Raw genomic sequence first — 112,747 nt, 5'->3', positions numbered from 1 at the left:
CCGACATCGTGGTGCAGAACCTCAAAGCGCAGCTGGCCGGCGACCAGCCGGACGCCGTTCACACCCCGGCATCCGAACGGAGAATCCTGCTTCCGCTGGGAACGCGCGCGGGCATCGGCCAGCTCCCCACACCGGACGGTGTCGCCGCGGCCACGGCCGAGACGGTCTACCAACGCAAGGGCGCCGACCTGTTCACCGCACGATTCGCCTCCCGGTTCGGCAGCACCTGACAGATCCGTCGAACGACCAGTCCCGCTGCACCACACCACCCGGCCCTTCCTGACGGGACTCTTCATACGCCCGCCACGTCAGCCCCTCGGAGCCCGGCCGGCCCACTCCTCCAGGCCACGGGCGAGCACGCGGACCTCCTCGCGCAGCTCGGGCGGGCCGACCACGGTGAACGGCACGCCGAGCCCGGCCAGCACCCGCGCCATGCCGTCCAGGCGTTCGGCACGGCCGGTCATCCGGACGCCGCCCTCCACGGGCGTGAGGGTCGCGACCGTCGGCGGAACGCGGCGCCGCGCCTCCTCCGGCGTCGTCTCCAGCACCACCTCGACCTCGTACCGGTACGGCACGGAGGCCAGCGAGCTCGTCACGTGGGCGACCGCGTCGAACTCCGCCGGTTGCGTGAACTCCTCCTCCGTGGGCGCCGCCCGGCCGATCCGGTCGACACGGAACGTGCGCACCTCCCCGCGCCGGTGATCGTGGCCGGTCAGGTACCACCGGCCCGAGTGGAACACCAGCCCGTACGGATCGACCGTGCGCTCGCTGTCCTCCCCCGCGTACGAGCGGTAGACCAGCCGTACGCGGCGACCACGGCGGGCCGCGTCGGCCAGCGTCAGCAGCGTGGCCCCGCTCGGGCGGGAGGTCGCGGCCGAGCGGGAGGTCAGGGCGACCATGTCCTCGACGGCGCCGACCCGTTCGCGCAGGGCGGCGGGCAGCACGCGCCGGATCTTCGCGAGCGCGCTCTCGGCCGCCCCCTCGCCCACCGTGAGGCCCGCGCGGCGCCCCGCGAGCAGGCCGAGCACCACGGCGGCCGCCTCGTCGTCGGTCAGCATGAGCGGCGGCAGCCGGTATCCCGGCATGAGCCGGTAGCCGCCGTAGCGTCCCCGCTCCGCCTCCACCGGAATGCCGAGGTCCTCCAGCCTGCGTACGTAGCGGCGCACGCTCCGCACGTCGACCTCCAGGCGCTCGGCGAGCTCGGGCCCGGTGAGCCCGGGCCGGGCCTGCAGCAGTTCCAGGAAGGCGAGGACGCGATTGGTCGACATATCAGGACCGATTCTGCCCTGGTTCGGCTCTAGCGTCGACGCATGACGACATACGTACTGGTCCCTGGTTTCTGGCTCGGCGCGTGGGCGTGGCGGGACGTGACCGCCGCCCTCCGGGGCATGGGGCACGAGGTCCACCCCCTGACCCTCACCGGCCTCGCCGACCGCGCCCACCTCGCCTCCCCCGATCTCGATCTCGACACCCACATCCGCGACATCACCGGCCTCTTGGAGGCCGAGGACCTGCGCGACGTCGTGCTCGCCGGTCACAGCGGGAGCGCCGCCGCCGTCACCGGAGCCGCCGCCCGCGCGGCCGGCCGCGTGAGCCGGGTCGTGTACGTCGAGAGCGGCCCGGTGCCGGACGGCATGGCCCAGATCGACCTGATGGGGCGGGAGTTCGTCGAAAAGCGCGTCGAGGACGGCTGGCGCTACCCCATGCCCTCCTTCGACGAACTGCAGGAGTCGGGCGCGAGCCTGGAGGGGCTGGGCGAGCGGGAGCGTGCGCTGATGGCCACCCGCGCCACCGGCCAGCCGGTCGGCACGATCACTCGGCCCCTCGACCTGGGCGAGGACGCCGACGCGTTCGCCGCGCTGCCGAAGACGCTCGTCAGCTGCTCGTTCCCGCTCACGCAGGTCAAGGAGCTGATCGCGGCCGGGCACCCGGCGTTCGCACCGCTGAGCGGGCCGGAATGGGAGCTGCGCGAGCTGCCCACCGGCCACTGGCCGATGCTTTCCCGCCCGGCAGATCTGGCCGCACTTCTTGCCGAGGTGATCTGACAGGCCGACGCCTTTACATTGTAGATTCCCTGGGTGGGACTTTTGTCCTGCCCAGGGTCGTATCGATCTCTCTACCTGGGCCGACGGCGCCCGCCTACCGTCGACCTCGTGACCACGAACACCCCCGACGCCGTGTCCCTGACCTCGGCGACCAAGCGTTTCGGCCCCGTGCGGGCCGTGGACGGGCTCACGCTCGCCATCCCCCGCGGCCAGACTGTGGCGCTGCTCGGCCCCAACGGCGCGGGCAAGTCGACCACCATCGCCCTGCTGCTCGGGCTGCTGCCGCCCGACTCCGGGCGGGCCGCGCTGTTCGGCCTCGACCCCGAGCAGGCCGTACGGCAGGGCCGGGTGGGCGCGATGCCCCAGGAGGGCGGCCTGATCCCCCGGGTCACGGTCCGGGAGCTGCTGGCCTTCGTGGCCGGAACCTACGCCGCTCCCCTCCCCCTCGACCGGGTGCTCACGCTCGCCCGGATCGCTGAGCTGCGCGACCGCCGGGTGGACCGGCTGTCCGGCGGGCAGGCGCAGCGCGTGCGGTTCGCCATGGCGGTGTGCGGCGACCCCGATCTGATCGTCCTCGACGAGCCCACCGCTGCCCTGGACGTGGAGGCCCGGCGCGAATTCTGGGAGGGCATGCGCGGGCTGGCCAGCCAGGGCAAGACGATCCTGTTCAGCACCCACTACCTGGACGAGGCCGACGAGCACGCCGACCGCGTCGTCGTGCTCGGTCACGGCCGGGTGATCGCCGACGGCACCAGCGCGGAGATCAAGCGGGCGGCGGCGCTGACCACGGTGAGCGTGACCGCCGACGGCGAGTCCGCCTGGCTGGCGACCCTGCCGGGCGTGCGCCACATGGAGATCAGGGGCGGCCGGGCCCACCTGCGCAGCGGCGACTCCGACGCCACCGTCATGGCCCTCGCCCGCGCGGGCGCCGTACGCGACCTGGAGGTCGTTCCGGCCGATCTGGAGGACGCCTTCGTGGCCCTCACGACGAAGGAGAACGCGTGATGTGGGGATACATCCGGCTCGAACTCACCAGGTCCATGCGCGACGGCGGCTACGTGATCTTCGGGATCGTGATGCCGGTCGTCATGTATCTCGTCTTCACCAACCTCGGCCTCGCCCCCGGCGACCGGCACGACGCCGCGATCTACACGATGGTCAGCATGGCGGCGTACGGCGCGCTCGGCGGCGCGTTCAACAACGGCAGCGGCATCGCCGAGGACCGCGCGGCGGGGTGGCTGCGCCAGTTGCGGCTCACCCCGCTGACCCCGGCCCAGGTGGTGGCCGGGAAGGTGGTCACCGGAGTGGTCGGCGTCGTGCCGAGCATCGCGGCCGTGCTGCTGGCCGGCGTGCTGGTCAACCACGTCACGCTCCCCCCGCAGCGGTGGCTGGCGATCGTCGCGCTCCTGTGGGCGGGCACCGTGCCCTTCTCCCTGCTCGGTCTCGGCAACGGCTACCGTCTGTCGGGCCAGTCGGCGGCGATGGCCAACATCGCGACCATGCTGACGCTGGCCATCCTCGGCGGCCTGTGGGTGCCGGTCGAGAACTTCCCGTCCTGGCTGCGGGCGATCGCCGAGTGGACCCCGTCCAACAGCTACGCCGGCCTGTCCTGGCGGATCGCGTTCGGCGACGTCCCCACTTTCCGTCAGGTCGTCCTCCTGTCGGCCTGGCTGCTCGTCTTCGGCGTCTACGCCGTGTACGGCTACCGCCGCGCCGGACGCCGGGCCTGACCGCTAATGTGACGTTCCCGATGACGACAGAACGCGACACCTGGCTCGACCCGCTGCGCGAGGGCGAGCGCGGCCCCGACGCCAAGGGCATGTACATGTGGGTGGCCGTGACGGCGGCGCCCGTGTGGGACATCGCGCACGGCCGGTCCCATCCCCTCTGGGTGGCCTGGCCGGCCGCGCTGGCCGCCGCCGGGCTCTACGTGGTCACCACGCACTTCGCCTTCGCCGACCGGCGGCGCGCCCTGCCGGTGCTCGGGCTGCTCGCGGTGGTGGTCCTCGCGTCCGCCGCCGGGTTCCGGCACAACTGGCTCTATCTGATCGTCATGCTGGCCGTCGCCACCGGGGTCACCGTGCGCGGCAGGATCCTGCCGGTGGTGCTGTTCGCGGAGTGCGGCGCCGCGCTGGCCGTGGCCGTGGCGGCCGGCGCGTCCCTCACCGGCGTCCTCTCCATGATGTGGGGCACGTTCACCGCGGGTCTCATTCCGGCGATCATCATCCGGCTGTGGGAGGCCATCCACGAGCTCAAGGCCACCCGCGAGGAGCTGGCCCGGGCCGCGGTGACCGAGGAGCGGCTGCGCTTCTCCCGCGACCTGCACGACCTGCTCGGGCACACCCTCTCGGTCATGGTCGTCAAGGCCGAGGCCGTACGCCGGCTGTCGCGGGTGGACGCGGACGCGGCGGCCGGGCAGGCGGCCGACATCGAGCAGGTCGGGCGGCAGGCGCTGACCGAGGTGCGGGCCGCCGTCACGGGCTACCGGGGCAGGGGCCTGGCCGCCGAGCTCGACTCCGCCCGCGCGGCGCTCGCGGACGCCGGCATCGGGGCGACCGTCCGCACCTCCTCCGTACGGCCCGACCCCGAGATCGACGCGCTGCTCGGCTGGGCCGTGCGCGAGGGCGTGACCAACGTCGTGCGGCACAGCCGCGCGACGAGCTGCGCGATCGGCCTGCGCGACGACGGCGGGCTCCTGGTGCTGGAGATCCGCGACGACGGCCCGCCGAAGAAGGCCCAGGGGCACGGCAACGGGCTGATCGGCCTGCGCGAGCGGGTGAGGGCCGCCGGCGGCACCGTGGAGACCATGGCGCCGCAGGAGGGAGGCTTCCTGCTCCGGGTGGCCGTCCCGTACGCGAAGGAGAACGACGAGTGATCAAGGTGCTGCTGGCCGAGGACCAGGGCATGATGCGCGGGGCGCTGGCCCTGCTCCTCGGCCTGGAGGAGGACATCGAGGTCGTCGCGCAGGTCGGCCACGGCGACGAGGTGGTGGACACCGCGCTGCGCACCCGGCCCGACGTGGCCCTGCTCGACATCGAGATGCCGGGCCGCGGCGGGCTGGAGACCGCCGCCGACCTGCGCGAGCGGCTGCCCGGCTGCGCCGTGCTCATCCTCACGACGTTCGGCCGGCCCGGCTACCTGCGCCGCGCGATGGAAGCCGGGGCGCGCGGGTTCCTGGTCAAGGACGGACCGGTCGAGGACCTCGCGGACGCCGTCCGCCGCGTGCTGCGCGGCGAGCGGGTCATCGACCCCGCTCTCGCGGCGGCCGCGCTCAGCACCGGCCCGAGCCCGCTGACCGACCGGGAGCGGGACGTCCTCGGCGCGGCGGCCGACGGCTCGACGATCTCCGACATCGCCGCCCGCCTTCACCTGTCGGAGAGCACGGTGCGCAACTACCTGTCGTCGGCAATCGGCAAGACCGGCACCAGGAACCGGATCGAGGCCGCGCGCCTGGCCCGCCACAACGGCTGGCTGTAGAGCACCTACTGCACGTCGAACTCGTTGCCCTCGGGGTCGGCCATGGTGACGTGGTGGGTCCCCGGCTCCCGCACGGTCCGCAGCACGGTCGCGCCGAGCGCCTTGAGCCGGTCCACCTCGGCGTCCCTGCGCTCGGGGCCCGCGTGCAGATCGATGTGCAGGCGGTTCTTGCCGGCCTTCGGCTCGGGCACCGTTTGGAAGAGGATCCGGCGGCCGAGGCCGGTGCCGCTGTGCGGATCGACCGGGTCGTCCGGGTGTCGTACGGCCCGCAGCGTCCGGAAGGCCGCGTGGTCCGGGGTCACCGCCTCCTCCCCCACGACACCGGCGGCCAGGAGCCGGCCGACCACCGCGCTGTTGTCCTCCACTTCGTATCCCAGGGCCTCCGCCCAGAACGCGGCCTGCGCGTGCGGGTCGGCGGCATCGATGACGAGCTTCCATTCGAGAGTCATGTAACCCTTTATAGTGGTTACATGAGCCTGACGCTACACCCGCGTGACGGGGTCTCCTTCCGCTTCGATCCGGGTGCGCTCTGCCTGGAGTTCCTGGTGAGCGGCGGCGTGGGGGTGTACGCCCACTACGAGACGCTGCACGAGCCGGACGACCTGGCCCGGTGGGCCGGCGTGTCCCGGCTCGGCCTGGAGCGGGTGGACACGACGGCCGGCGATCTCGTCCGCGCGAAAACCCTGCGCACCGCCCTGTGGGGACTGGCCGGCGACCACGTCAGCGGACGCACGCCGCGGCAGGCGGACGTGGACGCGGTCAACCACGCGGCCTCGGGGCCGCCGCTGACGCCCGTGATGACGGCCGGCGGCCTGAGATCCTGGGCCGCCCCGGCGACCGGCGCCCAGGTGGTCGCTACCGTCGCGAGGGACGCGATCGAGTTGTTCACCGGACCGTACGCGGACCGTGTGCGGGAGTGCGCGGGAGACAACTGCGCCCTCGTCTTCGTCGACACCTCACGCCCGGGCAGCAGGCGCTGGTGCTCCATGGAGCGGTGCGGCAACCGCCACAAGGTCCGCGCCCACCGCTCCCGCGAAGGGTAGTGCGGTAGGCCCGTCCGGCACGTGCGATTCGCGCGGGATATCGCCCGGACCGCCCCCGGCGCCAGGGGGACGGCTACGTGGTGAGCGAGTGGCTGACAGCGATGCCGGCCAGGATGAGCGCGATCCCGTCGAGGAACTGCTCGCGGTCGTCGTGCCCGCGCACCTGGTCCGCGACGGCCCGCGTGAACGGGTAGTCGCCGGGGTCGAGCTCCTTCCACGCCGCCGACACGGCGTCGAGGAGCGCGGCACGGTCCACGCCGGGCCGCTCAGCGCTGGCACTCGCGGTGCTCGCGGCGTTCGCGGCGTTCTGGCCGGCGGCGCCGAGGATGTAGTGCATCAGCGCCGAGGTCGCCGTGAACCAACTGCCCTCGGGCACGCCAAGCGCACGGACCTGCCGTCCGATGCTTTCGAAGATCCGCGGTGCCACCGTCCCCCAGGGGCTGCGGGACAGCTGCGTCGCGAGCTGCGTGGTGAGCCACGGGTGTTCCTCGACCGCGTCGAACAGCCCGAGCGCGACGGCGCGGATCCCGTCCTGCGGCGAGACCGGAGAAGCGGTGGGCTCGACCGCCACGGCGGCGGCGACGACGGCGTCCGTGGCGGCGGCGAGGAGTTCGGTCTTGCCCGTGACGTGCCAGTAGATCGCCCCGGGGCCGGTCGCGAGGCGCTCGGCCAGCGCGCGGAACGTGAGACCGCCCTCGCCCACCGTGTCGAGCAGCTCGACGGCGGCGCCGACGATGCGCTCCCGCGAGAGCGGATCCTGCCGTCGCTCCGGACCACGCGCCCTGGTTGCCATGCGCACATTCTAAAGGCTTTGGAACACCATTCCAGCTTGACAGTGCCTGGAACGGCGTTCCACACTGCCGTTCCTGGAACAGCGTTCCAGACATTGGGCCGCAGGTGTCCGCCCAGCGGCCCGTGATCAGGAGGGAAGCCCCATGACCACGCACGTCACGATCATCGGCGCCGGGCTCGGCGGTCTCACGCTCGCCCGCGTTCTGCACGTCAACGGAATCCCGGCCACCGTCTACGAGGCCGAATCCTCCCCGGCGGCACGCGCGCAGGGCGGGATGCTCGACATCCACGACCACAACGGCCAACCGGCTCTTCGGGCGGCGGGCCTGATCGAGCCGTTCCGCGGCCTCGTCCTGGAGGGCCGTCAGGCCGCACGGGCCCTCGCCCCGGACGGGACCGTTCTGCTCGACGAACCCGACGACGGCACGGGTGGACGCCCCGAGGTGATGCGCGGCGAGCTGCGACGGATGCTGCTCGACTCGCTCCCGGCCGGCACCGTCCGATGGGGCCACAGGGCAACCGGCGTCCGCGCCCTCGGCGACGGCCGCCACGAGGTGACCTTCGCCGACGGCACCTCCGTCGTCACGGGCCTGCTGGCCGGCGCGGACGGCGCGTGGTCACGGGTCCGGCCGCTGCTCTCCGACGCCACACCCGAGTACGCGGGCATCTCGTTCATCGAGACCTACCTGTTCGACGCCGACACCCGGCACCCGGCCGGCGCGAAGGCGGTCGGCGCAGGGGCGATGTACGCGCTCACGCCGGGGAAGGCGATCATGGCTCACCGGGAGAGCGGCGCAACCCTCCATGTCTACGTGGCGCTCCGCAAACCGCAGCGCTGGTTCGCCGACATCGATTTCACCGATCGCCTCGCCGCGACCGCACAGATCGCACAGGAGTTCCACGGCTGGGCACCGGAGCTCACCGCGCTGATCACCGACAGTGACACCGCGCCTGTCCTGCGCCCCATCAACACCCTGCCCAGCGGACACCGGTGGGATCGCGTTCCGGGGGTGACCCTGCTCGGCGACGCCGCCCACCTCATGCCCCCGTCCGGCGAAGGCGCCAACCTGGCCATGTACGACGGCGCCGAGCTCGGCAAGGCCATCGCCGCGCATCCCGGCGACGTCGAGACCGCGCTCGTCGAATACGAGCGGGCCCTGTTCCCCCGCAGCGCGGCGGAAGCCGCAGACGCCGCCCACCTCCAAGAGCTCATGTTCGGCGACGACGCACCCCGTCGCCTGCTCGACATGTTCGCCGGGCACGAGTAGCGGGAGCGCTCGCGCGACACGGGCACGGCGGGCTCCCGGACCGGATGCCCGGCAGGCTTTCCCCGGGACTACAGCCGGCGCAGCACCTGCATGGCGTCCTTCTCGATGCGCGAAAGATCGCGGAGGATGGCGCCGGCCTGCGCGAGGCATTCCGCGTCGCCACTCTCTCCCGCCTTCGCGATCAGGGCGGACACGTGCGTCCACAGGACGGCGGCCTCGGCGTACAGCCGGTGACCGGCGCGGAGGTCGTCGTCGTCGATCAGCCGCGTGCACTCGTCGAGGAAGTCGCGATACAGGGCGCGAAACAGGGCGCCGCCGGTGCCGCCCTGCTCCATGAGGAGGCCGGCCCGCGGCAGGTCCTGCTCCGGCTCGCCGGCACGCAGCAGCCATCCGGGCACCTGCCTGCCGGCTTTCTCGATGCCGCGGTAACCCAGATTCGCGATGGGAGCGGCGAGGAACGCGTCGGCGCAGTCCTTGACGGCGGGGATGATCTGGTTCTGCCAGGCGAGCGGGCATGCCGGCAGGGTGACGGTGAAGGAGCGGTTCCTCGCGGTCATCGGGCCGCGTGCGGCCCGCGCCATGGCGAAGCCGGCCCGGCTGGTGCGCACCGCTCCCCCCTGCTGGGCGGTGTCCACGAGGTGGACGTCGTGCTCGTCGTAGCCGTACATCGCGACGACATGACCGCCGAAGTGCACCTTGGAGCGGAAATAGTCCAGGTGGTAGCTGTCGAGCTGGACGCCGACCGGCCGTCCGGCGTCGACGGGGGCGGCCACGTTCTCCCACGCCTTGCGCGGTGAGGTGGTCTCCTCGGTCGTCAACGTCAGCCCCAGCCTGGCGGCCAGGTTCCTGGTGAGGTCGAACGGCTTGACGCGGCCTCCGAGAAAGGGGAACGGCATGCCCTTGCTGTCCCAATAGACGAACGACAGGCCCGAGCCCAGCCCGAACAGCATGGGCTCGGACAGATCGAGTCCCTCGTGCCGCAACAGCACTCCCAGCGCCGTCGTCTCGCAGTGGTGCATTCCACGGGCCTCGACGTCCTTCACGACGGCCATGCTCGATCTCCTCACGCCGACGCGGCGAACGGTCTCGCCGCCCCCATCCCTGATCGCCGAAGTAGCGTCGGGCCTCCCACAGTGGGAGAGTCCACCGGCGGCGGGCGACTACGTCGGCAAGCCGGCCGAGACCGGGATCGACCGGCCTGCGGGCTCCCGAGGTTCCCGGCCCAGCCGTCTGACCGGTTTGATCGACAGCAGCGCCGTCACCACGCCGGCCGTCACCAGGGCCGACCCCAGCATGAAGGCGCGCGGTTCGACCAGCGCGGTGACCGGACCGGCCAGCGCCTGCCCGACTGCCATGCCGGCGACCGACCCGGCCACCTGGTAGGCGTTGACCCGGTTCACCACCGCGTGGTCGCCTTGGTCGCCCCAAACCAGGAGCTCTACCCGGTCACCTCCGCCTCAGCCGTCTTCGGCTACCACGGCCCCGACATCCCCCAGCGCTACAGCTTCAGCCTGTGCGCCGAACACCCCCGCTCCCTCCCCACCACCCTCGGCGTTCCCATCCAGGTGGACAGCGGTCTCGAGGCCCTCGACGACGCCGACACCGTGGTCATCGCGAGCTGGACCCTCACGCCCTCGCCCGCCGTACTCCACGCGGTGTCGCAAGCCCATGCCCGAGGCGCCCGCATCGTCGCCGTCTGCGCGGAATCTTCATCCCCGCCGCCCTGGGCCTCCTGGACGCAGTACCCTCCCCTCCCCACCACCGGCCCCATGCCGGACTCACTGGCGCCCCTGCTCGAATGGCTCCTCTCGCGCCTGTCCGACCAGGTCACCGTCAAGGACATGGCCGCCTACTCGGGCGTCTCCCCCCGCACCCTCACCCGCCAGTTCGCCGATCAGCTCGGCGTCCCACCCGCCCGCTGGCTGCTGGAACGCCGCCTGGCCGCCACCCGCGCCCTGCTGGAGGAGACCGACCTGCCCGTCGAGACCATCGCCACCCGCGTCGGCCTCTCCTCCGCGGTCAACCTCCGCCGTCGCTTCCACACCGCCCTGCGCACCACCCCGGCCGCCTACCGCCGCTCCTTCCACTGAAGGTCCCGATCGGTTCCGCCGCGTGTCCCCTACGGTGAGCACCCACGACGGCCGTGGTCACCCGCCCTTTCTAGGGCCGGAGCACGATCTTGCCGTGGGTGTGCCCCCGTTCCAGCTCGCGGAACGCGTCCCGCACCCGCTCCAGCGGGTAGACCCGGGCGATCGGCACCTCGAGTTCCCCGCGCGCGGCGAGCCGGGCCAGCTCGCCCAGCACGACCGCGCACGCCGCCGCGCCTTCTCCGTAGGTCCGCGCACCGACCCTGGCCGCCGCCTGCCAGTCGCGGATCGTGTTGATCCGCTCGGGACGCACGCCCAGCTCCACCGCCAGATCCACGTAGCCGTCGCCGAACGTGTCGATGAAGGCGTCGACGTTCCCGCCGGAGGCCTGCCGGATCCGCTCGGCCACGCCCTCCCCGTACTCGACCGGCACGACACCGCGATCCTTCAACCAGGCGTGGTTCGGCTCGCTCGCCAGCCCGATCACGGTCGCGCCGCGCCGCCGCGCGAGCTGCACGGCGAGGGACCCGACACCGCCTGCCGCACCGGACACGACGACCGTGTCGCCCGGTCCGGGATCGACCGCGAACACGGTGGCGTACGCGGTCGTGCCCGCCACATACAACGACCCGGCCACGTCCCAGGACAGCCCCTCCGGACGCAGGGCCAGCGCCACGTCGTCGACCACGACGAACTCCGCGTGGCTCGCCCTGTTGTGGGTGAAGCCGAGGACCTCGTCGCCCACCGCGACGCCACGCACCTCCGGACCGGCCTCCACCACGACGCCCGCCAGATCGCTGCCCTGCCCCGAGGGGAACGTCGCCGGCCAGCGCCGGTGCCGGGCGCCCTGCCTGATCATCACCTCGCCGGGCTGGATCCCGGCCGCGCGGACCTCGACCAGCACCTGCCCGGGGCCGGGCACCGGCCGCTCCACCTCCTCCACCCGCAGCACATCGATCCCGCCGTACTCGTGGAACCGCACCGCCTTCATCGCGTGATCACCGCTCTTCCTCGTTCGGACAGGTATTGAGTGCCGGTCCGGCATGCCCGGTCATCGGAGCACCTGGTGAAGCCGCTCCGCGGTCGCGCGCGGGCGGAAGACGTATCCGTTGTGCCCCCCGGGGAACGTCTCGTAGGCGGTCCCCAGCTCCTCGGCGAGCAACCTGGCGCACTTGTGCGCCCAGATGTGGCCCGAGTTCTCCCCGACAGCGGGCACGACGCGGGCGGGTGAGTTCTTGAGCTCGGTCAGGTCGAGAGCGTGCGTCCGCACGGCCGGCGCGTCGTACGTGAGGAAGAACTCCAGGTTCGGCAGCTGTTCCGGCCCCGGAACGCGCGGCTCGACGTCGGGCTCACGGTCTGTCGGGTCGATGCCGGCGAACTTCGCGAACCTGCCCAGGGCGGGGAAGGCGCCCTCCGCCTTGAACGTCTCCTCGGCCCCGAGCAGATCCTCGACGGCGAGAGCGCGATCCGGCTCCGGCAGCAGTTGGATGACGGGCGGTTCGTGCGCGACGACCACGCCGACCTGCCCGGGGTGCCTGATCGCGAGCTCCAGCGAGATCAGCGCGCCGAGGCTGCTGCCGTAGACGTAGGCGGGTTCCGTGGTGAGCGCGGAGAGCAGGTGGGAGATGTCGTCGGCATGCGTGGCCGGAGTCGGTCCGGGGGCGTCGGTGGTGCTTCCGGACAGGCCACGGCGATCGTAGGTGAGGACGGTGTACCTGTCGGCGAGGTGGGTGGCGAGAGCCTCGTTCACGGCGGCGTCACCATAGCCTCCGGCGACGAGCACCAGCAGGGGGCCCGAGCCACGGACGAAATGACGCAGCCGCGCGCCGGGCACTTCCAGCAGGGATTCCCTCATGAGAACGCCTTTCATCGTCGGGGTGTGCCTTGGATGGCCACGCCCCGACTATGCCTTCGCCGTCGGCGGTACAGGAGCGGAGCGGTCTCCCTAGGATCGACGGTCCCAGGATCTGCTCGACGACCGGTGATATCACTACCGATATGGGGATTCACCGCGACGACCTCGCCGATTTCCTGCGCCGGTCCCGGGAGCGGCTGACTCCACGGGACGTCGGACTGGTCGAGGGGCCGAGGCGGCGTACGCCGGGACTGCGCCGCGAGGAGGTCGCGGCACTCGCCGGGATGTCGGCCGACTATTACATGCGGCTCGAGCAGGCCAGAAGCCCGCAGCCCTCGGTTCAGGTGCTGGCCGCGCTGACGCACGCGCTGCGGCTGACTACCGACGAGCGGGATCACCTGTACCTGCTCGCCGGGCACCGCCCGCCGGAGGGGGCGCGGGCCGGGGAGTACCTGCGGCCGAGCATGCTGTACCTCCTCGACCGGCTGGACAGCGTTCCGGTCCAGGTCCTGAGCGATCTGGGCGACCTGCTGGCGCAGAACGACATGGCGCAGGCGTTGTTCGGATGCGTGTGCACGGTGGCCCCGAAGGACCGCAACATCGTGCTGCGCTGGTTCACCGAGCCGGACGTGCGGACCCACTTCGCGGACGAGGAGCACGAGGAGCACTCCCGGCAGCTGGTCGCCGACCTGCGCGCCGCGGTGGCCCGCCGCGGGGACGACGCGGCAGCGCGCGGACTTGTCACGCGGCTCCGCGCGGCCAGCGCCGAGTTCGCGGCGCTCTGGGACCGGCACGAGGTCGCGGTGCGCAGGTCACATCCGTACCTGCTCATGCATCCCGAGCTGGGCAGGATCGAGTTCGACTGCGAGGTGCTGGCGACGCCTGCGGCGGACCAGCGACTGCGGGTCTTCACCCCGCCGCCCGGCGGCACCGATGCGCTGGACATGCTGCGCGTGCTCGGCCCGCAGCACCGGCACGGCACTACTGCGACACGTACGCCCGGGAACTAGCCTCGGGCTTTCGCCGCGAATTTGAGCGGACTTGATCGTTTACATGAGAAAAGTGCCTTTGAGCTGGGAGGATCGGGCTTGTCTAAGGTCCTGTCCGCGCCAGTTCAGAAGGCACTTTTCGAGTGCAGACTATCGCGTCCCGGCGCAAGATCATGGTGTCTGCTGACGGCTTGGGACTCGTCTCCCAGGCCGGTGGGCTGTTGCTGAAGGAGACGATGCGGGTCCGGGACTGGACGCGGCGCTGTCGGCGCAGTTGGAGCGATGGCGTGCGTCCCGGGCCGTGCACGATCCCGGCAAGGTCATCGCCGATCCGGCTGTCACGCTGGCGATGGGTGGGGACTGCCTGGCCGACATCGCGATGCTCCGCGCCCAGCCCGAGGTGTTCGGCCTGATTGCCTCCGATCCGGCACCAGGTCATCGTCACCGCAGCCGTACGGGCCGCCGGCGGGACGATCGTAGGGTGACGGAACGACTCGAAGAGACGGGGGTCCGGCTCGTCCTGGGGGACCTGCTCTCCGACGAGCTGCCGATGCTCGCGGCCGAAGCGCTGGCACGCGGAGTTGACTCGCCGGCGCTGCGCGAGCCGGCAGGTCTGTTCTCGCACGAGGTCCGGGAAGCCCGTGATCTCTTCCACCTCGCCATGGAGGAGCTGGGCTCGCCGGTCCCGGACGCGGAGGAGGCGCGTCGCCGGACGATGGCGAGGGCCGCCCGGCGGGCGCTGCGAGGGGAGTTGTCCCTGCATGCGGCTACGCATGAGGTCTACTGGCAGTCCTGCTACGTCTCCGAGTCCTGGCCGCCCCGGACAGAGACCGTCATGAGGTTCCTCAGCCTGCAATCGGCGTGGGAGGACCATCCCGAGAAGCGAGCGCAGATCGAAGCGGACATCCGTGCAGCCATGATCGAGCTGTTACAGGAGTTGGAAAGCCCGCGCCGGTGAAGAGGCACTCTCCGCGGGATAGGCCACCGAAGACGGCGGCGTGCCCGCTGCCTGGGCATCAGGCTCGGTGTCCTTGCTCGCCTCCCACCGAGGCAGGCGAGCAAGGACACCGAGGTCGAGCAGATCGCCCGGTCACTCCTGCGAGCGGGCGCCCGGCTGCCCGGCCAGGGCGCGGTTGACGGCGGCGAGCACCGCCAGGACGAACGCCCTCACGGCGTCGGCGTCCTCACCGGCCCCCCAGGCGGGTGTGCCGCCGACGCGGCACCGGGCGTAGGCGACGGCGCCGCCCTCCGCCGGATGTCCGCCGCGTTCCAGCACTTCGACCGAGAGCCCGGCCGCGGCCAGGGCTGCGGCGAGGGCGTCCACCGGCTCCGCGCCGGCGCCCTCGCTTTCGCGCCCGTCCCGTCGGACCAGGCAGTGGAAGCCGCCGTCGCCGGCCGTCCACGACGACAGCGTGACCGGCCCGTCCTCCGCCATGTACGCGCCGTGGAACAGCTCCAGCAGTTCCTTCGGTGTGGCCTCCCGCCCGCTGCGGTCGGTCGCATCCTGGACGACGCGGGAGAACTCGGCGCGCAGCGCCTTCGGCAGGTCGAGCCCGTGATGCGCCTGGAGGAGGTGGGCGATGCCGCCCTTGCCCGACTGGCTGTTGACCCGGATGACCGCCTCGTACGTGCGTCCGACGTCCGCGGGGTCGATCGGCAGGTACGGCACGACCCAGGGCGCCTCGCCCACCGGCACGCCCCGCTCGGCCGCCGTGCGCTCGTGGTGGGCCAGGCCCTTGCTGATCGCGTCCTGATGCGTTCCGGAGAAGGCCGTGTAGACCAGGTCTCCTCCGTACGGATGGCGTACGTGGACCGGCAGGCGGTTGCACTCCTCGACGGTCTCCCGGATGACGTCGATGTCGGAGAAGTCGACCATGGGGTCGACGCCCTGCGCGTACAGGTTGAGCGCGAGGGTGACGAGGTCGACGTTCCCGGTGCGCTCGCCGTTGCCGAACAGGCAGCCCTCGACTCGCTGCGCCCCGGCCAGCACGGCGAGCTCCGCGCAGGCCACCCCGGTGCCCCTGTCGTTGTGCGGGTGGACCGAGAGGATGACCGCGTCACGCCGTTCCAGGTGACGGTGCATGTACTCGATCTGGTCGGCGTACAGGTTCGGCGTGGCGATCTCCACGGTGGCGGGCAGGTTGTGGATCACCGGCCGGTCGGGTGAGGCGTCCCACAACCGGGTCAGGCCGTTGCAGACCTCCAGGACGAAGTCGGGCTCGGTGCAGTTGAAGACCTCCGGGGAGAACTCGAACCGCACCGCCGTCCCCGGCATCGCGTCGGCGAGCCGCGCGACGTGCCCGGCGGCCTCCCGGATGAGCGCCTGGAGCCCCGCCCGGTCCTGCCCGAGCACCACGTCGCGCCAGACCGGTGCGGTCGCGGTGTAGAGGTGCACCACCGCCCTCGGCATGCCCTGGATGGAGGCGAAGGTCCGCTCGATGAGATCACGGCGGGCCGCGGTGAACACCACGGGGGTCACGTCGTCCGGCACCGCGCCGCTGTCCGCCAGGTGACGGACGAAGTCGAAGTCGGTCCGGCTCGACGACGGGTAGCCGACCTCGATCTCCTTGAACCCCATCGCGACGAGGAGGTCGAACATGCGGCGCTTGCGCGGTGTGTCCATGGGCTCGGCCAGCGCCTGGTTGCCGTCGCGCAGGTCGACGGGCACCCACAGCGGGGCGTGCTCGATCCTGTGCCCGGGCCAGGCGCGCGGGATCTCGCGGATCTCGACCCGCTCGTGCGCGGGCCGATAGCGGTGGTACGGCATGGCACTGCCCCGCTGCGGATTCCAGGCGGGAGCGCCGGCGGGGACCGGGCCGCGCGGGGTGCGGATCGTGGGGAAAGGCGTGCCGATCACGGGAGAGGAAGTGGAGACGGTGGTCACGATGGTGATCCTTCGGTCGGAGGACGACCGGCGGCACGGCACCCCGCGGCGGGGTGCCGGTCATCGGATCAGGCCCCGCCGCGGCGGCCGAGAAGCAGGCCGAAGGACTCGTGCGGCGTCATGCCGGTTAGACTAACCACACCACTACTCCTCAGACAACCTGAGATCAGACAACCTGAGAGGTGAACCTCGATGGCGCTCGGCGCGCTCCGCCGCAGTCCCCTCGTCGACCAGGCCGTCGAGAGCCTGCGTGAGCAGATCGCGGAGGGCCGGTGGCCGGTCGGCACCCGGCTGCCCGGCGAGACGACCCTGGCCACGACCCTGGGAGTGGGCCGTTCCACCGTCCGCGAGGCCCTGCGCGCGCTGGCCGGAGCCGGGCTGGTCCAGGCGCGGCAGGGCGCGGGGGTGTTCGTCATCGCCACCAGGCCCGCCGAGGACTGGCCGGCCCGCCTGCGCCGGGCCGCCGTGGCGGACGTCTACGAGGTGCGCATGCTGGTCGAGGTGCAGGCCGCCCGGCTGGCGGCGCGGCGCCGTACGCCGGAGGACGTGACGGCGCTACACGTGGCACTGGAGGCGCGGCGGGCCGCCGCACGGGAGAACGACGCCGCCTTCGTCGACGCCGACATCGCCCTGCACGCGGCCGTCGTCGCGGCCGCGCACAACCCGGTGCTGACCGACCTGTTCGCCGAGTTCGTCCCCCGCCTGCGGGAAGGGTTGATCGCCCTGGTGGATCTGCTCGGCCTGCGCGCGGGCGACCCGAACCCGGGAGACGACACCCACGCGGCGTTCGTCGCCGCCGTCGAACGCGGCGACGCCGACGGCGCGGGCCGCGTCTTGGAGGACGAGCTGGAGCAGACCCTCGACCGCCTCCGCCGCGCGGACTGAACCGCCGAGATCAGGGCCCGGCGATACTCAGCGGTCAGGGCAGGGGATCGGGCTCGGCGATCAGGGCTCGACGTCCGAGAAGACGTTCGCGTCGAAGGTGATCTTCGCGAGGGCCTTCTGCCCGTCGGCGTTGGGGTGGAAGTAGTCCCACGCGCTGACCTGCTTCAGCGTGAAGGGATAGGAGAAGACCGCTCCCCCGTCGTACCGGCACGCCGGGCCGTAGGTCTCGCACGCCTGCCTGAGCTGCTCGTTGTAGTCCATCACCCGCTCGCGCACCCGGTCGCGCCTGGCCTCGTCCTTCTTCGCGGTGGACTTCGGGGCGGCCAGCATCGACGGGCAGATGTGACCGACTCCCCAGAAGAGACGCGCCCACCCGTTGTCCTTGCCCACCCGCCACAGGCGCTTGACGTCCGGGATACTCGCCACGAAGACCCGGGCACCGGTGGGCCGCAGCACGTCGAAGGCCTCGTCGATGTTCCGCCGGAACGTCCGCACGGGGGTCATCTCCTTCTCGGAGCCCACGCAGGCGTCCTGCGCGCCGATCAGGACGGTGACGTACCCGGCGCCCGCCCGGGCCGCCTGCCGCGCCTGCCCGGAAAGGTCGGCGCTGGTCGCTCCCGGGACGGCGAAGTTCAGGTTGTGCCCCTTGATCTCGCTCCCCATCGCGAGCAGGCGCAGATAGTGGCTGTTCACCGAGGGGAAGTCGCCCGCGGACCACGAGCGGGACGTGCAGGCGACGTACCAGCCACAGGCGTTGAACCCCGCGCTGATCGAGTCGCCCAGCGCCGCCATCACGGCTGGCGTCGTACGGGCGTGGGCGCCGGTCGGCACGAACAGGACGGTCGCGGCCAGGACCGGTGTGATCTTCTTGATCATGGGCACCTCCGGGAGATCAAAGGTAGGGATCGCATGGAGGTGCGCTCTATCGCCACCAGGGAAGGCGAGCCTTCCATGACCAAGTTCCTATCGCGGCTTGACAGAGGGGCCCCGGGGTCGCGTGGGGGGTCTCTTGTCGAACATGTTCAGATCCTGCGTAGAGTGAGTCGGGTGAGTGTCGCTCTTATCCGGCCCCTGGTGGTTCGCACGGTCGCGGTGAGCGACCCCGACGACCTGCTGGCGCGTCTGCCCGGCGCCGCGCCGTACGCCTGGATCAGACACGGCGAGGGACTCGTGGGCTGGGGGGAGGCGGCCCGGGCCACGGTGCCGCCCGGCCCCGGCCGGTTCGACTGGGCACGCGGCTGGCTCTCCTCCCTGTTCGCGGGGGCGCTCATCGAGGACGAGGTCGGCGTTCCCGGCTCCGGCCCGGTCGCCTTCGGCTCCTTCACCTTCGACGGCGACGTCCCGGGAGCCGTGCTGATCGTCCCCCGTGTGGTGCTGGCCCGCCGGGACGGCCGCGCCTGGCTCACCACGATCGGCGACGACGCCTTCGACCTGGTCACCCCCCGCAGAGAGCCCGGCCGCATCCGGTACGGCGACGGTTCGCTGTCGGCGCCCCAATGGGAGCAGCGGGTCGCGCGGGCCGTACGGCGGATCAAGGACGGGACGCTGGACAAGGTCGTGCTCGCCCGCGACCTGACCGCCGTCGCCGAGCGTGACATCGACCCCCGCGTGCTGCTGGGACGGCTGGCCGAGCGCTACCCCGAGTGCTACACGTTCTCGGTCGACGGCCTGGTCGGCGCGACTCCGGAACTGCTGGTGAGGCACACCGGCCAGGCGGTGGAGTCGCTGGTCCTCGCGGGGACGACGGCGCGGGGTTCCGGCCCGGCCGACGACGCCGCCCGCGCCGCCGCGCTGTACGCGTCGGAGAAGGACCGCCACGAGCACGCGTGCGCGGTCGCCTCGGTCAGGGAGGCCCTCGCCCCCCTGTGCTCGGCGCTGCACGTCCCCGACGAGCCCGAACTCCTGGTGCTGCCCAACGTGCAGCACCTGGCCAGCCGCGTCACCGGCCGGCTGTCCGACGGCGCGTCGGTGCTCGACGTGGTGGCGGCGATGCACCCCACGGCCGCCGTCGGGGGGACGCCCACCGGCGCCGCGCTCCGCGTCATCCGCGAGCTGGAGGGCATGGACCGCGCGGGCTACGCCGGGCCGGTCGGCTGGATCGACTCGCGCGGCGACGGCGAGTGGGGCATCGCGCTGCGCTGCGCGTACATATCGGGCAGGCGCGCCCGGCTGTTCGCCGGTTGCGGCATCATGGCCGGGTCCGACCCCGCCGCCGAGCTCGCCGAGGCGCAGGCCAAGCTCCGCGTGATGCAGTACGCCCTGGAGGGCTGACCCGGGCGCCGCAATCCGCCATGACCGCGGATGACACAGTGACCGGCTTCCCCGCCGGCATCAGGCTCGTCGGGCTCGGACCGGTCCTGCGGGAGTGGACGGCTGAGGACCTGCCCGTGATGGTGGAGCTGTTCGGCGACCTGCCCACGACGTCCTGGACGGCTCAGCGGGCGAGGTGAACCGTGCCGCCGAGCGCGGTCTCGGCCCGTCCGGCGGTGACCGCCGCGATCCACTCCTCGAAGACGGGCAGCCGGTCCTCGGCCACCGCCACCTCGAAGGCGACCCGGGCGCCGTAGTCGACGCCGCGCAGCGCGTACGGCGAGGCGCGCAGGTCGCTTTCCAGCCTTCCGGCCTGCGCGTGGCCGACCGACACGGTCACAACGGACGCGGGGACCATCTCGACCACCTCCGCCCGGTCGAGTGTCTCTCCCACCGCGCCGCCGTACGCGCGGGCGAGCCCGCCCGCGCCCAGCAGCACTCCGCCGAAGTAACGGGTGACGACGGCGGCCACGTCCGCGAAGCCGCGCCGGGTGAGCATCTCCAGCATCGGCGTGCCGGCCGTGCCGCCCGGCTCCCCGTCGTCGTCCGCCCTGCGCACGCCTTCGCCGATGACGTACGCCGAGCAGTTGTGGGTCGCGTCGGCGTAGAGCCGCCTGCGCTCGGCGACGAACTCCCGCGCGGTCTGCTCCGACGCCGCCGGGGCGAGCGCGCAGATGAAGCGTGAACGGCGAATCTCGATTTCGTGCTCGACGATGTCCCTGATCGTCCGGTACGGCGCTGCCACGTGGTCAGTCTAGAGAGTGACGCCCTTTACCAAGTAAAACGCCGGCGGAACGCGGCGGCCTCAGAGCTTCCGCAGCTGGGCGCGGATCTCCTGCACGCTCGTCTCCTCCGCTTCGGGCACGCCGAGGTCGGTGAGGATCGCCAGCGCGCGCCGCCAGTGCTCGCGGGCCTCGTCTTGGCGGCCGAGGCTGCGACAGGCCCGGCCCAGGCCGTGCAGCGCGCGGGCCTGGTCGGCGCGATGGCCGAGCGCACGGGCGATGGGCAGGGCGACCTGGTGGAACGCGAGGGCCCGTTCGGCCTGACCGGCGCCCTGGTACACCCGCCCGAGCCCGTGCAGGCCCTCGAACTGCGCGTTGCGGTCGCCGATCCGGAGGGCGATCTGCAGGGCGCGCCGGAACCGGTCCGCCGCCGAGGCGTGCCGGCCCAGCATCAGGTGAACCTCACCGAGACCGCACAGAGCGTTCAACTCGCCGTCGCGATAGCCGGCGGCACGGGCGATCCGCAGCGAGTGCTCCAGATACCGGGCCGCCGCCCCCGTCTTCCCCTGCGCCCGGCACACGTGGCCGAGTCCGCACAGGGCGTTGAGTTCGCCGACGGGATCGCCGGCGGCACGGGCGATCTCCAGGACCCGCCCGAAGTGCCCGGCCGCCTGGGTGAACTGGCCCAGCATCAAATGGAGGTCGGCGACGCCGCACAGTGCGGCGACCCGGGTGTCTCCGGCCGGGTGCGGCACGTCCCCGTGCGTGGTGCGGGCGCAGGTGTGGTGCGCGCCGGTGTGGAGATGGCGGTGAAGTGCCGCCGACAGGCGCAGGGCGTGCCCCGGCCGGCCGTGACAGGCGGCGTACACGGCCGTCGCGAGCAGATTCGTCAGCTCCGTCTCCAGCCACCGCGCGGCATGCGCCCGGTCGCGGATGTCCGGCGCGGTGGCCGCCCGGCGCCCGCGTCCGTGGTCGCCGGGCGGACGAGGGCAGGCCGGCGGATCGGCCCGCGGATGGGGCCGGGGGTGGGTCCGCGGATGGGCGGTGTCCACCGCGTCGGAGGCGGTGTCGGCGTAGTGGTCGAACAACCTGGTCAGCGCCGCGTCGCGGTCGGCGTCGGTGTCCTCGTCCGCCAGGGCGGCCGTGGCGTGCACGCGCAGGAGATCGTGGAAGCGGTATCGGCCGGGTACGGGCTCCTGCAGCAGATGGGCGTCGACCAGGTCGTCGATCAGCCGCCCGGCGTGCCGGGGCGTGGTCCCCGCGAGGGCGGCGGCCGCGTGCCGCTCGAAGTCGGGGCCGGGGTGCAGGCCGAGCAGCCGGTACATGTCCTGCCGCCCCCGGCCGAGGTGCCGGTACGACAGGTCCATCGCCGCCGTGACGCTGAGCCTGCCGACTTCGAGCTCCCCCAGGCGGTGCTGGTGGTCGCGCAGGCGTTCGGCCAGATGCGCCGGCGTCCAGCCGGAGCGCATCCGCAGGCGTGCGGCCGCGATGCGGATCGCCAGGGGCAGCCGGCCGCACAGCTCGACGATCTCCGCGAGCAGTTCGGGCGGCTCGCCGGCGAGGCGCTCCGGGCCCGCCGAGCGGGTGAAGAGAGTGACCGCGTCGTCCTGCGGGAGGACGTCGAGCGACAGCGGCCGGACGTCCTCCAGCCCGGCCAGCCGCCTGCGGCTGGTGATGAGGACCATGCAGGTGGGCGTCCCGGGCAGCAGGGATCTGACCTGGGCCTCCCCCGCCGCGTTGTCCAGCAGCACCAGCAGGTGTTTGCCGGCGAGGCGGGTGCGGTAGAGCGCCGCGCGGGCGTCGAGGTCCGGGGGGATCTGCTCGCCGGGCACACCGAGCGCGCACAGCATCTGGTCGAGGGCCTCGGCCGGGTCGACCGGCGACACTCCGTGGGTGAATCCGTGCAGGTCGACGAAGAGCTGCCCGTCGGCGAACGTGTCGGCCAGCCGGTGCGCGGCATGAACGGCGAGCGCGGTCTTGCCGGCCCCGGCCATGCCGTCGATCACACTGATGACGGGAGCGGCGGGGCCGCCGGGCGGACGGGCCAGGGCACGCAGGCACGTCAGTTCCGCCGTCCTGCCGGTGAAGCTGACGATGTCCCTGGGCAGCTGGTGCGGCATGACCGGGTCGCGGAGCCGCGCTCCGGCCGGTGCGCCCGCGCCCGCGCCGGCCAGATCCTCGTGACCGGTCAGGATCTGGCGATGCAGCCGCCGCAGAGGCGGGCTGGGCTCGACGCCGAGCTCCCGCACCAGCCGCAGGCGAAGCTCGCGGTAGGCCGCCAGGGCCTCCGCCTGCCGCCCCGACCGGTACAGCGCGAGCATCCACTGGGCGTGCAGCCGCTCCCGCAGCGGGTGCTCGATCACCATCGCACCCAGCTCGGCCAGAAGGTCCCGGTGGTGGCCGAGGGCGAGCTGCGACTCGATCCAGGTCTCCTGCGCCGCGATCCTGCGTTCCTCGATGCGGATGAGGTCCGCCTCCATCCCGGGGTCGAGCGGCACGTCCTCGAACGGCCGGCCCCGCCAGAGCGCGAGCGCCCGGCGCAGCCGATCGCCGGCGAGGACCGGCAGCCCGTCGCTGAGCGCCTGCCGTCCCTGGTCGGCCAGCTCCTGGAAGACCAGCAGATCGAGGTCGGCGGGCGAGACGGACAGCTGGTATCCGCCGGGAACCGTGGACAGCAGTGGCGGCTCCCCACCCTGCTGCCCGTCTCGGTCGGCGAGTCCCAGCACCTGGCGGAGCGCGGACACATAGGTGCGCAGCGCGACGACCGCGGTACGCGGGGGCCGCTGCGGCCACAGCGCCTCCAGCAGCCGATCGATGGTGACGGGGCGGTTGACGTTCAGGAGGAGAACGGCCAGGAGAGTGCGTTGCTTGGCGGCACCGAGACGGATGAGCCGATGGGCGCCGGAGCGGACCTCAAGTGCGCCCAGGACACGAAACCGCATGTCCCGGCCATATCACATATTTACCTCATATCAATATAAGCACGTAGATTCCTATTTGATTCGCCACAAACCAGGGGTTACTGACCGGCTTTTTCCGGCCCTTCCCCGCCCTTCCCCGGCGGACACCGGCTTTCACCGGCTTTCCCACCGAGACGCCTTTTCTCGGATCTCGAGACGCGCATCAAAGCCCGGCAACCGCCCCGGGGCTCTCTCATGTCAAGTTCCGCCTTTACCCGTCCTTGACGCGGCCCTTGCACTGTTGATCTCGCGCCCGGAACGGCACGGAACACCGCTTCGGGAACGACGGCGCGAAAACGGCCCGGATCGGGACGAGCGCCCGTGACAGGAAGCATCCGAGGACACGGAAGGGAGAACGCGCGTGTCCGGACTGATCAGTCTCGACGATTGTGAACGGCTCGGCGCGGAACAGGTACGCGACCTTTACCGCAGGCACGTGAGCCGGAGCCAGGTGTCGCTCATGACGTCCTTCGGTTTCGGCCGCGAGCTCGTCGAGCGCGCGGAGGGGGCGTGGATCTGGACCCGCGACGGCCGGCGGATCCTCGATTTCACCGGAGGGGTGGGGGTGCTGAACCACGGCCACAACCACCCGCGCATCCTCGCGGCCCGCCGGCGTTTCCAGGACGCGCGGAGAATGGAGGTGCACAAAACCTACTTTTCGCCATACGTCGCCGCGCTCGGCCACAATCTCGCCGCGCTCCTGCCGGGCGACCTCACCATGTCGTTCCTGCCGAATTCCGGCGCGGAGGCCGTCGAGGGCGCGGTCAAGCTCGCCTACAAATATCACGGCGGGCGCAGGCAGCGGATTCTGCGCGCCGACATCGCCTTCCACGGCAAACTCCTGGGCTCGGGCAGCCTCACCGGGGGCGGTGACCGCTTCCGCTTCCCCGAAATCCCCGGAGTGGTGTCGTTCCCGTACGGCGACCTCGACGCGGTGGCCGCCGCGGTCGCCGCGGCGCGGACCACGCGCGGCGGCTGCGACGTCTACGCGATCATCGTCGAGCCGTTCAGCGCCTCGACGATGCGCAGCTGCTCGGAGGAGTTCCTGCGCGGCCTGCGCGAGCTGTGCGACGCGGAGGACATCGTGCTGATCTTCGATGAGATCTACACGGGCTGGGGGAAGACCGGCAGCCTCTTCTACTTCATGCGCTACCCGGGGCTCGTCCCCGACGTGGTCACCACCTCGAAGTCGTTCGGCGGCGGCAAGTCCTCCATCTCGGCGTACGTCGCCAGGGAGCGGGTGTTCCGCAAGGCCTACGACAACCTCACCGACTCGCTGCTGCACAGCACGAGCACCACCTACTACGGCTTCGGGGAGGAGACCGCCACCGCCATCGAGGCGGTCAACATCGTCGTCGAGGACGACTACCCGCGGCGGGCACGGGAGATCGAGCGCGTGCTCGCGCCCGGCCTCGAACGCGTCCGCAAGGCTTACCCCGACACGGTGGCCGAGGTGCGCGGAGCCGGCGCCTTGTACGGCGTGTTCCTGCGGGGCGGGCCGAAGATCCTCGACCTCGCCGCCAGGATCGCTCCCGTCGGCCTCGTGCGCGACCCCAACTTCCGCGTCAAGCTCATCACCTGCTCGGTCGTCGACGCGCTCTACCGCGACCACGGCGTCTACACCTACTACACGCTGAACGGCGCCAACCCGCTGGTCGCGGCGCCCCCGCTCGTCGCCGGGCCCGAGGAGGCCGACTACTTCCTCGACGCGCTGGAGGCGACCCTCGCGCAGGGGCTGCCCCGTCTGCTCACCAGGTTCGTACGGGAGAAGGTGGCGCCGCGATGGCCGTCCGAGTCGTAGTCACGGGTGCCTCCGGCATGCTCGGCGGCAGTCTGGTCCGGCATCTCGCCGAGCGGGGACGCCCGGTCCTGGGCGTGGATCTGCGTCCAGGAACCGATCCCCATCCCCTCGCGCGGTACGCGACCGGCGACGTCCGCGACACGACGCTGATGGCCGGCCTGGTCAGGGACGCCGGCGCCGTGGTGCACTGCGCGTCGGCGCTGCCGAGTTACCCCGACGAGGAGATCCGCGACGTCATCGTCGGCGGCACCGGCAGCGTGCTGACGGCGGCCGCGCGGGCGGGGGTGCCACGCGTGGTGCACGTCTCCTCCACCGCGGTGTACGGCCTGCCCACGCGCGTTCCCACGCCCGAGGATCACCCCCGGGAGCCGGTCGACGCCTACGGGCGGGCCAAGGCCGCCGCCGAGGAGATCGCGGAGAAGTTCCGGGCCGAAGGCCTGTGCGTGCCGGTCCTGCGCCCCAAGACGTTCCTCGGGCCCGGGCGGATGGGCCTGTTCGCGATGCTCTTCGAATGGGCGCAGGAGGGCCGCGACTTCCCCATCCTGGGCCCTGGCGACGCCCGCATCCAGATGCTCGCGATCGAGGACCTGCTCGACGCCGTCACCCTGGCGCTCGACGCCCCGGCCGGCGTGGCGAACGACACCTTCAACATCGCCGCCGCCGAGTTCGCCACCCTGCGGGAGGACTTCCAGGCGGTGCTCGACGCCGCCGGGCACGGCGGACGGGTCCGCTCGCTGCCGGCCAGGCCCGCCCTGGCCGTCCTGCGGCTCCTGGGGAGGGCCGGGGTCTCGCCGGTCTACGACCGCCTGCTGTACAAGCTGCTCGCCGACTCCTACGTGAGCATCGACAAGGCGCGTGAGCGGCTGGGCTTCGCCCCGCGGATGTCCAACCGCGACGCCATCCTGAGCGCCTACGACTCGTGGCGGCGGCATCCGCGGCCGTCGGCGGGCGCCGCCGGACGGACCAGCAGGGACGCCTGGCGGCAGGGTGCGCTCTCGCTGGCGAAGGTCTTCTTCTGATCCCCCGCTGGAGGAGCGCATGCGTGTCATCGAGTCGACCGGCAGGCTCCCTGGTGACTCCGGGGAGCCGCCCGCCCGCGCGCGGCCGGTCGCGGATCTCCTCGCCCTCGTCCGGCCGGCGCACGCCGCCAAAACCCTCCTGGTCGTGCCGGTGGTCCTCGCCGACGCGCCCGCATGGACCCTGGACACCCTCGCCGGTCTGGCCTGGGCCGTCGGCGCGTTCATCCTGGCCGGCGCCTGCGTCTACATCGGCAACGACGTCGCCGACCGGCACCGCGACCGATTTCATCCCGTCAAGCGGCACCGGCCCGTGGCCGCGGGCCGCGTCTCGGTCCGCACCGCCGGCCTCTGCTGCGTGGTGCTGCTCGCCCTGCTCGCGATGGTCGTCTGTACGGGGCCGGACAGGCCCTACTGGCCCGTTCTGACCTACCTGGGACTGAACGTCGCCTACAGCCGCGTGCTCAAGCACATCCCGCTGATCGACGTCGGCACCATCGCGCTGGGCTTCGCGCTGCGCGTCCTGCAGGGCTACCTCACCGTCGGGGCGCGCGTCGCCGAATGGCTGCTGGTCGCGGTGTTCTCGATGGCGCTGCTGCTCGCCATCGGCAAGCGCCGCCAGGAGCTGCTCGGCACCGGGGCCGCGCACCGGCCCGCGCTGCGCGGTTACACGGTGCAACTGGCCGATCAGCTCCTGTTGCTCACGTGCGTGCTCACCACCGTCACGGGCCTCATGCACCTGCGAACCGACGCGCTTTTGGAGCCCTACGGGCAGACGGCGATGCTGCTGTGCACACCGCCGGCGCTGTTCGTCCTGTTCCGCTACCTGCAGGTCGTGCTGGTGGACGGCGGAGGCGGCGACCCCGTCCGTGAGCTCCTGGCCGACCGCGGCATCGCCGTCGCGGGGCTGGCACTGGCGGTCGTCCTCGGCGTGACGATCCTCCTCACCCGTTACCCGGTGCTCGCCACCGCGATCCCCCATTGAGACCAACCGTGAGAGGCGACCGACGTGTCCCGACTGTCTCCCCTCGTGTCGATCATCGTCCCGGCGCACAACGCGGCCAAGACTCTGCGGGCCTGCCTGGCGTCGGCGCTGGCGCAGACCTACCCCGCCATCGAGGTCGTCGTGGTCGACGACGCCAGCACCGACGGCACCCACGCCATCGCCGGCGAGTTCCGCTGCGCGCTGGTGCGCCAGCCGTACAACATGGGCGTGTCGGCGGCGCGCAACGCCGGCGTGGCGGCGAGCCGCGGCGAGATCCTGTTCTTCCTCGACTCCGACGTCGCCCTGGAACCCGACGCGGTGGCCAACGCCGTGGCGTTGCTGCTCGACGACCCGGGGTGCGGCTGCGTCTACGGGGTCTACGCCAAGGAACCCCTCGTCGACGACGGCCCCGTGGAGATCTACCGCACGCTGCGGCTGCACCACGCCCTGGTCAGGGGGGCGGGCCCCACGGCGACCGCGATCTTCGCACTCGCCGCCGTCCCCCGGGCGGTGTTCGACGAGGCGGGCCCGTTCGACGAGCGCCTGCGCAGCGCCGAGGACGACGAATACAGCGAGCGGCTGCTGACACGCCGTCACATCCACCTCAGCCCGGATGTGGTGGGCCGCCACGACGAGGCCGACCGGCTCCTGCCGATGCTCGCCGAGCAGTATCGGCGCTCGCGTTATCTGCGCTTTTCCGCCCGCAACCGGATGCGGCCGGGCGCCCTGCGGATCAACCGGATCCCCGGCCTGCTCGCCACGGCCCTCACCCTGGCCGCCGTCCCCGTCGCACTCGCCTGGCGGCCGGCGCTCCCGCTGCCGGGCGCGTTCCTCGCCCTGTTCGCGGTCTGCGACCCGCCGCTGTCCCGCTTCGTGCTCCGTGAGAAGGGCGCGGCCTTCCTGGCGTACTTCACCGCGGTGCACTTCCTGACGCACGCCGCGCAGCTCTGCGGAGCCGTGGACGGGCTGGTGCGCGCCACGCTCGACCCCTCCTTCGGGCCGTCGTACCGCACGGCCCCGCTCCACCGCGCCGACTCCTCGAAAGGCTGGTGAACCATGCACTCCCCCCTGCACTCCTCTGGGCCGGACTCCCCTGCGCCCGACTCCTCAGCGCCGGACTCCCAGAAGCCCCTGGTCTCGGTCGTGATCCCCAACTACAACTACGGGGATGTGCTCGAGCTGTGCCTGAGGTCCGTCCTGGAGCAGACGTACTCCCCCATCGAGATCATCCTCGTGGACGACTGCAGCACCGATCACTCCGTGCGGGTCGCCCGGTCATTGGGCGTGCCGGTGCTCAGCACGCCGCGCAACAGCGGTGTGTGCGCCGCGCGCAACCTCGGCGTCTCCCACGCCCGGGGGGAGGTGCTGTTCTTCCTCGACTCCGACGTCGCGCTGGCTCCCGACGCCGTCGCGCGGGCCGTGGACATCCTCGCGTCCGATCCCCGGATAGGCGCCGTCTCCGGCAACTACGAGCCGATCCCCCTGCGGCGCGACAGCCTCGTCAAGGAATACCGCATCCTCTACCGGCACTACTGGTACCGCGTCGCCGAGGGCCCGATCACCGGCTTCCTGCCGGTCGCCATCATCGCCATCCCCGCGGCCGTGTGGGCCGAGGTGGGCCCGTGGACGAACGAGTTCGTCCAGTCGGAGGGCACCGACCTGGGTGAACGGCTGACCAGCCGATGGACCGTGCTGCTCACCTCCGCCGTGCGCGGCCGCCACGACGACGACGCCACGGTGCGCGTCGCGCTGTGGAAGGTGTTCACCCGGACCCGGATGCACGTGCCGTTCTTCCTGCAGCGCAGGTACGCCGCCGGGGTGGTGGGCTCGCCTGAGGCGGCCGCCAGCCTGGCCGCCGCGCTGACGGTCGCGGCCCTGCCCGCGCCGCTGCTGGGCGGCGCCGCCTGGGCCGCCGTGCCGGCCCTGCTGCTGGCCACCTGGCTGGCGATCGACCGGCGGTTGTACCGGTTCGTGTTCTCCACCCGGTCTCCGGCGTTCGGGCTGTTCTTCGTGGCCATGCACTTCCTCGTCAACCTCACCATCGCGGCGGGCGCGGGCGTCGGGATCCTGCAGTGGCTCACCTCGCGCTCGTTCCGCCGCATGTACGCCTCCCCGTCGCGCAGGGCGGCGACGTGACCGGGGACCACACGGCCCGCGGGAGGGTGTTCGCCGCGCTGCGCGCGGCGGCCTGCCTGCTCGTGCTCGCCTTCCTCGGCTACCAGCTCTGGCGGGTGCGCCACGGGCTGGGGACGAGCCTGGCCCGCGTGGGGTGGGGAGCCTGCGTGCTCGCGACGGCGCTCGCGATCGTGGGCGGAGTGCCCGGTTTCTTCGGCTGGCGGATGCTGCTGGCCGGGCTGGGCACCCGCCTGCCCCTGCCGGCCGCCGTACGGGTGTTCTTCCTCGCGGGGCTCACCCGCTACCTGCCGGGCGGGGTGTGGCCGGCCGTGGCGCACGCCGCCATGGCCAGGCCGCTCGGCGAGCCCCCCGCCCGGCTGGCCGGAGCCTTCCTGGCCGGGCAGGGCCTCGGGGTGATCGCGGGGCTCGGGGTCGGGCTGGTGGCCCTGCCCCGGCTGGTGACGACCGGGCCGCTGTGGTGGGGCCTGGTGCCGCTGCTGGCCGCCGCCCTCGTGCCGCTCGCCGCGCCGCGGCTGCTGACCACGCTCCTCGGCGTCGCCCAGCGGGTGCTGCGCCGGGGCGGGCGGGCGCCCGTCCTGCCGGGACGCCGGACGCTGCTCGCGGTGACCGGGCTGATGGCGGCCGGCTGGCTGATCAGCGGCCTGCACGTCGCGGTGCTCGCGATCGCGCTCGGCGCGCCCCCCGCCGGGGCGCTCACCATCGGCATCGGCGGCTTCGCGCTGTCCACGGTCGCCGGCATCTTCACCGTGATCATGCCGTCCGGGCTGGGCGCGCGCGAGGCCGTGCTGGGTCTCACCATCGCCACCCTGCTGACCGGCCCCGATCTGGTCACCCTGGTCGCCCTCAGCCGGGTGCTGATCACCGCGGGTGATCTGATGTCCACCGCCGTCGTGCTGGGGGCGCTCACCTGGGCGGCCCGGCGGCGCGGGCTCTCGTCCCCCGTCACCGGCAAGCGTCCGGAAGGAGCCTCGCTGTCATGACCGGGCATCCGCCGGTGGTCCTCGCCGTGGCCGGCTGGCCGAGCGGGATGGTCTGGTGGCTCCTGCTGCCGCTGGGCTGCGCCGCGCCGGTCGTCGTGCTCGGAGCGGCGGCCGTGCTCGTGCTCCGGCGCACCGGGCTGTCCCGGGGGGAACGCGTGCTGGCCGGTCTGTGCGTGGCGGCCCTCCTGCTGGCCGTCCTGCGCGCGCTGCTCAGCGGGCGCACCTGGATCTGGGTGATCCCCGACCTCATGGTGCCACCCCTGCTGCTGGCGCTCGTCCCCGCGGCGCTGCTCGCGGTCACGGCCGCCCTGACGCCGTGGGTCCGCCTGTCATCCGCGGGACGGTGGTGGAGCCTGCTGCCCGCCGCGGCGGCACTGGCCCTCGGCCTGGGCCAGGCCGGGCTGCACCTGCCGGGACGTGCGGGCGCCGACGGGCCCGCCCCGCGCGACGCGCTGCGCGTCGTCTCCTGGGACGCGCTGTGCTGGGACGAGGGCGACGACACCGCCGGCTTCTTCCGCTACCTGCGAAGGTGGCGGGCCGACGTCTACCTCCTGCAGGAGCACGCCGGATGCGCCCCCGGCGCGCTCGTGCCGCTGAAGGACGACGACCGGCTGCGACGCGAGTTCCCCGGCTACGGGTTCGCCACCGCCGACGGGCTGCTGACGATCTCCCGTCATCCGATCACCCGTGTGATTCCGATCGGTTGGACGTCCAACCCGGCGGCCGGGAACTGGAACCGGGCGGCGCTGCGGACCGACCTGGACGTCGGCGGGCGCGTCCTGTCGGTCTACAACGTGCACCTCTACGACATGCTCTACCTCGACTCCGGTCCGCTCTCGCCGCGCTTCTACCGGACCGTGCGGACGCTCGACGCCGCCAGGCGCAGCCAGCTCGACCGGCTCGCCGCGGACCTGCGCGGCAACTCCGGCCCGCTGCTCGCCTCCGGCGACTTCAACATGCTGCCCGGCACCGGGTTCGCCCGGCTGATGAGCGGCTGGAAGGACGCGAGCCGGGCCGGAGCGTCGCCCTATCCCGCCACGATGGCCTTCGCCGGCCTGCGGCTGTGGCGGATGGACTGGACCTTCACCTCGCCGGGGCTGCTCGTGCACCGCTACGACCTGCGCTCCCCCGAGGGCATGTCGAGCCACCAGCTCCAGGACATGGTCGTCTCCCTCCCCCGATCCGGCACCTGATCCCCACCCGCCTGAATCCCACCCGAGGTCACCATGCGATCGGATCGCCCCCTGGTCACCGTCATCATCCCCAACTACAACGGTGCACGGTTCCTCCCGCTGACGCTCAAGGCCGTGCGGGAGCAGACGTACGCGCCGCTGGAAATCCTCATGGTGGACGACCACAGCACCGACGACTCGGTGCGCATCGCCCGCTCGGCGGGCGTACCCGTGATCCGCACCGGCGCCAACGGCGGCGCCGCCGTCGCCCGGAACACGGGCGCGCGCCGGGCGAACGGCGAGATCCTGTTCTTCGTCGACTCCGACGTCTCCCTCGCCCCCGACGCGGTCGCCACCGCCGTGGCGATCCTGGAGTCCGACCCGGGGATCGGGGCGGCCTGCGGAATCGAGGACCCCGACCCCCTCATCCGTTCGAGCAGGGTGGAGGACTACCGGGCGTTGCAGCACCACTACTGGTCCGTCGCCTCCGAGGGCGAGGTCTCCTTCCTGTGGTCGGCGATGTTCGCCATCCGCGCCGCCGTCTTCGCCGAGACCGGCCCGTTCAACCCCCGGCTGAGGTACACAGAGGAGGTCGACTACGGGCATCGGCTGGGCCGGCGATACCGCATCCTCATCACCTCGGCCGTGCACGGCCGCATGGGCCACGACAGGGAGCTGATGACGCTGCTGCGCAAGCTGTTCCACCGCGGCCGGGCTCGCGTGCCCCTCTACGCCGCCAGGCGCAGCCTGGCACGCGGCTACGAGACCGCGGCCCGGGGATGGGGCGCGGTGTCGGCCGCACTCGCCGTCGCCACGCTGCCGCTCGTGATCCCGTATGGCCTCGCGGCGGCCGTCGTGCCCGCGCTCCTGTTCGGCGTGTCGCTCGCCTGCGACGCGGGCATGTACCGGTTCGTCCTCGCCCGGCGGTGCCCGCTGTTCTTCCTGTTCTTCGTGGCGGTGCACTTCCTGGTGAACCTCGTCATCGTCGGCGGCCTGGCGGCCGGCGCGGCGCAGTGGCTGCTGTCGGGACGGTTCCGGGCGCTGTACGAGACGCCCGCCCCCGCCGCCTCCCGGGCCGGGGGGTGAGCACGGGTGAGCATGCTGTCGGATCGGCTCGCCCCCGGCAGGCGGGACGCCGCACGCCGGGGAGGGAAACGGCGGGGCCGTCTCGTCGCCGCCGCCGCGACGGCCTGGCTGGTCTTCGTCGTCCTGCACCTGCTGCTGTCCGGCCGGTTCTGGCTGTGGCTGGTGCCCGATCTGGTGCCGCCGCTGGTCTACCTCGCCGTCCCGCTCCTGCTGGTGGCGGCCCTCCCGCTGACCCGCGGCCGGGCCCGGCTCTGGTGCGCGGGAGCCACGGCCGTCGCCTTCGCCCTGGGGGCGGGGCAGAGCGGGCTCGATCCCGCCGCGTTGCGAGCCGGCGGCGAGCCGCCCCCGCCGGGGTCGATCCGCCTGGTGTCGTGGAACACCGAGTACTGGGACCAGGACGACGATCCGGAACGGTTCTACGGACTGTTGAAGGCGCGGAACGCGGACGTGTACGTCCTTCAGGAGTACCTCAACTGGGTGGACGGCACTCCCCGGAGGGTCGACGAGCAGGCGAGGCTCCGCCGCGAGTTCCCCGGCTATCACATCGCCGTCCAGGGCGAGCTGGTGACGCTGTCCCGCTTCCCGATCGTGAGCACGGTCCCGGTGGGGCCGGCCCGCTCCCTCGGGCCACGGCCGCCGTGGGACTCCGCGTTCGCTCTGGGCAAGGTCCTGCGGACCGACCTGCGGATCGGCCCTTCGATCGTCTCGCTGTACAACGTGCACATCCCGACCCAGTACATGCTGGACGAGAATCCGTTCGCCTCACGGTTCTACACCGCGTTGCGCGGCCGGGCCGCCGCCAGGCAGGCGCAGTTCCGCGGGCTTGAGGAGGACCTCGCCGGCAACCACCGTCCCGTCGTGGTCGCGGGCGACTTCAACAGCACCGGTGCGATGGGCGAGATGCGCGGGCTCTTCGACCGGTTGTCGAGCGCCGACCGTGCCGGCGACTCCCTCATGCCCACCTCGTGGCCCGCGGACGGTCCTGCCCTGTGGCGGCTCGACTGGATCTTCACCGCGTCCCTGGTCGTCCACGACTATCGCCTTCTCGACCCTCGGGGCATGTCCGACCACCGGATGCAGGAGATGCGTCTGTCGATGAAGGGGGGCGGCGGGGCATGACCGGTCCGGACGGCCAGCGGCCTTTACGAAGTAAGGAAACCGCGTTCTACGCGGCGGTGACCTTCTCGGTCTCCTGCTCCTCGTCCGCCGCCTTGGTGGCCTTGCGCTTGAGCCACACCGTGGTGCCCAGGCCGAACAGAAGGGCGATCACCAGCCCCACCCAGGAGAAGCCCTTCAGCCACTTGTCGGCCACCATGCCCAGGTAGTAGATCGCGGCCGTGGTCCCGCCGGCCCACGCCACGCCGCCGAGGACGTTGGCGACGAGGAAGCGCCAGTACGGCATGTGCAGCGCCCCGGCCAGCGGCCCGGCGAGAATGCGCAGCAGGGCGATGAAGCGGCCGAAGAACACCGCCCACATCCCGTGGCGGTTGAACATCTGCTCCGCCCTGGCGATGTGCGCCGGACCGAAGTGTTTGGGAAAACGCCGCCCCAGCCGGTCGAACAACGGCCGCCCGCCCTTGCGGCCGATCAGGTAGCCGATGGAGTCCCCCAGGATCGCGCCGCCGCTCGCGCAGAGCCCGACGATCACCGGGTCCACGACCCCTCTGGCCGACAGCAGGGCGGCGCTCACCAGCACGATCTCACCCGGGAGCGGGATGCCCAGGCTCTCCAGCCCGATGACGGCGCCCACGAGCACGTAGACCCAGACGGACGGGATGGTCTGCAGCCACTCGTCGACGTGCATCTCACTCCTCAACGTGGAAACAGCACCCATTCTGCCGTCGCCGCGTGGGTGCGGCATCCGCCGGAAGGACCATGGCGGGTCCGCCGTGGGGACGACGGGCCTGCCCCGCCTCCCACCGGGAGAGGATCAGTCGCGCATCGCCGCGCGTACGGCGTCGCGCATCGCGGCGTGGACGGCCGCGTTGCCCACCCGGTCGGTGCGCGCCTCCACGATCCGCAGGCCGTCCCCCTTGATCGCCCTGGACAGCTCCTCCGGATCCTCGAGCAGCGTGTACGGCAGGCCGCTCGCGGCGGCCAGATAGCCGAAGTCCACCCCGTGAGGGGTGCCGAAGACCCGTTCGAACGGGTCCTCAAGCGCGGCCTGCGGCAGCAGCGAGAAAATCCCGCCGCCGTCGTTGTTCACCACCACCAGGCACAGATCGGGCCGGGACTCACGCGGGCCGAGGATGAGGCCGTTCTGGTCGTGCAGCAGCGTGAGGTCGCCGATCAGCGCGTACGCCGGGCCGTTGTGGGCGAGCGCCGCCCCGACGGCGGTGGAGACCAGGCCGTCGATGCCCGAGGCGCCCCGGTTGGCCATCAGCCGCAGTCCCCGCCGGGGGCGCATGGCCTGGTCGAGGTCGCGAATCGGCATGGACGACCCGCAGAACAGCAGCGAGCCGTTGGGCAGCACCTCGGCGAGGTCCCTGGCCAGCCGCGGCTCGGTCAGCCCGGAGGAGTCGAGCACGGCGTCGATCGCGTCGCGGGCCACGTGGTCGGCGTGCCGCCAGGCGCGCAGCCAGGCGTCCCCGCCGGCCGCGATGGGGATCTCCACGGCCTGGGCCACCTGGGTCGCCGAACGGGTCGGGTCGGGCCACCGGGTCAGGTCGGAGGCCACCACGATGTGCTCCTCGGCCCGGCGCAGCCACGACAGCAGCGGGCGCGAAAGCCCGGGGCGGCCGAGGGTGACCACGACGTCGGGCCGGTGGGCGTCGGCCCACTCCTGGTCGCCCAGCAGGAAGTGGTAGGTCGAGATCGCGTGGTCGCCGTACCGGCCGCCGCCGTTCGGCTCGGACAGCACGGGCCAGCCCGCCATGCCCGCGGCGGCGACGTATCGCCGCACGTTGGCGGCGCCGTCGCCGACGACCAGCACCCCGCGCCGGGTCGGCGGGATGTGCAGGGCGGCGGAGGGCGGCGCGACCCGCGCCCGGAACCACGCGCCGGAGGCGTCGCCGTCCAGCGGCTCGCACCAGCTCGCGTCGCCGTCGGGGATCAGCGGCTCGCGGAAGGCCACGTTGAGGTGGACGGGCCCGGGATCCGGGGGCCCGGCGGCGCGCTGGCAGGCCCGGCACACCAGGGACCGCCAGTAGGCCACCTGGCCCGGCCGCTCCTCCGGCACGCCGACTTCCGCGAACCAGCGCACGGCCGAGCCGTACAGCTTGACCTGGTCGATCGTCTGGTTGGCGCCGGTGCCGCGCAGCTCGGGCGGCCGGTCGGCGGTCAGCAGGAGCAGCGGCACCCCCGACTCCGACGCCTCGATCACGGCGGGGTGGAAGTTCGCCGCCGCCGTGCCGGAGGTGCAGATGAGGGCCACCGGCCGCTCGGACCGCTTGGCCAGGCCCAGCGCGAGGTAGGAGGCCGATCGCTCGTCGACGCGCACGTGCAGCCGCACCCGCGAATCGGCGTGCGCGGCGAGCGCCAGCGGCGCGGACCGGGAACCCGGGGCGAGTACCACGTCGGTGACCCCGCAGCGCACCAGTTCGTCGATCAGCACGGTCGAGAGGGCGGTCGCCGGGTTCACCGTCGCGCCTCCCGAACGCCCAGATTCAGAACGCCCAGACCGGCCCGGTTCCTGTCCACCCGCCCGTCTCCTCCCGTTCCAGCAGCCGCAAGCGTACGGCAAAACGGAGAGGCCGCCGTCATCGCGCGGCCTTCTACGGGCGGCGGGGGAACTTCGAGAAGTCCGGCTTGCGCTTCTCCTTGAACGCGTCGCGGCCCTCCTGGGCCTCCTCGCTCATGTAGTAGATGAGCGTCGCGTCGCCGGCGAACTGCTGCATGCCTGCCGCGCCGTCGGTCACCGCGTTGAGCGCGCCCTTCAGCATGCGCAGCGCGAGGGGCGACTTCTCCAGCAGCTCGCGGGCCCACTGGACGGTCTCCTCCTCCAGGCGCTCCAGCGGCACCACCGCGTTGACCAGGCCCCACTGGAGCGCGGTCTGGGCGTCGTACTGGCGGCACAGGTACCAGATCTCGCGGGCCCGCTTGAGGCCCACGGTCTCGGCGAGCAGCCAGGAGCCGTACCCGCCGTCGAACGAGCCCACCTTGGGGCCGGTCTGGCCGAACCTCGCGTTGTCGGCGGCGATCGTGAGGTCGCAGCACACGTGCAGCACGTGGCCGCCGCCGATGGCGTAGCCCGCCACCATCGCGATGACCGGCTTGGGGCAGCGCCGGATCTGCACCTGCAGGTCCAGGACGTTGAGCCGGCCGATGCCGTGGGTCTTGTCGTCCACGTAGCCGTCGTCGCCGCGGATCTTCTGGTCGCCGCCGGAGCAGAACGCCTTGTCGCCGGCGCCGGTGAAGATGATCACGCCGACCTCGGTGTCCTCCTGGGCCCGGTTGAAGGCGTCCCGGAGCTCGAACAAGGTGGTGGGGCGGAAGGCGTTGTGCCGCTCGGGGCGGTTGATCGTGATCTTCGCCATTCCCTCCGCGGTCTCGTAGATGATGTCCTCGTACTCGCCCGACCGCTTCCAGTCGACCCCGCTCGTCACACCCGCTCCTTCGTCAACACCAACCAGGCGCCGTCACCTGCCGGGCGGCGGCCTGCGGCCACCGCAGCCGGGACTAACCTTACGACCGTGCTCAGCCATCCCGGACACCGCCCAGGACAGCGACCCGTGCACGCTCTCGTCCTGCCTCCGGGGCCCGCTTTGTCCGAGGCCGTACGGCAGGCCCTGACCGGCGACGGGCCCGCCGTGCTGCCGCTGTCCCCGGACCTGCCGCGGCCCGCGCTGGAGGCGACGCTCGCCGCGTTGCGTCCCACCCACGTCGTCACCGCCGACGGTGTGCGGCGCGCGCCGGACGGGGAGCCGTCCGACGCGGCGCTGATCATCGCGACCTCCGGCTCCACCGGCGCCCCCAAGGGCGTGGAACTGACGGCCGGGGCGCTGCTCGCCTCGGCCCGGGCCTCGCTGTCCAGGCTCGGCGCCCGCGAGGGCGACCGCTGGCTGTGCTGCCTGCCGCCGTCGCACATCTCGGGCGCGCAGGTGCTCGTGCGGTCGCTGCTGTGCGGCACCGAGCCGATCGTCCACACGCGCTTCTCCCCCGCCGCGGTCGCCGCGAGCGGGGCGGACCACGTGTCGCTGGTCCCCACCCAGCTGCGGCGGATGCTGGACGCGGGGGCGGACGTCGCGGCCTTCGGCACGATCCTGCTCGGCGGGGCGGCCGCTCCCGCGGGCCTGCTCGCCGAGGCCCGCGCGGCGGGGGCCCGGATCGTCACCACGTACGGCATGAGCGAGACGAGCGGCGGGTGCGTGTACGACGGCGTTCCGCTGGACGGCGTCGACGTCAAGATCGGCGGCGACGGGCGGGTGCGCATCTCGGGCCCGGTGTTGTTCTCGGGCTACCGCCTGCGCGAGGAGCGGCCCTTCGACGGCGGCTGGTTCGTCACCTCCGACCTCGGCTCGTTGGAGGACGGGCGGCTCACCGTGCTCGGCCGGGCCGACGACGTGATCAACACCGGCGGCCGTAAGGTCGTGGCCGGCGTGGTCGCCGAGGTCCTTTCCGGGCACCCGGCCGTACGCGACGTCGTGGTGGTGGGCAGGCCCGACCCCGAGTGGGGGGAGATCGTGGTCGCCGTCGTCGTCCCCGGGGACGCCGGCGAGGTCACGCTCGACCGGCTGCGGGCTTTCGCCAAGGAGCGGCTGCCCGCCTACGCCGCGCCACGCGCCGTCGAGCTGGTGTCCCGAATCCCGCTCCTGCCGAACGGCAAACCGGATATGGTCGCACTCAAGAACCCAGAACCGAAGAACCGGAACTGACGAACGGGAACCGCGGATGACCGTCGTGCGTCCATGAGAGCGGGGGAAGGGAACGTCCTATGCAGCCGATCCGCCTCACGCCGGCCCACAAGATGATGGCCTCCGCCGTGCTCGTCGGCGTCGTCATCGTGGGTGGAGCGTCGGTCACCGCCGCCGCCTTCGCCGGCCGCCTGGACGACGTCGCGAAGGTGGGCGACGCCCCCGCCGCCAAGTTCGGCCCCGCGACGGGCCGCCACGGAGGATCGGTCGAGGTCTCCCCCGACGATTCCGGCCGTGACGGCCTCACCGGGCCGCGGTCCACGCCCGAGGTCGACCCCGACGTGGTGTTCAAGGAGTTCGCGGACGACCCTGACGGGGTCGCCGGCTACTGGACGCGCGAGCGCATCCGGGGCGCGAGCCCCATGCCGATGCCCGAGGTCACCGTCTCCATCATCCCCGACTGACCCGGTCCTCCCGCGCGAGCCGAACACCCTCCCCCGCGGGGTGAGGGAACAAACCAGGCGTGAGAGCGTTATTGATACTGGTGCGCTGAGCCGCCGGACGCCGCGCCCCGATCGCAAGCATTCGAACCTTCCATGAACTCCGCAAGGAGGAGGTGTCCTCATGCCCCGGACCGCCGTGGCGGCCTCGCCCGAGCGCGAGGTGACCCCGACGACGCTCGACCTGCTACTGGAGCGAGGCCGCGCACAGGGTCGCCTTTCGCTGTCGGAGCTGCGCGAGGCCTTCGCGAAAGCCGGTGTCGGCCCCGCCGAGGGCCGCTCGATCCTGCGAGAGCTCACCGAGGCGGGCGTGAACCTGGCCACCGACAACCGCACGGACAACGGCACCGGCACCGGTGCGGAGGACGCGCCGGGCGGCGCCACCCCCGCCGGCACGCACAAGGACAAGGCTCCGGCCAGGAAGTCCCGCCGGGCCGCCCAGGCCGAGGCGCAGGCCGCCAAGAAGGCGCAGCCCGCCAAGCCCAGGAGCGCCGCGAAGAAGACGGCCAAGGCCGACGACGAGGAGCCGTACGACGAGGAGCTCCAGGCCGACGAGCCCGAGGCGGAGGAGAGCGAGACGCTCGACCTCGACGACACCTCCTCGGTCATGGGCGACTCGGTGCACACCTACCTGAAGTCCATCGGGCGCCGCACCCTGCTCACCGCCGCTCAGGAGGTGGAGCTGGCCAAGCGCATCGAGGCCGGGCTGTACGCCGAGTACAAGCTGGAGACCGCCGTGGAGAACGGCGAGCGCCTCGCGCCCGGCGTCCGCGAGGATCTCGAGTGGGTCATCGAGGACGGCAGGCGGGCCAAGGACCACATGCTGGAGGCCAACCTCCGCCTGGTCGTGTCGGTGGCCAAGAAGTACACCGACCGCGGCATGGCCCTGCTCGACGTGGTGCAGGAGGGCAACCTCGGCCTGATCCGCGCCGTCGAGAAGTTCGACTACACCAAGGGCTACAAGTTCTCGACGTACGCCATGTGGTGGATCCGGCAGGCCATCCAGCGCGGCTTCGCCGACTCGGCCCGCACGATCCGGCTGCCCGTGCACGTGCTGGAGATGCTGTCGAAGCTGTCGCGCGTCGAGCGCGACATGCACCAGCGCCTCGGCCGGGAGCCCACGCCGGAGGAGCTGGCGGTCGAGCTGGACAAGACCCCGGACCAGATCGAGGAGCTGCTGCGCACGAGCCGGCAGCCGATCAGCCTCGACTCGACCATCGGCGAGGACGGCGAGACCCGTATCGGCGACCTCATCGAGGACGTCGACTCCCCCGAGGCGTCCGAGGTCGTGGACCGGCAGCTGCTGGCCGAGCAGCTCAAGGGCGTGCTGAGCAACCTGTCGCCGCGCGAGGCCAAGATCATGAGCCTGCGCTTCGGCCTGGCCGACGGCAAGCCCCACACGCTGGACGAGATCGGCAAGCACCTGGGCCTGACCCGGGAGCGGATCCGCCAGCTCGAGAAGGAGTCGCTGTCGAAGCTGCGCCACCCGAGCAACACCCGCCCGCTGCTCGACTGGGCCAGCTGAGATTCGAGCCGGCTGAGGTTCGAGCCGGCTGACATCAGGGCGAGCTGGAATCACGGCGAGCCCGGCCCTGTCCGTACGGCCCGCATCCCCGCTGGGGGGCGCGGGCCGTACGGCTTTCACGCGATCGGCTGATCGTCCCGCCGGCCGCCGCGGAGCCTGCGCAGGAAGGTCCACACCGAGGAACGGCCGGGCCGCCGGTCACCGTCCGCGGGAACGTCCGGCGGCCGCTGTCCGCCCTCGCCGGCCGGGCCCGCCTCACCACCCACACCGTGGCCGGGACGCGGCACGAAGCCCTGGCGGACCTCGTACTGCACGGGCAGGGAACGCAGCGCCCGCATGAAGGGAGACGGGCGCCAGGGCAACTGGTCGGGCGGCAGCGCGAGTTTCAGCGCCGAGAACCGCTCGAGCAGCCGGCGCACGGCGATCGTCGTGATCTGGGTGGCCAGCCGCCGGCTCGGGCATCGGTGCGGGCCCGCGCCCCACGACAGGTGCGCGCGGGTGCTGCGCACGGTGTCGTCGCTCAGCGCGGAGGCGATCCGCGGATCGTTGTTCGCCGCCGCCACCGACAGCAGCACGGGGTCGCCCGCGGCGATCGTGTAGTTGCCCAGCTTCACGTCCGCCATGGCGTAGCGGAGGGTGACGTTGGTTATCGCGGGCTTCCGCATCGCGACCCGGTTCACCGCCTCCTCGATCGCCCCCGTCGACAGCGTCGTCCGCAGTCCCGGGTTGGTGATCGCCTCCACCACCGCGTTGCAGATGAGGCTGCCGGTGAAGTCGAGGAAGGCCGGCAGCAGGAACAGCTCGCGGGCCAGCTCGTCGTCGGTGAAGTCCGGCTTGGCGGCGAACAGGTAGGAGGGGACGTCCTCTCCGGGCATTCGCCGCTTGGCCGTCACGAGCTCGAGGAAGGTGCGGTAGAGCCGCTGGAAGGCCCCAGCGGAGTCCGGGCCGTCCAGCATGCGCCACAGATCCATCACCATGTCGTCGCCGCGGTCGATGCCGATCCCGAAGAGATGGCCCGCGACCAGCAGCGGCAGCGGCCGCCCGTACTGCGCCGACAGGTCCGCGAGCCCGGCCGGCGTGCCCTCCGTGATGACGTCGATGAGATCGTCGCAGTACCGCAGGATGGCACGTTCCATCGCCTGGGCCTGCCGATGAGCGGGGTCCTGGTAGGGGCGCAGCGCCGCGTCCCAGGCCGCCCGGCCCCTTCGGTGCGTGTCGCCGTCCTGGAACCCGGTGTTGTCCGCCGCGAGCAGGGTCAGCGGCGGCCAGCCGGCGGGAACCCCGCCTTCGGCGTACGCCCGCCAGTTGGCCACGCGCTTGCTCCAGCGCTCGCCCGCGTTCTGCAGGACATGCAGCACCTCGTCGTAGCCGAGGACGAACCAGACCGGCACCCCGAGAAGGTCGACCGGGGCCACCGGCCCGTACGCCTTTCTGAGCCGTTCGTGGACGAGCGCGGGCTCGACGTCGTAGTCCCTCGTGAGCAGTGGTTCCAGCGGTAGCGTCGACAACGTTTCGCCGCGCGGCGCGAACCGTGAGTCGGAGATCAAAGGGGTCCTGCCTCTCTGGATCCCGGGCCTTTCCAACTGATGCGAACGCCCGGGTATGAGGCGGAATCGTAGACCGTGGGTGTCCCCGTGTCCGGAGGAGGTCCCGCCTCCGGACGGCATGCCGACAGGCCCGCCGGGGCGAGCCCGGCGGGCCTGCGGGGCGGGCCCGCGCGGACCCGCCTCGGAGTCAGTGGTGCGCGGCGGCCAGGCCCTTGCGCACGTCGCGCGGGGTCAGAGCGGCGGCGTCGCCCGTCTTGGAGGCGCGGGGCACCCGGGGAATGCCGCTGAGGCGGTGCGCCTCGCGCAGCGTGCGCAGGCGGTTCACCTCGTCGGTCCACAGCGCGCCGTCCGGCGTCGCCTTCGCCTTGCGCCGGGCGATCCTGCTGTCGTAGGACTTCACGCCGTAGGTGGCGCGCTGCCCCGCCTCGGCGGCGCGCAGGGCCTGGGTCAGCGCGGCGTCGAGGCCCAGAGCCGCCTCACGCAGCTCGGGGAGCGCGGCCCCGGCCGCCTTCGCCTCCTGGAACCGCCGCTGCGCCACCCGGAGCTTCTCCAGCACGTCGCCGAAGTCTTTCCGGATCTCCAGATCCGCGTGGTAGCGGACCTCCGCCTCCCGGCTCACCCGCGGACGGAAAAACGCCATCGTCAGCCCCTTCGGTATCGAACTCTCGTCGCAATCGGTAGCGTACGCGCTTCGCGAAGGGCGCCGTACCGCAGGGTGCACCGCCCTTTACCAAGTAAGGCCAGGTGTGGCAGCATGCTCGCGTGCCTGCCAAGCGACCACCCGTTCCCCTGTCCCGCGAGCGGATCATCGACGCCGCCCTGCACATCGCCGACGGCCAGGGCCTGCGCCGGCTGACCATGCGCCGGCTCGGCGACGCCCTCCAGGTGGAGGCCATGGCCATCTACCACCACCTGCCGCGGGGAAAGGATGCGCTGATGGACGCTCTGGCCGAGCACGTGACGGCCGTGACGGTCGATCCGGCCGCCGGCACCACCTGGCAGGACAGGGCCCGCGCCTGGGCCCGCGCGAGCCGTGCCGCGCTGCTGGAACACCCGGGCGTGCTGTCTCTGGCCCTGACCAAGCCACCGAAGGGCTCCGCCCTCATCGCGATCGGCGAGCATACGGAGCAGCTGCGCGAGGCGGGAGCCGGCGACCCGGCCGGGGCGGTCCGGGCGCTGCGGGCCTACGTGTTCGGCAGCGTGGCGGTGGAGGTGCAGCAGTCGGGATGGGCCGACCCCGACGCCGAGGTGCGCGACGCTCGTACCGCCGAGGGTGAGCGCGACTTCGAGCACGGCCTCGACGCGCTGATCGCCGGTCTGGGCGGCTGAGACGCGCGTTCCGGGCCGCCCGGATCCCATCGCGCACGAGGCCGGAACCTGTGATCTCCTGGTTATCGGACCGTCGGCGTGTCGAGGTCGGACCGTTGCCCCCAATGGGGCATTCTTGTGTACTAGGTCACATCAGTGTGCGCGAGCCTGCTCGGGGTGCGGCCGGGGCCCCTGCCCGACCGGCGGAAATGCTCCGAACTGACTATGTCGTACGCATGCGGCCAGGCCGCAGACTGGTGGAGTCCAGTGTGGTGTTCGTCATACCGGGGCCCTCGCACCCTGAACGAGGACGCCGGCGACGGCGCCCCTGGACGACCGGAAGACAAAACGAGCGAACGATAAACACGGAGCCCCGGCGATGTGCCCTCATGAACCGGCCTGTCCCACCGCGGACGCGAAGGACCGAGAAGCCGCCCGCACGATAGCCTGTCACCCAGAGCAGGGCTGGAGCCTGCTCTGCAACGGAGTCGTGCTCTTCGAGGACACCGGCGAGTTGCTGCCCGACGGCGGCGTCATCGCCCCGCACCGCCCCACCGACATGGCCATCAGCGCGGCCTAGCCCTCCACCGGCAGAGGGGGGAACAGCCACCGCGCCACCGCCTCGCCCACCCGGGCGGGGTCCTTCTTGAACTCGTGCCCCTCCCCCGGGAGGACCACGAGACGTGCGGCGTCCTTCTCGTCCGGCACGCCGAACGGATCCCGATCTCCGTTGACCACGAGCACGGGGACTCCCGCCTGCCGCAGTTCTTCCGCCCGCGAGCGTTCCGGCTTGCCCGGCGGGTGCAGCGGGAACGCGAGCGCCACCACCGCCTCGGCGCCGGCGGCGCGCGCGGTGCGGCAGGCGACCCGCGCGCCGTTGCTCCGTCCGCCCTGGACGAGCGGCAGGCCCCGGTGGCGCCCGCGGAGCCCGGCGACGATCGACAGCCACGCCTCGTCCTGCTTCACCGCCGAGCCCGGCGCCCGCGCGCCCCGCAGCCGGAACGGCTGCACCACCCGGGCGACCGTCCCCCCGGCGGCCAGCACCGCGTCCCGTACGGCGAGCAGATCGGGGGCGTCCACACCTCCCCCGGACCCGTGGGTCAGGACCAGCAGCAGCCGGGCATCGGCCGCCTCGTCCACCTCGGCCAGGGCGCGGCCGTGCGGGGTCTCGATCTCCATGCCGGTGACGGTAGCGGGTCCGACCGGAGCAGGAGGCGGCGACCCTCCGATCGGAGGATGGCGGATCCCCTCGCAAGCGGCGAGAATGCCATGGTGCCGGACATCGCATCGCAGCAACCGCCCGCGACCGGGCGTCCCGTCCCCCCGCCGCCGGCGGCCTCCTCGACTCGCGAGGACCTGCGCGCAGTCATGGCGGCCCGCCGTGACCTCGGCCCGGAGTACGAGGACGCGCTGGTCGACTCGTTCCTCGACAAGCTCGACGTGGAGATCGCCGCGCGGGTACGCAACGAGGTGGCGGCCCAGCTGCACCACCGGCCGCCGGGGCCTCCGGTGAAGCAGAAGGACAGCGCCGTGGGCGTGGTCATGGGGTCGCTGGCCCTGGGCATCCCGCTGACCGGGATCGCGGTGGGGAACGCCGGCCTGCCGGGCCTGTTCCTGTCCTGGGGCGGAATCATCGCCGTCAACTTCGCCTACGCCATCAGCCGCCGCTCCCAGCGCTGAGCCCGGCCTGCGCCGAGATCGTCACGCACTGAGATCGTCATGCCTGGGACCGGCCTGCCTGGGACCGGTCCGCCGGATCAGGCCTCCACGCCCTCCACGACCTCCTCCATGGCGGGACGCACGTCCCGTCCGAGGCGGAGCCGCACCTGCTCGGCCAGCGCCTCGTCGGGGTGATCAAGGCCGTACCGCCACACGGTCTCCGCGTCGGCGTCGCGGCCGCGCAGCGGCAGCGTACGGGCCAGCAGTTCGATCGCGAGCGCGCCGGTGCCGGCGTCGGCCCCCTCCTGACGGCTGTCCTCCACGGCCCCGGCGAACTGCGCGCACGCCATCTCCAGGTGCGCCATGCCGAGCAGCACCCGCAGGCGCGCCGGATCCGCCACGGTGCTGACCGACAGCGCCTCCAGCAGGACGTCGGCGGCCCGCTCGGGCTCGCCGTCCTCCAGCAGCCGCTCGGCCATGCGCTCCACCACGACGGACAGGCCTTCGCCGGCCTCGCCGCGTTCCGGCGCGGCCTCGTCCGCGGCGAGTTCGGCGAAGATCGCGGCAGCGCCGTCGAGGTCGCCGCCTTCGGCGAGCCGGCGCGCGTGGTCGAGCCGGTCGGACCGCCGCCCGGAATCGATGGCCGTCATACAGGGGCCTCGCATGGTCGCAGGTGATGAGGAACGATCACCGCGATCTTAACGAGACCGGCCGCCGGGCGGGGCCGACATGCCCAACCGATCAATCCTCGTACGCCTCGAGGGGCGGGCAGGAGCAGACGAGGTTGCGGTCGCCGTACGCCTGGTCGATGCGGCGCACCGGCGACCAGTACTTGTCGTCCCGCAGGCCGGGCACCGGGTAGGCGGCCGCCGCCCGGGAGTAGGGGTGGGTCCACTCGTCCGCCGTGAGGCATTCGGCCGTGTGCGGGGCGTTGCGCAGCGGGTTGTCGGTCTTGTCGAACTCGCCCGACGCCACCTTGGCGATCTCGCCCCGGATGGCGATCATCGCGTCGGCGAAGCGGTCGAGCTCGGCCAGGTCCTCGCTCTCGGTCGGCTCGATCATGAGCGTCCCGGCGACGGGGAACGACATCGTGGGCGCGTGGAAGCCGTAGTCGATCAGCCGCTTGGCCACGTCGTCGACCGTGACGCCGGTCTCCTTGGTGATCTGCCGCAGGTCGACGATGCACTCGTGCGCGACCAGGCCGCCCCTGCCGGTGTACAGAACCGGGTAGTGCGGCGCGAGGCGCCGGGCCAGGTAGTTGGCCGACAGGATCGCCTGCTCGGTGGCCTGCCGCAGCCCGTCGCCGCCCATCATCCGGACGTACGCCCAGGAGATCGGCAGGATGCCCGCCGAGCCGTACGGCGCGGCCGACACGTGCGCCGGCAGGTGCTCGGCGAGGTGGGCCTTGACGGCCACCGGGCCGACGCCCGGCCCGCCGCCGCCGTGCGGGATGCAGAAGGTCTTGTGCAGGTTGAGGTGGGAGACGTCCGCACCGAACTCGCCCAGCTTGGCCAGGCCCACCAGTGCGTTGAGGTTGGCTCCGTCGACGTAGACCTGCCCGCCGGCCTCGTGCACCCGCTCGCAGATCTCGACGATCGTCTCCTCGTACACGCCGTGCGTGGACGGGTAGGTCACCATGATCGCGGCGAGCGCGTCGCGGTGCTTGTCGATCTTGGCGGCGAGGTCGGCGAGGTCGACGTTCCCGTCCGCGTCACAGGCCACCACGACCACGCGCATGCCCGCCATGACGGCGCTGGCGGCGTTGGTGCCGTGCGCGGACGACGGGATGAGGCAGACGTCGCGGCCGCCCTCGCCCCTCGACCGGTGGTAGGACCTGATGGCCAGCAGCCCGGCGAACTCGCCCTGCGAGCCCGCGTTCGGCTGGATCGACACCCGGTCGTAGCCGGTGACCTCGGCCAGCCAGCCCTCCAGCGTCGCGATCAGCTCGGCGTACCCCTCGGCCTGCTCCGCGGGCGCGAACGGGTGCACCGAGGCGAACTCCGGCCAGGTGATCGGCTCCATCTCGGTGGTCGCGTTGAGCTTCATCGTGCAGGAGCCCAGCGGGATCATCGAGCGGTCGAGCGCGATGTCCTTGTCCTGCAGGCGCCGCAGGTAGCGCAGCATGGCCGTCTCGGACCTGTGGGCGTGGAACACCGGGTGGGTGAGGAAGTCCGAGGTCCGCTGCAGGTCGGCCGGGAGCGCGTCGGAGGTGACCCGGTCGAGATCCTCGAGCACCACGTCGGCGACCCCGAAGGCCGCCCAGACGGCCCGCAGATGGCCGGTGGTGGTCTTCTCGTCGCAGGCGACGCCGACGTGGTCGGCGCCGGCCTGGCGCAGGTTCACGCCCCGCTCGGCGGCGGCGGCCACGACCTGGGCGGCCCGCCCGGGCACGTGGGCGAGCACGGTGTCGAAGAACTCGTCGTGGACGACCTCCACGCCGCCCTCGCGCAGCCCGGCGGCGAGGACGGCCGCGTGCCGGTGCACCCGCTGGGCGATCCTCCTGAGGCCCTCCGGGCCGTGGTAGACGGCGTACATCGACGCCATCACCGCGAGCAGGACCTGCGCGGTGCAGATGTTGCTGGTGGCCTTCTCCCGCCGGATGTGCTGCTCGCGGGTCTGCAGGGCCAGGCGGTAGGCGGGGCGTCCGTCGGCGTCCACCGAGACGCCCACGAGACGGCCCGGCATCTGCCGCTGCAGGCCCTCGCGGACCGCCATGTACGCCGCGTGGGGCCCGCCGTAGCCCAGGGGGACACCGAAGCGCTGGGAGGAGCCGACGGCGATGTCGGCGCCCTGCTCACCCGGGGACTCCAGCAGGGTCAGCGCCAGCAGGTCGGCCGCGGCCACCAGGAGCGCGCCCCGCGCGTGCGCCCGCTCGGCGACGGCGCGCAAGGACGCCACCCGGCCGCTCGCGCCCGGATACTGGACGAGGACCCCGAAGCATTCGGGCAGTTCACCGGCGAGGTCCGACTCCACCAGTGTGATGCCGAGCGGCTCGGCACGGGTCGCCAGCACGGCCTTGGTCTGCGGCAGCGCGTCGGCGTCCACCACGAACACGTCGGTCTTCGCCTTGCTCGCCCGCCGGGCCAGCGTCATCGCCTCGGCCACGGCCGTCGCCTCGTCGAGCAGGGACGCGCCGGCGACGCCGAGGCCGGTGAGGTCCGACACGACCGTCTGGAAGTTCAGCAGCGCCTCCAGCCGTCCCTGCGAGATCTCCGGCTGGTACGGGGTGTACGCGGTGTACCAGCCGGGGTTCTCCAGCACGTTGCGGAGGACGACGCCGGGGGTGATCGTGTCGTGGTAGCCGAGGCCGATCATGGGAGTCAGCACCCGGTTGCGGCCGGCGAGGGCGCGCAGTTCGGCCAGGGCCTCGGCCTCCCCCACCGCCTCCGGCAGGTTCAGCGGACCGCGCGTGCGGATCGCCTCGGGCACGGCGACGGCGAGCAGGTCGGCGATCGACTCGTAGCCGACGGCCTCCAGCATGCGGGAGCGGTCGGCATCGGAGGGGCCGATGTGACGGGTCGCGAAGGGCGGGGCGGAAAGATCGTGAAGAGTGGAGCGATCGGTCATGACGAGGGCCTCCTGGGCGGGTCGAGACCTGCGGCGACCGCCCCGCCCGTGGGGCGCGGCCGGTCGTGAAGCGGTCTCCCCCTCTGTCATCGGACCTGAGAGCTTCACCGGGCGGTCGAGCCCGGCTTTCCCCTTCGGTGAGGCACCGCCTGGCCGGCGGGCCTGCTTTTCAGAGTCGCCTCGTCCGTGCGGTACGGATGCCTGAGAGATTCCGGGGAGGTTGCTCCTTCGGCGCCCCTGAACGATCAGGGGTCTCTCCCGCACGAGGTCGTCGGCCGTGTTCCACTCTACCGGCTACCCGTTATCGGAGATGACTACCCTCCTGCCCGATTGATCTCAGCCGGTCCTGCGGGCCTTTCTGCGGCGGGCCAGCTCGTCCGCCGGATGGTCCCCCTCCGCATCCGGGGCGGGCTCCGCGCGCTCACCCGGAAGCTCGGCGAGCGATCCCTCGACCTCCCGCCAGACCCGCCCGAGCGCGATGCCGAACACACCCTGGCCGCCCTGCAGCAGATCGATCACCTCGTCGGCGCTCGTGCACTCGTAGACGCTCACGCCGTCGCTCATCAAGGTGATCTGCGCCAGGTCGTTGACGCCGCGGTCGCGCAGGTGCCGTACGGCGGTGCGTATCTGCTGGAGGGAGACCCCCGTGTCGAGAAGACGTTTGACGACCTTCAGGACGAGGATGTCGCGGAAGCTGTACAGTCGCTGGGACCCGGATCCCTGAGCCGCTCTTATCGTCGGGAGCACCAGTTCGGTCCGGGCCCAGTAGTCGAGCTGCCGGTAGGTGATCCCGGCGGCCGCGCACGCCGTCGGCCCGCGGTATCCGATGCCCTGGGGCAGCGCCGTCGGCTGCTCGTCGAACAGCAGACCCTGTTCGCCGGCGCGCTCGCGCGCCGCCTGCCGAACCGGGTCGTGCTGGCCGGCCGACTTACCCTCGCCGCTGCTGACCGCCACTGCGGACCTCCGGCTTTCTCTCATCCCACGGTCTGATCTGGGGGTTCGTGAATTACAACCGTGGTTTCCCTTGCACCGTAGGACCGGGGCCATCGTCAGTCAACGACCCCGTCCGGCGCGTCGTGAAGCGTAATCTCCCGAAATCGTCCGGCACGTCAGCCCGCCCGGCCGAAGTCTTCCGGTGTGATTTTGTCCAGGAACTCGCGGAACTTCTCCACTTCGTCCTCCTGGTCGTCGGGCATGCTCACGCCCGCCTCCTGGATCACGTCCTCACTCGCGTAGATCGTCGCCCCCGTACGCAACGCCAGCGCGATCGAGTCCGAAGGACGCGCGCTGACCTCCACGCCGTTGGAGAAGACCAGGTCGGCGAAGAAGATTCCATCGCGGAGCGCGACGATGTTGACGGTGCGCAACCGCACCCCCAAGGCCTCAAGAACGTCACGGAACAAGTCGTGGGTCAGCGGCCGGGGCGGCGGCTCCTCCGCCTGGGCCAGCGCAATAGCGGTCGCCTCGGTCATGCCTATCCAGATCGGCAGATACCGATCACCACTCGTCTCCTTCAGGAGAACGATCGGCTGGTTGGTGGGCATCTCAACGCGAACCCCCACGACCTCCATCTGCAACACGGGCGGCTCCGTCTCAAGCGTCGCGGCATATCACCAGGCATTCAACGTAACACCCACGGAGGAGCGGATGTGCCGGTCACCGCCCTAGAACGCCGCGAACACTCCCACGCAGTAACGCATTGTGCAGTTCCTGGAGAAGTCCGGAGATTTCGCGGGCGGTCTCGTCCGCTTCCGCGATCGCTCCCGGCGCCTTGCGCTTCAGCAGCGGGGCCACCGCCTGCTCGATCAGGCCGGCCTCCCGCTCCACCGCCGCGCGTACCGCCCTCAGGTGCCGCGCCTGCAGGCCGAACCGCGCCAGCGCCCCCACGCTGCGCGCGACTTCCAGGGCCTCCCCGTCGTACCGGCGCGCGACGGGAGCGACCAGGCCGAAGCTCTCCATCTCGGCCAGCGTCTCCTCGTCGATGCCGGCGGCCTCGATCAGTTCCTCCCGGCTGAGGCGCACGGGCGGGGCGCCGTCGGACACGGCGTGCGGGCGGGCCGCCTGCTCGTCCAGCTGATCCTTGATCACCCGGAGCGGCAGATACTGGTCACGCTGCGCCCGCAGGATGTACCGCAGGCGCTCGACGTCGTTGAAGGTGAACTTGCGGTACCCGGACGGGCTCCGCTGGGGCTCGATCAGCCCCTCACCCTCCAGAAACCGGATCTTGGAGACGGTCACGTCCGGGAACTCGCCCTGCAGCAGGCCGAGCACCTCCCCGATGCTCATGAACGCCCGTACGGCCTGTGCGCTCATGACTCCTCCTCCTCACCGATCACAACCCTCCCGGACCACGCGTGAGGAACACCAGCCGGAACTTGCCGATCTGCACCTCGTCGCCGCCCTGCAACGGGGACTCCTCGATGCGCTCACGGTTGACGTAGGTGCCGTTGAGGCTGCCGACGTCACGCACGGTGAACTGGCCGCCGCGCCGGTAGAACTCCACGTGCCTTCTGGACACGGTCACATCGTCCAGGAAAATGTCGCTTTCCGGGTGACGACCCGCCGTAGTGAGGTCACTGTCGAGCAGAAACCGGCTGCCCGCGTTCGGGCCCCGCATGACCACCAGAAGAGCCGTGCCGGGGGGCAGCTGTTCGACCGCCGCCCTGTCCGGCAGAAGCGTCTGGCCCGCCTCCGCCTCGAGCGCATCGAGTGAGATCGTCGAGGTCGTGTCGGCTGCGACGGGCGCCGGAGCGCTCAGCGGCGAACCGCATCGTGAACAGAAACGGGCATCCTCGGGGTTGGCATGACCGCACTGCGTGCAGTAGACGCTGGGCATCGAACGGCTCGGCCTCTCTCACGACTTGCTCTAGGACTAGCTCAAACTGCGAATGCCGCAACTTACGCTGATCAGGCACAAAGGTCAAGACCGCGCATGGGCGCGGACTGACCAACGCTACAGCCCACGGCGGTTCAAGGTCCATCCCGACACATGCATCCGTCCACCCTCGGCACCGCCTCTCCCCCCAACCGATCCCCCATCCCTCACCCGTGATCTTGCGATTGGTGGCAGAGATGCCCCAGGCCCGGGCTTTCATTCTTCATGATCTTGCACCATTTCGCACATCGGCCGCTCGACCGGGATTCATCCGATCAGTGATCTTTCAAGAGCAGTGAAACCGCAGGTCAGCGGGAGCCTGCGGCGTGTTCGACGACGTGGGCCCAGCGCTCCAGGAGGGCCTGCGCGGTGTCCATGTCGTGGCCCTCGGCCCACAGATGGGTGACGGCCTCGGCGGGGTCGGGCAGGACGAGGGCCCAGCTTCCGTCGTCCTCCACCACGCGGACGCCGTCGGTGGTGTCCAGGCGGTGACCCTCGGCCGCCTCGACGACCGAGCGCATCACGGCGCCCTTGTGCGCCCAGGGTGTGGGGACGGTCCGTTTGAGCAGCTTGGCCTCAGGGATGCGGGCGTCGATCTGGCTCAGCGACAGCCGGGTGCGCGCGACCAGGCCGAGCAGGCGCAGGAACACCGCCAGGCCGTCCACGGTGGGCGCGAACTCCGGGACGATGAAGCCGCCCTTCCCGTCCCCGGCGAAGATCGTGTCGGGATGCCGCGCCGACCTCGTCAGCGTGTCGAGGCTCGTGGCCGTCCAGTCGACCTGCACGCCGTGGAAGCGGCACACCATCTCCGCCACCCGCGTCGTGGTGACCGGCAGGGCGACCCTGCCGGCCCGGCGCTCGGCCGCCACCAGGTCGAGCACGACGAGCAGCGCCCGCTCCTCGCTGATCAGCTGGCCCATCTCGTCCACCAGTGAGACGCGCTCCCCCACCGGGTCGAACCGCACGCCGAAGGCGGCCCTGGCCGAGGCCACCAGCTCCGCCAGGCGCTGCAGATCGCGGCGGCGCTCGGCGAGCGTCTCGGTCGGCGAGGCGTCGTCGAGGCGGTTGTTCACGGTCAGCACGTCGACCCCGGCGCGGCCCAGCAGGTTCGGCAGCACGAGCGAGGAGGTCCCGCCCGCGCAGTCGACCACGACCTTCATCTCCGTGTCCTTCACCCCGGACATGTCGATGCAGGACAGCAGCTCCCGGGCGTAGGTGTCGACGGCACGCGCCGGGAAGGTCAGCTCGGCGATCTCACCGGGGAACGCGCGCCGGTACTCCTGCCGGGAGAAGACCCGCTCCAGCTTGCGCTGGGCCGCCTGGGACAGGTCGGCCCCCGTCTCGTCCATGAACACGATGTCGACGCTCTGGGGGTCGCCCGCCGTCGTGCGCACGGCGATGCCGCCCCGCACGTTCTCCCGCGAGGTGTTGAAGCGGGCGACCGGCAGGGCGGAGGCCTCCAGGTCGACGACGTTGATCGCACTGGAGTTCAGCGCGCTGATCACCGCGCGCTTGAGCGCGCGCGCCGCGCGCGAGGCGTCGCGGGAGGTGACCACCGTGTCGCCCTTGCGCAGCGTCGTGGCGTACGCGCTGGCCAGTCGTACGCACAGCTCCGGGGTGATCTCCACGTTGACCAGCCCGGAGACCCCGCGGGGGCCGAACAGGCTGCGCTGGCCGCGCGACTCCCAGATGACGCTGGTGTTGACGACGGTGCCCGCCTCGATCGTCTTGAACGGGTAGATCTTCACGCCGGAGGAGACGTACGTCTCGGCCTCGATGACGCACTCGTCTCCCACGACCGCGTTCTCCTCGATCCTGGCGCCGGTCATCACGTCGGTGTTCTTGCCGATCACGCAGCCGCGCAGGTGGGCGGCCGGGCCGACGTACACGTTGTCGCTGACCACGGCGCGGTGCAGGAAGGCGCCCTCCTTGACGACGGCGTTGCTGCCGAGCACGGTGTATTCCCGCAGTTCGGCGCCGGCCTCGACCTTGGCGTAGTCGCCGATGTAGAGGGGGCCCTTGAGCACGGCCTCGGGGTCCACCGACGCGCCCTCCGCGGCCCACACGCCCGGGGCCAGCTCGAACGCGTCGAAGTCGACCTTGACCTTGCCCTCCAGCACGTCGGCCTGGGCCTTGAGGTAGCTCTCGTGCGTGCCGACGTCCTCCCAGTAGCCCTCGGCCACGTAGCCGAACAGCCGGCAGCCCCCCTCCAGAAGCCTCGGGAAGATGTCGGACGACCAGTCGACGGACTGGCCGGGGGCGATCTCGTCGAGGACCGACGGTTCCATGATGTAGATGCCGGTGTTGACCGTGTCGGAGAACACCTGGCCCCAGGTGGGCTTCTCCAGGAAACGCTGGATGCGGCCGCTGTCGTCCACGATGATGATCCCGAACTCCAGCGGGTTGGGCACGCGCTTGAGGCCGATGGTGACCAGCGCCCGGTTCTCACGATGGAAACGGAGCATGTCGGTCAGGTCGATGTCGGTGAGCGCGTCGCCGGAGATCACCAAGAAGCGGTCGTCGCGGAGCTTGTCGGCGGCGTTCTTCACGCTGCCGGCCGTGCCGAGCGGCACCTCCTCGGTGGCGTAGTGGAGGGTCATGCCCAGCTCGTCGCCGTCGCCGAAGTAGTTGCGGATCAGGGCGGCCAGGAACTGCACCGTCACCACGGTCTCGGTGAACCCGTGCCGCTTCAGCAGCCGCAGCACGTGCTCCATGATCGGCCGGTTGATGATGGGCAGCAGGGGTTTGGGCTGGTTCGCGGTCATCGGCCGCAGCCGTGTCCCCTCCCCGCCCGCCATGACGACGGCCTTCACGGGTCACCCCTTCGTTAGCTGGCGCACCTGTACGACATACAACACCCCCGCCCACCAATACAGACCAGTTCCCCAGATGGCGAAGGCCCATCCGAAGATCGCGGCAATCTCGGCGTACCACCCCTCGTGCGAGGCGAGGAAGAGCAGCGGGAACGCGTACATCAGGGCGGCGGTGCCCGCCTTGCCGAGGAAGTGGACGGGCAGGGCCGGGCCGTACCCGTGCCGGCGCAGCAGGGGCGGCATCCACAGCAGCAGCACGTCGCGCAGCGGCACCGCGACCGCGAGCCACCAGGGGACGACACCGCGCAGGACCAGGCCCACCAGGGTGGCGAGGATGTAGAGCCGGTCGGCGAGCGGGTCGATGAGCCGGCCCAGCCTGCTGATCTGGTTCCAGGCGCGGGCGAGCTTGCCGTCGAGCCAGTCGCTGAAGCCCGCGAGCGCCAGCAGCGCGATGGCCCATCCGTCGGCGTGGGGACCCAGCACGAGCCAGAGGAAGACGGGGACGCCGAGCAGCCGCAGGGCGCTCAGCAGGTTGGGCACCGTCCAGATCCGGTCCTCGGCAGCGTTCACGCCCCAGACCCTACATGCCGCTCTCCCCGCCGCTCCGCCCAGGAGCCACCGGGTTGAACCCGGTGTCGACCAGTCCGAACCGGTGCGCCATCACCGCCGCCTGCGTGCGGTTGCGCAGCCCCAGCTTGTCGATGATCGCGGCGACGTGACTCTTGACCGTCGTGACCCCCACGTGCAGCCGTCCGGCGATCTCGGCGTTGGACAGGCCCATCCCGACCAGGGTGAGCACCTGGGCCTCGCGCCCGGTGAGGCCGGGCGGCAGCGGCACCGCCTGCCGCTCGGCCGCCAGGGCCCGTTCGACGACGCGCCGCAGCACGGACGGCGCGAGCGGAGCCTCCCCCGTCGCGGCCCGCCGTACCGACTCGACCATCCGCGCGGGCGGGTCGTCCTTGACCAGGAACCCGAGCGCGCCCGCGCCCAGCGCGGCGTAGAGGTTCTCGTCCTCGGCGAACGTGGTGAGCACGACGATCCGGGCGGACGGCTGGGCCGCGAGGATCCTGCGGGTGGCCTCCAGGCCGTCGACACGAGGCATCCGCAGGTCCATGAGCACCACGTCCGGGCGGTGCCGCTCGGCCAGCCGTACGGCCTCGGCCCCGTCGGCCGCCTCCCCGCACACCTCGACGTCCCCGGCCGCCTCCAGCATCATCCGTACGCCCGCCCGCACCAGGGCCTGGTCGTCGGCGACCACGACGCGGATCACGCGAACCTCCCCGCCACCCGGCAGTGCGGCCCGCCGCCGCCCGGAACGGGCAGCGAGGCGGTGAGCCGCCAGCCGCCGTCCTCCGCCGGGCCCGCGGTGACGTGCCCGCCGAAGGCGCGGGTCCGTTCCCGCATGCCCGCGAGGCCCTGGCCGTGGGACGGCAGCGCCTCCGGGGGACGGGACGTGCCGGGGCCGTTGCGCACCTCCACGGTGAGCGCGTCCGGGCGCATCTTCACGTCGACCTCCGCGTGGGCCCCCGGCCCCGCGTGTTTGAGCACGTTCGTCAGCCCCTCCTGGACGATCCTCGCGGCCGACGCCCGCACCACCAACGGGGCGCGCTCCGCCTCGGCCGAAACGCGCAGGTCCACACGCAGACCGGCCGCCGACATCCGGGCCACGGCGTCGCGCAGCACGTCGCCGGGGTCGGCGAGCATGTTCGCGAGCGCGAGGTCCGCGCCCAGATCCGGTCCCAGGGTCTCGTCCGGGTCGCGCAGCACGGCCAGCAGGCCGCGCAGGTCCTCCAGCACGCGGTGCCCGGTGTCCCTGATGTCGGCGAGCGCCTCGGCGGCCGGTCCGCTCGCTCCCGCGTACTGCGCGGCGCTCGCCCGCAGCACCATGGCGCCCACGTGGTGGGCCACGATGTCGTGGACCTCGCGGGCGATCCGCTCCCGTTCGGCCAGCCGGGCGGCCCGGCCGCGTTCGGCCGTGAGCTCCGCCGCGTGCCGGGCCTGCGCCTGCCGTACGCCCAGGTAGCGGCCGATCGCCACCGGCGCGGTCACCATCGTCATCAGCGCGACCACCCGGAACGGGGTGATGTCGGCGGGATCGTCCACGACCACGATCGCGGCGACCGAGCAGGTCAGGGAGTACGCCGCGGCGACCCACGGCCAGGCGGCGCGGGTCGCGAAGACGCCGAGGGCCACCAGGGCGAGCAGTTGCAGGCTGTTGCCGGTCCTCGGGGCGTACTGGTCGGCCACGACCAGCGCGAGGCTCTCCAGCAGCAGGACCGCGCCGGGCAGATGCCGCACGACGCCCAGCGCGAGCCCCGCGAGCATCACCCCGAGCGCGACCGCCCACACCGGCAGCTCCCCACCGTGCCAGTACGGCCAGGTGGTCAGCACCGACAGCGCCACCCCGCCGCCGGCGAGCAGCAGGTCGAGCAGCGGCGCGGGGTCCTCCTTGCGGCGCCCCTCCTGACCGCGCAGGTAACGGCCGATCAGCACCGGCGCCGCGATCAGCCCGACGGAATAGAACCAGGTGTTGCTCGTGACCGCGATGCCGGGGTCGGCGAGGTTGACGGCCGTCGCGGCGGAGGCGAGCACGGCGGCCGGCGCCGTCCAGCCCCAGCCGTGCGACCGGGCCAGCACGCCCATGGAGATCGGCAGCAGGACCTGCAGGGTGTTGACGGTGAACGCGCCGAGCTGGTCGCAGATCACCAGCAGCACGGACAGGTAGACGGCCACGGGGCCGGGCCGCCGGCGCAGCAGGCCCATCGGCAGCCCGGCCAGCAGGGCGAAGCCCGTTCCCACCCACGCCGGGGCCGGGCCGGGGCCGCTCCAGGAACCCGCGCTGACGAGCACGTCGAGCCCGGTCCCGCACGCCGCCAGGCCGATGTCGAGAACCGTGCCGCGCGAGAGCCTGAAGGGCCTGCCGGTGAGGATCCGGCGTGTCGGGGGCCACCGCATGAGGGAACGCTATCGCCCGCCCGCGCGGAACCCGGTCCTCCGGTGGGAGGACGGCCTCTCCTCCTTCTGGCCGGTCCCGTCCGCCGAACGGCCGTACGCGGTGATCCACCGGGCCGCCAGGTCGGTCCGGACGGCGGGCGGCCCGGGCGGGATCACGGCCCTAGCGTCGCCGCATGGCCAACGAATCAGCGATTTTCTTCGGGCAGTTCCTGCGCTCTCCCGCCGCGACGGGGGCGGTCGCGCCCAGCTCGCGCCGGTTGTCGGAGGCGGTGTGCGTGCCCGTCCCCGAGCGCGGCGACCCCGTCGTGGTCGAGCTCGGACCGGGCACCGGTCCTTTCACCGCCGAGATCCAGCGCCGCCTCGGGGGGCGCGGACGGCACCTGGCGATCGAGATCAACCCACGGCTGGCCGGCCGTCTCGGCGCCCGCTACCCGGGCGTCGAGCTCGTCGTCGACAGCGCCGCGCGGCTGCCCGAGCTGCTCGCCGGCCGGGGCGTGGCCGCAGCCGACGTGATCGTGAGCGGGCTGCCCTGGGCGGCCTTTCCCCCCGCCCACCAGGCGGACCTGTTGCGTGCGGTGGTGGCCTCACTCGCGCCGGGGGGTGCGTTCACCACGTTCTCCTACGTCCACGCCCGCGTCCTGCCCGCGGCGCTGCGGTTTCGCCGCGGGCTGGGCGAGGCGTTCGAGGAGGTGGTGGCGGGCCGCACGGTCTGGCGGAACCTGCCGCCCGCCTTCGTCCACCACGCCCGGCGGCCTCGCCGGTGATCTCGCAACGCACCGAATCGCGTTCTAGAGTTGCGGCATGGACTTCACGCTGCCGGAGAGCGCGCAGGCGGTGCGGCGGGGCATCGCGGACATCTGCTCGCGATACGACATGGACTACTGGCAGCGCTGCGAGTCGGACAAACGCTGGCCAGAGGAGGTGTGGGCGGAGCTCGCCAAGGGCGGCTGGCTCGGCCTGGCCGTCCCCGAGGAGTACGGCGGGGCCGGACAGGGCCTGCTCGAACTGGCCGTGGCCACCGAGACCCTGTCGGCCTCCGGCTCGGCGGGAGGTTCGGCGTTCATGTACGTGCTGACGCCGGGGTTCGGGGCGCTCACGCTGGCCAGGCACGGCTCGGCCGAGCAGAAGGCCGCGCTGCTGCCGAAGCTGGCGACGGGAGAGATCGAGACCTGCTTCGCCCTGACCGAGCCGGACGCCGGGTCCAACTCCCTCGCGATCTCGACCTTCGCCCGCGGGGACGGCGACGACTTCGTCGTCAATGGCCAGAAAATCTGGATCACCGGGGTCCAGCGGGCCGCCTGGATGCTGCTCGTCACCCGGACGATCCCGGCGGCGCGGGCCACGCCGCGCACCCACGGGCTGACGGTGTTCCTGGTGAACGTGCCGGAGGCCGTGGCGGCGGGGCGGCTGTCCTATCGGCCGATCCCCAAGATGGGCGCGAACACCACGCCGTCCAACATGGTCTTCATCGACGAGCTGCGGCTGCCCGCCTCCAGCGTGCTCGGCGAGGTGGACAAGGGCGTGGCCGTGCTGTGGGACGTGCTGAACCCCGAGCGGATCCTGCTGGCGGCCAGTGCCCTGGGCGGCGCCGAGGTGGCGCTGCGGGTGGGCGTGGACTACGCCAGGCAGCGGGAGGTCTTCGGCCGGCCCATCGGGGCCAACCAGGCCATCGCGTTCCCGCTGGCGCAGGTCAAGGCCAAGATCGAGCTGGCCAGGCTCATGCTGTACAAGGCCGCCTGGTCGTTCGACAACCGGCTGCCCTGCGGCACCGAGGCCAACATCGCCAAGCTGACGGCCTCGCAGGCCGCGTGGGAGGCGGCCGACGCGGCGTTCCAGACCCACGGGGGCATGGCGTATTCGCTGGAGTATCCCGTCGCACGGCTGCTCGCCGACGCCAGGATCGGCCGGATCGCGCCGGTCACCGAGGAACTGCTGCTCAATCATCTGGCCACTCAGGTGCTCGGCCTGCCCAGAAGCTTCTGACCGCTTCCGCTTCCGGCCGCTTGCGCGACGCCCCCGTGGGGCACCTACCTGAGGCAGCGGAAGGAGCCGCACATGCGCGGTCCGTACGCCGGCGCGGTGATCAGCGCGGACGCCGGGGACGTCTGGGCGTGTCCGCGTGAGTTCGGCAACCTCCACGAGTGGCTACCGGGCGTGTCCACCTGTGAGACTTCTCCTCACGACCGCGGCCCGAACCGGGGCGGGCGCTTGTCCCGCAGGGCCAGCACGCCCTCGGCGGCGTCGGGGCCGGTGAAGCCGAGGAACTCCATGGCCAGCGAGGCGTCGAATGACGGCCCGGCCATGCGCAGCCAGTTGTTCAGCGCGTACTTGGTCAGCCGGATCGCTTCGGCCGACCCGGCGGCCAGCCGCGTCGCGACGTCCAGCGCCGTGTCGTGGACCTGGTCGTCGTCGACGCACAGGCTCACCAGCCCCATGGCCTCGGCCTGCTCTCCGGTGACCGGCTCGCACAGCAGGAGGTGATACTTGGCCTTGGCCATCCCGCAGAGCAGCGGCCAGACGATCGCCGCGTGGTCGCCCGCCGCGACGCCCAGCCGGGTGTGCCCGTCGATGATGCGGGCCGTCCGCCCGGCCACCGAGATGTCGGCCAGCAGCGCGACGGCCAGCCCCGCCCCCACCGCCGGGCCCTGGATCGCAGAGACGACGGGCTTGGCGCAGTTGAGCACGTTGTAGACGATGTCGCGGGCCTCCGCGAAGACCTCCAGGCGCGTGGCGTGGTCGCGGGTCATCTCCTCGATCATCGACAGGTCGCCGCCCGCCGAGAACGCCTCGCCCTCCCCGCGCACGATCACCGCCCTGACGTCGTCGTCGCGGTCCACGTCGCGCCAGATCTCGGCCAGCTCGCGGTGACCGGTGCGGTCCACGGCGTTGCGCCGGGACGGCTCGCTGATCACGACGCGCAGGACTCCGTCGGCCGCCCAGCCGACCTTCAGCTTCTCGTACTCCCTCACGACGCGACTTCCAGGGACTCCCTGAGCCTGGCGGCGAGGAACTCGCGGCCCTCCAGCGCCTGGTCGAAGAACCCGGGCAGGCCGAGGAAGCCGTGCAGCGCGCCCTCGAAGCAGCGATGCTCCACGGGGACGCCCGCCTCGGCGAGCGCCCGCGCGTAGGCGGCGCCCTCGTCACACAGCGGGTCGCACTCCGCCGTGATCACCGTCGCGGGCGCCAGGCCCGACTTGTCCGGCAGGTGGATCGGGGCGAGACGCGGGTCGCGGGGGTCGGCGCCGCCGGCGTACTGCTCGATGAACCACCGCATCTCCGCCGCGTCGAGCCCGAACCCCTTCGCGTACGTCCCGTAGCTTGGCGTGTCGGCCGCGACGTCGATGACCGGGCAGATCAGCGCCTGGTGGGCGAGCCGGAGCCCGGCGTCCCTGGCCAGCCAGGCCGCCACCGCCGCGAGGTTGCCGCCGGCGCTGTCCCCGACGACCGCCACCCTGCGCGCGTCCGCGCCGTAGAACGCGGGACGGGCGTGCACGTCGCGGACCACGCCGAAGGCGTCCTCGGCGGCCGCGGGGAACGGATGCTCGGGCGCGAGGCGGTAGTCCACCGAGACGACGACCGCCCCGGTCCTGTGGGCGAAGTCGCGGCCCAGGGCGTCGTTGCGCTCGACGCTGCCGAAGACCCAGCCGCCGCCGTGGAAGTAGACGAGCACCGGCAGCGGATGCTCGCCCGGCTGCGGGCGATAGATCCTTATCGGCACCCCGGCCGCCGTCTCGTCCCTGACCACCGGCAGGTCGATCCTCGGCCCGCGCTGCTCGGCCATTCCGTCCAGGGACCGCAACCGGGCGATCTGCTCGCGGGTGAGGGAGGCGAGGTCCACGCCGAGATCCGAGGGGAACAGCTTGAGGTAGGCCTCCGCCTGGGGATGCAACGCCATGCCCCGCACAGTAACAGCGCCCGCCGACACAACCGCGCAGGCGGCAGCGGCGTTGGGTGAGGCTCACCTGCCCGGCCGCGGTCGCAGGTGGTGGCCCGGCGCTGCGCCGACGGACCGGCCGGCCCGTGCCGCCTCCGCCACCGGGGCACCGCCTCCGTACGGGTCAGGGGCGGGCCGCGTCCACCAGGGCCTCGACCAGGCGGTTGTCCGCGCCGCGCTCGGGGTGCCACTGGACGCCGACCGCGAATCGGTGGCCCTGCAGTTCGATCGCCTCGACGATCTGGTCGTCGGCCCAGGCCACCGCGATCAGGCCGGTGCCGAGCCGCCGGACGGCACGGTGGTGCGCGCCGGTCACCTCCGCGCGGTCGCCCACGGCCTTGCCGAGCTTGCTGGTCACGCTCACCGTGACCACATGCCCGGCCGTCTCGTGGCGGTCGTGGCCCACCGACTCCCGCAGCGAGGTGATCAGCGTGCCGCCCTGGGCGACGTTGAGGACGTGCATCCCCCGCGAGATCGCCAGCAGCGGCACGTCCGCCTCCACCGCCGCCTGCGCCAGCGCCGTCTCGAACCGGTCACGCTGGGGCTGCGGCCCGCCGAGCCCGTCGTCGTCCGGCTCGCCCGGCACGACCTCGCCGTACAGCGCGGGATCCACATCGACGCCCCCGGCGAGGACGACCGCGTCCAGGCGGCGCACGTAGTCGCCGGCGGACACGGGGCTCAGCGGCGGCAGCAGGACGGGCGCGCCGCCCGCCTTCTCCACCGCGCGCGCGTACGCCTGGGGCGAGAGCGCCGCCTCACGGACCCACGTGCCCCAGCGCGCGGCCTCGAGGTAAGTGGTGATGCCGACGATGGGACGCGCCATGGGCCATCTCCTGGGGTGTGCGAGCAGGCAGGCCCATCATGGCGCAGATCTTTCCTCTATTTGGCCGAAATTCGCATCAGTCACACCCGTCACATCGCGGACGTCACGAAAAATAACGAAGTGTTCACAGTCGGTTGCCTTGCGGGGAATCGGTTGTTACCGCTGAGAGCGAGTGGAACACTCGCGATTGAGCGATCGGTCGAGCCGGGGCCGCCGGCGCTCGTCACCCGGAGCCGTCAGGGAGGTGGATCGACAGACCGGAGCACGATTCCGGTCCCTAGGGTGGGACACAACTGATGTCGCTGAATCCGCGCCTCGTCAAGGAGAGCTTCTCGGCCGTCGAACCCGTCGCCGGGAAGGCGGCGGCCTACTTCTACGGACGACTGTTCACGCAGTGCCCGCACATGCGGGGCATGTTCCCGCCGGGCATGTCGGTGCAGCGCGACCGGCTCTTCGACGCGCTCACCAGAGTCGTCTGGATGCTCGACAGCCCGGAAGGGCTGGCGTCCTATCTCGCCCAGCTCGGGCGCGACCATCGCAAGTACGGCGTGTCTCCCGAGCACTACACGGCGGTGGGAAGCGCCCTTCTCGCCACCATGAGGCACTTCGCCGCCGAGATCTGGACCGGCGAGATCGAGGCCGCGTGGACCGAGGCGTACGCCATGGCGGCGAAGATCATGATCGAGGCCGCCGCCTCGGAGTCCACGCCCCCCTGGTGGCTGGCCGAGGTGATCGACCACGAGACGCGCACCCGGGACATCGCGGTGCTCACGCTGCGCCCCTCGCAGCGCATGGACTTCGTCCCCGGACAGTACGTCACGGTCCAGACGGCCAGGTGGCCGCGGGTGTGGCGGCGGTTCTCCATCGCCAACGCGCCCCGCGCGGACGGCACGCTGCGCCTGCACGTGCGCGCCGTTCCCGGCGGCTGGGTGAGCACGGCACTGGTCCGCCACACACGCATCGGCGACCAGCTCCTGCTCGGCCCGCCGGTGGGCACGATGACGCCGCCCAGGTCCGACCGCGACCTGCTGTGCGTCGCCGGGGGCACCGGCCTCGCGCCGCTCAAGGCCGTCATCGAGCACGTCATCGCCTCCGGCGACCGCCCGAACATCCACCTGCTGTTCGGCGTCCGGCACGCGCGCGACCTTTACGACATGCCGGACCTGGCGAGAATGGAGGCGGCCTTCCCCTGGCTGCGGGTGATCCCGGTGGTCTCCGACGACCTGGCTTACGACGGGATGCGCGGCCGGCTTCCCAACGTGGTCGAGAGGTTCCACTCGTGGGCCGACCACGAGGCGTACGTCTGCGGCCCGCCCGCGATGGTGAACGAGACCGTACGGCGCCTGCGGCACTCGGGCGTGCCGCTCTCCAGGATCCACCGCGACCCCGTCCAGTGCGACACGGCACAGAAAGACACGGCGCAGAAGGACACGGCACAGAAGGACACGGCACAGAAGGACACGGCGCGCAGAGGGGTCTGACTGGAACGGCGGGCGTACAGCGGGGCTTCCTGGCAGGATCGAATCGAAAACACAATCGAAATCGGTACACGGGAGGACCAATGACCGCACTGCTCGCCATCGGCACCCGAAAGGGACTGTTCCTCGCACGCGCCTCGGGAGACGGGAGGTTCGAGGTCGAGCCCGTGCGGTTCTCCACCATCGGGATCCACTCGGTCGCGATCGACACCCGCGGGAGCACGCCCCGCCTTCTCGCGGGGATCGAGTACGGCCACTTCGGCCCGTCGGTGATGTGGTCCGACGATCTCGGCGCGACCTGGGAGGAGGCGACGACCCCGCCGGTCGCCTTCCCCGAACGCACCGGGGCCGCGCTGGCCCGGGTGTGGCAGCTCCAGCCGTCGCCCGCCGAGCGGGATGTGGTCTGGGCGGGCGCCGAACCCGCCGCGCTGTTCCGGTCGGAGGACCGCGGGGCCACCTACACCCTGGTCGACGGGCTGTGGGACCACCCCACCCGGGCGCGGTGGCAGCCCGGCGGCGGCGGCCTGTGCCTGCACACCGTGATCCCGCACCCCACCGACCCGCGGCGTCTGGGGATCGCCGCCTCCGCCGTCGGGTTCTTCCGCAGCGACGACGCGGGGGCCACCTGGCGGCCGTCCAACAAGAACATCCGCGCCCCCTTCTTCCCAGAGGGCGCACAGTATCCAGAGTTCGGCCAGTGTGTGCACAAGGTGGCGCAGCATCCGGCGATGCCCGAGCGGCTCTACCTGCAACACCACTTCGGGGTCTACCGGTCCGACGACTTCGGCGGCTCCTGGACCGAGATCGGGACCGGCCTGCCCTCCGACTTCGGGTTCCCGATCGCGGTCGACCCGGACGACCCGGACAGGCTGTACGTCTTCCCGCTGCGCGGGGACGTCGACCGGACGCCGCTCGGCCACCGCTATCAGGTGTTCCGCAGCGACGACGCCGGGGCCACGTGGAAGGGCTTCTCCTCCGGGCTGCCCGAGGGCCCGGTGCACGCCTCGGTGCTCAGGGACGCGATGTCCGCCGGGCCTGCCGGGGTGTTCTTCGGCACCCGGGACGGCGAGGTGTACGGCTCGGCCGACGCGGGCGAGACCTGGTCGTTGATCGCCCGTCACCTGCCCGACGTGCTGTGCGTGCGGGCCGCCGTCCTCTGAGGGCGACCACTCCGCCTCCGCCGCCACGCGGTCGCCCCCTTCGGCGGCCACGTGGCGGTTGCGGCTTCAGATCCTGAAGCTCGGGCCTTGACTCAGACCTTGCGGTAGCCGGGCACCCAGGCGCCGTCCTCGACGACGTAGTCGCCGAACAGCGCCGGGGCCTCCTCCCGCATGATCTCCCCGATGCGGTTGAAGATGACGCGGATCTCCTCCTCGGCGCCCCCGGCCGTACGAGCCTCGATCGTGTGCCGCAGGGTGCGCACGTTGGCCGTCCAGACCAGGCCCGTCGCGACGCCTTCGGGCGCGAAACGACGCATGAACGAGGTGCGGTGCTTCTTCTCCGCGAACGGCACTCCGTCCTCGTCCAGCCCGAAGTGGGCCGCCATCCAGTTCTGGAACTCCTCCATCCGGTCGAGCATCTCGGTCGCCCGCTTCATCAGCTCGGCGTCCTCGCGCGCCCACTCGGGGAACCAGAACGGGATGTCGCTCAGCCGGACGTACCGCAGCGACTCCTGCGAGATCGCCACGCCGGGCCGGTGCCGCACCAGCTCGTGGGTGAGCACCCGCGAGACGTTGTGCAGCACGAAGCTGAAGCTGAGGTGCTCGAGCACGCTGCCGTGCGCGGACGCCAGAATGTTCGTCAGGTACGCGTCCTGGTCGGTGCGCACCCTCGTGACGTTCGGGTTCAGGCCCGGCTCGAACGACCGGTAGCACAGCCGCCCGGCGAACTCGGCCAGGTTCTGGGCGTCGAACTCGCCGCGCTCCAGCCGCTCCAGCCAGGACTCCCCGCCGACCTCCTGGAGGTAGCGGGCCAGCTCGTCGTAGTCGACAGAAGGTTTGGCGACGAGGAAGACCTCGGGCTCAACGCTGCGCATTCACATTCCCCGTGACGTTCGGTGCCGGTTGTGACCGTCCAAGCAAACCAGCTCCGGCCCCTCGATCGCGACTCGCCCCCGGGCGTGGACGGTCAGGTGATGTCACGGCGGACGGTGGTGGCGGTGGCCACGGCCGCGAACAGCAGGCCGTAGCCGATCAGGACGAGGGCGCCCGCCCAGGCGGGCAGCCATTCGGGGACGCCCAGACCGGCGACGTCCAGGTCGATGCTCAGCAGCGCCTGCGCGGCGCCGCCGGGCAGCCACTTGCCCACGCTCTGCAGCGCCGGGATCCCGATGAAGATGTTCTCGATCACGTACGCCCACACGATCGCCCCGATGATCCCGGCGATCTGGTTGCGGACCAGCGCCCCCAGCCCGATGCCGAACACCGCGTACAACGCGAGGGTCATCAGGATGCCGAGGCTGATCTGCGGGATGCGCGAGGCGGACAGGGAGAACTCGCCGCCGGACAGCGTCACGGCGGGGATCACCGTGGCCGCCTGGAAGACCAGCACGGCCAGGCTGAACAACGCGCCCACGAGCAGTCCGGCCACCAGCTTGGCGACGATCACCCGGTTGCGCCGCGGGGTGGCGAGGAAGGTGCCGGTGATCGTCTGGTAGCGGTACTCCGAGGTCACGAGGACGACGCCGAGGATCATCGCGAAGATCCCGCCGGCGGCCCCGGCCGACCACGCGGTCTCGGCCCACTGCGCGCTGTCCCGCGCGGGCAGCGCGGCGCCGTTCTGCTCCACTCCCGCGAACGCGATGAGGAACCCGAGGCGCAACGCGGCCAGCAGCAGCATGACGAGCAGCATGATCCACCACAGCCGGGTGGTGAACAGCTTGCGCAACTCGGCCTTTACCAGCCCGCTCATCGCCCCTCCGTCAGGTCGAGGAAGACCTTGTGCAGTCCTGACCGCTCCTGTGCCACCTCGGTGAGCACGATCCGCCGGTCCAGCGCGATCCTGCCGACGGCCTCCGTGTCCAGCCCGCGCACGCGCAGCAGGCCGTCGCCGGCCTGTTCGACCACGCCGCCCGCCGCCTCCAGAGCCAGCGCCAGGTCGGCGGTCTCCGCGGCACGCACCCGGACCACGTCCGCGCCGTCGCTCGTGAGCTCGGCCAGGCTCCCCTGACGCACCAGCCGGCCCTTGGCGATGATCACGACGTCGTCGACGGTCTGCTCGACCTCGGCCAGGACGTGGCTGGAGACGAGCACCGCCGCGCCCTGGTCATGGGCGAGGTGCCGCAGGAACCCGCGCAGCCACTCGATGCCCGCCGGGTCGAGGCCGTTGGCCGGTTCGTCGAAGATGTACACCCGGGGCCGGCCGAGCAGGGCGGAGGCGAGCGCGAGCCGCTGCCGCATGCCCAGAGAGAAGCCCCCCACGCGTTTGCCCGCGGCGTCCGCGAGGCCGACCTGCTCGAGCGCCTCGTCCGCGCGGGCGTCGGGCAGCCCGGCCGCCGTGCACAGGATGCGCAGGTGGTTGCGCGCGGTGCGGCCGGGGTGGAAGCTCGTGGCCTCGAGCACGGCGCCGACCTCGGACGTCGGCCGGGAGAGCGTGACGTAACGCTCGCCGTTCACCAGCGCCTCACCCGAGTCGGGCGTGACCAGGCCGAGCAGGCAGCGGAGCGTGGTCGTCTTGCCGGCTCCGTTGGGGCCGAGATATCCGGTGACGGATCCGGCCTCCACACTGAACGAAACGCCGTCCACGGCCTTCACCGGCCCGAACGACTTCATGAGGTTTCTGATCTCTATCGCAGCCATCGGGCGCGATTATTCCGTCAACTAAAGCGAAAATCATCCTCAAAAAGAAGGATGGCTTTCGCCGGGAATATTTCCATGATTTAGGGGTAGCCGAATATCGTTCAAAGGCGGTAGACACGGCGGGCGTTGCCCGAGCCGATCATGTGGGCGATCCGGGCCGCGTCGGCCGGGCTCCACTCGCCCTCGGCGATCCGGTCGGCGAGCACGCGGGCCAGGCCGCGGCGGTGGCAGAGCGCGGCGAGGAAACACAGCTCGGCGGCGCCGTGGCAGCCGGAGCCGTACATCTGCTTGTGGAACGGGACGAGTTCGAGCAGCTCACGCAGAACGTGGGCGGAGCCGGCGACGGTGTGGGCGACGGCGGGCCCGGCGTCCACGTACACGTGCGGGAAGACGGCCGCCAGGCACGCCGCCTGGCGGTGGTAGGGGTAGCAGCCGAGCAGGACGACAGGCACTCCGAGCGGGGCGAGGGCGCGGACGAACCCGCCCAGCAGTGCGGGATCGGCCGGATGACCGGCGACCGCGGTGTCGCCCACGCATGTGCCGCCGGGGCCCGTGACGCCCGTGCCGATGCCGGACAGGCCACAGCCGGACAAACCACAGTGGAACTGCAGCGGCAGGCCCCGCTCCCTGGCGACGTCCACCGCCGCCCAGAGCAGGTGCCGTACGAGGACGGGGTCGTCGAGACGGGTCTTGGGGTCGGCGAGCCTGCGGCCGGCCGCCGCGATCACGCTGCCGCGCGAGGGCCGTGAGGGGTCGAAGCCGAGACCGCAGCGGTGCGCCGCGACCGAGGTGAGCGCGGCGGCGCGCGACGCGCGGGCCGCGAGCTCGTCCCGCAGCATCCCGGCGTAGTCGGCGGCGAGCAGCCCGGCCTCGGCGATGTCCTGCTCGACCTGCTCCAGCCGGACGATCTCGTCGGCCGCGGCCGCGCCGAGACGTCCCGTCTCGGCGGGCGACAGCAGCGCGGGCACGTCGGCCCCGGTGTCGACCAGGAAGGCCGACACCCCGGTGCCGCGCAGCAGCCGCCGGTTGACCTCGGCCGCGCCGAGCTCGGCACGGCGCGACAGGTAGACGGTGGCCGAGGCGTGCGGCTCCAGGCCGAGCAGCGGCGCGCACCAGCGGCGGATCGCCGCACCGGCCGGGGTGTCGAAGTGCGTGGTCCCGGGCGGGGCGGGCGCGCCTCCTTCGGAGATGAGCTGCTCGAAGCCGGATCTGGTGGTGTCGTCGCGGCGCACCCCGTGACAGTGCTGGTCGATCAACGGCGCCAGCAGGGCCGCCCGCACCGCGTCGGGAAGGGGTACGGGCAGCATGTCGCTCGGTCTCGTCTGTGGTCTCGTCTGGGGTCTCGGCTCCGGCACGGCAGTGGACTCTACGGCTCCCCCACCGCGCCGGCGCCGCCCTAAACGGCCTCTTTACTCATCCATGACGTGCGCACAGCCGCAGGACGTTGGCGATGATCCTCGCCCCCGCGCCGCCCTGCGTGGTGAGGATCGACTCGGGATGGAACTGCACCGCGAAGCGCAGGTTCTCGGCGTCCTCGATCGCCATGGCCGCGCCGTCCGGCGTGTACGCCGTGACCCGGAAGCCCTTGACCCCCGGCTCCTTGGCGTGCACGGAGTGGTAGCGCGCCGCGACGAACTCGCCGGGCAGGCCGTCGAGCAGCGCGCTGTCGCCCTCGCGGCGGACCAGGCCGCGCTTGCCGTGCTCCGGGTACGGCAGCAGTTCGAGCGTGCCGCCCGCGTGCTCGACCATGGCCTGCAGACCAAGGCACACCCCGAACACCGGGAGCCTCCGGGCGTACAGCGCCTCGATCAGGGCCGAGCAGCCGAAGTCGGACGGCCAGCCGGGGCCGGGTGACAGCACGACGAGCGTGGGCGCGATCTCCTCCAGCTTCTCCGGCGGGAAACCGTGCCGGAGCGTGACCACCGACGCGCCCTGCTGCCGGAAGTAGTCGGCGAGCGTGTTGACGAAGGAGTCCTCGTGGTCCACGAGCAGCACCCGGTGGCCCTCGCCCGGCAGGTCGGCCGGGGGCTCGATCCGCACCTGGTCCTGCGGGCGGGCGGAGGCGGCGAGCGCGCCGAGCAGGGCGCTGGCCTTGAGCTCGGTCTCCCGCTCCTCCGCCTCGGGGTCGGAGTCGTACAGCAGCGTGGCCCCCGCGCGCACGGCGGCGACGCCGTCGCGGATCTGCGCGGTGCGCAGGGTCAGGCCGGTGTTCATCGAGCCGTCGAAGCCGATGAAGCCGACCGCGCCGCCGTACCAGCGCCGCGTGGTCTCCTCGTTGTCCTCGATGAACTGCATGGCCCACGTCTTGGGGGCGCCGGTGACGGTGACGGCCCACATGTGGGTGAGGAACGCGTCGAGGGCGTCGAACTCGGGGCGCAGGCGGCCCTCGATGTGGTCGACGGTGTGGATCAGGCGGGAGTACATCTCGATCTGCCGCCGGCCGATCACCCGGACGCTGCCCGGGACGCAGACCCGCGACTTGTCGTTGCGGTCCACGTCCGTGCACATGGTCAGCTCCGACTCCTCCTTCACGCTGGACAGGAGCGTGCGGATGGCCTCGGCGTCCTCGACGGGGTTGGCCCCGCGGGCGATGGTGCCGGAGATCGGGCAGGTCTCGACGCGGTCGCCGGTCACCCGGACGTACATCTCGGGCGAGGCTCCGACCAGGTGCTCGCCGTCGCCGAGGTTGAGCAGGAACTCGTACGGCGCGGGGTTCTCGGTGCGCAGCGATCGGTAGAAGGCGGACGGGTCGGCGCAGGCGCCGTGGAAGACCTGGCCGGGGACGACCTCGAACAGGTCGCCGCGCTGGAACTTCTCCTTGGCCTTGGCGACGACCTCGGCGTAGGTGCCCCGCACCGGGTTCGGCGGGATCTCGCGGGGCGTGACCAGGGGGATCGTCTCGCCGGCGCGCGCAAGGCCGCTGGTGGACACGCCGTCCACGGTGAACTCGTAGCAGTGCTCGACGCTGGTCTCGCGGACCCGGTCGATCACGACGAGCCGGTCGGGCAGGTGCAGCACCAGGTCACGCTGGTCACCGGGCCGGGTCAGGCGGTAGCGGATCGGTTCGAACTGGAAGGCGAGGTCGTAGCCGAAGGCGCCGTACAGGCCGAGGTGCGGGTCGTCGGACCGGAACGCCGCGATGATCTCGCGGATGGCGGTGAAGACCGTGGGCCTGCGGCTGCGCATCTCCTCGGGCAGCAGATCCTCGGACTCGGGGACGTGCACCTCGACATAGCCCTGGGTCGGCTCGGACACCGGCTTGCCCGCGGCCAGCAGGCAGGAGGCGACGACCGGCAGCACGACCTGTCCACGCTCGTTGAGCGCGCGGGCGGAGATCCGCCGCCCCCGCGCCACGATCTCCAGGCAGGGATCGACATAACCGAACGCCCACCTGCTGTAACGGCCCGGGTAGTCCATGCCGGACGAGAAGGCCCCGCCGCGCCGCTCCCCCAGCGACGTGACGATCTCCTCCAGCGCCTCCTCGGGCACCTCGCGCACCCGGCGCTCGACCGCGATGCCGCCGGCCGTGGTATATCCGCTGATCTCCACTGTCCACGCCCCTTTTTCGTATGCCCCCGGGGCGGACATACAGAAGGCCGCCACACACGGGGCGGCCGGTCACTTCGACGCGAATGCGAAAACGCCGCCTGTCAGCGGCGCCACCAGGAGGGTGCATGAGTTCGCATGGGTCAAAGGGTAGCGGCGGAAACCGCGATCATGCAACGCGGCATGACTGGAAGGGGGGACAGCGGATAGATATTCTGTTACTGGTCGGGAAACCTCACTCCCGGCGCGGGGCGATCCGCCCGCCGCCGCGGAAGTGAGGGGGCCGGGAAGGAGGGGGCATGGTCCGTGTGCCGGCCCACCTGCCGGTGTACCGCCGCGGTCCTCGATCGCCGGGCGAGCTGAGCCGTACGAACGGGGGTGCGAGCGGGCCGCAGGGCCGCCGGGTCCGGGTCCGTCGCGACGTGCCCGTGCCGATGCCGGACGGCGTGACCCTCCTCGCCGATCACTACGCGCCCGTCGGCGCCGACCGGCCGCCGACGATCCTGATCCGCACGCCGTACGGCAGGGGCGGGGTGGTCGGCTGGATGTACGGCTGGACCTTCGCCCGGCACGGGTTCCAGGTGCTGCTGCAGAGCTGCAGGGGCGGCTTCGGCTCCGGCGGCCGGCTCGATCCCCTGGTCCACGAGCAGGAGGACGGCCTGGCGACGGTCGAGTGGATGCGGGCGCAGTCGTGGTACGGCGGCAGCTTCGCCATGCACGGGCCCTCCTACCTCGGCTACACCCAGTGGGCGATCGCGGCGGAGACCCCCGACCTGCGGGCGATGGCCGTCCAGGTGACCGCCTCGTGCTTCCGCGACGCGGCGTACGTCGGAGGGTCGTTCGCGCTGGAGTCGACGCTGATCTGGACGACGCTCACCGCCCACCTGGAGGGCAGGCTGGGCGGCGTGGCCGCGTTCACCGCACCCCGGCGCACCCGGCGGGCCGTGCTGTCGGGCCTGTCGGGCCACCCGCTGTCCGAGCTCGACCTGCTGTCGGCGGGCCGGCCGCTGCCGTTCTTCCGCGAACTGCTGGCCCATCACGGCGAGGCCCCCTGCACGTACTGGGAAAAGAGGGACTTCTCCGCGTCAGTGGGACAGGTCGGCGCGGAGATCACGATGACCGGCGGCTGGTACGACGTGTTCCTGCCCTGGCAGCTCAAGGACTACGCGGCGCTGCGGGCGGCCGGGAGGCGGCCCTACCTGACGATCGGGCCGTGGTATCACGCCGACGTCCGCCACGGGCGGGCGGCCAACGCCGACGCCCTGGCCTGGTTCCGCGCCCACCTGCTCGGCGACCCGTCGGGGCTGCGCCCCTCCCCCGTCCGGCTGTACGTCACCGGGGCGGGCGCGTGGCGGGACGAGCCGGACTGGCCGCCGCCCGGCATGCGACGCGAGCGCTGGCACCTGCAGCCGGGCTTCGCCCTGTCGCGGGACAACCCGGCCGGCGGCGAGCCCGACCGCTACCGCTACGACCCCGAGCACCCCACGCCGGTCGTCGGCGGCCCGGTGCTGATCGGCAACTCCGAGCCGAGGGACAACCGGCGCCTGGAGGCCCGGCGTGACGTGCTCGTCTACACCTCGGACGCGTTCGACCGGGACACCGACATGATCGGCCCGGTGAGCGCCGAGCTGTTCGTGCGCACCGGCAGGGAGCACACCGACTTCGTCGTACGGGTGTGCGACGTGCATCCCGACGGCGCGTCGATGAACGTCTGCGAGGGCGTGCGACGGCTGACCCCGCAGGTGCGGGCGGACGAGGACGGCGTGCGCCGGGTGGAGATCGACCTGTGGCCGATGGGCCACCGGTTCCGCCGCGGCCACCGCGTCCGCGTGCAGGTGGCGAGCGGCGCCTACCCCCGCATCGCGCGCAACCCCGGCACCGGCGCGCCGCTGACCTCGGGCACCCCGATGGTCGCCTCCGACCAGGAGATCCTGCACGACCCCCGGCATCCCTCGGCCGTGATCCTCCCCACACTCCCCTGAGCCGGCCCAGGGCCGCCACGTGAGGGCGTGATCTCGAGAAGGCTCATCGATAGTACGGAAGAATCCCAAGGAATCGGATCACCCAAATAACCGAGAAGATTCCGTAGACGATCGAGGTGGTCGTGTATCGCCGCAGGTTCAGAGCCGATCCCGTTGCGAGAATCGCGGCGAAGACCAGGACCACCAGAAGGGCCGCCGCCGGGCCGGGCCGAGCTGGCCGACGCACGGACGTGCCCGGCTTCCCCTGCGCTCCGGAAGGGCTGCGGTACGCGCCCGGCATCACCGTGCACGGGGGTGGCGCCTATCTCCGGTCCCCGGCGGTCCACCGCCGACCCGCCGGCGGGTGGGTGCCACAGCGGGTGATCGACGACGGCGTTCCCGCGGCGGAACGCAGCGCGGGGCCGTTGCTACCCTCGCGATCATGGCTATCAGGAACTCCCACTGCTCCTTCTGCGGAGCGGCCTACGCGCCCGGCCTGCCCTGGCCGAGGGCCTGCCAGGAGTGCGGCAACACCGGCTATCTCAACCCCCTGCCGGTCGCGGTCATGGTGCTTCCGGTGGACGACGGCCTTCTCGTGGTGCGCCGGGACGTCAAGCCGCACCGCGGCCTGCTCGCCCTCCCCGGCGGCTTCATCGACGTCGGCGAGTCCTGGCAGCAGGCCGCCGTACGGGAGCTGCGCGAGGAGACGGGCGTCGTCGTCGACGCGGCCGGCGTGCGGCTGTTCGACGTGCTCAGCGCGCCCGACGGCACCGTGCTGATCTTCGGCCTCGGGCCGCGGACGACCGTGGACGCCCTGCCGCCGGTCGCGCGCACCGCGGAGACCAGCGAATGGCTGGTGATCGACGGCCCTCAGGAGCTGGCGTTCCCGCTGCACACGCAGGTCGTGACCCGCTATTTCGGCTCCGGCGGATCGTCGCGGGCGTGAAGGCGGGCGAGAGGATCCCGTGGCCCGGCCCTTGGACAATGTCCGGTACGGAAATCAGCGATGCGAACCGCGACGGCCGCGAACCCGGCAGCGCGTCACCGAGGTCGCTCTCGTCAGCCTGCGGTGGCGGAGGGCGGCTCCTTCATCCAGTCCGGGATGTCCCGGCCGGTGACGACGCGGAACTCGTCGGCGACAGCGGTGGTGTCTCCCACATAGGCGAGACGCAGCAGTTCGGCGACCGAGCCGATGATGTCCTCGGCGACGTGTTCTGGCAGTTCCCGCGACGCCAGCAACGCCTCGATCAGCGGGATGACGGCGGCAGCGAATTGGGAGTTCTCGATCCTCACATACCCCGGGTCGCGAGGCTTCTGACATATTGGGGCAGGTAGGCGTCCCGGTTGAGCGCGGCCAGCTCACCGTAGAGACGGACGGCCTCCTCGCTGAAGGGAACCGCCTCGGCCCGCCGCCCGGCCTTCGCCAGAAAAGATCACGCGATGTGATTGATCGACAAGCGCATCGGACCTCTCGCGCTTTCAGGCTTCGCGGATCCGGCCTGCCTCGGCGACGACGCGGCGCGTGGTGTGCACGGCCTGCAACATGCGCCGGTCGTGGGTGACGAGCAGCAGGGTCCCGGTGTACGAGGCCAGCGCGGCCTCCAGCTGTTCGATCGCCGGAAGGTCGAGATGGTTGGTGGGCTCGTCCAGGACGAGCAGGTTGACCCCGCGGGCCTGAAGGAGGGCGAGGGCCGCTCTCGTGCGCTCGCCCGGTGACAGCGTGGCCGCCGGGCGGAGCACGTGGCCGGCGCGCAGGCCGAACTTGGCCAGCACCGTGCGGACGTCGGCGGGCGGCAGCCCGGCGAGCACGCCGAACGCGTCGAGCAGCGGCTCGTCGCCTTCGAAGAGGGCGCGGGCCTGGTCGACCTCGCCGACGACCACACCGGGGCCGAGCGCCGCCGTCCCCTCGTCGAGGGGGATCCGGCCGAGCAGCACGCCGAGCAGGGTGCTCTTGCCCGAGCCGTTCGCGCCGGTGATCGCGACCCGGTCCGCCCAGTCGATCTGCAGGTCGACGGGCCCGAGCGTGAAGGCGCCACGCCGTGCCACCGCGCCGCGCAGCGTCGCGACCACGGCTCCGGAGCGAGGCGCGGCGGCAATTTCCATCCGCAGCTCCCACTCCTTGCGCGGCTCCTCGACGACCTCAAGCCGCTCGATCACCCTCTCGGTCTGCCGGGCCTTGGCCGCCTGCTTCTCCGTCGCCTCGGTGCGGAACTTCCGCCCGAGCTTGTCGCCGTCGGGGGCCTTGCGGCGCGCGTTCTTGACCCCCTTCTCCATCCAGGCGCGCTGGGATCGGGCGCGGGCCTCCAAGGACGCCCTGGTGTCGGCGTACTCCTCGTACTGCTCGCGTGCGTGCCTGCGGGCGACCTCGCGCTCCTCCAGATAGGCGTCGTAACCGCCGCCGTACGCGCGGACCTGCTGCTGGGCCAGGTCGAGCTCGACCACCCTGTTCACCGTACGGGCGAGGAACTCGCGGTCGTGACTGACGACCACGGTCCCGGCGCGCAGTGTCGTCACGAAGCGTTCGAGCCGGTCCAGGCCGTCGAGGTCGAGGTCGTTGGTGGGCTCGTCGAGCAGGAACACGTCGTAACGGCTGAGCAGCAGCGAGGCCAGCCCCACCCGGGCCGCCTGGCCGCCCGACAGCGACGCCATCTCCTGCTCCAGACCGACGGTGAGCCCGAGGTCGGCGGCCACCTCGGCGGCCCGCTCCTCCAGGTCGGCGCCGCCGAGGGCGAGCCAGCGCTCGAGCGCCTCGGCGTACGCGTCGCCGGGATCGCCGCTCACGAGCGCCTCGGTGGCCGCGTCGAGCGCCCGTTGCGCGGCGGCGACCCCGGTCCGGCGGGCGAGGAAGGCGGCGACGGTCTCACCGGGCCGCCGTTCCGGCTCCTGCGGCAGATGGCCGACGTTGGCGGTGGGCGGGCTGAGCCGTACACCGCCGCGCTCGGGGGTGTCGAGGCCGGCCAGCAGGCGCAGCAGCGTCGACTTGCCCGCGCCGTTCACCCCCACCAGCCCCACGACGTCTCCGGGGGCGACGACCAGATCGAGATCCGCGAACAGCACGCGCTCGCCGTGCCCGGCGGTGAGTTCCTTCGCGACAAGAGTTGCGCTCATCAGGACACCGACCCTACTGCGTCCGGTCTGATCAGAGGTCCTCGGCGAGCGCGAGCAGGCGGGTGACGGTGTTCCAGTTGCGCATGGTGGCCGGGCCGGTCGAATACCTCTCCATGAGAGGCGGCAGCTTGGGACGCCGCAGCCCGTCGGGGAAGTAGACGTAGAGCTCCCGTTCGCCTATCCACATCTCTTCGGGCGCGTACGCCGCCGGGTCGATGCTCGCCAGCCCCTCCCGGTCCGGCGGCCGGGCCAGGAAGACCACGGCGAACCGGGCGGGGTCGCGGACCTCCAGGGGGTTGCGCTCCACCACGCCGCGAAGCTGCCCGGCCGTACGGACGATCACCGCGACGGACAGGCCGAGCTCTTCACCGAGTCCGCGCTCGATCGCGGCGGCGGTCGACTCGGCATCCCCGTCCGCGGTGAACAGGGCGTTCCCGCTGCGCAGGTGCGTGCGCACTTTTCCGTACCCGAGCCGGTCCAGCAACGCCCGGAGATCGGCCATCGCCAGCGTGGTGGCGGGGTTGACGTTGATGCCGCGCAACAGCGCCACGTATCGCATCGCATCGCCTCCTTCCGCCCGGAGGCTATCGCCCGTTCCTGTCAGGAAGCGTCAGGTACATGACGCCGCCGCATCGGCCGCCGATCGTCGCTGGGCGCGCCAACATGACCGTTCGCCGATTGGTGATCTATCTGTTACCTGAAGGTCCTTACGCTGCCGCCGAGTAACCGTCCCGCTGGTCCGCGTGACGGCCCGTCACGCGGAGCTGCCGGGCACGCCTGGTCCGTGTCCGATTGGAGAACGTGTGACGACCCCCCGCGCCGACCGCGGCCGCAACCCGGACCGCAGTCCGCTGAACTGGCTGCTCCCGCTGCCGGTCGTGATCCCTCTGATCCCGGCTCTGTTCAACGCCGACGAGCCGCGGCTGTTCGGCATCCCACTGTTCTACTGGCTGCAACTCGCCTTCATCATCCTCGGCGTGACCTCCACCACCCTCGTCTACCGCGCCACGAGGAGGAACCGGTGAAGACCACCGAGATCGTCATCTTCACGCTCCTGTTCCTCGTCGTCAGCGGGCTGGGCTTCGTCGCCGCCCGGTGGCGCCGTCCGAACGACCTCGCCACGCTGGACGAGTGGGGTCTCGGCGGGCGCAGCTTCGGGAGCTGGATCACCTGGTTCCTGATCGGCGGCGACCTCTACACGGCCTACACGTTCGTGGCCGTGCCCGCTCTGATCTTCGGCGCGGGCGCCATGGGCTTTTACGCCGTGCCGTACACGGTGATCGTCTACCCGATGATGATGCTCGTGCTGGTCCGGCTGTGGTCGGTCTCGCACGTGCACAACCTCGTCACGCCGGCCGACTTCGTCCGCGTGCGCTTCGGCTCCCCCACGCTGGCGCTGCTGGTCGCGATCACGGGCATCGTCGCGACCATGCCGTACATCGCCCTGCAGCTCGTCGGCATCGAGGCCGTGCTGAAGACGATGGGGCTGACGGGCGACCTGCCGCTGATCATCGCGTTCGCGATCCTCGCGGCCTACACCTACCAGTCCGGGCTGCGCGCCCCCGCGCTGATCGCGTTCGTCAAGGACTCGCTGATCTACCTGGTGATCCTGGTCGCGATCATCTACATCCCGGCCAAGCTCGGCGGCATGGGCTCGATCTTCGACGCCGCGAAGGCGAAGTTCGACGCCGCCGGCAGTGGCGGCATCACGCTCAACGCGAACAACCAGCTCCAGTACGTCACGCTCGCGTTCGGTTCGGCGCTGGCGCTGTTCCTCTACCCGCACAGCGTGACGGGGATCCTCGCCTCGCGGAACCGGAACGTCATCAAGCGGAACATGTCGGCCCTGCCGGCCTACAGCCTGCTGCTCGGCCTGATCGCGCTGCTCGGCTACATGGCGATCGCGGCCGGGATCAAGCCGATCGGCAAGGACTCGAACACGATCGTGCCGCAACTGTTCGACAAACTGTTCCCCGACTGGTTCACCGGAGTGGCGTTCGCCGCCATCGGCATCGGCGCGCTCGTGCCGGCCGCGATCATGTCGATCGCGGCGGCCAACCTGTTCGCCCGCAACATCTACCGGGAGTACTTCAACCGGAACGCCAGTGCGGCCCAGGAGGCCACGGCCAGCAAGATCGCGTCGCTCGTCGTGAAGATCGGCGCGGTGCTGTGCATCCTGCTCATCGACCCGCAGTTCTCGATCGACCTCCAGCTCATCGGCGGCGTGATCATCCTGCAGACGCTCCCGTCGGTGGGTCTCGGCCTCTACACCCGGTGGTTCCACCGGGGTGGGCTCATCGCGGGCTGGGCCGCCGGCATGGCGGCCGGGATGCTGCTGCTGTACAACATCGCCAACCCGGCCACCAAGCACGACCACTTCGGCGGCTCGGCCTTCCCGCTGTCGCAGCTCGGGTTCGACACCAAGATCACGGTGTACGCCGGGTTCCTCGCGCTGATCGTCAACCTGGTCGTCGCCGTGCTCGGGACCTTCGTGGCCCGTGCCCTGAAGAGCGCCGACGGCCCGGACCGCACCCGGCCGGAGGACTACTTCGCCGACCAGGGCGACCCGCGCGTCCACGAGCTGGAGACGGCCGCGCCCGCTTCCTGAGGTCCTGCGGGCCACGGCCGCCCGACCTCCGTACCGACTTGTGGCCGGCTTGACGCGGTGACGTCTTCCGCGTGAAGTCGGCCACAAGCGTGCGGTGGGACAAAGAGGCATCACCTCGAAAAGCGAAGGAGCATCAGATGCCTCTCAGCCGCGATCTGGTCGTCACCGGCGGTCACGTGCTCGGCATGGACCCGGCCGTCCCGGACGGCCCCGCCGACGTCGTCGTCCGCGACGGCGTGATCGTCTCGGTCGGCCCCACCGCCGAGCCCCCCTCGGGCGCCACCGTCGTGGACGCCTCGGGCTGCCTGGTGATGCCGGGCCTGGTCGACACCCACCGCCACACCTGGCAGTCCGCGCTGCGTCACATCGGGCTCGACTGGAGCCTGATGGACTACCTCGGGGCGGCGTTCCTTCAGCTCGGGCCGAACTTCCGGCCCGAGGACGTCTACGCGGGCACCCTGCTCGGCGCGCTCGGCGCGCTGGAGGCCGGGATCACCACGCTGGTCGACTGGTCCCACATCCAGAACACCCCCGGGCACAGCGACGCCGCCGTGGCCGCGCTGCGCGACAGCGGCATCCGGGGCGTCTTCGCCTACGGCTGGCCCCAGGTGGATCCGCTGGCGTGGGTGGGCGACCACAGCGACGCGGAGCTTCCCGGCGACGTCCGCCGGGTCAGGGACGTGCTCCACGATGACGCCGCCCGCGTGACGATGGCCCTGGCGGCGCGCGGCCCCGAGATGTCGGCCCCCGCCGCCGCCCGGCGCGACCTGCTGCTCGCCCGTGAGCTCGGCCTGCGGGCCACCATGCACGTCGGCTCCGCCGACAAGGCGGGCAGCGTCGGATGGCTGCACGACGAGGGCCTGCTCGACGAGACCGTCACCCTCGTGCACGCGAGCGCGACCGGCGACGACGAGCTGAAGGCCGCCGCCGACGCGGGCGCGACCGCGAGCGTGGCGCCGTTCATCGAGATGACGATGCCCGGGCTCGGCACGCCGGCGACCGGCCGCCTCCTGCGGGCGGGTCTCGTGACCGGTCTCAGCGCCGACACCGAGGTCGCCACCTCGGGAGACATGTTCACGCAGATGCGCGCCGCCCTGGCCCACCACCGCTTCACCCAGGACCCGGTGCCGCTGACCGCCGGCGACCTGCTGCGGATGGTCACCGCCGACGGCGCCGCGGTGGCCGGGCTGGCGGGCGTCACCGGCAGTCTCACGCCCGGCAAGCGTGCCGACCTGATCGTGGTCGCGGCCGACACCCCCGCCGTGGCGCCGGTGCTCGATCCCCGCGCGGCCGTCGTCCTCGCCGGTCACCCGGGGCTCGTCCGCACGGTCGTCTGCGACGGCGCGATCGTCAAGCGTGACGGCGTGCTCACCGGGCCCGTCCGGCGGGCCATGGACGCCGCCGCGGAGAGCCTGGCCCACCTGCGCAGCGCCGTCCCCGGGATGCTCACCGCCTAGGGCAGCGAGACCGGCAGATGATCGTGGCACAATCCCGGCATGGCGGTCATGTTCCGGGTGCTCGGCCCGATCGAGGCGTACGTCGACGGCGTTCCCGTCGACCTCGGTGGGCCCCGGCCCCGGCTGCTGGTGGCCCGGCTGCTGATCGCCAGGGGCGCGACCGTCTCGGTGGACGCGATCCTCGACGACCTCTACGACGGCACGCCGCCGCCGCGTGCCCACAACACGCTGCACAGCTACATCTCCAACCTGCGCCGGGTGCTCGAACCCGGCCGCGCTCCCCGCACGCCCTCGTCCGTGCTGCTCAGCCGCCCTCCCGGGTACGCGCTCGGGCCGCACGAGGTGGACGCGGCGGAGTTCGTCCGCCTGGCCCAGGCCGGCGAGCCCGAACGCGCGCTGGCCCTGTGGCGCGGCATGCCGTACGAGGAGTTCGGCGACGTGCCCTGGCTCCGGCCGGAGATCGAGCGGCTCGCCGAGGCCCACCTCGTGACGCGCGAACGGCTGCTGGCCGGGCGGGTGGGCGACCCGCACGCGGTGGGCGAGCTGGAGGCCCTGGTGGCCGCGCATCCTCTGCGCGAGGGGCTGTGGGAGCTGCTCGCCCGCACGCTCTACGCGCTGGGGCGGCAGGCGGACGCCCTGGAGGCGCTGCGCACGGCCCGGGTTCGCCTGGCCGAGGAGCTCGGCCTCGATCCCGGCCCGGCGCTGCGGCGGCTCGAGGAGGCGATCCTCGCCCAGGACCCGGCCCTCGACCGCCCCGGCGGCGCACGGCGGGGCCAGGACGCACCGGCCGCACCGGTGGTGGCGGCGCGAGCGGACCGGCCGGAACGCCGGGCCGTCGGCCGGGGCACCCAGCTGGACCGGCTCGCGGAGCTGGCCCGAGACGTGGCCGGTGGGAGGCCGAGGATCGCGGTGATCTCCGGTGAGCCGGGGATCGGCAAGACGTGGCTGGCGGAGGCGTTCGCGGAGCGGCGGGCGGCCGAGGGCTGGCCGGTCGCGTGGGGCAGGTGCCACGAAACCTCCGGGGCGCCCGCCCTGTGGCCCTGGCAGCAGGTCGTCCGGGACCTCGCGGGCCGGGTGCCCCCGTCCCCCGCGCAGGCCGCCGCCCTGCGAGTGCTGCTCGGCGATCCCGTGCTGGACGACACCGCGCGAGACGGCATCGCGCTGGGCGACCCCGTGTTGGGCGGCACCGCGCGAGGCGGCACCGCTTCGCGAGCCGGAACGGCCTCGCCGGGCGATCGGCCGGCCGAGGCGGGCGAGGCCCGGTTCCGGCTGCACCAGGCCACCGCGGCATACCTGGACGCGGCCGCCGCCGACCGGCCGCTGCTCGTGCTGATCGACGACCTTCAGTGGGCGGACACGGCGTCGCTCAACCTGCTGTCCGACCTTCCGATGCTGCTGCGCGGCGGAGTCGCGGTCGTGGTCACCGTACGGGCCGGAGAGGGCACCGCCGCGGTCCACGACGCGCTCGGCCTGCTCGGGCGGCACGACGCCCTCCGCCTGCCGCTGGCCGGGCTCGATTCCGCCGCTGTCGCCGAGCTGTCGGGGCTGCGCGACGCGGCGACCGTGGCGGCGCTCGCCGAGCGCACCCGGGGCAATCCGCTGTTCATCCGCGAGACCCTCCGCCTCGCCGAGGACCAGGGCGTCGAGAGGGCGCTCACCGGGGTGCCCGAGGGCCTCGCCGACGTGCTGCGGCGCCGTCTGCTCGGCCTGCCCGCGCCGCACCGTCCCGCCATCGACGCGGCGGCCGTGCTCGGCACCGGCGCGGACCGGCGGCTGGTCGCCGAAGTCGTCGAGGCCGCCGGGAACGCCTCGGGCGTGGACGTGGACGAGGCGCTCGACGCGGCGACCGCCATCCGCGTCCTCGACGAGGACCTGCGCTTCACGCACGACCTGATGCGGGAGACGGTCTACGCCGACATCCCGCCCCGCCGCCGGGCCGGGCTGCATCTGGCCGCGCTGCGGGCGCTCCGCCTACGGCCTGGCGCCGACCTGGCGGTCCTCGCCAGGCACGCGCTGGCCGCCGGCCCGGGCGGCGCGGCCGACGCGGTGCGATGGTCCTCGTCCACCGCGCGGCAGGCGGCCGGCCGGCACGCCTATGAGGACGCCGCGCAGTGGTGGCGGCGGGCGGTCGAGGCGCACGGGACGTTGCCCGGCGCGGACCCGGCCGGACACGTGGAGCTGCTGCTGGAACTGGTCCGCGCGCAGCTCGCCGCCGGCGACGGCGTCTCGGCCCGGCGGACCAGGGCGGAGGCGGTGCTCGCCGCCGACGGGCCAGGCGATCCGCTGCTGGCCGCCCGCGCGCTGACCAGCCTCGACGCTCCCGCGCTGTGGAAGATGTACGCGTACGGCGACATGGAGCTGCACGTGGTGCGGCGGATCGAGGACGCTTTGGCGGCCCTGCCCGCCGGCGACTCCGAGCTGCGCTGCCGGCTGCTCGGCTGCCTGGGGATGGAACGTTACGACGGCTCGGCCGATCCCCGGTGCGACACGGCCACGGCCGAGGCGCTGGCGATGGCCCGCCGCCTGGTGGCCCAGGGTGAGGCGGGCGAGGAGCTGCTCGGGTTCACGCTCAACGCGCGCTACCTCGGCGTGCAGCTGCCGGAACACATACCGGAGCTCGACGCCATCGGCGAGGAGCTCACCCGGCTCGGATCGCCCGGGTTCGAGCTGCTCGGCCACATGATCCGGGAACGTTCCCGCCTGGAGCTGTTCGACGTCGCCGGGGCCGACCGGGCCGCCGAACGGGCGGCCGTGCTGGTCGAGCGGCTCGACCTGCCCTGGCCGCGGTTCCAGCACCTCATCTGGACGGGCGCCCGGCGCCTGCTCGACGGCGACTTCGACGGCGCGGGCGACGCCTACGCCGCGGCGGCCGAGGCGGGCGAGCGGCTCAACCTCTGGTACACGAGCACCGCGCTCGCCTCCGCGCTGCTCGCCCGGCACATCGCCATGCGCGACACCGACGGCGTCGAGGAGCTGATGGAGCAGTACTCCCCCTTCCCCGCCCACCGTCAGGTGATGGACGTGCTCTTCGCGAACTGGCGGGGCGACCGGGCGCCGGCCGAGGCGGCGCGCGAGCAGGGCTGGCACCCGCTGCCGCGCGACTTCGGCGAGCTGCCGGGGGTGTGCCTGCAGGGCGAGGCCCAGATCGTCGCGGACGACCACGAAGGGTGCGCGCGGACCTATCGCAGGCTCCTGCCGTACGAGGACAGGGTCGCCTTCGGGGCGGGGACGTTCTGCGCCGGGCCGGTCGGCTACTTCCTGGGCCGGCTGGCCCACCTGGGCCGGGCCGCCGGGCCGCAGCAGGCGCGAGCGCACCTGGAGGCGGCAGAAAAGCGCTGCGCGGCGGCCGGGCTGAGTTGGTGGGCCGCCCGGATCGCTCGCGAACGCGAGGCCGTGCGCGGATGACGACCGGCCGGGAAGAGGGCCGCAAGTGGGCGTTGAGTGGCGGTGAAGGAGGGTCCCGCATCGTGGGGCCATGACAACACCGACGCAGACCCGGCGCCGACCGGGTGAACCCGCTCCCGACCTCGTCATGTTCCTCGTCTTCCACGCCGGCCTGCGGCGCGAGTTCGGCCGGCTGGCCGAGGTCCTCGACCGCTGCGACCCCCGCGACGAGCGGCGCCGCGCCGTCGTCGACGAGCACCTCGCGCTGCTGCTGCGCGCCCTGCACCACCACCACACCGAGGAGGACGAGAGCATCTGGCCGCTGCTGCGCGGCCTCGTCCCGGAGGCCGCCGCGACGCTCGACCGGCTGGAGGCCGACCACCAGGAGATGGACGCCGTCATCGGCAGGCTTTCCGGCGGTGGCCGGCCGGCCGGCGAGGTCGCGGCGGACCTGCGCGCGCTCGACCGGCTGCTGAACGACCACCTCGACCTGGAGGAGTCCGAGGTCGTCCCGCTGATCAGGGAGCACGTCAGCGCGGCCTGGTGGGACGAGTCGGGCAAGAAGGTCAGCAAGAGTCACGGCCGCGACCTGCCGATGCTCGCCGCCTGGCTGGTCGACGTCGCCACTCCCGCCGACCGCGAGCACATCTTCGGGACCGCTCCGGCCATCATGCGGATCCTCTACCGGCTCTCCTGGCGCCGGGCGTACGAGCGCCGGGTCTCCCAGGTCTACGGGTGACAGGTCTGCGGGTGACCGGGGCGCGGCCTCCGCGACGCCGATGCGGAGGCCGCGCCCGTTCCCGGCGTCCTCGCCGTACAGCGTGCGGGCGGGCGTCGCCGCGCACCAGTCGGTGAAGCGGCCGAACATCCGCTCCAGGCCCCGGTAGGCCAGGAGGTTCTGGTTCGCCCAGCCGGCGGTCTGGTCGATACGCCGTCCAGGCACATCGCGCGGACGTGTTCCGGGAACAGCCGGAGGCAGGCGGCGGCCGGCACCCCGCCGTAGGAGCCGGCCATGAAGCTGAGCCGCGGCTCGCCCAGGGCCGCGCGGATCGCCTCCAAGTCGCGGGGCCGCCGACGGCGAGTCGAGCCTGCCGTACCAGCCCGCTGCGGTCCTCGGCCCGGCATCCGCGGACGGCCGCGGCGATCGCGCGTGCCTGGGAGTCGTACGCGGCCCGGTTGCGGGGCGCGGTCAGGGCCGGCACCGCGCTGTGCGCAGGACTCCGGCGGCTCGGCGGCGAGTCCGATGTTGCGCGGGTCGTAGGCGACGAGGTCGAAGCGCTCCCGGAGCCCGGTGAGGTCACCCGCCGCTCGCTTGATGTCCTCGATTCCGCTGGAACCGGGGCCGCCGGGGATGTGTAGCCGCGCTGCCGATCCGGATGACGCGGAAAGGTCAGTCCGGCTCGGCGGTGAGCAGGGCCAGGAGTGCCTCCCCCCGGCCGGTGAGGCGGTAGATAACGGCGCGTCCCGCCCGTGCTCCGGCCACCACGCCGCCGTCCTTGAGTACGGCCAGGTGGGCGCTCACCGTGCCCAGAGAGAGGTCCAGGGCATGCGCGAGCTGGGTGCTCGTCGCCGGTCTCGACAGCTCCCGCACGACCCGGGCGCGGCCGGAACCGAGCAGAGCCGCCAGCGGATCCGGCCCCGTCGCCCGCGCGCGGGCCGCCGCTCCCCGCGCCGGGTAGACGAGCGCGTACCGCGGCGGCCGCTCACATCAACCAGCCGCCGCCGGCCGTCTGCGGGACGAAGACGAGCCCGTCGTCCGTGATCAGCAGGTCCGGCCAGTCCTGGTCGTCGAACCTGACGGCGTCCTGGCCGACCCACGCCGACCGGCCCGTCATGCCCTTGACCGCCTGCTGCCAGCCGTGGGCGGCGAGCACCCCGGCGCGGTGCGCGATGTCGCGCTCCAGCACGCCGCGCCGCCGCGGCCAGTCCGGGGCGACGAAGCGCTCCCACCCCTCCCGCAGGGCCGCGGCGACTCGTGGCCCGAGCGCGCCGAGCCCCAGCCATGTGGTGTCCTGTGGCCTCCAGCTCGCGGCGACGGCGTCGGCCACCGTGGAGCGCACTGCCTCGTCCGTGAATCGCGCCACGTCGGCCAGCTCGTCGGTCAGCCGGGTCCTCATCCCGCCGCGCGGCGGCTGGGCGACCATGTCGGGAAGCCACTTGGTGGCGGCGACGAGGGACATCAACCCGGCGGCGACCTCGTTTCCCTCCAGCCAGCGCCGGTAGGCGGGCCGGTGTTCCGCGTGCCAGCACGCGAGCCAGGGGTCGGCGCAGGGCCGATCCAGGGCGATGAGCGAACCGAGTGTCTCCGCCAGAGGCGAGAGGGCGAAACGACACCGTGAGAGGGCGGTGGGGGTGAGCCGGAGCAGAGTCACGTTGCGCCTTTCAGCGTAAGGATGGCGTCGGCGCGGAGCCTACGGACACCCTTGCGCGGTGCCCGCCTCAACGACACCTCTGCTCGTCCCGCCGTTCCGCGGTTTCTTCCTCGGGCGCGCCGTCTCGCTCGCCGGCAGCTCCATGACGCCCGTCGCGCTGGCCCTCTCTGTGCTCGGCATCTCAGGCGAGGCCGGCGACCTCGGGATCGTCCTCGCGGCCCAGGTGATCCCGCAGCTCGTCCTCACCCTGGTCGGCGGAGCGTCGGCCGACAGGTTCTCACGGCGCGGCGTCCTCGTCGTCGCCGGCCTCGGCGCCGGGCTCACCCAGGGCGCCGTCGCGGCCGTGCTGCTCACCGGGCACTACAGCCTGCCGCTGGTGAGCGGACTCGTAGCCGCGGGCGGCGTCCTGGAGGCGTTCGCGTCACCGGCGCTGCGCGGCATCGTCCCCGAGCTGGTCGGCGCGCGAGACCTGCAGCGCGCCAACGCGGTGCTCTCCGCGGCGGGCAACGCCGCCCGCGTCCTCGGCCCGGCCGCCGCGGGCCTGATGGTCGCCGGTGCCGGCGGCGGCTGGGCCATCGCCCTCGACGCGCTGAGCTTCGTCGCGGCTGCCGGATTCTTCGCCCGGCTCCCGCGGGGGACACGCGTGCCGGCCTCCGAGGCACGTCCGCTGTCGGGCATCCGCGCCGGATGGGAGGAGTTCCGCTCGACCCCCTGGATCTGGAGCATGACGCTGTCCTTCGGCGTGATCAACCTTGTCAACGTCGGCCCCTGGCAGATCCTCGGCGCGATGCTCACCAAGGGCCACGACGGCGAGGCGGCCTGGGGGCTGGTGCTCAGCGCCCGCGCCCTCGGGACGCTCGTCATGAGCGTGGTCATGTACCGCCTGGCGCTGCGCCGCCCCCTGCGGAGCGGAGCCCTGGCGGGTGCGCTCGCGGCGCTTCCGCTGCTGGCGCTGGGCTGCGCCGCCGGCACGCCGGCGCTGATGACGTGCGCCTTCGTCGGTGCGCTCGGTTTCTCCCTCGCGGGCATCGCCTGGGACACCGCCCTGCAGCAGCACGTGCCCGGCGATGTGCTCTTGCGCGTGTGCTCCTATGACGATCTGCTCTCCTACGCGGCCATCCCGGCCGGGCAGCTGCTCGTCGGGCCGGCCGCCGCCCACCTGGGCGGCGAACGAGTGGCCCTCCTCTGCGGAGTCATCTACGTCGCCGCCGGCCTCGGCCCGCTCGCCGTCCGCTCGGTCCGAGACCTCTCCGCGCGCACGGCGTGATCCGGGATTCGCGATCCGGGAGGCCCGGGGCAGGGGCGGGAGCCCTTCCCGGCCCCCGCCCCCCGGCGCGTACGTCAGCGCCCTCGCCCCGTCCGCGCCGAGACGCTCATCTGTCCGGAGTGGCGCGCTGGGCGTCGAACTCCTCGTCCGGGACGACCAGCTCGCTGCCGGCCAGGGCGGCCTCGCCCGAGACCGCGGCGAGCTCGGAGCCGAGCGACTCGTGGGCGGCGGCGCGGTGCCGGCGGCCGACGCGGTCGGTCAGCAGCGACGACAGGGCGGCCACCAGGCACGCGGCCACGGCGAACCAGAAGGCGATGACCAGGCCCTGGTGGAAGGGACCCGCGATGAGGTGCGGGAAGAACTCCTTGCTCGTCAGGTGGGCGCCGCCGTCGGGCAGCCGGTCCAGGACGCCGCCGAGGAGCTGCCGGAACGGGTTGTATCCGAGGAACGCCGCGAACAGCACGGCGATCGGCGGCAGCTGGGCGATGCCCTCGGCCTGCGCGGCGGGCACTCCCTGCGCCACCAGCTCGTCGTGCATGGTGTGCGGCAGCGACTGCGACAGGCCCGCGATCATCAGGCTGAAGAACACGCCGATGGACAGGACCATCGAGGAGTTCTGGAAGGTGGCGGTCATGCCCGCGCCGACGCCGCGGGACTCCGCCGGAACCGCGTTCATGATCTCCGCCCGGTTGGGCGAGGAGAACAGGCCGGACCCGAGGCCGTTGATCAGGATGAGCAGCGCGAAGACGCCGTAGCCGAAGTCCGTCGGCAGGGTCATCAGGGCGAAGAAGCTCGCCGCGGTGACCAGGGTGCCGCCGACCGTGAACATCCGTGGCCCGAAGCGGTCCGACAGCCAGCCGGAGACCGGCGCCGACAGCAGGAAGCCCACGGTCAGCGGGATCATGTAGATGCCCGCCCACAGAGGCGTCTCCTCGAAGCTGTAGCCGTGCAGGGGCAACCAGATGCCCTGCAGCCAGATGATCAGCATGAACTGCAGGCCGCCGCGCCCGAGGGCGGTGAGCAGGCTGGCGATGTTGCCCGCGAGGAACGCGCGGCTGCGGAACAGCGTCAGCCGGAACAGCGGTTCGGCCACCCTCGTCTCGACCCACGCGAACAGCGCGAGCAGCAGAACGCCCCCGGCGAGCGCGGCGATCACCCACGGGTTGCCCCACCCCATCACGCCGGTCCCGTACGGCTGGATGCCGTAGGTGATGCCGACCAGCAGCGCGATGAGACCGACGGCGAAGGTCGCGTTGCCCCACCAGTCCATCCGGGCCCGGCGGCGCACGCCGTTGTCGCGCAGCTTGAGGTACGCCCAGATCGTGCCGAAGACGCCGAACGGCACGGAGACCAGGAAGATCGCCTTCCAGTCGACCGGCGCCAGGACCCCGCCGATGACCAGGCCCAGGAAGGAGCCCGCGATGCCAGCGATCGAATTGATGCCGAGCGCCGTGCCGCGCTGGCGCACGGGGAAGGCGTCGGTCAGGATCGCGGTCGAGTTGGCGAACAGCAGCGCCCCGCCGATCCCCTGCACGATCCGCCAGCCGATCAGCCACATGGCACCGGCGTCGCCGTCCATCCAGGTCAGCGACAGCATGATCGAACACAGGCTGAAGACCGCGAACCCGAGGTTGTACATGCGGACCCGGCCGAACATGTCGCCCAGGCGGCCGAACATCACCACCAGCACGGCCGTGACGACCATGAAGCCCATCATCATCCACAGCAGGTAGCCCGTGTTGCCGGGGTCGAGCGGGTTCAGGTGGATGCCCCGGAAGACGTCCGGAAGGGCGATCAGCACGATGGACTGGTTGATCGTCACCATCAGGACGCCGAGGGTGGTGTTGGACAGCGCGATCCATTTGTACCGCGAGGGCGGCGCCGCCTGCGGCGACGCCCCCGCCAGGGACTGGTTCGCTACGGCCACGGAGTGGTTCCCCTCCTCTTGGTCCGCACAGCGCGCAGCCTGTTTCCGCGCAGCGCGCGACGGACGGACAGTTAGTTAGCGCAACTAAATTACCCCGATCGGGTGACATCGATGTTTCACGGCATGCGCGATAAAGGCCTTCATGGGGCCCTTAATCACATTTGAGCGTTATCTGACCTGATTTAGGGCGCCAAAGGGGACGGCGTCAGGGCTTGAGCACCCCGGCGATCACATCGACCAGGCTGTCCACGACCGTGTCGCGGTCGAGCCCGTGGTTGTCCAGCCACCAGTCCCCGATCGCCTGCACCATGCCGACGAACGCGTGGCCGAGCACCTGGGCGCGTACCGGGTCGGCGACGCCCTCCTGCGTGAGCACCACGCCCAGCTCCTCGCCGACGCTGCGCACGATCGCGGCCATCTGCGTACGGGTGCGGCTGTCCTCCGCGCTGGCCCGGTGGAACAGGAAGCGGTAGAGGTTGGGGTTGGCCGAGATCGTGTCCAGATAGGCCTCGACGGTGGCCCTGGCGCGTACCCGGGGGTCGGCGACGGCCCTGGCGAACTCGGGGCGCAGCAGGTCGATCACGACGCGGGCGTGGCGTTCCGCGAGAGCCTGGTACAGGCCGCTCTTGTCGCCGAAGTGACGGTAGAGAATCGGCTTGGTGATCCCGGCCTCCGCCGCGATCGCGGCCATCGACGCCTGCGGGCCCTCCCTGCGGATCACCCGGTCGGCCGCGTCGAGCAGGTGCCTGCGCCGCTCCGGGCTCCGGCCGCGCTCCCCTGTGCCGCCCGTCGTGAGCCCCGTCATGAGCACAGCATAGGGTCCGTCTCCGCCGATGCCCGGACGCTCATATCGGGCGAAGCACCGCGGAAGGCACGGCGGACCCGATCCATGGCGGCCGGAAGAGGACCGCGCGAATCTCGTCGAACGCATCGAGAGCACCGTGCTCACCATGGGCGTGCTCGTAGGCTGGATCTCGCCCGTGACGGACAGGAGGCCGAGGTGGCCGAGACGACGCCGACCGAGACGACGGTGGCCGAGGTGATGGCCGAGCTGGCCGCGCTCGATGACCCGAAGGCACGCGAGGTCAACGAGAAACACGGTGACGACCACGGTGTGAACCTCGGCAGGCTGCGCGCGCTCGCGAAGCGGCTGAAGACGCAGCAGGAACTCGCGTGCCGGCTCTGGGAGACGGACGACACGGCGGCGAGACTGCTGGCGATCCTGACCTGCCGTCCGAAGGCGTTCGAGCGTGACGAGCTGGACGCCATGCTGCGCGAGGCACGCGCACCCAAGGTGCACGACTGGCTCGTGAACTACGTGGTGAAGAAGAACCCGCACGCCGAGGAGCTGCGTCTGGCCTGGTCCGCCGATCCGGATCCGGTGGTCGCGAGCGCCGGCTGGGCGCTGACCGCCGAACGCGTGACCAGGAAGCCCGAAGGCCTCGACCTCGCAGGACTGCTCGACGTCATCGAGGCGGAGATGAAAGACGCCCCGGATCGCCTGCAGTGGGCGATGAACCACTGCCTGGCCCAGATCGGCATCGAGCACGCCGGGCACCGCGCCCGGGCGATCGGCATCGGTGAACGCCTGGAGGTGCTCAAGGACTACCCCACCTCCCCGGGCTGCACGTCTCCGTTCGCGCCCATCTGGATCACCGAGATGGTGCGCCGGCAGCACGACACGTAGGAAGGTGCACGCTCCCGCCCGTGCCGCGATTCCCTTCTCGTGCCGCCTGAGCGCCCGCCGCGCTCCGCGCGGATGGGGGGCCGATGGGCGATCACTCCGGTAATGTGCCGGACACGGGATTTGTGATCGCGGTTCCGCCGAGTCGGAGGTGCGGGGTGGGCGAGGCGGGCGGGCCGCTGGTGCCGGGCTACGAGGTGCTCGGCGTCCTTGGCCAGGGCGGCTTCGGGGTCGTGTACCGCGCCCGGCAGCTGGCGGTGGGCCGGGAGGTCGCGCTCAAGATCGACAATCGGGTGCTCGTCTCCGACCGCGACCGGCGCAGGTTCATGCGCGAGGTGACGTCCGCCGGCGCCCTGTCCGGCCACCCGCACGTGGCCGACGTCTACGACGCGGGCGTGCTCACGGACAGCCGGCCGTACATGGTGCTGGAGCTGTGCCCCAACGGGTCGCTGGCCGACCGGCTGCGCGACGGCGGCCCGCTCGGCCCCCGCGAGGTGCGCGACATCGGCGTCAAGATCGCCGACGCGCTGGCCGCCGCCCACGCCCTGGGGGTCCTCCACCGCGACGTCAAGCCCGCCAATATCCTGGTCAACTCCTACGGCATGGTCGCCCTGTCGGACTTCGGGCTTGCCACCATGCCGGGGCAGGGCGGCACCGCGCGGGGCGAGGTGTCGGTGACGCGCGAATCGCTCACACCCGCCTACGCCCCGCCCGAGGCGTTCGACCTCACCGAGCCCACGGCCGCCGGGGACGTGTACGCGCTCTCGGCCACGTTGTACGCCCTGCTGCAGGGCAGGCCGCCGCGCTTCCCGGAGAGCGGCGTGGTGAACATCGCGGCCATCATGGCGCTGCACCGGCTGCCGATCCCCGACGTCCCCGGCGTGCCCGCCGCGCTCACCGCCGTCCTGCGCCACGGCATGGCGACCGATCCGGCCCAGCGGATCCGGACGGCCGCCGGGCTGCGGGACGCGCTCGCCGCCCTGGCCGAGGACGGCTCCGCCCCGGGAGGTGGCGCGCGGTCCGCCGCGGCGCGGCCGTCCGCGGCCGGGAGGCCGGCCGGCGATCCGGGGTGGCGCGCCGCATCCCCCTCAGGCCCCATTGCGTCCCCCTCCGGGCCCGCCCCTTCCCTCTCCGGCCCCGTTGCGTCCCCCTCCGGAACCGGCCCTTCCCCCCTCGGGCCCGCCGCACGAGGACGAACCCCCGGGGAGGGATGGCCCGCCGAACCGGGCCACTCGCTCACCGGCCCGGCCGGAGGCCTGGCAGGAGACGGTCAGGACGTGCGCCGGGCGGCGACCACGCCGAACGCGGTGCCGGCCCCCCGGCCCCCCGATCGCCGGCTCCCCGCTCACCGGTCACCCCACCCCCTGCCACCCCATCACCGGCCACCCGGCCGGCCGCTGCAGGGCTCCCCGCAGGGGGCCGCTCCCACGCTCCCGCCGCGCACGGGCATGTCCCGGCAGTCGATCGTGTTCGGCGTGGTCACCGCCGTCTTCGCGCTCCTGCTGACGGCCGGGATCGCCGTCCTGATCATGGAGAACCGCGACACCGGCCCCACGCCGTCCGCCACCTCCACCGCCGCCCGGTGACGAACGACCGGTGACGAACGGCCGCCGGCAGCGGAAGATCGCGGCCCTCCTCTCCGGCCGGAATCAGGTCGTGGGCGGCTCTCCGGCGCTCTTGCGGCGGGCCGGGCTCGCCGGTTCTCCGGCCCTACGGGCCCGCGCCGGCCGCTGCGCCTTCTGCCGTCGCCGGGGCTCGGGCGGGCCGGACAGAGCGCCGTATTCGGCCAGCGAGTCCCGGAGGTAGTCGATGAGGTCCCACACGTCGGGCACCATGTCGCGATCCGTGACGATTCCGAAGCCGAGCTTGCCGTCGTAGGAGAACACGGTGATGTTGATCCCCCCGCTGACGTCCGTGATCACCGACATCGGGTAGAGCGCGGTGACCCGCGCCCCGCCCACGTAGAGCGGCGTCTGGGGCCCCGGCACGTTGGAGATCATGAGGTTCATCGCGGAACCCGTACGCGAGGCGATCCGGAAGGCGGACCTGGCCGCCAGCGCGCTCAGCGCGGCCGGCATCGCCTGGCTGAACTCCAGGAGCCAGGCCGCCGGCGCAGCAGCGAGACGTTCCTTCAGCAGCCGCGTCGCGTGGTTCACCGTCATGAGCCGATCGCCTGGGTCGGCCACGTCCGTCGGCAGGGTGGTCATGGTCAGCATGACCTCGTTGGCGGCCGAGCCGTTCGCGGCCTGTCCCCTGGTGGAGACCGGGATCCCGGCGACGAGCGGCTGACGGGGCAGCTCGTCGCGCTTCGCCAGCCAGCGCCGCAGCGCCGTGGCGCACATCGCCATGACGACGTCGTTCACCGTGACGCCGAAGGCGTTCTTGATCCGCTTGACCTCGTCCAGGGACAACTGGCCGAACGCGAAGCGGCGGTGCCGTGAGATCGGCCCGGAGAACGGCGTGCGCGGCACCACCATGCGGGGCAGCTCGGGCAGGGGCTCGGTGTTCCCGCCGCCGATGCCGCGGACGAACCGCGAGACCAGCCCCACCCCCGGGAGCTGGGCCACGAACGGCACCTCGTCGAGCCGCGGCGTCGCCTCGGCGATGAAGCGCAGCAGTGCGAACGGGTTGTCCAGCACCCGCGCGATGCCCCTGATCACCATTTCGATCGCGTCGGGGGCCGGCTGCGGCTCGGGCGCGGCCTCCGGGGCGGGAACGGCGGCCGGCTCGGGCTCGAAGTCCATCACGGCGGCCAGCACCTCGGCCCCGGTGACACCGTCGACGGCGGCGTGGTGGACCTTCGTGTAGATCGCCACCCGGCCCCCCGCCAGGCCGTGGATGAGGTAGATCTCCCACAGCGGCCGTCCCCGGTCGAGCCGTGCCGCGTGCAGCCGGGCGACCTGCTCGGCGAGCTTGTGGTCGTCGCCGGGAGGAGGCAACGCCAGATCCCGTACGTGGTAGTCGAAGTCGACCTCGCGATCCTCCGCCCAGTAGGGGTGGTCGAGAGCGAAGGGCACCTCGACCAGCCGCCTGCGCAAGGGCGGCGCGAGATGGAGCCGCCGCTTGAGCAACGCGACGAGGTCTTCGCGGGTCAGCGCGCCGCCGGGCCTGCCGGAGGGGTCGAGAATCGTGAGCGCCGCGATGTGCGCGAGATTGGTGCTCGTCTCGAAGTTGAGAAACTGCGCGTCGAAGGCGCTGACTTGCTGTGCCATGCCTACTCACGTGCCCCGAAACGCCCGGGTCGGACCGCCGGGGAAGCGGGTGTTTCGCATGATCAGTGCCGGTGGTCGGCGTCGGGCTGTGCCGGGTCGGCCGGATGCTCGTGCCCCGGCGTGAGCACGACCGAATCGGCCTGCCGTGCGTCGAGCCACCGGGCGAAGGCCCGCTCCGCGCTCTCCTTCGCCAGCTCCGCGCCGATCCGCTCCCGCACGGCCGCGTACGGCTCCCGCCGCGCCGCCTCGATCCGCTCGACCACCAGCGTCCAGGGGCCGCCGGGGCCTTCCACCGGCCCGGTCGTCTCACCTTCGCGGGCCGCGAAGACCGCGTCCTCGATGGTCCCGGTGATCTGCCCGCGCCGGACCGGCCCGAACGGACGGACCCAGCGGGTCTCGGGCGTGGTGAACCGGTCGAGGTTGCGCCGGTAGTAGTCGCGCACCTCGTCCTCGGACGGCTCGCGGCCCGCGGCGAGCACCCGGCACACCGCTCGCGCCGCCGGTGACGCCGCCAGCACCGCCGCCACGACTCCTCCGGTGCGCAGCGCGCCCGCCAAGGTGAACACGGATCCGGGCCCGACGGCCGTCACGCCGGACGCCCCGGCCGAGTCATTCGCCGGGTCCGGCAACGCCGGACGGCCGGACCTCCGGCGGGGCCCCGGTGCTGGGAGGGGCTCCGGCGGGGCGACGTGCTCGGACGCCAGGCCGAGGCGGGTCGCCTCCTGCTCGGCCAGCGTCTCGGCCACCATGACCTGCACCAGCCAGCGGCGCAGGTTGCGGCCCTCGGCCGTCCCCGGGTGCGGCAGCCGGGCCGCGAGCGGGCCGCCGCGCATCAGGCCCAGCCGACGATCCACCTCCGCGGCCGTGATCACCTGCTCCCCCACCACCGCCGCGATCATTTCGCCGCCCGCGAGAGCACCCTCCGGCGGGGAGACGGCCCCGGGCACGCGGACGCCGCCGGGCACACCCGTGAGGACGGCGTCCGCCGCGCGGGCACCCCAGGAGGGGATGCGTGCGGGTGCGGCGCCGGAACCGGCCGGGGCGCCGCCGGTCCGGGGGTCGTACGGGCCGTTCACGGCTCGACCTCGACCTCGATCGTGTCGGTGTAGTGCAGCCACCCGGCACAGGCGATCTTCACGAGCGCCCACCACCGGCCCGGCCGAGTGCCCCGCGGCACGCGAACCGGGAAGCGCACCTCCGCCTCGCCCTCCGGCGGCACGACGGCCCCGGTGTTCCACTCCGGGAACATCCCGAACGTCTGCCACGGGCTGACGAGCTGCACCCGCGCGGAAACCGGCGACCGCGCCTCGGACCCCAGCCGGACCACGATCTCCGCCCGGCCGCCCGGCGTCAGCCGGAGGTGGGGCGGGTGGCCGAGACCCTCCAGCGTCACCTCCAGCCCCGGCGCCCGCCGTCCGCCCTCGCCCGGCCGGAACGCGTGCAGCCGGGTCACGTCCTCGTACGCCTGGCCGCCGAACTCGGTCCGCGCGGTGAGCAGGTAGAGGCCGGGCTCGGCGCCGGGGGCCGGCGTGAGCCGTACCGGCACGGTGGCGTGGCCTCCCGGCGGCAGCACGTACGGCCGGACGGCGGGCGCCACCGACCAGCCGCCGGGGGCGGTGAGCGTGACCACGCCCTCCGCCCGGTCCTCAGTGAGGCCGGAGGCGACGGTCAGGGTCAGGTCCACCGGCCCCGCGACGTCCACGTCGGACGGGGACAGGTGCACCGCGACCGGCAGGTCGCCCATGGGCGCGGGCCCGGTGTTGTTCAGCCAGTAGCGCGTGTTGACCGGCTGGTGCGGCTCGGTCTCCGGCACCACAGGCGCGCTCCCGCAGGCCACCGCCCGGCCGCCGGCGCTCGCCCCACGACCGCCCGCGCCAGGGTCACCGGCCCGCTCCCCCGCCACGTCCGTCGCCGCGATGTCCGCCCCTGGACCGCTCGCCCGCTTCCCCGCCCCGTCCACGGGCGGCCCGGGACGGAGCGGGGCGACGAGCGTGACGATCTCCATGCCGTCGAGCGTGCCGGGGGCCTCGCCGGTGACGTTCTCCAGGAGGTCGGCCCGCCGCCACGGTGCCGTCTCCCCTGAGCCCGTGCTCAGGGGCAGAGTTGTCGTGATCGAGAGCGGAACGGTCCCGCCGCCGGCCTCGTGGACGCGGGCGGTGAGCGCGGTCACCGGACCGGGCGTACGGCCCGAGGCGATCGGGTTGCCGGCCGCCTTGAGCGCGGTGAGGACCAGGCCGGGCCCCGTCTCCAGGAACGACCGCGACTCGCCCGCCGGCCCGTCGTCTCCCACGGTGGCAAGCAGAGGATGGTTGACGTCGTGGCCGAGCCGTACGAGGCCGGCCGCGCGCCAGTCGCCGGGGGCGGCCACCAGGGAGCACTCGAACGTGTGCGTCCAGTGCTGGAGCTGGAAGTTCGAGCCGTCGGGCGCGGTCCGGCGCGGCGGGTCGATCCACACGCCTGACGGCCAGCCGGTGCACGACCGCATCAGCGACACGTGCAGCGCCCCCGAAGGGTCGACCGCGAAGCCCGGGATGCCCCGATTGACGATCCCCACCGTGTAATCGTCCAGGTAGTCGTCCGTGGAGCCGGCGGCAAGGGAGTCGCGGAGAGAGTCGTGCAGGGCGGCGCCGGCCGGTTCGGCGTCCGTCACCACCTCCACGACCGCGTCGGCGAGGTCTGCGGCCAGCGCCTCGGCCGCGCCCTCGCCGCAGACCACGAGCACGGGAAGGTCGCGGAGGCCGGTGAGGTCCGCGCCCGGCACCCAGACCTTCTCCAGCGGCTCGTCCGCCGGCACCCACATGCGGGCCCGGCCCTCGGCGTTCAGACGCGTACGCAACTGCGCGGCCTCCGCGTCGTCCAGCAGCGCGGCGACGAAGGGATTCTCCTCGGGCGTGCCGACCGCGATGCGCACGTCGGGCAGGTTGGAGTCCACGGCGAGATTCCCATATCGGGGGCCGGGCCCGGTCGAACACGTCGAGGTCACGCCCTGCCGTACGAGCGCCACGGCGAGGTCCCTGATTGCGCCGGCGGCCGCGTCCCGCGGCTCGATGATCTCGGCGACGCCGATGGCCCGCGCGCCGATCAGGCGTCCGGCGGGCGAGCGCAGCACGACGCGCGCGGTGGACGACAAAGCGAACCAGTTGTGGGCGGGGTTGTCCAGCGTCCACGGATGCTCGGCGGAATCCACGTCGATCAGGCCGAACCCGCGGCCGACGACAGCGCCGGCGACCTCGCTGACCGGCAGCGCCCCCGGGACCCGCACGGGCCAGCGCAGCCGCAGCAGCACGTCGGAGCCGTGGAACTCGTCCACGTGGGTGGTGAGGTCCACCCGCGGCAGCCCGTCCCAGAGCGTGATCTCCTGCGTGTAGGAGACCGGGCCGACCTTGCCGGTGACCGTGATCCGCCGCCCGGCCGGGCACTCGGCGGCGACGACCTCCGCGGGAGACCCGGCCGAGCCGGTCACCCCGCCGCTCGGCACCAGGTGCCAGGGGCCCTCGCCGAAGCGCGGGTGCGCCGGGTGCTCGTCGTAGACGAGCAGCTCGTTGCCCGTCCGCCCCTGCTGCAGCAGCTCGCGGCCCTCGACCGTGAGGCTCGACACCGTCCCGCCGCGCTCGGGATCGACCTCCACGGTGTGCGTGGCGTTCCCGATCCGGGTTCCATCGCGTACGGCCCAGCCGATCGGGGCGGGCTCCGCGGTGGGCGCCAGCCGGAACGTCCGGTATCCGAGCGCGGGCACGCCCGCGGCGACGAAGACCGCGTCCACCGCCGCCAGGCTGCCGTCGGGGTGCCGCTCGGGATGCTCCAGCAGCAGGCCCCCGCCGGACTCGAGCGTCAGGCCGTACGACCCCGGCTCGGGCAGCGTCAGCCGTACGCGGACGAGGTCGGTCCTGGGCCAGGAGGAGGGGTTCCAGACGGCGACGCCGGTCAGCCCCTCGCCGAGACGGCGCAGCGACGCGTCGAGGACCTGCCCGCCCAGGTCGTACGCCTCCCGCCAGCCCGTCGTCAGGTCCAGGTAGACCTGGTCGGACTCCGACCCGGTGATGCCGTCGTGGTGCGCGCCGTACGCGATCTGCCGCCAGGCCTTGTCGAGGGCGGCGTGCGGGTAGGGCGCGCCGAGGGTCGCCGTGGCGATGGCGGCGAACTTCTCGGCGTCGGCGAGCCGGGTCTCGGCGTGCCGCTGGGCCTGCTTGGTGTCGATGTACGACACGTCCTTGCCGGTGTAGATCGGGTTCATGTCCCGCGTCTGCGGCGTCAGGCGGACGCCCTGCTCCCGCACGGCGGCGAAGAAGTCCCGCGGCAGCCCGCAGACGAAGCGCGGCGAGACGTAGCGCCGGTTCCAGTCGCACTGGATCTCCATGACCCACTTGTTGGGCGGGGTGTAGTCGGTGCCGACGGGCAGCAGCACGTTGCGGGTCGCCGCGACCTTCTTGAGCAGCGTGAACAGCGCGTAGACGGCGGCCTCGGCCTGCTCCAGCCCGGGCGCGGAGTCCATCCACCATCCGGCGCTGTAGTGGGCCGGCATGTAGTGGGTCGTGACACCGCGTCCCGACGGCGACAGCCACTCGAACTCGGAGGGGAACTGCATCACCGACGGATCGCCCCAGCCGCCGCCCGCGAGCATCGGGCCCCATTGGTGGTAGGGCCCGCGCGCCCACGAGCTGGAGGCCAGGCCCGCCTCGGCGGCCAGCCCGGGAAACTGGGGGTCGTGCCCGAACGCGTCGAGCTGCCAGGCCGTCGCCGGTTCGCCGCCGAGCACGTCGCGCTGGAAGCCGATCCCGTGGACGATGTTGCGGATCGTCGCCTCGAGCCCGGTCAGGTTGGTGTTCGGCTCGTTGTACGTGCCGCCCACGATCTCCAGCCGGCCCTCGGCGAGCAGGCGGCGCAGGTACTCCCGGTCCTCGGGATGGGCGTTCCAGTACGGCTTGAGGTAGTCGACCTCGGCGAGCACGAACGTGTATTCGGGCTCCCTCCTGGCGGTGTCCAGGTGGAGCCGGACGAGGTCGAATCCCGCGTGCTGGAACTCCTGCCGGTTCGCCTGGGCCGGGCCGCCCGCGTGGTCCCAGGTGGCGGTGTAGGCGGCCTGGGTGTTCCACCAGACGGGGTCGTAGTGGAAGTGGGGAATCATCCACACCGTCCACCCCGGCTCGGCCACGAGCAGCTCGCCCTCGGCACTACATCGCTCCCGGCCCGCGGCGGCCCGCACGGTGATCGGGACGCGCGCGCCCGCGACCGCGGCGGGCGCCGCGGCCTCCACGGGCACCTCCACCACACAGGGGTGCGGCCCGTTACCCGTGTGCTCGCCCCGCACCCCCGGGCCCGTGATCTCGACCACCGGCGACGCGTGGTCCGGCACCTCGTCGAGGACGACACGGACCACCTGACGCGGGCCCTCGCCGGTGGCCACGCGGACGAACAGCTCGGTGGATTCGACGGCGGTGATGCGCATGCGCACCCCTAACTGCGGCTCCCCGCGGCGGCCGCTGGGGGATAGATGACTGTCGAGACATCCCCCGCTCGCACCGGCCTCACCCCTGCCATCCTCACGGTTACGCTTCGGCGCGGCGAGCCCTACGCTGATCATGATCCATGATCCAGAGGTCCTGCCCGAGAGGAGACCGGACGGTGGCGGTGTGCGTGGCGATCCTGCGGGCCAAGCCCGAACACGCGAACGAGGTGGAGGCGACGATTCGCGGCATCGTCGCCTCCACTCAGGATGAGAAGGGCGCCTTGGCCTTCGTGCTCCACCGGCAGGGCCCGGACACCTTCATCATCTACGAGAAGTACGTGGACGAGGAGGCGCGGGAGGCCCATTTCGCCGCGCCGTACGTCTCGGGTTTCGTGGCCAGGTTCGGAGAGCTGCTCGTCGCCGAGCCCCAGATCGAGTTCGCCGAGGAGCTGGCCGGCTTCACCCGGTGAGGCGTGCCGCGGCGTCCCTGAGGAGGCCGGAGGCGCCCTCGGTGACGGGCTCGCCGTGCCCGAAGCAGGCGATCTCGGCGTCGAGGGCCGCCTGCCGCGCGAACGAGGCGACCGCGCGGGCCGGGTCGGCGTTGAACACGCCGAGGATGACCTGGCCGTCGGGGGCGCGGGCGATCGTGTCGCCGGTGAACAGCACGCCCGGCCCCGGGAGATGGAGCGCGAGACTGCCCGGGGTGTGACCGGGCACGGCGAGCACCCGCGCCCCGCCGCCGAAGTCCAGCGCGTCGCCGTCGTCCAGCTCGCGGTCGACGCGCACGGGCGGCGCGGGCACCTGCGGCATGCCCGCGTGCACCTGGTCCCACAGGTCCCGTTCCCAGCCGGACAGGACCGGCGGGGGCCCGGCCGCCTCACCCCGGACGTACGGCGCGTCGTCGCGGTGGGCGTACACGGTGACGTCGCCCCAGGAGACGATCTCGGCGGCCGAGCCGGTGTGGTCCTCGTGGAAGTGGGTCAGCACCAGCCGCCGCACGTCCGACGGCGCGTGCCCGAGCGCGCGGACGGCCTCCTCGATGAGCGGCGCGGAGCCGGGAAGCCCCGAGTCGATCAGTGTCAGCCCGTCCGGGTCGCGCCACAGGTACACGTGCCCGACGGGGAACCGCAGGAAATACAGGCTGGGGAGCAGTTCGACCAGGTCCATGTGGCGACGGTAGAGCGGCCCGGCCGGCCACCGGCGCGCTCTTCGCTCGCGGCGGATCCGCCAGGAGCGCAAGCCGTGCCGCGGTCGTGAAACTTTCCTCGCCCACGGCTGGTGGCGAGTGTCCGGGAGTCGCATCGATTGACCCGAATTCCCGCCGATTCCTACGGTCGGCAGGAATTCCAAGGGAGGACCGATGACATCCCGGCTGAGACCCGTGTGGATCACCGCGCTCGTGGCGCTGCTCGCCGCGGCGCTGAGCGCCGTCTTCGCCGCCGACCACCAGGTCGCGCGGGCGGCGGACGCCCCCTACAAGGACGCGAGCCTTCCGGCGGCGGCGCGGGTGGACGACCTGCTGTCCAGGATGTCGCTGGACGACAAGGTCGGGCAGATGACCCAGGCCGACCGGTCGGCCCTGACGACGGTCTCCGACGTGGCGACGTACCGGCTCGGGTCGATCCTGTCCGGCGGCGGCTCGGCGCCCTCGCCCAACACCGCCTCGTCCTGGGCCGACATGTACGACAACTTCCAGCGGCAGGCGTTGTCCACTCCGCTCGGCATCCCGATGATCTACGGAATCGACGCCGTGCACGGGAACAACAACGTCGTCGGCGCCACGATCTTCCCGCACAACATCGGGCTCGGCGCGACCCGCGACCCCGACCTGGTGGAGCGGGTCGGGCGGGCGACGGCCGAGGAGGTGGCGGGCACCGGCATCGACTGGACCTTCGCCCCCTGCCTGTGCGTGGCCCGCAACGACCGCTGGGGCCGCACCTACGAGTCGTTCAGTGAGGACCCGCAGCTCGTCACGCAGATGACGACGATCGTGGACGGCTTCCAGAAGGCCGGCAACGCCTCCATCCTCGCCACCGCCAAGCACTACGTCGGCGACGGCGGCACCACGGGCGGCAGGGACCAGGGCAACACCGAGCTCAGCGAGGCCGAACTGCGGGCCGTCCACCTCGCGCCGTTCAAGGCCGCGGTCGAGCGAGGCGTGGGCTCCGTCATGGTATCCTACAGCTCCTGGAACGGCGTCAAGATGCACGGCAACAAGTACCTGATCACCGACGTGCTGAAGGGCGAGCTGGGCTTCAAAGGTTTCGTCGTCACCGACTGGGCGGGCATCGACCAGCTCGACGGCCAGACCGGCTTCACCGCGAACGAGATCACCACGGCGATCAACGCGGGCGTCGACATGGTGATGGTGCCGACCGACTACAAGAAGTTCGTCTCGCTGCTGAAGCAGGAGGTACAGGCCGGGCGAATCGCGATGTCGCGGATCGACGACGCCAACCGGCGCATCCTCACCAAGAAGTTCGAGCTGGGGCTGTTCGAGAAGCCGCTGACCGACCGCTCCTACACCTCCACCGTGGGCGGCGCGGCACACCGCGCCGTCGCCCGCGAGGCCGTACGCAAGTCGCTGGTCCTGCTGAAGAACGCGGGCAACGTGCTCCCGCTCGGCAAGAGCGGCGGCAAGATCTTCGTGGCCGGCAAGAGCGCCGACGACATCGGCAACCAGAGCGGCGGCTGGACGATCAGCTGGCAGGGCTCGTCCGGGAACATCACGCAGGGGACCACGATCCTGCAGGGCATCCGCGACACCGTCGGCTCCGGCACACAGGTCACCTACAACCGCGACGGCAGCGGCATCGACTCCTCCTACCGCGCCGCGATCGCCGTAGTGGGCGAGACGCCGTACGCGGAGGGCCAGGGCGACCGCACCGGGTCGATGGGCCTCGACTCCACCGACCTGGCGACGTTGCAGCGGCTCAAGGCGTCCGGCGTGCCGCTGGTCGTGGTGCTCGTCTCCGGCAGGCCGCTGGACATCGCCGGTCAGGTCGACCAGTGGAACGCGCTGGTGGCGGCCTGGCTGCCGGGCACCGAGGGGCGCGGCGTGGCCGACGTGCTGTTCGGCGACCACGCCCCCACCGCGAAGCTGCCGATGACCTGGATGCGCAGCGCCGACCAGCAGCCGATCAACGCCGGGGACGGCAAGCAGGCGCTGTTCGAGTACGGCTTCGGGCTGACCTACGCGGGCTCCAGCCCGTCCCCGTCTCCGTCGCCCTCCCCGTCTCCCTCTCCATCTCCCTCTCCGTCTCCCTCTCCGTCGCCTTCCCCTTCGCCGTCGCCCAGCCCGTCCCCCAGCGCCAGCCCGTCGACCTCGTCCGGCGGGTGCGTGGTGACGTACAAGGTGAACGACTGGGGCGGCGGGTTCACCGCGGACGTGACGATCACCAACAGGTCGTCGAGCCCGGTCAACGGGTGGCGGCTCCAGTGGACCTATGCCGGCAACCAGAAGATCACCGGCTATTGGAACTCGACGGTCACCCAGTCGGGCCAGCAGGTCACCGCGTCCAACGCCACCTGGAACGGAACCATCGGATCGGGCGGCGGCACGGCGAGCTTCGGCTTCCAGGGGTCCTACAGCGGCGCCAATGCCGGCCCCACCGCCTTCACCCTGAACGGGACGGCCTGCGTCACGGGCTGACGGCGGCCCCTGAGGGGCGGGGACGGCTCGGCTCAGAACGTCTGGGCCAGCGCCACCCCCGCCCCCGCGGTGAACAGGACGACGCCGACCGCGAGGAAGATGCCGCCGAGGAGTGTGCCGCTCCCCGCCGCGCTGTCGATGCGGATCCGCGTCGGCCTGGCCGGGTCGTACAGCACCGGCACCTCCTCACCCGGCCGGGCGGGCGGGGGGTTGCTCCCATAGGTGGTCTCGGCCTCGACCTGCTGGCCGTACATCGTGGTGAACCGGATCCTCGGGTAGTACGAGGTCCCGTCGTCGGACCGGCTCGCCCGCAGTCCCACGACGAGACCGCGGGTGCGCTGCGCCCGGCGGCGGAACTCCCGGGCGTTCATCGTGAACGCGCCACCGATGAGGCCGAAGGCGAGTCCGAGACCCGAAAGGATCAGTGTGATGAGAGCGGTTTGTGACACGATCGGACCCTAGGCTCCCACGCTTGCGATCGGCTTGCACCGTTCCGCACGTTCAGGCGGGCACCGGCGGGGATCAGGGCCGCAGCCGCATGAGCCTCTCGGCCACGTCGACGACCGGCTCGCCGAGGTCGAAGCGGCTGAACAGGTGGATCTGCTCGCCGGCGTCGATCTCCAGCAGCTCGGCCGTCAGGCCGTAGCGGCGCTGGGAGTCCACCCGGATGCGGTCCACGTCGTTCCAGGAGATGCGTTCGCGGCCGGCGAGCCCGCTGACGACGAGACCGTCCTCCCCCGCCGCGAGCCGCACCGGCGCGACCAGGTCGCGGCCGGTCAGCAGCCCGAAGCCCAGGGCCGCCACGCCGGCGAGGAAGAGCAGCGCGCCGTCGCCCGCGATCGCCAGCGCGCCGCACAGCGCGGTGCCGGCGGCCTTCAGCGCAACGATCCTGCGCGGCACCCGCCACTCGTGCCGCCGTTCCTCAACTCCCGCCATCGGGGCAGCGTAACGAATGTGAGGTCCTTTCGCGGCTCCTTTCCCGGCCCTCACGCCGTGCGGCGGGATGTGGGCCCGTCGCACAGCTTGGCGCTGCTCAGGATGTGCCTCTGCTGTCGGCGTGGCAGCCGAGACAGGCGGCGGCCCCGGGGGCTGTTCGCGGATGTACCGCGTCTCTCCGGGGCGCATGGGCCGCCCGTAGGTGCAGCGCTTCCCGGTCTCCGCCGTCGCCGTGAACGGGTCGTCGGGCGCGGGCGAAGTTGACCGCGATCGCGAGAGCCGACGCGTGAGGAACCGCACGGGTCGATGCCGAGCGCCAAGCTGGTCGCCGGCGGCGGCCCGGCGTCGCGGCCGCCGCCTCCTCCTATGGCGTCTCCTCCTACGGGGTCTCGTCCTCCACGCGCATCGCCTGCTCCTCCGCCGTGTAGCCGCCGAGGTCGGGCCCCACGTCCTCGGCGATCAGGTCCTTCTCGGTGTCCACGCCCATGCCGCCGTCGGGATCGACGAGCCGCCCGGCCTGGCCGGGTTCCGCGGTGCCGTACCTGCCCGGCTGGTCCGGATTCGCGGTCGCGTAGTCGGCCGCGTCGCCGAATCCGTAGCCGCCCGCCTCATCGCCGGTGCCGGTCCCGTACCTCTCGTACGGCTGGTCGCCGCCCTCGCCGAGGACGTCGGCCTCGCCGCCCGCCGTGCCCGGCTCCGTGCCGAACCGGACGTCCGCGTCGGGGATCTCGCGGGACAGGCGCCCGCCGAGGGACTCGCCCTCGCGCATCTCGCTGGGCGTGGTGCCGTACTCGTCGAGGCCCAGGGGCCGGTCGCCGGGCAGCGGCATCTCCTGCGGGTCCTCGGCCCACTGCTGCCCGGGGGTGCCCTCCTGCAGGTCCGGAATGCCTTCGTCCTCGAACCGCGAACGCGGGTCGGGTTGTGGTCTGTTGTCTCTCATACCGGCCCCATGCCCCGCCGTACGCCCCTTAGGCAGGTCATATGCCGCCCGCGCCCGCGCGTCTCGCGGGCGGCGGAGTGCGCGGCGGGCTCGATGTCGGTGGCGTCTGATGGGATTCGCGGGACCGCATCACCCGACGTAGGAGCCTGTCGTGGACCGTCACACGTGGAAGCCGTTCCTCCGGCGCTGGAGCGAGGATTGGCGCGTCGCCCACCCCGGCGAGGAGCCGGACGCCGACCCCTGGCTCGGGTTTCCGCCCGCCACCGAGGACGAGGTGCGGGCTCTGGAGGCGCGTCTGGGATGCGTGCTGCCTCCGTCATTGCGGGAGTTCCTGCTGGTCACCAACGGCTGGCGGGACGCGGGCAACTTCGTCTGGAGCCTGCGCGGCACCGAGCGGATCGGCTGGCTGGCCGATCTCGAGCCGCTGTGGGCCGAGGTCTGTGCCGACTGGCACGGGGAGGACGAAGAATCCCTGGCGGCACGATTGTTGCTGGTCTCCCTGGCGGCGGACGCCGGCGTCGTCTACCTCGACTCCGGCGACGTCGACGAGCGCGGCGAATGGGCGGCCTACGACATGTTCACCTGGACGGCCAATGGTCCCAAACGGCACGGCTCGTTCTACGAGAAGATGTACGACCTCTTCGCCCGGTTCCACGCCCTCGAAGGCCCTTCCTGTGAGACTCAGCGTGAGTGGGACGCCAAGATCGAGGACGCCCGGCTGGCGAGCCTGCGCGGCGAGGTGGACCGCCCGCTGGCCGTGTTCGAGCAGGCCAGGCGTTTCGGCCGCGACCGCGCCTCGTTCCTGTACTTCCAGATGCGGGTCCTGTTGCGGGAAGAGAGCTACCACCCGTTGCACCTGCTGCCCACCAGCGGCGGCACCGGGTCGTGGACCATCGACGAGGGCCTGTTCGGCGCGCAGGTCCGTCCGCTGCTGCCCGCTGAGCCCGAACAGGCCGGCGGCTCCGGCTCCGGTTCCGTTTATGAGTCACTACGAGGCCGCGGGTCACGGCGGGTCACCTACCGGTTCCAACGAGACCGCGGGGTGCAGCGGGCCGAGCGCTCGCTCGGCCGTCGTCAGGCGCGGCGGGAGGAGCCGGAAATCCGGGTCTGCTTCGGCAATCCGGAATTCGACGTGGCCGCGCACGCCGCTCTCGACGCCGGCGAGGACGCCTGGCCGCGCCTGCTCGACGCCCTCGTCCACTGGCGGCCGCTGCATGAGGACCATCTCGCACCGATCGCCCTGCTCGCCGACCCCCGGGCCGCCCGCCTGATCACGCCGGAGCGCGGACGCCGGATCCTGGCCACGAGCCGGGGCTGAAGGGCGCCGCGCACGCTTCATCGCCGCCGCAGCCGCGCCGCGCCCCGGAGACGTACGGCGATCACTGCGAGGCCCGCGGCCGCGGCCGTCACCAGCCAGACCATGAACGTCGGATAGAGGTAGGCCAACTGGACCCATGCGGCATCGCGGCCATGTGCCAATATGCGATGGATCGGGACGATCGTCGTGCACAACCCGATCGGCACCAGGTAGGACGCCAGCCGCCAAAACTGCCGTCCCGCACGGCGCGCGGCCCATCGCCGGGCACGTACCGTGCCCCGTACCCCAAGCCCGATCGTAATCAGGGTCAGCAGTGCGAAGAACACGTCGGTGAGGATCAAGGGCTGCCCGGAGGGCACCTGGGGGGTGCCGCCTTCGATGATGGCGACGATGCCGGTCATGAGGGCGTGCGCGTCGGAGTAGACCATGCCCGTGTTGGCCATGACGGCGATGCCGTACCCGGAGCCCGGCATCAGCAGCTGGTGAGCGGTGGAGGTGAACAGATCTCCGCCGTGCTCGATCACGGGGGTGCCGCGTGCCGTCCTGCCGATCTCCCAGCCGAGGGCGTACTCATCGTTCGGCCTCGACGGCGTGCGCATTTCCCGCACGGCCTGCGGGGACAGCAGACCCGGGAGACCGGCGTTCTGCGCGATCAGCCATCTGGCCATGTCGCCGGCGGTGCTGAGGACCCCGCCCGAACCGTTTCCGAAGCCCGTGGGCTCGGGCAGGGCGACGGCCCGGCCGAGGACGTACACATGGCCGCGGGCGGTGCCGGGCAGGTCGCGGTCGGTGTCGATCGTCGTGCTGTGGCGCATGCCGAGGGGCCCGAAGACGTTCCCGTCGAGATAGGCCGCGAACGGCCGGCCGCTGACCACCTCGACGAGCCGCGCGGCGACCTGGTAGTTGGTGTTGTGGTAGCTGAAGGCGGTCCCCGGATCCGCGGCGAGCATGGCCGTCCTGAGCCGGGCCACCGCGCCGTGGAGCGTCCGCGGCTGAGGCAGGCTCTTTTCGTGGAAGGCCGAGTCGGCCATGCCCGAGGTCTGGTTGAGCAGCTGCCGTACGGTGATCTTCACGGCCCGGGGGTCGGCCATCGTGAACTCGGGCAGATAGCGGCGCACCGGCTGGTCGAGGGCGATCGCGCCCTTGTCGGCCAGCTGCGTGACGGCCAGGGCGGTGAAGGACTTGCTGACCGAGGCCACCGCCATGGGGGTGTCCGCTGTGACGGGCTCGCCGGTCGCGGTCCGGCCGTATCCGGCGACGTGGACGACTCTGCCTTCCTTCGTGATCGCCACCGCGACGCCGGGTAACCCCGTGGCCGCGCGGTACTGCTCGACGTAGGCGTCGACCGACGTGGGGACCGATGGGGACGTGGTGGAGACCAGGGCGAGGCAGAGTGCGGCGAGGACGGTTCTGATCACTCGCCGACGCTATTGAGGCCCGTCGCCCACCCACCATGGTGGAAATCCTCCGCGTTCGTTACGGGAAACCGCCATGAACGCGCGGGTGATGTGATGCCTAGACTGCAGCCGTGTCAGGTCAACACGCCGCGCGCACGATGGTGGGAATGCTGGCGGGCGCGGTCCTCGGCGTGGTCGAGCTGGTGTTCCTCTGCGTGGCCGGCCCGGTCCGCCTGATTCCTGCCGCGAGGCCCGCCTGCCGCCGGATCGCGGAACGGCTGCTGGCACTCGAACGAGCACGGCTCACCACATGGCTGGGGCACCGGACGGCTCCGGCCGGTGGCGGGTACGGCTTCCTCGCCGTGCGCGCCGCCTACGGGCTCGTGACCGGATACGGCGTGGCCGCCGGACTGTTCTTCGGCGGCCTGCTCGTCTTCGGCGGGGTGTGGGACCTGCTCACCCGCGAAAGCCCGTCCGTGCCGGTCGACTTCCCCGGTGTGAAGGTGGTCACGAACATCGGCGTCGTAGGGCTGCTGGCGGGCGGCTTCCTGCTCGTACTGACCCTGGGCGGGGCCCTTGCCGCCGGCGCCGCGGAGCGCCTGCTCACCGACCGGTTCCTCGGGCCGAGCAGTCAGGAGCGCATGCGCCGGCGCATCGCCGAGCTGACCGCCACCCGGTCGGACATCGTCCGCGCCGTGGACGACGAGCGCCGCAGAATCGAGCGCGACCTGCACGACGGCGTCCAGCAGCGGGGCATAGCCCTGGCCATGCTGCTGGGGCGCGCTCAGCACGCCGCCGACCCGGCCAAGGCCGGCGAGCTGGTCGCCCAGGCCTACACCGAGTCACGCCGTCTCCTGGACGAGCTGCGCAGCGTGGCCTGGCGGGTCTATCCGACCGCCCTCGACGAGCTGGGGCTGCGTGCCGCTCTCGCGGGCGTCGCCGAGCGGTCCGCCGTGCCGGTGACCATACGCTACGGACTGGTCGAACGGCCCGTCTCCGAGATCGAGACCGCCCTGTACTTCGTCGTACGCGAGGCGATCAGCAACACGATCAAGCATGCGGGCGCCCGTGACATCCTGGTCGTGGTGAACGAGGACGAGCAGGCCGTCAGCGTGGCGGTCTCCGACGACGGCGCGGGAGGCGCCGACCCCTCCGGTGGAGGGCTGTCCGGGCTCGCCAGGCGCGTCCGGGCTCTGGACGGGACGTTCACCGTCGACAGCCCTCCGGGCGGGCCCACCAGGATCGTGGCCACGCTGCCCAAGGAGGTTCCATGCGGGTGATCCTGGCCGACGACTCGGTGCTGCTCCGGGAGGGACTGACGCGCCTGCTCGCCGACGCCGGGCATGACGTCGTGGCCGCCGTGGGCGACGGGCAGGCGCTGCTGGAGGCGATCGGCGAACATCCGCCGGACGTGGCGGTGATCGATGTACGCATGCCGCCGACGCACACCGACGAGGGGCTGCGCGCGGCTCTGGAGATCCGCACGCGCCACCCGGGAGTCGGCGTGCTCGTACTGTCGCAGTACGTGGAGAAGACCTACGCGGCCAGGCTCCTCGCCGGCGACGCCGAAGGCCTGGGATACCTGCTCAAAGATCGCATCTCGGAGGTGGCCGACTTCCTCGACGCGCTGGAGCGGATACGCGCAGGCGGCACGGCCTTCGACCCCGAAGTGGTGCGCCGGCTGCTCACCCGCACCACTCACACCGACCCCCTGAGCAAACTGAGCCCGCGCGAGACGGAGGTGTTGCGGCACCTCGCCCAGGGGTACGTCAACACGGCGATCGCCGAACGCCTGCACGTGTCGCTGAGCACCGTCGAAAAGCACATCAACTCGCTGATGGACAAGCTGGAGCTGCCGCGCGACCCCGGCTACAGCCGCAGGGTGCTGGCCATCCTGCGCTACCTCGGCGATCCGGGGCCGAGCGCTACGAGCGTGTGAGACATGTGTCGCGGTGTTGACGCTGTCCTCGCCCCGGGCGGCCGACCCAGAGCGGCCCCGGTCCTCTCCTTCTCGTGGTCGTCGCACCACCCCAGGTGAGGGGATGCGATGGACTTCGAGATCCGGGAGGACCGGGAGCGCGCCAGGGCTAACGGGGCTCTCAGAGGTGCCAGGGCGCGTCGTTGGGGGCGATGCGCCACAGGCGGTCGGAGCTGGGGTAGGCGGTGTCCAGGTGCAAGGTGTCCCAGCTGCCGTCGTTGTACCTGTTCAGCTTCATGGCCAGGTTCTTGTTGACCTTCGGCCGCCAGATCCACCAGCCGGTGTACTTCCCGTCGACCCTCTCGCCCTGCAGGATCCACTTCTGCAGGTCGGATCCGTCGCAGGTCTTCACGATGATGGTGGTGCCGCGCTGGGGGGCGGCGGCCGCGGGCTGCAGGCACTTGTTGGCGGCTCGGTTCTTCAGGACGGTGGTCCAGGTGCCGGTCCCATCGGCCTGCCAGGTGGAGTCGTCCTCCCAAACCTCGGTGCGGTAGTTCCACGCGGGGTCGCGCAGGGTGATGGCGGTCGCACCCTCGGCGGTGCTGTCGCCCAACAGCGCCAGCCGCCCGCCACTGGTCTTGTTGATCACATCTTGGTCGTGGGTCGGCGCGGCTGAAACCGGTGCCGGTCCCAGGGCCAGAGCGCCTGTCAGGCAGGTGGTGACTGCGAGGACGACGGTGGTGCCAGTGCTGATGCGCACGGTGGTCCTTTCGTTGCCGGTGACTGGTCGGTTGTCAGGTGCGGGATGCGCGAGGGGCAGCCGGAATGGAAAGCGACTGGTCGGGGCAGGTTCGGGCGATGACAGCCAGGGCGTCCTTTGGGGCGGGGTCCACCGACGAGCGGGGTGAGCGCTTCCTCGATCAGGACCTCGGCGCGGGTGCCGCGGCCTGTTCCCGCCGGCGAGGGTGGTCAGGAGCCCCGCGATTGCCGCCAGGGTGCGCTGCACGGGGACAGGCATGATCCTCCAACCCAAGACATCAATCACTCTGAGTTGCCGAATTGCAACTCTAAGTAATCAACGCTGGCAGGCGTGCGTCACTACCGGGCAGGTGACAGCTGCCTGTCTCGGCTTCGATCTCGGTCGGGCCCCGGCGCAGGTCCACGCTCGAGGTTTCGCTGGGTCCTGACATCTGCATAACGAGGGAGGTCGGCAGCCGCAGCGGCCACACCATCCCGGACGGTGTTCTGCAGCAGGGCGAAATACCAGCTCAGGGGCAGTTTGGCGGACGGCTCCACCGCTCCGGCGTGGTATCGGGGCACCGGCGGAACCTCACCCATTGCACGATCAGGCCACCCTCCGCCGGCCGATAGACGACAGACGACAGACGACAGACGACAGACGACAGACGACACCTGAGCATCTCCCCGTTCACGTCTCCGGGTCGGTGCCATGACCCCAAAGACCCTTCTCCCTGCGCGGGCCTTGGGCGGCAGTGCCTGGCGGATCGGAAGGGGACCGCCCGAAGGTGGGTCCGGGGTGCGGGCGCGGCGGCGTATGCCGTGGCTGTCCCGTCCCCCGCGGGCGAGGCACGCGCTCGACATCCAACACTCATTGTGACCTAATGATTACACACAGTGTTGCCATCGTTTCGGGAAGAGGATCCATGCGTCTGCACTCTGCCGTGGCCGCCGCCAGCGGCGCCCTCATGCTGGTTCTGGCGGTTCCCGGCTCCGCATCGGCCGCCACAGGCCAGTTCCGTTACTCCTACAAGACCGCCGACGGGTACGACGCCATCGGCTTCTTTAACGACCCCGAGAGCGGGAGATGTATCGACATCAAGGGGGCTGGCTCTGACGGCACGTCGGCCGCCTACGCGCCGAAGAATCTGACCGACTCAACGGCCACGGTCTTCCTCGACGCCGGCTGTATGGGAGATGTCTTCTACAGCCTGCGCCCCGGCGCAGGTGCTTCAGAGCGCCTGCTGGTGCGCTCCGTCGTCTTCTCCTGAAGCGCGCATTCGGGCGCCCTGGCCATCACGACCCCCGCGGAGCGGCCGATGTCGCCCGGTCCGCACCGGCAGGCTGGTCAGCCCTCGACCGACGCCGCGGTGGTGTCGTGCTCGCGGAGCATGCGCAGGACGGTGGCCGGGGACGGGTGCCGGCCCTTCTTCCTGCCCTTGGTGATGACAAGCCGGCTGGCGATGTACACGCAGGCTGAGGTTCTGCTCGCGCAGGTGGAGGGCCATGGAGAGCATGGCCGTCGGCCGGCTGAATCCCACGCACCGTGAAAGGAACAGCAGTGAGCGCCACCGTCGCGCAGCATCCCCGCAGCGTTCCCGCCGCCCCCCGCCGCCCCCGCCACGTGCGCCGTGCCGGGCATGCCGGTCGGGTTCTGGCAATCCTGGCGCTGAGCGCCACGGTCCTGGCCGTTCCCGCACCCGCCCAAGCTCAGGCAGCCGAGCAGGTGGCGGTGTCCTTGGGGGACAGCTTCATTTCCGGCGAGGCAGGCCGGTGGTGGGGCAACAGTACGGTGTCCGCCGCTGCGGGCTGCACCCGCGGCGGGACCGACCGGGCCGCTTATCGCAAGCGTTTGATCTGTTACTACGACCCCCAGCGGGTGTACGACGGCACGGCCGTGCACGGAGAGGGCACCGGATGTCACCGCTCCGACGTGGCCGAGATCACCGGGCTGGGCCAGGCCGGGCTCACCCCGGTCAACCTGGCCTGTTCAGGGGCGGAGACCCGGCATGTCATCAACGAGGCGTTCAAGGAGAACACCGCCTCCCAAGCCGAACTGCTTGCGCAGGTTGCCGCCACCCAGCAGGTCAAGGTGATCGTGCTGTCGATCGGCGGCAACGACCTGAACTTGTCCGGGATGCTGCGTCGCTGCGCCGCGCTGTACATGGCGGGCGACAAGCGCTCCTGCGCCTCCGCAGGCGAGGGCGATCGGTTTCTCGCTGCGCTACCGGCGGTGGAGCAACAGGTGACCCTAGCGGTGGAGAAAATCCGCCAGGTGATGAGCCAGGCGTCGGCCCGTTCCGCCGGATACCGGCTGATCCTGCAGTCCTATCCCTCTCCGGTGCCCTCCCCGGCCCGGGTGCGCTACAGCGAGGGCGGCGGCGGCAAGGCCACCATGCGTACGCTTGTGGGCGGCTGCCCGCTGTGGGACGCCGACTTCGACCTGATGCACGACACCCTGGCACCCGCGATCGACGCCATGCTGCGACAGGTCGCCACCGCGACCGGTGCGGAGTTCCTGAGCATGCTGGGCGCCGTAGAGGGCCACGCGTTGTGCGAGCAGGGCACAAGCCAAGCCGGCCCGCTGGACGACGCCGCCAAACTGGGCGACACGATGGAATGGGTACGGTACGGCACCGCCGGCGCGAAGATCAGCCAGGGACACCAGCAGGAGGCCATGCACCCCAACGCGTTCGGCCAGCAGGCGCTCGGCCGCTGCCTGCTGGCCCTCTACCGCAATCCCGGCACCCAGCCCTGCAATGCAGGCACGCCCGCCCAGGAGTCAGACCTGCCCCATTCCACAGCCCGCA

Annotated in this window: 102 protein-coding genes, 1 pseudogene and 1 riboswitch (2 of these 104 running past the window's edge); of the genes and pseudogenes, 50 read left to right on the top strand and 53 right to left on the bottom strand. The window is 72.2% G+C overall.

Features of this window, described 5'->3' with window-relative positions:
- On the top strand, window positions 1-230 hold the 3' portion of the coding sequence (locus tag ACQPZZ_RS19010) for an NAD(P)/FAD-dependent oxidoreductase (RefSeq protein ID WP_432933833.1). Its footprint begins 868 nt before the window's first position; only the last 230 of its 1,098 coding nucleotides appear in the window; the start codon falls outside the window, past its left edge; it ends in the stop codon at window positions 228-230.
- Window positions 231-308: 78 nt separating this feature from the next.
- Here the strand turns inward: ACQPZZ_RS19010 and ACQPZZ_RS19005 are convergent, their stop codons facing one another.
- Window positions 309-1,268 (bottom strand): helix-turn-helix transcriptional regulator, encoded by a 960-nt coding sequence (locus tag ACQPZZ_RS19005; RefSeq protein WP_432933831.1) that lies wholly within the window; start codon window positions 1,266-1,268, stop codon window positions 309-311.
- Between the two features lie 42 nt (window positions 1,269-1,310).
- Between ACQPZZ_RS19005 and ACQPZZ_RS19000 the strand changes: the two genes are divergently transcribed.
- From ACQPZZ_RS19000 to ACQPZZ_RS18980, 5 genes are all read left to right on the top strand, one after another.
- On the top strand, window positions 1,311-2,045 hold the full coding sequence (locus ACQPZZ_RS19000; protein WP_432933829.1) for an alpha/beta fold hydrolase: 735 nt from the start codon (window positions 1,311-1,313) through the stop codon (window positions 2,043-2,045).
- Between the two features lie 108 nt (window positions 2,046-2,153).
- A complete protein-coding gene (locus ACQPZZ_RS18995) occupies window positions 2,154-3,050 on the top strand; it encodes an ATP-binding cassette domain-containing protein (RefSeq protein ID WP_432933827.1) in 897 nt (298 codons plus the stop codon).
- A complete protein-coding gene (locus ACQPZZ_RS18990; protein WP_432933825.1) occupies window positions 3,050-3,775 on the top strand; it encodes an ABC transporter permease in 726 nt (241 codons plus the stop codon). The genes ACQPZZ_RS18995 and ACQPZZ_RS18990 overlap by 1 nt, the downstream gene beginning before the upstream one ends.
- Before the next feature lie 20 nt (window positions 3,776-3,795).
- Window positions 3,796-4,920: a sensor histidine kinase gene (locus ACQPZZ_RS18985; RefSeq protein WP_432933823.1), complete on the top strand. Its 1,125-nt coding sequence runs from the start codon at window positions 3,796-3,798 to the stop codon at window positions 4,918-4,920.
- Window positions 4,917-5,522 carry a response regulator gene (locus ACQPZZ_RS18980; RefSeq protein ID WP_432933821.1) on the top strand — a complete coding sequence of 202 codons (606 nt, stop codon included), beginning with the start codon at window positions 4,917-4,919 and terminating at the stop codon, window positions 5,520-5,522. Before ACQPZZ_RS18985 ends, ACQPZZ_RS18980 begins: the two co-directional genes overlap by 4 nt.
- A 5-nt stretch (window positions 5,523-5,527) precedes the next feature.
- On the opposite strand, the gene ACQPZZ_RS18975 is transcribed toward ACQPZZ_RS18980, so the two are convergent.
- The gene (locus ACQPZZ_RS18975; RefSeq protein WP_432933819.1) at window positions 5,528-5,971 is read right to left on the bottom strand and encodes a VOC family protein; all 444 of its coding nucleotides are present in this window, start codon (window positions 5,969-5,971) and stop codon (window positions 5,528-5,530) included.
- 21 nt (window positions 5,972-5,992) lie between these two features.
- On the opposite strand from ACQPZZ_RS18975, the gene ACQPZZ_RS18970 reads away from it, so the two are divergent.
- Complete coding sequence (locus tag ACQPZZ_RS18970; protein WP_432933817.1) at window positions 5,993-6,565, top strand: CGNR zinc finger domain-containing protein; 573 nt, start codon at window positions 5,993-5,995, stop codon at window positions 6,563-6,565.
- Window positions 6,566-6,638: 73 nt separating this feature from the next.
- On the opposite strand, the gene ACQPZZ_RS18965 is transcribed toward ACQPZZ_RS18970, so the two are convergent.
- Entirely contained in the window at window positions 6,639-7,358 is a 720-nt protein-coding gene (locus ACQPZZ_RS18965) for a TetR/AcrR family transcriptional regulator (protein ID WP_432933815.1), read from the bottom strand.
- Between the two features lie 142 nt (window positions 7,359-7,500).
- Here ACQPZZ_RS18965 and ACQPZZ_RS18960 point away from each other — a divergent pair, with 142 nt between their 5' ends.
- A complete protein-coding gene (locus tag ACQPZZ_RS18960) occupies window positions 7,501-8,625 on the top strand; it encodes an FAD-dependent oxidoreductase (RefSeq protein ID WP_432933813.1) in 1,125 nt (374 codons plus the stop codon).
- Window positions 8,626-8,693: 68 nt separating this feature from the next.
- Here the strand turns inward: ACQPZZ_RS18960 and ACQPZZ_RS18955 are convergent, their stop codons facing one another.
- Both ACQPZZ_RS18955 and ACQPZZ_RS18950 read right to left on the bottom strand, forming a co-directional pair.
- Window positions 8,694-9,677 carry a BtrH N-terminal domain-containing protein gene (locus ACQPZZ_RS18955; RefSeq protein WP_432933811.1) on the bottom strand — a complete coding sequence of 328 codons (984 nt, stop codon included), beginning with the start codon at window positions 9,675-9,677 and terminating at the stop codon, window positions 8,694-8,696.
- 108 nt (window positions 9,678-9,785) lie between these two features.
- Window positions 9,786-10,028: a hypothetical protein gene (locus ACQPZZ_RS18950; RefSeq protein WP_432933809.1), complete on the bottom strand. Its 243-nt coding sequence runs from the start codon at window positions 10,026-10,028 to the stop codon at window positions 9,786-9,788.
- 3 nt (window positions 10,029-10,031) lie between these two features.
- Here ACQPZZ_RS18950 and ACQPZZ_RS18945 point away from each other — a divergent pair, with 3 nt between their 5' ends.
- Window positions 10,032-10,715 carry a helix-turn-helix domain-containing protein gene (locus tag ACQPZZ_RS18945; RefSeq protein ID WP_432933807.1) on the top strand — a complete coding sequence of 228 codons (684 nt, stop codon included), beginning with the start codon at window positions 10,032-10,034 and terminating at the stop codon, window positions 10,713-10,715.
- 70 nt (window positions 10,716-10,785) lie between these two features.
- On the opposite strand, the gene ACQPZZ_RS18940 is transcribed toward ACQPZZ_RS18945, so the two are convergent.
- Together ACQPZZ_RS18940 and ACQPZZ_RS18935 are read right to left on the bottom strand one after the other, a co-directional pair.
- Complete coding sequence (locus ACQPZZ_RS18940) at window positions 10,786-11,703, bottom strand: NADP-dependent oxidoreductase (RefSeq protein WP_432933805.1); 918 nt, start codon at window positions 11,701-11,703, stop codon at window positions 10,786-10,788.
- Between the two features lie 60 nt (window positions 11,704-11,763).
- Window positions 11,764-12,567, bottom strand: coding sequence for an alpha/beta fold hydrolase (locus ACQPZZ_RS18935; RefSeq protein ID WP_432933803.1), 804 nt, complete (start codon window positions 12,565-12,567; stop codon window positions 11,764-11,766).
- A gap of 143 nt (window positions 12,568-12,710) precedes the next feature.
- Between ACQPZZ_RS18935 and ACQPZZ_RS18930 the strand changes: the two genes are divergently transcribed.
- Complete coding sequence (locus tag ACQPZZ_RS18930) at window positions 12,711-13,577, top strand: helix-turn-helix transcriptional regulator (RefSeq protein WP_432933801.1); 867 nt, start codon at window positions 12,711-12,713, stop codon at window positions 13,575-13,577.
- Between the two features lie 152 nt (window positions 13,578-13,729).
- A pseudogene (locus ACQPZZ_RS18925) lies at window positions 13,730-13,983 on the top strand (transposase); the annotation flags it as partial.
- A 663-nt stretch (window positions 13,984-14,646) separates the two neighbouring features.
- Here the strand turns inward: ACQPZZ_RS18925 and ACQPZZ_RS18920 are convergent.
- Window positions 14,647-16,323, bottom strand: coding sequence for a 2-isopropylmalate synthase (locus ACQPZZ_RS18920; protein WP_432934442.1), 1,677 nt, complete (start codon window positions 16,321-16,323; stop codon window positions 14,647-14,649).
- Window positions 16,324-16,632: 309 nt separating this feature from the next.
- On the opposite strand from ACQPZZ_RS18920, the gene ACQPZZ_RS18915 reads away from it, so the two are divergent.
- Complete coding sequence (locus ACQPZZ_RS18915) at window positions 16,633-17,325, top strand: FadR/GntR family transcriptional regulator (RefSeq protein ID WP_432933799.1); 693 nt, start codon at window positions 16,633-16,635, stop codon at window positions 17,323-17,325.
- A 60-nt stretch (window positions 17,326-17,385) separates the two neighbouring features.
- On the opposite strand, the gene ACQPZZ_RS18910 is transcribed toward ACQPZZ_RS18915, so the two are convergent.
- Window positions 17,386-18,201, bottom strand: a complete 816-nt coding sequence (locus ACQPZZ_RS18910; protein WP_432933797.1) for an SGNH/GDSL hydrolase family protein — start codon at window positions 18,199-18,201, stop codon at window positions 17,386-17,388.
- A 171-nt stretch (window positions 18,202-18,372) separates the two neighbouring features.
- On the opposite strand from ACQPZZ_RS18910, the gene ACQPZZ_RS18905 reads away from it, so the two are divergent.
- Together ACQPZZ_RS18905 and ACQPZZ_RS18900 are read left to right on the top strand one after the other, a co-directional pair.
- Complete coding sequence (locus tag ACQPZZ_RS18905; RefSeq protein ID WP_432933795.1) at window positions 18,373-19,596, top strand: isochorismate synthase; 1,224 nt, start codon at window positions 18,373-18,375, stop codon at window positions 19,594-19,596.
- A 20-nt stretch (window positions 19,597-19,616) separates the two neighbouring features.
- Complete coding sequence (locus ACQPZZ_RS18900) at window positions 19,617-19,775, top strand: hypothetical protein (RefSeq protein WP_432933793.1); 159 nt, start codon at window positions 19,617-19,619, stop codon at window positions 19,773-19,775.
- Here ACQPZZ_RS18900 and ACQPZZ_RS18895 read toward each other — a convergent pair.
- Together ACQPZZ_RS18895 and ACQPZZ_RS18890 are read right to left on the bottom strand one after the other, a co-directional pair.
- Window positions 19,760-20,380 (bottom strand): IMPACT family protein, encoded by a 621-nt coding sequence (locus tag ACQPZZ_RS18895; RefSeq protein WP_432933791.1) that lies wholly within the window; start codon window positions 20,378-20,380, stop codon window positions 19,760-19,762. The two genes, ACQPZZ_RS18900 and ACQPZZ_RS18895, sit on opposite strands and share 16 nt — an antisense overlap.
- A gap of 60 nt (window positions 20,381-20,440) precedes the next feature.
- Window positions 20,441-23,299: an AfsR/SARP family transcriptional regulator gene (locus ACQPZZ_RS18890; RefSeq protein ID WP_432933789.1), complete on the bottom strand. Its 2,859-nt coding sequence runs from the start codon at window positions 23,297-23,299 to the stop codon at window positions 20,441-20,443.
- Window positions 23,300-23,678: 379 nt separating this feature from the next.
- Between ACQPZZ_RS18890 and ACQPZZ_RS18885 the strand changes: the two genes are divergently transcribed.
- The 9 genes from ACQPZZ_RS18885 to ACQPZZ_RS18845 are packed head-to-tail and all read left to right on the top strand — an operon-like array spanning window position 23,679 to window position 33,612.
- The gene (locus ACQPZZ_RS18885; RefSeq protein ID WP_432933787.1) at window positions 23,679-25,118 is read left to right on the top strand and encodes an aspartate aminotransferase family protein; all 1,440 of its coding nucleotides are present in this window, start codon (window positions 23,679-23,681) and stop codon (window positions 25,116-25,118) included.
- On the top strand, window positions 25,100-26,137 hold the full coding sequence (locus ACQPZZ_RS18880; RefSeq protein WP_432933786.1) for an NAD-dependent epimerase/dehydratase family protein: 1,038 nt from the start codon (window positions 25,100-25,102) through the stop codon (window positions 26,135-26,137). The genes ACQPZZ_RS18885 and ACQPZZ_RS18880 overlap by 19 nt, the downstream gene beginning before the upstream one ends.
- A gap of 19 nt (window positions 26,138-26,156) precedes the next feature.
- Entirely contained in the window at window positions 26,157-27,119 is a 963-nt protein-coding gene (locus tag ACQPZZ_RS18875) for a UbiA prenyltransferase family protein (protein WP_432933784.1), read from the top strand.
- A 24-nt stretch (window positions 27,120-27,143) separates the two neighbouring features.
- Window positions 27,144-28,172, top strand: coding sequence for a glycosyltransferase family 2 protein (locus ACQPZZ_RS18870; RefSeq protein ID WP_432933782.1), 1,029 nt, complete (start codon window positions 27,144-27,146; stop codon window positions 28,170-28,172).
- Window positions 28,173-28,175: 3 nt separating this feature from the next.
- Window positions 28,176-29,255, top strand: a complete 1,080-nt coding sequence (locus ACQPZZ_RS18865; RefSeq protein ID WP_432933780.1) for a glycosyltransferase family 2 protein — start codon at window positions 28,176-28,178, stop codon at window positions 29,253-29,255.
- On the top strand, window positions 29,252-30,235 hold the full coding sequence (locus ACQPZZ_RS18860; protein WP_363637599.1) for a hypothetical protein: 984 nt from the start codon (window positions 29,252-29,254) through the stop codon (window positions 30,233-30,235). The genes ACQPZZ_RS18865 and ACQPZZ_RS18860 overlap by 4 nt, the downstream gene beginning before the upstream one ends.
- On the top strand, window positions 30,232-31,428 hold the full coding sequence (locus ACQPZZ_RS18855) for an endonuclease/exonuclease/phosphatase family protein (protein WP_432933777.1): 1,197 nt from the start codon (window positions 30,232-30,234) through the stop codon (window positions 31,426-31,428). The genes ACQPZZ_RS18860 and ACQPZZ_RS18855 overlap by 4 nt, the downstream gene beginning before the upstream one ends.
- Window positions 31,429-31,461: 33 nt before the next feature.
- Entirely contained in the window at window positions 31,462-32,493 is a 1,032-nt protein-coding gene (locus ACQPZZ_RS18850; protein ID WP_432933775.1) for a glycosyltransferase family 2 protein, read from the top strand.
- A gap of 12 nt (window positions 32,494-32,505) precedes the next feature.
- Complete coding sequence (locus ACQPZZ_RS18845) at window positions 32,506-33,612, top strand: endonuclease/exonuclease/phosphatase family protein (RefSeq protein ID WP_432934440.1); 1,107 nt, start codon at window positions 32,506-32,508, stop codon at window positions 33,610-33,612.
- A gap of 46 nt (window positions 33,613-33,658) precedes the next feature.
- Here the strand turns inward: ACQPZZ_RS18845 and ACQPZZ_RS18840 are convergent, their stop codons facing one another.
- The 3 genes from ACQPZZ_RS18840 to menB form a co-directional block, all read right to left on the bottom strand.
- Window positions 33,659-34,297: a DedA family protein gene (locus ACQPZZ_RS18840; protein ID WP_432933773.1), complete on the bottom strand. Its 639-nt coding sequence runs from the start codon at window positions 34,295-34,297 to the stop codon at window positions 33,659-33,661.
- Window positions 34,298-34,423: 126 nt separating this feature from the next.
- Window positions 34,424-36,073: a 2-succinyl-5-enolpyruvyl-6-hydroxy-3-cyclohexene-1-carboxylic-acid synthase gene (gene menD, locus ACQPZZ_RS18835; protein WP_432933771.1), complete on the bottom strand. Its 1,650-nt coding sequence runs from the start codon at window positions 36,071-36,073 to the stop codon at window positions 34,424-34,426.
- A gap of 133 nt (window positions 36,074-36,206) precedes the next feature.
- Window positions 36,207-37,037 carry a 1,4-dihydroxy-2-naphthoyl-CoA synthase gene (gene menB / locus ACQPZZ_RS18830; protein ID WP_363637587.1) on the bottom strand — a complete coding sequence of 277 codons (831 nt, stop codon included), beginning with the start codon at window positions 37,035-37,037 and terminating at the stop codon, window positions 36,207-36,209.
- A gap of 126 nt (window positions 37,038-37,163) precedes the next feature.
- Between menB and ACQPZZ_RS18825 the strand changes: the two genes are divergently transcribed.
- The 3 genes from ACQPZZ_RS18825 (at window position 37,164) to ACQPZZ_RS18815 (ending at window position 40,310) form a co-directional block, all read left to right on the top strand.
- The gene (locus ACQPZZ_RS18825) at window positions 37,164-38,306 is read left to right on the top strand and encodes an AMP-binding protein (protein ID WP_432933769.1); all 1,143 of its coding nucleotides are present in this window, start codon (window positions 37,164-37,166) and stop codon (window positions 38,304-38,306) included.
- A 59-nt stretch (window positions 38,307-38,365) separates the two neighbouring features.
- A complete protein-coding gene (locus ACQPZZ_RS18820) occupies window positions 38,366-38,749 on the top strand; it encodes a hypothetical protein (protein ID WP_432933767.1) in 384 nt (127 codons plus the stop codon).
- Between the two features lie 160 nt (window positions 38,750-38,909).
- Window positions 38,910-40,310, top strand: coding sequence for an RNA polymerase sigma factor (locus tag ACQPZZ_RS18815; RefSeq protein WP_432933765.1), 1,401 nt, complete (start codon window positions 38,910-38,912; stop codon window positions 40,308-40,310).
- A gap of 116 nt (window positions 40,311-40,426) precedes the next feature.
- Here the strand turns inward: ACQPZZ_RS18815 and ACQPZZ_RS18810 are convergent, their stop codons facing one another.
- Together ACQPZZ_RS18810 and ACQPZZ_RS18805 are read right to left on the bottom strand one after the other, a co-directional pair.
- Entirely contained in the window at window positions 40,427-41,818 is a 1,392-nt protein-coding gene (locus ACQPZZ_RS18810; protein ID WP_432933763.1) for a cytochrome P450, read from the bottom strand.
- Window positions 41,819-42,044: 226 nt separating this feature from the next.
- On the bottom strand, window positions 42,045-42,497 hold the full coding sequence (locus ACQPZZ_RS18805; protein WP_432933761.1) for a hypothetical protein: 453 nt from the start codon (window positions 42,495-42,497) through the stop codon (window positions 42,045-42,047).
- A gap of 122 nt (window positions 42,498-42,619) precedes the next feature.
- Between ACQPZZ_RS18805 and ACQPZZ_RS18800 the strand changes: the two genes are divergently transcribed.
- Both ACQPZZ_RS18800 and ACQPZZ_RS18795 read left to right on the top strand, forming a co-directional pair.
- Window positions 42,620-43,186 (top strand): TetR/AcrR family transcriptional regulator C-terminal domain-containing protein, encoded by a 567-nt coding sequence (locus ACQPZZ_RS18800; protein ID WP_432933759.1) that lies wholly within the window; start codon window positions 42,620-42,622, stop codon window positions 43,184-43,186.
- Between the two features lie 358 nt (window positions 43,187-43,544).
- The gene (locus tag ACQPZZ_RS18795) at window positions 43,545-43,745 is read left to right on the top strand and encodes a DUF5999 family protein (RefSeq protein WP_169952435.1); all 201 of its coding nucleotides are present in this window, start codon (window positions 43,545-43,547) and stop codon (window positions 43,743-43,745) included.
- On the opposite strand, the gene ACQPZZ_RS18790 is transcribed toward ACQPZZ_RS18795, so the two are convergent.
- A complete protein-coding gene (locus ACQPZZ_RS18790) occupies window positions 43,742-44,344 on the bottom strand; it encodes an alpha/beta hydrolase family protein (RefSeq protein WP_432933757.1) in 603 nt (200 codons plus the stop codon). The two genes, ACQPZZ_RS18795 and ACQPZZ_RS18790, sit on opposite strands and share 4 nt — an antisense overlap.
- A gap of 93 nt (window positions 44,345-44,437) precedes the next feature.
- On the opposite strand from ACQPZZ_RS18790, the gene ACQPZZ_RS18785 reads away from it, so the two are divergent.
- Entirely contained in the window at window positions 44,438-44,845 is a 408-nt protein-coding gene (locus tag ACQPZZ_RS18785; RefSeq protein WP_432933755.1) for a hypothetical protein, read from the top strand.
- 77 nt (window positions 44,846-44,922) lie between these two features.
- Here ACQPZZ_RS18785 and ACQPZZ_RS18780 read toward each other — a convergent pair whose 3' ends face one another.
- The 10 genes from ACQPZZ_RS18780 to ACQPZZ_RS18735 all read right to left on the bottom strand — a co-directional run bounded on the left by ACQPZZ_RS18780 (window position 44,923) and on the right by ACQPZZ_RS18735 (window position 57,034).
- Window positions 44,923-45,474: a hypothetical protein gene (locus ACQPZZ_RS18780; RefSeq protein ID WP_432933753.1), complete on the bottom strand. Its 552-nt coding sequence runs from the start codon at window positions 45,472-45,474 to the stop codon at window positions 44,923-44,925.
- Between the two features lie 91 nt (window positions 45,475-45,565).
- Window positions 45,566-48,391: an aminomethyl-transferring glycine dehydrogenase gene (gene gcvP / locus ACQPZZ_RS18775; protein ID WP_432933751.1), complete on the bottom strand. Its 2,826-nt coding sequence runs from the start codon at window positions 48,389-48,391 to the stop codon at window positions 45,566-45,568.
- Between the two features lie 179 nt (window positions 48,392-48,570).
- Window positions 48,571-48,662, bottom strand: a riboswitch (glycine riboswitch).
- A gap of 65 nt (window positions 48,663-48,727) precedes the next feature.
- Window positions 48,728-49,345 carry a MerR family transcriptional regulator gene (locus tag ACQPZZ_RS18770; protein WP_182907002.1) on the bottom strand — a complete coding sequence of 206 codons (618 nt, stop codon included), beginning with the start codon at window positions 49,343-49,345 and terminating at the stop codon, window positions 48,728-48,730.
- 155 nt (window positions 49,346-49,500) lie between these two features.
- Entirely contained in the window at window positions 49,501-49,971 is a 471-nt protein-coding gene (locus tag ACQPZZ_RS18765; RefSeq protein WP_139577972.1) for a bifunctional nuclease family protein, read from the bottom strand.
- Window positions 49,972-50,047: 76 nt separating this feature from the next.
- Complete coding sequence (ftsR, locus tag ACQPZZ_RS18760) at window positions 50,048-50,704, bottom strand: transcriptional regulator FtsR (RefSeq protein WP_363637562.1); 657 nt, start codon at window positions 50,702-50,704, stop codon at window positions 50,048-50,050.
- Window positions 50,705-50,723: 19 nt separating this feature from the next.
- Window positions 50,724-51,227: an FHA domain-containing protein gene (locus ACQPZZ_RS18755; protein WP_432933748.1), complete on the bottom strand. Its 504-nt coding sequence runs from the start codon at window positions 51,225-51,227 to the stop codon at window positions 50,724-50,726.
- A gap of 347 nt (window positions 51,228-51,574) precedes the next feature.
- Window positions 51,575-54,079: a sugar phosphate nucleotidyltransferase gene (locus tag ACQPZZ_RS18750; RefSeq protein WP_432933746.1), complete on the bottom strand. Its 2,505-nt coding sequence runs from the start codon at window positions 54,077-54,079 to the stop codon at window positions 51,575-51,577.
- A 3-nt stretch (window positions 54,080-54,082) separates the two neighbouring features.
- Entirely contained in the window at window positions 54,083-54,649 is a 567-nt protein-coding gene (locus tag ACQPZZ_RS18745; protein WP_432933744.1) for a CDP-alcohol phosphatidyltransferase family protein, read from the bottom strand.
- Window positions 54,650-54,659: 10 nt separating this feature from the next.
- Complete coding sequence (locus ACQPZZ_RS18740; RefSeq protein WP_432933742.1) at window positions 54,660-55,349, bottom strand: response regulator; 690 nt, start codon at window positions 55,347-55,349, stop codon at window positions 54,660-54,662.
- Complete coding sequence (locus ACQPZZ_RS18735; RefSeq protein WP_432933740.1) at window positions 55,346-57,034, bottom strand: sensor histidine kinase; 1,689 nt, start codon at window positions 57,032-57,034, stop codon at window positions 55,346-55,348. The genes ACQPZZ_RS18740 and ACQPZZ_RS18735 overlap by 4 nt, the downstream gene beginning before the upstream one ends.
- Window positions 57,035-57,207: 173 nt before the next feature.
- Between ACQPZZ_RS18735 and ACQPZZ_RS18730 the strand changes: the two genes are divergently transcribed.
- The gene (locus tag ACQPZZ_RS18730) at window positions 57,208-57,798 is read left to right on the top strand and encodes a class I SAM-dependent methyltransferase (RefSeq protein WP_432933738.1); all 591 of its coding nucleotides are present in this window, start codon (window positions 57,208-57,210) and stop codon (window positions 57,796-57,798) included.
- Window positions 57,799-57,835: 37 nt separating this feature from the next.
- The gene (locus tag ACQPZZ_RS18725; RefSeq protein WP_363637548.1) at window positions 57,836-59,017 is read left to right on the top strand and encodes an acyl-CoA dehydrogenase family protein; all 1,182 of its coding nucleotides are present in this window, start codon (window positions 57,836-57,838) and stop codon (window positions 59,015-59,017) included.
- Window positions 59,018-59,211: 194 nt separating this feature from the next.
- Here ACQPZZ_RS18725 and ACQPZZ_RS18720 read toward each other — a convergent pair whose 3' ends face one another.
- The 3 genes from ACQPZZ_RS18720 to ACQPZZ_RS18710 form a co-directional block, all read right to left on the bottom strand.
- Complete coding sequence (locus ACQPZZ_RS18720; RefSeq protein ID WP_432933736.1) at window positions 59,212-60,003, bottom strand: enoyl-CoA hydratase/isomerase family protein; 792 nt, start codon at window positions 60,001-60,003, stop codon at window positions 59,212-59,214.
- Entirely contained in the window at window positions 60,000-60,929 is a 930-nt protein-coding gene (locus ACQPZZ_RS18715; protein WP_432933734.1) for an alpha/beta hydrolase, read from the bottom strand. Before ACQPZZ_RS18715 ends, ACQPZZ_RS18720 begins: the two co-directional genes overlap by 4 nt.
- Window positions 60,930-61,092: 163 nt before the next feature.
- Complete coding sequence (locus tag ACQPZZ_RS18710) at window positions 61,093-61,791, bottom strand: gamma-glutamyl-gamma-aminobutyrate hydrolase family protein (protein WP_432933732.1); 699 nt, start codon at window positions 61,789-61,791, stop codon at window positions 61,093-61,095.
- A gap of 296 nt (window positions 61,792-62,087) precedes the next feature.
- Between ACQPZZ_RS18710 and ACQPZZ_RS18705 the strand changes: the two genes are divergently transcribed.
- Window positions 62,088-63,272, top strand: a complete 1,185-nt coding sequence (locus tag ACQPZZ_RS18705; RefSeq protein ID WP_432933730.1) for a globin domain-containing protein — start codon at window positions 62,088-62,090, stop codon at window positions 63,270-63,272.
- An 80-nt stretch (window positions 63,273-63,352) separates the two neighbouring features.
- Entirely contained in the window at window positions 63,353-64,429 is a 1,077-nt protein-coding gene (locus ACQPZZ_RS18700; protein WP_432933728.1) for a WD40/YVTN/BNR-like repeat-containing protein, read from the top strand.
- A 92-nt stretch (window positions 64,430-64,521) separates the two neighbouring features.
- On the opposite strand, the gene thyX is transcribed toward ACQPZZ_RS18700, so the two are convergent.
- The 5 genes from thyX to ACQPZZ_RS18675 form a co-directional block, all read right to left on the bottom strand.
- A complete protein-coding gene (gene thyX, locus ACQPZZ_RS18695; RefSeq protein WP_432933726.1) occupies window positions 64,522-65,304 on the bottom strand; it encodes an FAD-dependent thymidylate synthase in 783 nt (260 codons plus the stop codon).
- Between the two features lie 92 nt (window positions 65,305-65,396).
- On the bottom strand, window positions 65,397-66,179 hold the full coding sequence (locus ACQPZZ_RS18690) for an ABC transporter permease (protein ID WP_432933723.1): 783 nt from the start codon (window positions 66,177-66,179) through the stop codon (window positions 65,397-65,399).
- Window positions 66,176-67,066 carry an ABC transporter ATP-binding protein gene (locus tag ACQPZZ_RS18685; protein WP_432933721.1) on the bottom strand — a complete coding sequence of 297 codons (891 nt, stop codon included), beginning with the start codon at window positions 67,064-67,066 and terminating at the stop codon, window positions 66,176-66,178. The genes ACQPZZ_RS18690 and ACQPZZ_RS18685 overlap by 4 nt, the downstream gene beginning before the upstream one ends.
- Window positions 67,067-67,167: 101 nt before the next feature.
- On the bottom strand, window positions 67,168-68,373 hold the full coding sequence (locus ACQPZZ_RS18680) for an amidohydrolase family protein (RefSeq protein WP_432933719.1): 1,206 nt from the start codon (window positions 68,371-68,373) through the stop codon (window positions 67,168-67,170).
- 106 nt (window positions 68,374-68,479) lie between these two features.
- Window positions 68,480-70,615, bottom strand: a complete 2,136-nt coding sequence (locus ACQPZZ_RS18675; RefSeq protein ID WP_432933717.1) for an anthranilate synthase component I — start codon at window positions 70,613-70,615, stop codon at window positions 68,480-68,482.
- A 296-nt stretch (window positions 70,616-70,911) separates the two neighbouring features.
- Here ACQPZZ_RS18675 and ACQPZZ_RS18670 point away from each other — a divergent pair, with 296 nt between their 5' ends.
- Entirely contained in the window at window positions 70,912-72,594 is a 1,683-nt protein-coding gene (locus ACQPZZ_RS18670; protein WP_432933716.1) for a CocE/NonD family hydrolase, read from the top strand.
- A gap of 421 nt (window positions 72,595-73,015) precedes the next feature.
- Window positions 73,016-73,519, top strand: coding sequence for an NUDIX domain-containing protein (locus ACQPZZ_RS18665; protein WP_432933714.1), 504 nt, complete (start codon window positions 73,016-73,018; stop codon window positions 73,517-73,519).
- Window positions 73,520-73,632: 113 nt separating this feature from the next.
- Here the strand turns inward: ACQPZZ_RS18665 and ACQPZZ_RS18660 are convergent, their stop codons facing one another.
- The 3 genes from ACQPZZ_RS18660 to ACQPZZ_RS18650 form a co-directional block, all read right to left on the bottom strand.
- Complete coding sequence (locus ACQPZZ_RS18660) at window positions 73,633-73,866, bottom strand: hypothetical protein (RefSeq protein WP_432933712.1); 234 nt, start codon at window positions 73,864-73,866, stop codon at window positions 73,633-73,635.
- A gap of 186 nt (window positions 73,867-74,052) precedes the next feature.
- Window positions 74,053-75,681, bottom strand: coding sequence for an ABC-F family ATP-binding cassette domain-containing protein (locus tag ACQPZZ_RS18655; protein WP_432933710.1), 1,629 nt, complete (start codon window positions 75,679-75,681; stop codon window positions 74,053-74,055).
- A 31-nt stretch (window positions 75,682-75,712) separates the two neighbouring features.
- Window positions 75,713-76,240 (bottom strand): DUF1697 domain-containing protein, encoded by a 528-nt coding sequence (locus ACQPZZ_RS18650; protein WP_432933708.1) that lies wholly within the window; start codon window positions 76,238-76,240, stop codon window positions 75,713-75,715.
- A gap of 244 nt (window positions 76,241-76,484) precedes the next feature.
- Here ACQPZZ_RS18650 and ACQPZZ_RS18645 point away from each other — a divergent pair, with 244 nt between their 5' ends.
- From ACQPZZ_RS18645 to ACQPZZ_RS18625, 5 genes are all read left to right on the top strand, one after another.
- Window positions 76,485-76,706, top strand: coding sequence for a DUF3311 domain-containing protein (locus ACQPZZ_RS18645; RefSeq protein WP_432933706.1), 222 nt, complete (start codon window positions 76,485-76,487; stop codon window positions 76,704-76,706).
- Entirely contained in the window at window positions 76,703-78,289 is a 1,587-nt protein-coding gene (gene mctP, locus ACQPZZ_RS18640) for a monocarboxylate uptake permease MctP (RefSeq protein WP_432933704.1), read from the top strand. Before ACQPZZ_RS18645 ends, mctP begins: the two co-directional genes overlap by 4 nt.
- A gap of 137 nt (window positions 78,290-78,426) precedes the next feature.
- Window positions 78,427-79,746 (top strand): amidohydrolase family protein, encoded by a 1,320-nt coding sequence (locus ACQPZZ_RS18635; protein ID WP_432933701.1) that lies wholly within the window; start codon window positions 78,427-78,429, stop codon window positions 79,744-79,746.
- 39 nt (window positions 79,747-79,785) lie between these two features.
- Window positions 79,786-83,151, top strand: coding sequence for an AAA family ATPase (locus tag ACQPZZ_RS18630; RefSeq protein WP_432933699.1), 3,366 nt, complete (start codon window positions 79,786-79,788; stop codon window positions 83,149-83,151).
- A 70-nt stretch (window positions 83,152-83,221) separates the two neighbouring features.
- Window positions 83,222-83,869 (top strand): hemerythrin domain-containing protein, encoded by a 648-nt coding sequence (locus ACQPZZ_RS18625; RefSeq protein ID WP_432933697.1) that lies wholly within the window; start codon window positions 83,222-83,224, stop codon window positions 83,867-83,869.
- Here ACQPZZ_RS18625 and ACQPZZ_RS18620 read toward each other — a convergent pair.
- The 3 genes from ACQPZZ_RS18620 to ACQPZZ_RS18610 form a co-directional block, all read right to left on the bottom strand.
- On the bottom strand, window positions 83,860-84,483 hold the full coding sequence (locus tag ACQPZZ_RS18620; RefSeq protein ID WP_432934438.1) for an alpha/beta fold hydrolase: 624 nt from the start codon (window positions 84,481-84,483) through the stop codon (window positions 83,860-83,862). The two genes, ACQPZZ_RS18625 and ACQPZZ_RS18620, sit on opposite strands and share 10 nt — an antisense overlap.
- A 37-nt stretch (window positions 84,484-84,520) precedes the next feature.
- The gene (locus ACQPZZ_RS18615) at window positions 84,521-84,721 is read right to left on the bottom strand and encodes an ArsR/SmtB family transcription factor (RefSeq protein WP_432933695.1); all 201 of its coding nucleotides are present in this window, start codon (window positions 84,719-84,721) and stop codon (window positions 84,521-84,523) included.
- Window positions 84,722-84,833: 112 nt separating this feature from the next.
- Window positions 84,834-85,502: a hypothetical protein gene (locus ACQPZZ_RS18610; protein WP_432933692.1), complete on the bottom strand. Its 669-nt coding sequence runs from the start codon at window positions 85,500-85,502 to the stop codon at window positions 84,834-84,836.
- 58 nt (window positions 85,503-85,560) lie between these two features.
- On the opposite strand from ACQPZZ_RS18610, the gene ACQPZZ_RS18605 reads away from it, so the two are divergent.
- Window positions 85,561-86,769: an MFS transporter gene (locus tag ACQPZZ_RS18605; protein WP_432933690.1), complete on the top strand. Its 1,209-nt coding sequence runs from the start codon at window positions 85,561-85,563 to the stop codon at window positions 86,767-86,769.
- Between the two features lie 106 nt (window positions 86,770-86,875).
- Here ACQPZZ_RS18605 and ACQPZZ_RS18600 read toward each other — a convergent pair whose 3' ends face one another.
- Window positions 86,876-88,696: an MFS transporter gene (locus ACQPZZ_RS18600; RefSeq protein WP_432933688.1), complete on the bottom strand. Its 1,821-nt coding sequence runs from the start codon at window positions 88,694-88,696 to the stop codon at window positions 86,876-86,878.
- Window positions 88,697-88,901: 205 nt separating this feature from the next.
- Complete coding sequence (locus tag ACQPZZ_RS18595) at window positions 88,902-89,501, bottom strand: TetR family transcriptional regulator (RefSeq protein ID WP_432933686.1); 600 nt, start codon at window positions 89,499-89,501, stop codon at window positions 88,902-88,904.
- A gap of 237 nt (window positions 89,502-89,738) precedes the next feature.
- On the opposite strand from ACQPZZ_RS18595, the gene ACQPZZ_RS18590 reads away from it, so the two are divergent.
- Window positions 89,739-90,383 (top strand): DNA alkylation repair protein, encoded by a 645-nt coding sequence (locus ACQPZZ_RS18590; protein WP_432934436.1) that lies wholly within the window; start codon window positions 89,739-89,741, stop codon window positions 90,381-90,383.
- Window positions 90,384-90,538: 155 nt separating this feature from the next.
- Window positions 90,539-91,966: a protein kinase domain-containing protein gene (locus ACQPZZ_RS18585; protein WP_432933684.1), complete on the top strand. Its 1,428-nt coding sequence runs from the start codon at window positions 90,539-90,541 to the stop codon at window positions 91,964-91,966.
- Window positions 91,967-92,029: 63 nt separating this feature from the next.
- Here ACQPZZ_RS18585 and ACQPZZ_RS18580 read toward each other — a convergent pair whose 3' ends face one another.
- The 3 genes from ACQPZZ_RS18580 to ACQPZZ_RS18570 form a co-directional block, all read right to left on the bottom strand.
- Window positions 92,030-93,592: a WS/DGAT/MGAT family O-acyltransferase gene (locus ACQPZZ_RS18580; protein WP_432933682.1), complete on the bottom strand. Its 1,563-nt coding sequence runs from the start codon at window positions 93,590-93,592 to the stop codon at window positions 92,030-92,032.
- Window positions 93,593-93,654: 62 nt separating this feature from the next.
- Window positions 93,655-94,668, bottom strand: a complete 1,014-nt coding sequence (locus ACQPZZ_RS18575) for a peptidylprolyl isomerase (RefSeq protein WP_432933680.1) — start codon at window positions 94,666-94,668, stop codon at window positions 93,655-93,657.
- The gene (locus tag ACQPZZ_RS18570) at window positions 94,665-99,038 is read right to left on the bottom strand and encodes an NEW3 domain-containing protein (protein ID WP_432933678.1); all 4,374 of its coding nucleotides are present in this window, start codon (window positions 99,036-99,038) and stop codon (window positions 94,665-94,667) included. Before ACQPZZ_RS18570 ends, ACQPZZ_RS18575 begins: the two co-directional genes overlap by 4 nt.
- Window positions 99,039-99,214: 176 nt before the next feature.
- On the opposite strand from ACQPZZ_RS18570, the gene ACQPZZ_RS18565 reads away from it, so the two are divergent.
- Window positions 99,215-99,508 carry a putative quinol monooxygenase gene (locus ACQPZZ_RS18565; protein ID WP_432933676.1) on the top strand — a complete coding sequence of 98 codons (294 nt, stop codon included), beginning with the start codon at window positions 99,215-99,217 and terminating at the stop codon, window positions 99,506-99,508.
- Here ACQPZZ_RS18565 and ACQPZZ_RS18560 read toward each other — a convergent pair.
- Entirely contained in the window at window positions 99,498-100,205 is a 708-nt protein-coding gene (locus tag ACQPZZ_RS18560) for an MBL fold metallo-hydrolase (protein WP_432933674.1), read from the bottom strand. The genes ACQPZZ_RS18565 and ACQPZZ_RS18560 overlap by 11 nt on opposite strands.
- Before the next feature lie 193 nt (window positions 100,206-100,398).
- Between ACQPZZ_RS18560 and ACQPZZ_RS18555 the strand changes: the two genes are divergently transcribed.
- A complete protein-coding gene (locus ACQPZZ_RS18555) occupies window positions 100,399-102,690 on the top strand; it encodes a glycoside hydrolase family 3 N-terminal domain-containing protein (RefSeq protein ID WP_432933672.1) in 2,292 nt (763 codons plus the stop codon).
- A 32-nt stretch (window positions 102,691-102,722) separates the two neighbouring features.
- Here the strand turns inward: ACQPZZ_RS18555 and ACQPZZ_RS18550 are convergent, their stop codons facing one another.
- The 3 genes from ACQPZZ_RS18550 to ACQPZZ_RS18540 all read right to left on the bottom strand — a co-directional run bounded on the left by ACQPZZ_RS18550 (window position 102,723) and on the right by ACQPZZ_RS18540 (window position 104,566).
- Window positions 102,723-103,139, bottom strand: coding sequence for a DUF3592 domain-containing protein (locus ACQPZZ_RS18550; protein WP_432933670.1), 417 nt, complete (start codon window positions 103,137-103,139; stop codon window positions 102,723-102,725).
- A gap of 73 nt (window positions 103,140-103,212) precedes the next feature.
- A complete protein-coding gene (locus ACQPZZ_RS18545) occupies window positions 103,213-103,626 on the bottom strand; it encodes a PH domain-containing protein (RefSeq protein WP_432933668.1) in 414 nt (137 codons plus the stop codon).
- Between the two features lie 379 nt (window positions 103,627-104,005).
- On the bottom strand, window positions 104,006-104,566 hold the full coding sequence (locus ACQPZZ_RS18540) for a DUF5709 domain-containing protein (protein ID WP_432933666.1): 561 nt from the start codon (window positions 104,564-104,566) through the stop codon (window positions 104,006-104,008).
- Window positions 104,567-104,717: 151 nt separating this feature from the next.
- Between ACQPZZ_RS18540 and ACQPZZ_RS18535 the strand changes: the two genes are divergently transcribed.
- Window positions 104,718-105,884 carry an SMI1/KNR4 family protein gene (locus ACQPZZ_RS18535; protein WP_432933664.1) on the top strand — a complete coding sequence of 389 codons (1,167 nt, stop codon included), beginning with the start codon at window positions 104,718-104,720 and terminating at the stop codon, window positions 105,882-105,884.
- A gap of 17 nt (window positions 105,885-105,901) precedes the next feature.
- On the opposite strand, the gene ACQPZZ_RS18530 is transcribed toward ACQPZZ_RS18535, so the two are convergent.
- Window positions 105,902-107,302: a serine hydrolase domain-containing protein gene (locus tag ACQPZZ_RS18530; protein WP_432933662.1), complete on the bottom strand. Its 1,401-nt coding sequence runs from the start codon at window positions 107,300-107,302 to the stop codon at window positions 105,902-105,904.
- A gap of 110 nt (window positions 107,303-107,412) precedes the next feature.
- On the opposite strand from ACQPZZ_RS18530, the gene ACQPZZ_RS18525 reads away from it, so the two are divergent.
- Together ACQPZZ_RS18525 and ACQPZZ_RS18520 are read left to right on the top strand one after the other, a co-directional pair.
- Entirely contained in the window at window positions 107,413-108,561 is a 1,149-nt protein-coding gene (locus ACQPZZ_RS18525; protein WP_432933660.1) for a sensor histidine kinase, read from the top strand.
- Window positions 108,552-109,220, top strand: coding sequence for a response regulator transcription factor (locus ACQPZZ_RS18520; RefSeq protein WP_432933658.1), 669 nt, complete (start codon window positions 108,552-108,554; stop codon window positions 109,218-109,220). Before ACQPZZ_RS18525 ends, ACQPZZ_RS18520 begins: the two co-directional genes overlap by 10 nt.
- Window positions 109,221-109,380: 160 nt before the next feature.
- Here ACQPZZ_RS18520 and ACQPZZ_RS18515 read toward each other — a convergent pair whose 3' ends face one another.
- Window positions 109,381-109,959 carry an RICIN domain-containing protein gene (locus ACQPZZ_RS18515; protein WP_432933656.1) on the bottom strand — a complete coding sequence of 193 codons (579 nt, stop codon included), beginning with the start codon at window positions 109,957-109,959 and terminating at the stop codon, window positions 109,381-109,383.
- Between the two features lie 904 nt (window positions 109,960-110,863).
- On the opposite strand from ACQPZZ_RS18515, the gene ACQPZZ_RS18510 reads away from it, so the two are divergent.
- On the top strand, window positions 110,864-111,208 hold the full coding sequence (locus ACQPZZ_RS18510; RefSeq protein WP_432933654.1) for a hypothetical protein: 345 nt from the start codon (window positions 110,864-110,866) through the stop codon (window positions 111,206-111,208).
- 77 nt (window positions 111,209-111,285) lie between these two features.
- Here the strand turns inward: ACQPZZ_RS18510 and ACQPZZ_RS18505 are convergent, their stop codons facing one another.
- The gene (locus tag ACQPZZ_RS18505) at window positions 111,286-111,408 is read right to left on the bottom strand and encodes a hypothetical protein (RefSeq protein WP_432933652.1); all 123 of its coding nucleotides are present in this window, start codon (window positions 111,406-111,408) and stop codon (window positions 111,286-111,288) included.
- A gap of 90 nt (window positions 111,409-111,498) precedes the next feature.
- Here ACQPZZ_RS18505 and ACQPZZ_RS18500 point away from each other — a divergent pair, with 90 nt between their 5' ends.
- A protein-coding gene (locus ACQPZZ_RS18500; protein ID WP_432933650.1) for a GDSL-type esterase/lipase family protein crosses the window boundary here: on the top strand, window positions 111,499-112,747 show its 5' portion. 38 nt of this gene lie beyond the right edge of the window; only the first 1,249 of its 1,287 coding nucleotides appear in the window; the start codon lies at window positions 111,499-111,501; its stop codon lies off the right edge, out of view.

It is taken from the genome of Microbispora sp. CA-135349, assembly GCF_050947365.1.
Lineage (GTDB): Bacteria > Actinomycetota > Actinomycetes > Streptosporangiales > Streptosporangiaceae > Microbispora.
The sequence above is the reverse complement of the archived record's forward strand: the minus strand, read 5'-3'. Positions and strand labels throughout refer to the sequence as shown.

Coding starts and splice junctions, on each gene's coding strand:
- ACQPZZ_RS19005 (WP_432933831.1), bottom strand. CDS start 1,268: ATGTCGACCAATCGCGTCCTCGCCTTCCTGGAACTGCTGCAGGCCCGG.
- ACQPZZ_RS19000 (WP_432933829.1), top strand. CDS start 1,311: ATGACGACATACGTACTGGTCCCTGGTTTCTGGCTCGGCGCGTGGGCG.
- ACQPZZ_RS18990 (WP_432933825.1), top strand. CDS start 3,050: ATGTGGGGATACATCCGGCTCGAACTCACCAGGTCCATGCGCGACGGC.
- ACQPZZ_RS18985 (WP_432933823.1), top strand. CDS start 3,796: ATGACGACAGAACGCGACACCTGGCTCGACCCGCTGCGCGAGGGCGAG.
- ACQPZZ_RS18975 (WP_432933819.1), bottom strand. CDS start 5,971: ATGACTCTCGAATGGAAGCTCGTCATCGATGCCGCCGACCCGCACGCG.
- ACQPZZ_RS18970 (WP_432933817.1), top strand. CDS start 5,993: ATGAGCCTGACGCTACACCCGCGTGACGGGGTCTCCTTCCGCTTCGAT.
- ACQPZZ_RS18965 (WP_432933815.1), bottom strand. CDS start 7,358: ATGGCAACCAGGGCGCGTGGTCCGGAGCGACGGCAGGATCCGCTCTCG.
- ACQPZZ_RS18960 (WP_432933813.1), top strand. CDS start 7,501: ATGACCACGCACGTCACGATCATCGGCGCCGGGCTCGGCGGTCTCACG.
- ACQPZZ_RS18955 (WP_432933811.1), bottom strand. CDS start 9,677: ATGGCCGTCGTGAAGGACGTCGAGGCCCGTGGAATGCACCACTGCGAG.
- ACQPZZ_RS18940 (WP_432933805.1), bottom strand. CDS start 11,703: ATGAAGGCGGTGCGGTTCCACGAGTACGGCGGGATCGATGTGCTGCGG.
- ACQPZZ_RS18935 (WP_432933803.1), bottom strand. CDS start 12,567: ATGAGGGAATCCCTGCTGGAAGTGCCCGGCGCGCGGCTGCGTCATTTC.
- ACQPZZ_RS18930 (WP_432933801.1), top strand. CDS start 12,711: ATGGGGATTCACCGCGACGACCTCGCCGATTTCCTGCGCCGGTCCCGG.
- ACQPZZ_RS18920 (WP_432934442.1), bottom strand. CDS start 16,323: ATGCCGTACCACCGCTATCGGCCCGCGCACGAGCGGGTCGAGATCCGC.
- ACQPZZ_RS18915 (WP_432933799.1), top strand. CDS start 16,633: ATGGCGCTCGGCGCGCTCCGCCGCAGTCCCCTCGTCGACCAGGCCGTC.
- ACQPZZ_RS18910 (WP_432933797.1), bottom strand. CDS start 18,201: ATGATCAAGAAGATCACACCGGTCCTGGCCGCGACCGTCCTGTTCGTG.
- ACQPZZ_RS18900 (WP_432933793.1), top strand. CDS start 19,617: ATGACCGCGGATGACACAGTGACCGGCTTCCCCGCCGGCATCAGGCTC.
- ACQPZZ_RS18890 (WP_432933789.1), bottom strand. CDS start 23,299: ATGCGGTTTCGTGTCCTGGGCGCACTTGAGGTCCGCTCCGGCGCCCAT.
- ACQPZZ_RS18880 (WP_432933786.1), top strand. CDS start 25,100: ATGGCCGTCCGAGTCGTAGTCACGGGTGCCTCCGGCATGCTCGGCGGC.
- ACQPZZ_RS18875 (WP_432933784.1), top strand. CDS start 26,157: ATGCGTGTCATCGAGTCGACCGGCAGGCTCCCTGGTGACTCCGGGGAG.
- ACQPZZ_RS18865 (WP_432933780.1), top strand. CDS start 28,176: ATGCACTCCCCCCTGCACTCCTCTGGGCCGGACTCCCCTGCGCCCGAC.
- ACQPZZ_RS18855 (WP_432933777.1), top strand. CDS start 30,232: ATGACCGGGCATCCGCCGGTGGTCCTCGCCGTGGCCGGCTGGCCGAGC.
- ACQPZZ_RS18850 (WP_432933775.1), top strand. CDS start 31,462: ATGCGATCGGATCGCCCCCTGGTCACCGTCATCATCCCCAACTACAAC.
- ACQPZZ_RS18845 (WP_432934440.1), top strand. CDS start 32,506: ATGCTGTCGGATCGGCTCGCCCCCGGCAGGCGGGACGCCGCACGCCGG.
- ACQPZZ_RS18840 (WP_432933773.1), bottom strand. CDS start 34,297: ATGCACGTCGACGAGTGGCTGCAGACCATCCCGTCCGTCTGGGTCTAC.
- ACQPZZ_RS18820 (WP_432933767.1), top strand. CDS start 38,366: ATGCAGCCGATCCGCCTCACGCCGGCCCACAAGATGATGGCCTCCGCC.
- ACQPZZ_RS18815 (WP_432933765.1), top strand. CDS start 38,910: ATGCCCCGGACCGCCGTGGCGGCCTCGCCCGAGCGCGAGGTGACCCCG.
- ACQPZZ_RS18805 (WP_432933761.1), bottom strand. CDS start 42,497: ATGGCGTTTTTCCGTCCGCGGGTGAGCCGGGAGGCGGAGGTCCGCTAC.
- ACQPZZ_RS18795 (WP_169952435.1), top strand. CDS start 43,545: ATGTGCCCTCATGAACCGGCCTGTCCCACCGCGGACGCGAAGGACCGA.
- ACQPZZ_RS18790 (WP_432933757.1), bottom strand. CDS start 44,344: ATGGAGATCGAGACCCCGCACGGCCGCGCCCTGGCCGAGGTGGACGAG.
- ACQPZZ_RS18780 (WP_432933753.1), bottom strand. CDS start 45,474: ATGACGGCCATCGATTCCGGGCGGCGGTCCGACCGGCTCGACCACGCG.
- gcvP (WP_432933751.1), bottom strand. CDS start 48,391: ATGACCGATCGCTCCACTCTTCACGATCTTTCCGCCCCGCCCTTCGCG.
- ftsR (WP_363637562.1), bottom strand. CDS start 50,704: ATGAGCGCACAGGCCGTACGGGCGTTCATGAGCATCGGGGAGGTGCTC.
- ACQPZZ_RS18755 (WP_432933748.1), bottom strand. CDS start 51,227: ATGCCCAGCGTCTACTGCACGCAGTGCGGTCATGCCAACCCCGAGGAT.
- ACQPZZ_RS18735 (WP_432933740.1), bottom strand. CDS start 57,034: ATGCGGTGGCCCCCGACACGCCGGATCCTCACCGGCAGGCCCTTCAGG.
- ACQPZZ_RS18730 (WP_432933738.1), top strand. CDS start 57,208: ATGGCCAACGAATCAGCGATTTTCTTCGGGCAGTTCCTGCGCTCTCCC.
- ACQPZZ_RS18725 (WP_363637548.1), top strand. CDS start 57,836: ATGGACTTCACGCTGCCGGAGAGCGCGCAGGCGGTGCGGCGGGGCATC.
- ACQPZZ_RS18715 (WP_432933734.1), bottom strand. CDS start 60,929: ATGGCGTTGCATCCCCAGGCGGAGGCCTACCTCAAGCTGTTCCCCTCG.
- ACQPZZ_RS18710 (WP_432933732.1), bottom strand. CDS start 61,791: ATGGCGCGTCCCATCGTCGGCATCACCACTTACCTCGAGGCCGCGCGC.
- ACQPZZ_RS18705 (WP_432933730.1), top strand. CDS start 62,088: ATGTCGCTGAATCCGCGCCTCGTCAAGGAGAGCTTCTCGGCCGTCGAA.
- ACQPZZ_RS18700 (WP_432933728.1), top strand. CDS start 63,353: ATGACCGCACTGCTCGCCATCGGCACCCGAAAGGGACTGTTCCTCGCA.
- thyX (WP_432933726.1), bottom strand. CDS start 65,304: ATGCGCAGCGTTGAGCCCGAGGTCTTCCTCGTCGCCAAACCTTCTGTC.
- ACQPZZ_RS18690 (WP_432933723.1), bottom strand. CDS start 66,179: ATGAGCGGGCTGGTAAAGGCCGAGTTGCGCAAGCTGTTCACCACCCGG.
- ACQPZZ_RS18685 (WP_432933721.1), bottom strand. CDS start 67,066: ATGGCTGCGATAGAGATCAGAAACCTCATGAAGTCGTTCGGGCCGGTG.
- ACQPZZ_RS18680 (WP_432933719.1), bottom strand. CDS start 68,373: ATGCTGCCCGTACCCCTTCCCGACGCGGTGCGGGCGGCCCTGCTGGCG.
- ACQPZZ_RS18670 (WP_432933716.1), top strand. CDS start 70,912: ATGGTCCGTGTGCCGGCCCACCTGCCGGTGTACCGCCGCGGTCCTCGA.
- ACQPZZ_RS18665 (WP_432933714.1), top strand. CDS start 73,016: ATGGCTATCAGGAACTCCCACTGCTCCTTCTGCGGAGCGGCCTACGCG.
- ACQPZZ_RS18655 (WP_432933710.1), bottom strand. CDS start 75,681: ATGAGCGCAACTCTTGTCGCGAAGGAACTCACCGCCGGGCACGGCGAG.
- ACQPZZ_RS18650 (WP_432933708.1), bottom strand. CDS start 76,240: ATGCGATACGTGGCGCTGTTGCGCGGCATCAACGTCAACCCCGCCACC.
- ACQPZZ_RS18635 (WP_432933701.1), top strand. CDS start 78,427: ATGCCTCTCAGCCGCGATCTGGTCGTCACCGGCGGTCACGTGCTCGGC.
- ACQPZZ_RS18630 (WP_432933699.1), top strand. CDS start 79,786: ATGGCGGTCATGTTCCGGGTGCTCGGCCCGATCGAGGCGTACGTCGAC.
- ACQPZZ_RS18625 (WP_432933697.1), top strand. CDS start 83,222: ATGACAACACCGACGCAGACCCGGCGCCGACCGGGTGAACCCGCTCCC.
- ACQPZZ_RS18595 (WP_432933686.1), bottom strand. CDS start 89,501: ATGACGGGGCTCACGACGGGCGGCACAGGGGAGCGCGGCCGGAGCCCG.
- ACQPZZ_RS18590 (WP_432934436.1), top strand. CDS start 89,739: ATGGCCGAGCTGGCCGCGCTCGATGACCCGAAGGCACGCGAGGTCAAC.
- ACQPZZ_RS18580 (WP_432933682.1), bottom strand. CDS start 93,592: ATGGCACAGCAAGTCAGCGCCTTCGACGCGCAGTTTCTCAACTTCGAG.
- ACQPZZ_RS18570 (WP_432933678.1), bottom strand. CDS start 99,038: ATGCGCATCACCGCCGTCGAATCCACCGAGCTGTTCGTCCGCGTGGCC.
- ACQPZZ_RS18560 (WP_432933674.1), bottom strand. CDS start 100,205: ATGGACCTGGTCGAACTGCTCCCCAGCCTGTATTTCCTGCGGTTCCCC.
- ACQPZZ_RS18555 (WP_432933672.1), top strand. CDS start 100,399: ATGACATCCCGGCTGAGACCCGTGTGGATCACCGCGCTCGTGGCGCTG.
- ACQPZZ_RS18545 (WP_432933668.1), bottom strand. CDS start 103,626: ATGGCGGGAGTTGAGGAACGGCGGCACGAGTGGCGGGTGCCGCGCAGG.
- ACQPZZ_RS18540 (WP_432933666.1), bottom strand. CDS start 104,566: ATGAGAGACAACAGACCACAACCCGACCCGCGTTCGCGGTTCGAGGAC.
- ACQPZZ_RS18520 (WP_432933658.1), top strand. CDS start 108,552: ATGCGGGTGATCCTGGCCGACGACTCGGTGCTGCTCCGGGAGGGACTG.
- ACQPZZ_RS18510 (WP_432933654.1), top strand. CDS start 110,864: ATGCGTCTGCACTCTGCCGTGGCCGCCGCCAGCGGCGCCCTCATGCTG.